Origin of the sequence: Marinomonas ushuaiensis DSM 15871, assembly GCF_000521805.1 — a bacterium.
GTDB lineage: Bacteria > Pseudomonadota > Gammaproteobacteria > Pseudomonadales > Marinomonadaceae > Marinomonas > Marinomonas ushuaiensis.
The window spans coordinates 230,685-345,598 of sequence record NZ_JAMB01000001.1 but is presented as its reverse complement, the minus strand read 5'-3'; the positions used below and the strand labels follow the sequence as shown (position 1 = coordinate 345,598).

114 protein-coding genes and 1 riboswitch (2 of these 115 cut by a window edge) are annotated in these 114,914 nt (G+C 41.9%); of the genes, 58 read left to right on the top strand and 56 right to left on the bottom strand.

Annotation, left to right across the window (positions count from 1 at the left end; all coding sequences use genetic code 11):
• Positions 1–1,535 carry the 3' portion of a cryptochrome/photolyase family protein gene (locus MUS1_RS01575; protein ID WP_036158145.1) on the top strand. The gene continues 58 nt to the left of window position 1, outside the view, so only the last 1,535 of its 1,593 coding nucleotides appear in the window; the start codon falls outside the window, past its left edge; it ends in the stop codon at positions 1,533–1,535.
• A 41-nt stretch (positions 1,536–1,576) separates the two neighbouring features.
• Here MUS1_RS01575 and MUS1_RS01570 read toward each other — a convergent pair whose 3' ends face one another.
• Positions 1,577–2,086: a glycine cleavage system transcriptional repressor gene (locus tag MUS1_RS01570; RefSeq protein ID WP_036158142.1), complete on the bottom strand. Its 510-nt coding sequence runs from the start codon at positions 2,084–2,086 to the stop codon at positions 1,577–1,579.
• A gap of 285 nt (positions 2,087–2,371) precedes the next feature.
• Here MUS1_RS01570 and MUS1_RS01565 point away from each other — a divergent pair, with 285 nt between their 5' ends.
• The 9 genes from MUS1_RS01565 to MUS1_RS01530 all read left to right on the top strand — a co-directional run bounded on the left by MUS1_RS01565 (position 2,372) and on the right by MUS1_RS01530 (position 11,022).
• Positions 2,372–3,127 carry a helix-turn-helix domain-containing protein gene (locus tag MUS1_RS01565; protein ID WP_036158139.1) on the top strand — a complete coding sequence of 252 codons (756 nt, stop codon included), beginning with the start codon at positions 2,372–2,374 and terminating at the stop codon, positions 3,125–3,127.
• 6 nt (positions 3,128–3,133) lie between these two features.
• The gene (locus MUS1_RS01560; RefSeq protein ID WP_036158136.1) at positions 3,134–4,672 is read left to right on the top strand and encodes a sulfatase family protein; all 1,539 of its coding nucleotides are present in this window, start codon (positions 3,134–3,136) and stop codon (positions 4,670–4,672) included.
• Positions 4,673–4,733: 61 nt separating this feature from the next.
• Positions 4,734–5,762 (top strand): TRAP transporter substrate-binding protein, encoded by a 1,029-nt coding sequence (locus tag MUS1_RS01555; protein WP_036158133.1) that lies wholly within the window; start codon positions 4,734–4,736, stop codon positions 5,760–5,762.
• A gap of 51 nt (positions 5,763–5,813) precedes the next feature.
• Positions 5,814–6,323 carry a TRAP transporter small permease gene (locus MUS1_RS01550; RefSeq protein ID WP_084035519.1) on the top strand — a complete coding sequence of 170 codons (510 nt, stop codon included), beginning with the start codon at positions 5,814–5,816 and terminating at the stop codon, positions 6,321–6,323.
• Positions 6,316–7,593: a TRAP transporter large permease gene (locus MUS1_RS01545; protein ID WP_051436040.1), complete on the top strand. Its 1,278-nt coding sequence runs from the start codon at positions 6,316–6,318 to the stop codon at positions 7,591–7,593. The genes MUS1_RS01550 and MUS1_RS01545 overlap by 8 nt, the downstream gene beginning before the upstream one ends.
• A gap of 17 nt (positions 7,594–7,610) precedes the next feature.
• Positions 7,611–7,952 carry a YidH family protein gene (locus MUS1_RS01540; RefSeq protein WP_036158127.1) on the top strand — a complete coding sequence of 114 codons (342 nt, stop codon included), beginning with the start codon at positions 7,611–7,613 and terminating at the stop codon, positions 7,950–7,952.
• A complete protein-coding gene (locus MUS1_RS16350) occupies positions 7,946–8,185 on the top strand; it encodes a DUF202 domain-containing protein (protein WP_084035518.1) in 240 nt (79 codons plus the stop codon). Before MUS1_RS01540 ends, MUS1_RS16350 begins: the two co-directional genes overlap by 7 nt.
• A gap of 148 nt (positions 8,186–8,333) precedes the next feature.
• On the top strand, positions 8,334–10,259 hold the full coding sequence (locus tag MUS1_RS01535; RefSeq protein ID WP_036158124.1) for a putative bifunctional diguanylate cyclase/phosphodiesterase: 1,926 nt from the start codon (positions 8,334–8,336) through the stop codon (positions 10,257–10,259).
• Positions 10,260–10,383: 124 nt separating this feature from the next.
• Positions 10,384–11,022 carry an NAD(P)H-dependent oxidoreductase gene (locus tag MUS1_RS01530; protein WP_036158121.1) on the top strand — a complete coding sequence of 213 codons (639 nt, stop codon included), beginning with the start codon at positions 10,384–10,386 and terminating at the stop codon, positions 11,020–11,022.
• A 79-nt stretch (positions 11,023–11,101) separates the two neighbouring features.
• Here the strand turns inward: MUS1_RS01530 and MUS1_RS01525 are convergent, their stop codons facing one another.
• Positions 11,102–12,502, bottom strand: a complete 1,401-nt coding sequence (locus MUS1_RS01525; protein ID WP_036158118.1) for an NCS1 family nucleobase:cation symporter-1 — start codon at positions 12,500–12,502, stop codon at positions 11,102–11,104.
• A gap of 314 nt (positions 12,503–12,816) precedes the next feature.
• Here MUS1_RS01525 and MUS1_RS01520 point away from each other — a divergent pair, with 314 nt between their 5' ends.
• Positions 12,817–13,356, top strand: coding sequence for a DUF3750 domain-containing protein (locus MUS1_RS01520; RefSeq protein WP_036158116.1), 540 nt, complete (start codon positions 12,817–12,819; stop codon positions 13,354–13,356).
• Positions 13,357–13,386: 30 nt separating this feature from the next.
• On the opposite strand, the gene MUS1_RS01515 is transcribed toward MUS1_RS01520, so the two are convergent.
• Positions 13,387–13,647, bottom strand: coding sequence for a YheV family putative zinc ribbon protein (locus MUS1_RS01515; protein WP_036158113.1), 261 nt, complete (start codon positions 13,645–13,647; stop codon positions 13,387–13,389).
• 80 nt (positions 13,648–13,727) lie between these two features.
• A complete protein-coding gene (gene prlC, locus MUS1_RS01510; RefSeq protein ID WP_036158110.1) occupies positions 13,728–15,758 on the bottom strand; it encodes an oligopeptidase A in 2,031 nt (676 codons plus the stop codon).
• 261 nt (positions 15,759–16,019) lie between these two features.
• On the opposite strand from prlC, the gene MUS1_RS01505 reads away from it, so the two are divergent.
• From MUS1_RS01505 to MUS1_RS01475, 7 genes are all read left to right on the top strand, one after another.
• Positions 16,020–16,577, top strand: coding sequence for a gamma carbonic anhydrase family protein (locus MUS1_RS01505; RefSeq protein ID WP_036158107.1), 558 nt, complete (start codon positions 16,020–16,022; stop codon positions 16,575–16,577).
• An 89-nt stretch (positions 16,578–16,666) separates the two neighbouring features.
• Complete coding sequence (locus MUS1_RS01500) at positions 16,667–17,290, top strand: RNA polymerase factor sigma-70 (protein ID WP_084035517.1); 624 nt, start codon at positions 16,667–16,669, stop codon at positions 17,288–17,290.
• A 6-nt stretch (positions 17,291–17,296) separates the two neighbouring features.
• Positions 17,297–17,488 carry a zf-HC2 domain-containing protein gene (locus MUS1_RS01495; protein ID WP_036158104.1) on the top strand — a complete coding sequence of 64 codons (192 nt, stop codon included), beginning with the start codon at positions 17,297–17,299 and terminating at the stop codon, positions 17,486–17,488.
• Positions 17,489–17,623: 135 nt separating this feature from the next.
• Positions 17,624–17,899 (top strand): BufA1 family periplasmic bufferin-type metallophore, encoded by a 276-nt coding sequence (locus MUS1_RS01490; protein WP_036158101.1) that lies wholly within the window; start codon positions 17,624–17,626, stop codon positions 17,897–17,899.
• A 17-nt stretch (positions 17,900–17,916) separates the two neighbouring features.
• Positions 17,917–18,843 (top strand): MNIO family bufferin maturase, encoded by a 927-nt coding sequence (gene bufB, locus MUS1_RS01485; protein ID WP_245595708.1) that lies wholly within the window; start codon positions 17,917–17,919, stop codon positions 18,841–18,843.
• Positions 18,827–19,594 (top strand): HvfC/BufC N-terminal domain-containing protein, encoded by a 768-nt coding sequence (locus MUS1_RS01480; protein WP_036158099.1) that lies wholly within the window; start codon positions 18,827–18,829, stop codon positions 19,592–19,594. The genes bufB and MUS1_RS01480 overlap by 17 nt, the downstream gene beginning before the upstream one ends.
• A gap of 68 nt (positions 19,595–19,662) precedes the next feature.
• Positions 19,663–20,136 carry a DoxX family protein gene (locus MUS1_RS01475; protein ID WP_036158097.1) on the top strand — a complete coding sequence of 158 codons (474 nt, stop codon included), beginning with the start codon at positions 19,663–19,665 and terminating at the stop codon, positions 20,134–20,136.
• A gap of 113 nt (positions 20,137–20,249) precedes the next feature.
• Here the strand turns inward: MUS1_RS01475 and MUS1_RS01470 are convergent, their stop codons facing one another.
• From MUS1_RS01470 to MUS1_RS01430, 9 genes are all read right to left on the bottom strand, one after another.
• Positions 20,250–21,884 carry a methyl-accepting chemotaxis protein gene (locus MUS1_RS01470; protein ID WP_036158094.1) on the bottom strand — a complete coding sequence of 545 codons (1,635 nt, stop codon included), beginning with the start codon at positions 21,882–21,884 and terminating at the stop codon, positions 20,250–20,252.
• Positions 21,885–22,002: 118 nt separating this feature from the next.
• A complete protein-coding gene (gene znuB, locus MUS1_RS01465) occupies positions 22,003–22,794 on the bottom strand; it encodes a zinc ABC transporter permease subunit ZnuB (protein WP_036158091.1) in 792 nt (263 codons plus the stop codon).
• A 60-nt stretch (positions 22,795–22,854) separates the two neighbouring features.
• Entirely contained in the window at positions 22,855–23,622 is a 768-nt protein-coding gene (znuC, locus tag MUS1_RS01460; RefSeq protein ID WP_036158089.1) for a zinc ABC transporter ATP-binding protein ZnuC, read from the bottom strand.
• Entirely contained in the window at positions 23,619–24,140 is a 522-nt protein-coding gene (locus tag MUS1_RS01455; RefSeq protein WP_036158085.1) for a Fur family transcriptional regulator, read from the bottom strand. Before MUS1_RS01455 ends, znuC begins: the two co-directional genes overlap by 4 nt.
• Positions 24,141–25,043 (bottom strand): nickel/cobalt transporter, encoded by a 903-nt coding sequence (locus tag MUS1_RS01450; protein ID WP_245595707.1) that lies wholly within the window; start codon positions 25,041–25,043, stop codon positions 24,141–24,143.
• Between the two features lie 181 nt (positions 25,044–25,224).
• A complete protein-coding gene (locus tag MUS1_RS01445) occupies positions 25,225–25,836 on the bottom strand; it encodes a MarC family protein (RefSeq protein ID WP_036158079.1) in 612 nt (203 codons plus the stop codon).
• A gap of 35 nt (positions 25,837–25,871) precedes the next feature.
• Positions 25,872–26,507 (bottom strand): LysE family translocator, encoded by a 636-nt coding sequence (locus MUS1_RS01440; RefSeq protein WP_036158077.1) that lies wholly within the window; start codon positions 26,505–26,507, stop codon positions 25,872–25,874.
• Positions 26,508–26,570: 63 nt separating this feature from the next.
• Complete coding sequence (locus MUS1_RS01435; protein WP_036158074.1) at positions 26,571–27,134, bottom strand: DUF1007 family protein; 564 nt, start codon at positions 27,132–27,134, stop codon at positions 26,571–26,573.
• 18 nt (positions 27,135–27,152) lie between these two features.
• Positions 27,153–28,109, bottom strand: a complete 957-nt coding sequence (locus MUS1_RS01430; RefSeq protein ID WP_036158071.1) for a homoserine kinase — start codon at positions 28,107–28,109, stop codon at positions 27,153–27,155.
• Positions 28,110–28,345: 236 nt separating this feature from the next.
• Here MUS1_RS01430 and polA point away from each other — a divergent pair, with 236 nt between their 5' ends.
• The 4 genes from polA (at position 28,346) to MUS1_RS01415 (ending at position 34,428) form a co-directional block, all read left to right on the top strand.
• Positions 28,346–31,084, top strand: coding sequence for a DNA polymerase I (gene polA / locus MUS1_RS01425; RefSeq protein ID WP_036158068.1), 2,739 nt, complete (start codon positions 28,346–28,348; stop codon positions 31,082–31,084).
• A gap of 102 nt (positions 31,085–31,186) precedes the next feature.
• The gene (locus MUS1_RS15805; protein ID WP_084035515.1) at positions 31,187–31,336 is read left to right on the top strand and encodes a DUF2256 domain-containing protein; all 150 of its coding nucleotides are present in this window, start codon (positions 31,187–31,189) and stop codon (positions 31,334–31,336) included.
• Between the two features lie 386 nt (positions 31,337–31,722).
• Positions 31,723–32,400: a monofunctional biosynthetic peptidoglycan transglycosylase gene (gene mtgA, locus MUS1_RS01420; protein ID WP_036158065.1), complete on the top strand. Its 678-nt coding sequence runs from the start codon at positions 31,723–31,725 to the stop codon at positions 32,398–32,400.
• A gap of 99 nt (positions 32,401–32,499) precedes the next feature.
• Positions 32,500–34,428 (top strand): B12-binding domain-containing radical SAM protein, encoded by a 1,929-nt coding sequence (locus tag MUS1_RS01415; protein WP_036158062.1) that lies wholly within the window; start codon positions 32,500–32,502, stop codon positions 34,426–34,428.
• Between the two features lie 79 nt (positions 34,429–34,507).
• Here MUS1_RS01415 and MUS1_RS01410 read toward each other — a convergent pair whose 3' ends face one another.
• Both MUS1_RS01410 and MUS1_RS15800 read right to left on the bottom strand, forming a co-directional pair.
• Positions 34,508–34,957: a PA2169 family four-helix-bundle protein gene (locus MUS1_RS01410; protein ID WP_036158059.1), complete on the bottom strand. Its 450-nt coding sequence runs from the start codon at positions 34,955–34,957 to the stop codon at positions 34,508–34,510.
• Positions 34,958–35,242: 285 nt separating this feature from the next.
• A complete protein-coding gene (locus tag MUS1_RS15800; RefSeq protein WP_211236403.1) occupies positions 35,243–35,395 on the bottom strand; it encodes a hypothetical protein in 153 nt (50 codons plus the stop codon).
• 232 nt (positions 35,396–35,627) lie between these two features.
• Here MUS1_RS15800 and MUS1_RS01400 point away from each other — a divergent pair, with 232 nt between their 5' ends.
• Both MUS1_RS01400 and MUS1_RS01395 read left to right on the top strand, forming a co-directional pair.
• The gene (locus tag MUS1_RS01400; RefSeq protein ID WP_036158053.1) at positions 35,628–35,900 is read left to right on the top strand and encodes a hypothetical protein; all 273 of its coding nucleotides are present in this window, start codon (positions 35,628–35,630) and stop codon (positions 35,898–35,900) included.
• A gap of 123 nt (positions 35,901–36,023) precedes the next feature.
• Positions 36,024–36,431 carry a GFA family protein gene (locus tag MUS1_RS01395; protein ID WP_036158051.1) on the top strand — a complete coding sequence of 136 codons (408 nt, stop codon included), beginning with the start codon at positions 36,024–36,026 and terminating at the stop codon, positions 36,429–36,431.
• Between the two features lie 35 nt (positions 36,432–36,466).
• Here the strand turns inward: MUS1_RS01395 and MUS1_RS01390 are convergent, their stop codons facing one another.
• Both MUS1_RS01390 and MUS1_RS01385 read right to left on the bottom strand, forming a co-directional pair.
• Positions 36,467–37,627 (bottom strand): methionine aminotransferase, encoded by a 1,161-nt coding sequence (locus tag MUS1_RS01390; RefSeq protein WP_036158049.1) that lies wholly within the window; start codon positions 37,625–37,627, stop codon positions 36,467–36,469.
• 235 nt (positions 37,628–37,862) lie between these two features.
• Positions 37,863–38,924, bottom strand: coding sequence for an alkene reductase (locus MUS1_RS01385; RefSeq protein ID WP_036159073.1), 1,062 nt, complete (start codon positions 38,922–38,924; stop codon positions 37,863–37,865).
• A 306-nt stretch (positions 38,925–39,230) separates the two neighbouring features.
• Here MUS1_RS01385 and sdhC point away from each other — a divergent pair, with 306 nt between their 5' ends.
• On the top strand, positions 39,231–39,611 hold the full coding sequence (gene sdhC / locus MUS1_RS01380) for a succinate dehydrogenase, cytochrome b556 subunit (protein WP_036158046.1): 381 nt from the start codon (positions 39,231–39,233) through the stop codon (positions 39,609–39,611).
• Positions 39,602–39,949: a succinate dehydrogenase, hydrophobic membrane anchor protein gene (sdhD, locus tag MUS1_RS01375; protein WP_036158043.1), complete on the top strand. Its 348-nt coding sequence runs from the start codon at positions 39,602–39,604 to the stop codon at positions 39,947–39,949. The genes sdhC and sdhD overlap by 10 nt, the downstream gene beginning before the upstream one ends.
• A gap of 66 nt (positions 39,950–40,015) precedes the next feature.
• Here sdhD and MUS1_RS01370 read toward each other — a convergent pair whose 3' ends face one another.
• Positions 40,016–41,722 (bottom strand): GGDEF domain-containing protein, encoded by a 1,707-nt coding sequence (locus MUS1_RS01370; RefSeq protein ID WP_036158040.1) that lies wholly within the window; start codon positions 41,720–41,722, stop codon positions 40,016–40,018.
• Between the two features lie 206 nt (positions 41,723–41,928).
• Here MUS1_RS01370 and MUS1_RS01365 point away from each other — a divergent pair, with 206 nt between their 5' ends.
• The 4 genes from MUS1_RS01365 to MUS1_RS01350 all read left to right on the top strand — a co-directional run bounded on the left by MUS1_RS01365 (position 41,929) and on the right by MUS1_RS01350 (position 46,394).
• Positions 41,929–43,197 carry a DEAD/DEAH box helicase gene (locus MUS1_RS01365; protein ID WP_036158037.1) on the top strand — a complete coding sequence of 423 codons (1,269 nt, stop codon included), beginning with the start codon at positions 41,929–41,931 and terminating at the stop codon, positions 43,195–43,197.
• A 383-nt stretch (positions 43,198–43,580) separates the two neighbouring features.
• Positions 43,581–44,510 (top strand): hypothetical protein, encoded by a 930-nt coding sequence (locus MUS1_RS01360; protein WP_036158035.1) that lies wholly within the window; start codon positions 43,581–43,583, stop codon positions 44,508–44,510.
• 106 nt (positions 44,511–44,616) lie between these two features.
• The gene (locus MUS1_RS01355) at positions 44,617–45,474 is read left to right on the top strand and encodes a PA4780 family RIO1-like protein kinase (protein ID WP_036158031.1); all 858 of its coding nucleotides are present in this window, start codon (positions 44,617–44,619) and stop codon (positions 45,472–45,474) included.
• A 248-nt stretch (positions 45,475–45,722) separates the two neighbouring features.
• Positions 45,723–46,394: a 7-cyano-7-deazaguanine/7-aminomethyl-7-deazaguanine transporter gene (locus MUS1_RS01350; RefSeq protein ID WP_036158028.1), complete on the top strand. Its 672-nt coding sequence runs from the start codon at positions 45,723–45,725 to the stop codon at positions 46,392–46,394.
• Positions 46,395–46,422: 28 nt separating this feature from the next.
• Here the strand turns inward: MUS1_RS01350 and MUS1_RS01345 are convergent, their stop codons facing one another.
• From MUS1_RS01345 to MUS1_RS01335, 3 genes are all read right to left on the bottom strand, one after another.
• The gene (locus MUS1_RS01345) at positions 46,423–46,950 is read right to left on the bottom strand and encodes a M48 metallopeptidase family protein (protein ID WP_051436039.1); all 528 of its coding nucleotides are present in this window, start codon (positions 46,948–46,950) and stop codon (positions 46,423–46,425) included.
• Positions 46,951–47,024: 74 nt separating this feature from the next.
• Complete coding sequence (locus MUS1_RS01340; protein WP_036158025.1) at positions 47,025–48,431, bottom strand: bifunctional diguanylate cyclase/phosphodiesterase; 1,407 nt, start codon at positions 48,429–48,431, stop codon at positions 47,025–47,027.
• Between the two features lie 146 nt (positions 48,432–48,577).
• On the bottom strand, positions 48,578–49,303 hold the full coding sequence (locus MUS1_RS01335; protein WP_036158022.1) for a sulfite exporter TauE/SafE family protein: 726 nt from the start codon (positions 49,301–49,303) through the stop codon (positions 48,578–48,580).
• Positions 49,304–49,461: 158 nt separating this feature from the next.
• Here MUS1_RS01335 and MUS1_RS01330 point away from each other — a divergent pair, with 158 nt between their 5' ends.
• Positions 49,462–50,397, top strand: coding sequence for a LysR family transcriptional regulator (locus tag MUS1_RS01330; RefSeq protein WP_036158018.1), 936 nt, complete (start codon positions 49,462–49,464; stop codon positions 50,395–50,397).
• Between the two features lie 23 nt (positions 50,398–50,420).
• On the opposite strand, the gene MUS1_RS01325 is transcribed toward MUS1_RS01330, so the two are convergent.
• The 4 genes from MUS1_RS01325 to MUS1_RS01310 all read right to left on the bottom strand — a co-directional run bounded on the left by MUS1_RS01325 (position 50,421) and on the right by MUS1_RS01310 (position 54,985).
• Positions 50,421–51,224: a DUF547 domain-containing protein gene (locus MUS1_RS01325; RefSeq protein WP_051436038.1), complete on the bottom strand. Its 804-nt coding sequence runs from the start codon at positions 51,222–51,224 to the stop codon at positions 50,421–50,423.
• A gap of 6 nt (positions 51,225–51,230) precedes the next feature.
• The gene (locus tag MUS1_RS01320) at positions 51,231–53,381 is read right to left on the bottom strand and encodes an FAD-dependent oxidoreductase (protein WP_036158015.1); all 2,151 of its coding nucleotides are present in this window, start codon (positions 53,379–53,381) and stop codon (positions 51,231–51,233) included.
• Positions 53,382–53,569: 188 nt separating this feature from the next.
• A complete protein-coding gene (locus MUS1_RS01315) occupies positions 53,570–53,869 on the bottom strand; it encodes a hypothetical protein (RefSeq protein ID WP_036158012.1) in 300 nt (99 codons plus the stop codon).
• A 180-nt stretch (positions 53,870–54,049) separates the two neighbouring features.
• Positions 54,050–54,985 carry a DMT family transporter gene (locus MUS1_RS01310; RefSeq protein WP_036158008.1) on the bottom strand — a complete coding sequence of 312 codons (936 nt, stop codon included), beginning with the start codon at positions 54,983–54,985 and terminating at the stop codon, positions 54,050–54,052.
• A 122-nt stretch (positions 54,986–55,107) separates the two neighbouring features.
• A riboswitch (FMN riboswitch) is annotated at positions 55,108–55,296 on the bottom strand.
• Positions 55,297–55,596: 300 nt separating this feature from the next.
• Here MUS1_RS01310 and rarD point away from each other — a divergent pair.
• Together rarD and MUS1_RS01300 are read left to right on the top strand one after the other, a co-directional pair.
• A complete protein-coding gene (gene rarD, locus MUS1_RS01305) occupies positions 55,597–56,514 on the top strand; it encodes an EamA family transporter RarD (protein WP_036158005.1) in 918 nt (305 codons plus the stop codon).
• 160 nt (positions 56,515–56,674) lie between these two features.
• Positions 56,675–57,481, top strand: coding sequence for an ATP-grasp domain-containing protein (locus MUS1_RS01300; RefSeq protein WP_036158002.1), 807 nt, complete (start codon positions 56,675–56,677; stop codon positions 57,479–57,481).
• A 39-nt stretch (positions 57,482–57,520) separates the two neighbouring features.
• On the opposite strand, the gene MUS1_RS01295 is transcribed toward MUS1_RS01300, so the two are convergent.
• The 7 genes from MUS1_RS01295 to MUS1_RS01265 form a co-directional block, all read right to left on the bottom strand.
• On the bottom strand, positions 57,521–57,973 hold the full coding sequence (locus MUS1_RS01295) for a hypothetical protein (protein ID WP_156924845.1): 453 nt from the start codon (positions 57,971–57,973) through the stop codon (positions 57,521–57,523).
• A gap of 169 nt (positions 57,974–58,142) precedes the next feature.
• The gene (locus MUS1_RS01290) at positions 58,143–58,409 is read right to left on the bottom strand and encodes an amphi-Trp domain-containing protein (RefSeq protein WP_036157997.1); all 267 of its coding nucleotides are present in this window, start codon (positions 58,407–58,409) and stop codon (positions 58,143–58,145) included.
• Positions 58,410–58,414: 5 nt separating this feature from the next.
• Complete coding sequence (locus MUS1_RS01285) at positions 58,415–59,740, bottom strand: metallophosphoesterase (RefSeq protein ID WP_036157993.1); 1,326 nt, start codon at positions 59,738–59,740, stop codon at positions 58,415–58,417.
• A 63-nt stretch (positions 59,741–59,803) separates the two neighbouring features.
• Complete coding sequence (locus tag MUS1_RS01280) at positions 59,804–60,505, bottom strand: histidine phosphatase family protein (protein WP_036159068.1); 702 nt, start codon at positions 60,503–60,505, stop codon at positions 59,804–59,806.
• A 38-nt stretch (positions 60,506–60,543) separates the two neighbouring features.
• Positions 60,544–61,635 carry an HprK-related kinase B gene (locus MUS1_RS01275; RefSeq protein WP_036157989.1) on the bottom strand — a complete coding sequence of 364 codons (1,092 nt, stop codon included), beginning with the start codon at positions 61,633–61,635 and terminating at the stop codon, positions 60,544–60,546.
• Positions 61,632–62,543: a GAK system ATP-grasp enzyme gene (locus MUS1_RS01270; RefSeq protein WP_245595705.1), complete on the bottom strand. Its 912-nt coding sequence runs from the start codon at positions 62,541–62,543 to the stop codon at positions 61,632–61,634. Before MUS1_RS01270 ends, MUS1_RS01275 begins: the two co-directional genes overlap by 4 nt.
• Positions 62,533–64,215, bottom strand: a complete 1,683-nt coding sequence (locus MUS1_RS01265; protein ID WP_245595704.1) for an ecdysteroid 22-kinase family protein — start codon at positions 64,213–64,215, stop codon at positions 62,533–62,535. The genes MUS1_RS01270 and MUS1_RS01265 overlap by 11 nt, the downstream gene beginning before the upstream one ends.
• 187 nt (positions 64,216–64,402) lie before the next feature.
• On the opposite strand from MUS1_RS01265, the gene dgt reads away from it, so the two are divergent.
• Both dgt and MUS1_RS01255 read left to right on the top strand, forming a co-directional pair.
• Positions 64,403–65,923 carry a dGTPase gene (gene dgt, locus MUS1_RS01260; protein ID WP_036157986.1) on the top strand — a complete coding sequence of 507 codons (1,521 nt, stop codon included), beginning with the start codon at positions 64,403–64,405 and terminating at the stop codon, positions 65,921–65,923.
• Positions 65,924–65,947: 24 nt separating this feature from the next.
• Positions 65,948–66,535 (top strand): DNA-3-methyladenine glycosylase I, encoded by a 588-nt coding sequence (locus tag MUS1_RS01255; RefSeq protein WP_036157982.1) that lies wholly within the window; start codon positions 65,948–65,950, stop codon positions 66,533–66,535.
• A gap of 184 nt (positions 66,536–66,719) precedes the next feature.
• Here MUS1_RS01255 and MUS1_RS15615 read toward each other — a convergent pair whose 3' ends face one another.
• Positions 66,720–67,358 carry a GntR family transcriptional regulator gene (locus MUS1_RS15615; RefSeq protein ID WP_051436037.1) on the bottom strand — a complete coding sequence of 213 codons (639 nt, stop codon included), beginning with the start codon at positions 67,356–67,358 and terminating at the stop codon, positions 66,720–66,722.
• A gap of 216 nt (positions 67,359–67,574) precedes the next feature.
• On the opposite strand from MUS1_RS15615, the gene MUS1_RS01245 reads away from it, so the two are divergent.
• The 6 genes from MUS1_RS01245 to MUS1_RS15605 all read left to right on the top strand — a co-directional run bounded on the left by MUS1_RS01245 (position 67,575) and on the right by MUS1_RS15605 (position 72,846).
• Positions 67,575–68,723: an amino acid ABC transporter permease gene (locus MUS1_RS01245; protein ID WP_051436036.1), complete on the top strand. Its 1,149-nt coding sequence runs from the start codon at positions 67,575–67,577 to the stop codon at positions 68,721–68,723.
• Complete coding sequence (locus MUS1_RS01240) at positions 68,720–69,844, top strand: amino acid ABC transporter permease (RefSeq protein ID WP_036157979.1); 1,125 nt, start codon at positions 68,720–68,722, stop codon at positions 69,842–69,844. The genes MUS1_RS01245 and MUS1_RS01240 overlap by 4 nt, the downstream gene beginning before the upstream one ends.
• A 44-nt stretch (positions 69,845–69,888) precedes the next feature.
• A complete protein-coding gene (locus MUS1_RS01235) occupies positions 69,889–70,929 on the top strand; it encodes a type 2 periplasmic-binding domain-containing protein (RefSeq protein WP_036157976.1) in 1,041 nt (346 codons plus the stop codon).
• 104 nt (positions 70,930–71,033) lie between these two features.
• A complete protein-coding gene (locus MUS1_RS15610) occupies positions 71,034–71,594 on the top strand; it encodes a protein-tyrosine phosphatase family protein (RefSeq protein ID WP_156924844.1) in 561 nt (186 codons plus the stop codon).
• A gap of 25 nt (positions 71,595–71,619) precedes the next feature.
• Positions 71,620–72,378, top strand: coding sequence for an amino acid ABC transporter ATP-binding protein (locus MUS1_RS01225; RefSeq protein WP_036157973.1), 759 nt, complete (start codon positions 71,620–71,622; stop codon positions 72,376–72,378).
• A 9-nt stretch (positions 72,379–72,387) separates the two neighbouring features.
• Entirely contained in the window at positions 72,388–72,846 is a 459-nt protein-coding gene (locus tag MUS1_RS15605; RefSeq protein WP_084035512.1) for an arsenate reductase/protein-tyrosine-phosphatase family protein, read from the top strand.
• A gap of 41 nt (positions 72,847–72,887) precedes the next feature.
• Here MUS1_RS15605 and MUS1_RS01215 read toward each other — a convergent pair whose 3' ends face one another.
• Entirely contained in the window at positions 72,888–73,454 is a 567-nt protein-coding gene (locus tag MUS1_RS01215) for a hypothetical protein (protein WP_036157970.1), read from the bottom strand.
• Positions 73,455–73,578: 124 nt separating this feature from the next.
• Entirely contained in the window at positions 73,579–75,123 is a 1,545-nt protein-coding gene (locus MUS1_RS01210) for an alanine/glycine:cation symporter family protein (RefSeq protein ID WP_036157969.1), read from the bottom strand.
• Positions 75,124–75,750: 627 nt separating this feature from the next.
• On the opposite strand from MUS1_RS01210, the gene MUS1_RS01205 reads away from it, so the two are divergent.
• The 5 genes from MUS1_RS01205 (at position 75,751) to MUS1_RS01185 (ending at position 81,344) form a co-directional block, all read left to right on the top strand.
• On the top strand, positions 75,751–76,782 hold the full coding sequence (locus tag MUS1_RS01205; RefSeq protein ID WP_036157966.1) for a LacI family DNA-binding transcriptional regulator: 1,032 nt from the start codon (positions 75,751–75,753) through the stop codon (positions 76,780–76,782).
• A gap of 77 nt (positions 76,783–76,859) precedes the next feature.
• Positions 76,860–78,209, top strand: coding sequence for an ABC transporter substrate-binding protein (locus MUS1_RS01200; protein WP_036157963.1), 1,350 nt, complete (start codon positions 76,860–76,862; stop codon positions 78,207–78,209).
• Between the two features lie 110 nt (positions 78,210–78,319).
• Entirely contained in the window at positions 78,320–79,189 is an 870-nt protein-coding gene (locus MUS1_RS01195; RefSeq protein ID WP_036157960.1) for a carbohydrate ABC transporter permease, read from the top strand.
• Between the two features lie 50 nt (positions 79,190–79,239).
• Positions 79,240–80,205, top strand: a complete 966-nt coding sequence (locus tag MUS1_RS01190) for a carbohydrate ABC transporter permease (protein WP_245595703.1) — start codon at positions 79,240–79,242, stop codon at positions 80,203–80,205.
• A 20-nt stretch (positions 80,206–80,225) separates the two neighbouring features.
• Positions 80,226–81,344 carry an ABC transporter ATP-binding protein gene (locus MUS1_RS01185; RefSeq protein ID WP_036157956.1) on the top strand — a complete coding sequence of 373 codons (1,119 nt, stop codon included), beginning with the start codon at positions 80,226–80,228 and terminating at the stop codon, positions 81,342–81,344.
• 78 nt (positions 81,345–81,422) lie between these two features.
• Here the strand turns inward: MUS1_RS01185 and MUS1_RS01180 are convergent, their stop codons facing one another.
• The 3 genes from MUS1_RS01180 to MUS1_RS01170 all read right to left on the bottom strand — a co-directional run bounded on the left by MUS1_RS01180 (position 81,423) and on the right by MUS1_RS01170 (position 84,034).
• Entirely contained in the window at positions 81,423–81,776 is a 354-nt protein-coding gene (locus tag MUS1_RS01180; protein WP_036157954.1) for a GFA family protein, read from the bottom strand.
• Positions 81,777–82,058: 282 nt separating this feature from the next.
• A complete protein-coding gene (locus MUS1_RS01175; protein ID WP_036157951.1) occupies positions 82,059–83,102 on the bottom strand; it encodes a GGDEF domain-containing protein in 1,044 nt (347 codons plus the stop codon).
• Positions 83,103–83,275: 173 nt separating this feature from the next.
• Positions 83,276–84,034, bottom strand: a complete 759-nt coding sequence (locus tag MUS1_RS01170) for a sulfite exporter TauE/SafE family protein (protein WP_036157946.1) — start codon at positions 84,032–84,034, stop codon at positions 83,276–83,278.
• Between the two features lie 236 nt (positions 84,035–84,270).
• On the opposite strand from MUS1_RS01170, the gene MUS1_RS01165 reads away from it, so the two are divergent.
• A complete protein-coding gene (locus MUS1_RS01165) occupies positions 84,271–85,326 on the top strand; it encodes a bifunctional transcriptional activator/DNA repair enzyme AdaA (RefSeq protein ID WP_036157943.1) in 1,056 nt (351 codons plus the stop codon).
• Between the two features lie 206 nt (positions 85,327–85,532).
• Positions 85,533–85,988 carry a gamma-glutamylcyclotransferase family protein gene (locus MUS1_RS01160; RefSeq protein WP_084035511.1) on the top strand — a complete coding sequence of 152 codons (456 nt, stop codon included), beginning with the start codon at positions 85,533–85,535 and terminating at the stop codon, positions 85,986–85,988.
• 114 nt (positions 85,989–86,102) lie between these two features.
• Here the strand turns inward: MUS1_RS01160 and MUS1_RS01155 are convergent, their stop codons facing one another.
• From MUS1_RS01155 to MUS1_RS01130, 6 genes are read right to left on the bottom strand one after another with little or no spacing between them, the layout of a single operon-like run.
• On the bottom strand, positions 86,103–86,555 hold the full coding sequence (locus MUS1_RS01155) for a phosphatase domain-containing protein (RefSeq protein ID WP_036157940.1): 453 nt from the start codon (positions 86,553–86,555) through the stop codon (positions 86,103–86,105).
• On the bottom strand, positions 86,552–87,106 hold the full coding sequence (locus MUS1_RS01150) for a histidine phosphatase family protein (RefSeq protein ID WP_036157937.1): 555 nt from the start codon (positions 87,104–87,106) through the stop codon (positions 86,552–86,554). The genes MUS1_RS01155 and MUS1_RS01150 overlap by 4 nt, the downstream gene beginning before the upstream one ends.
• On the bottom strand, positions 87,093–88,175 hold the full coding sequence (locus tag MUS1_RS01145) for an MBL fold metallo-hydrolase (RefSeq protein ID WP_036157934.1): 1,083 nt from the start codon (positions 88,173–88,175) through the stop codon (positions 87,093–87,095). The genes MUS1_RS01150 and MUS1_RS01145 overlap by 14 nt, the downstream gene beginning before the upstream one ends.
• Entirely contained in the window at positions 88,172–89,215 is a 1,044-nt protein-coding gene (locus MUS1_RS01140) for an ABC transporter ATP-binding protein (protein ID WP_036157931.1), read from the bottom strand. The genes MUS1_RS01145 and MUS1_RS01140 overlap by 4 nt, the downstream gene beginning before the upstream one ends.
• Entirely contained in the window at positions 89,203–90,885 is a 1,683-nt protein-coding gene (locus MUS1_RS01135; RefSeq protein ID WP_036159049.1) for an ABC transporter permease, read from the bottom strand. Before MUS1_RS01135 ends, MUS1_RS01140 begins: the two co-directional genes overlap by 13 nt.
• A 50-nt stretch (positions 90,886–90,935) precedes the next feature.
• Positions 90,936–91,913: an ABC transporter substrate-binding protein gene (locus MUS1_RS01130; RefSeq protein WP_036157927.1), complete on the bottom strand. Its 978-nt coding sequence runs from the start codon at positions 91,911–91,913 to the stop codon at positions 90,936–90,938.
• A 142-nt stretch (positions 91,914–92,055) separates the two neighbouring features.
• Here MUS1_RS01130 and MUS1_RS01125 point away from each other — a divergent pair, with 142 nt between their 5' ends.
• Positions 92,056–92,805: a DeoR/GlpR family DNA-binding transcription regulator gene (locus MUS1_RS01125; protein WP_036157925.1), complete on the top strand. Its 750-nt coding sequence runs from the start codon at positions 92,056–92,058 to the stop codon at positions 92,803–92,805.
• 1 nt (position 92,806) lies between these two features.
• Here MUS1_RS01125 and MUS1_RS01120 read toward each other — a convergent pair whose 3' ends face one another.
• Entirely contained in the window at positions 92,807–94,231 is a 1,425-nt protein-coding gene (locus tag MUS1_RS01120) for a coniferyl aldehyde dehydrogenase (RefSeq protein ID WP_051436033.1), read from the bottom strand.
• 145 nt (positions 94,232–94,376) lie between these two features.
• On the opposite strand from MUS1_RS01120, the gene MUS1_RS01115 reads away from it, so the two are divergent.
• From MUS1_RS01115 to MUS1_RS01085, 7 genes are all read left to right on the top strand, one after another.
• On the top strand, positions 94,377–95,003 hold the full coding sequence (locus tag MUS1_RS01115) for an SGNH/GDSL hydrolase family protein (protein WP_036157917.1): 627 nt from the start codon (positions 94,377–94,379) through the stop codon (positions 95,001–95,003).
• Positions 95,004–95,452: 449 nt separating this feature from the next.
• Entirely contained in the window at positions 95,453–96,322 is an 870-nt protein-coding gene (locus MUS1_RS01110; protein ID WP_036157915.1) for an NAD(P)-dependent oxidoreductase, read from the top strand.
• A 606-nt stretch (positions 96,323–96,928) separates the two neighbouring features.
• Positions 96,929–98,524: an ABC transporter substrate-binding protein gene (locus MUS1_RS01105; RefSeq protein ID WP_036157912.1), complete on the top strand. Its 1,596-nt coding sequence runs from the start codon at positions 96,929–96,931 to the stop codon at positions 98,522–98,524.
• 180 nt (positions 98,525–98,704) lie between these two features.
• Positions 98,705–99,715, top strand: coding sequence for an ABC transporter permease subunit (locus MUS1_RS01100; RefSeq protein ID WP_036157909.1), 1,011 nt, complete (start codon positions 98,705–98,707; stop codon positions 99,713–99,715).
• An 11-nt stretch (positions 99,716–99,726) separates the two neighbouring features.
• Complete coding sequence (gene dppC / locus MUS1_RS01095) at positions 99,727–100,653, top strand: dipeptide ABC transporter permease DppC (protein ID WP_051436032.1); 927 nt, start codon at positions 99,727–99,729, stop codon at positions 100,651–100,653.
• Between the two features lie 11 nt (positions 100,654–100,664).
• Positions 100,665–101,633, top strand: a complete 969-nt coding sequence (gene dppD / locus MUS1_RS01090; RefSeq protein WP_036157906.1) for a dipeptide ABC transporter ATP-binding protein — start codon at positions 100,665–100,667, stop codon at positions 101,631–101,633.
• On the top strand, positions 101,630–102,682 hold the full coding sequence (locus tag MUS1_RS01085; protein ID WP_036157903.1) for a peptide ABC transporter ATP-binding protein: 1,053 nt from the start codon (positions 101,630–101,632) through the stop codon (positions 102,680–102,682). The genes dppD and MUS1_RS01085 overlap by 4 nt, the downstream gene beginning before the upstream one ends.
• A 235-nt stretch (positions 102,683–102,917) precedes the next feature.
• On the opposite strand, the gene MUS1_RS01080 is transcribed toward MUS1_RS01085, so the two are convergent.
• From MUS1_RS01080 to MUS1_RS01040, 9 genes are all read right to left on the bottom strand, one after another.
• Positions 102,918–104,408 carry a tripartite tricarboxylate transporter permease gene (locus tag MUS1_RS01080; RefSeq protein WP_036157899.1) on the bottom strand — a complete coding sequence of 497 codons (1,491 nt, stop codon included), beginning with the start codon at positions 104,406–104,408 and terminating at the stop codon, positions 102,918–102,920.
• Entirely contained in the window at positions 104,405–104,863 is a 459-nt protein-coding gene (locus MUS1_RS01075) for a tripartite tricarboxylate transporter TctB family protein (RefSeq protein ID WP_036157896.1), read from the bottom strand. Before MUS1_RS01075 ends, MUS1_RS01080 begins: the two co-directional genes overlap by 4 nt.
• Positions 104,864–104,930: 67 nt before the next feature.
• On the bottom strand, positions 104,931–105,857 hold the full coding sequence (locus tag MUS1_RS01070; RefSeq protein ID WP_036157893.1) for a tripartite tricarboxylate transporter substrate binding protein: 927 nt from the start codon (positions 105,855–105,857) through the stop codon (positions 104,931–104,933).
• 323 nt (positions 105,858–106,180) lie between these two features.
• Complete coding sequence (locus tag MUS1_RS01065) at positions 106,181–106,639, bottom strand: YehS family protein (RefSeq protein ID WP_036157890.1); 459 nt, start codon at positions 106,637–106,639, stop codon at positions 106,181–106,183.
• Positions 106,640–106,827: 188 nt separating this feature from the next.
• On the bottom strand, positions 106,828–107,889 hold the full coding sequence (locus tag MUS1_RS01060; RefSeq protein ID WP_036157886.1) for a class I SAM-dependent methyltransferase: 1,062 nt from the start codon (positions 107,887–107,889) through the stop codon (positions 106,828–106,830).
• Positions 107,879–108,487, bottom strand: coding sequence for a gamma-glutamylcyclotransferase family protein (locus MUS1_RS01055; RefSeq protein WP_036157883.1), 609 nt, complete (start codon positions 108,485–108,487; stop codon positions 107,879–107,881). Before MUS1_RS01055 ends, MUS1_RS01060 begins: the two co-directional genes overlap by 11 nt.
• A 112-nt stretch (positions 108,488–108,599) precedes the next feature.
• Positions 108,600–110,117 (bottom strand): DHA2 family efflux MFS transporter permease subunit, encoded by a 1,518-nt coding sequence (locus MUS1_RS01050; protein ID WP_036157881.1) that lies wholly within the window; start codon positions 110,115–110,117, stop codon positions 108,600–108,602.
• Positions 110,118–110,127: 10 nt separating this feature from the next.
• The gene (locus MUS1_RS01045) at positions 110,128–111,192 is read right to left on the bottom strand and encodes an HlyD family secretion protein (RefSeq protein WP_036157878.1); all 1,065 of its coding nucleotides are present in this window, start codon (positions 111,190–111,192) and stop codon (positions 110,128–110,130) included.
• A 48-nt stretch (positions 111,193–111,240) separates the two neighbouring features.
• Positions 111,241–111,666, bottom strand: a complete 426-nt coding sequence (locus MUS1_RS01040) for a MarR family winged helix-turn-helix transcriptional regulator (RefSeq protein ID WP_036157875.1) — start codon at positions 111,664–111,666, stop codon at positions 111,241–111,243.
• 100 nt (positions 111,667–111,766) lie between these two features.
• On the opposite strand from MUS1_RS01040, the gene MUS1_RS01035 reads away from it, so the two are divergent.
• A complete protein-coding gene (locus MUS1_RS01035) occupies positions 111,767–112,237 on the top strand; it encodes an SDR family oxidoreductase (RefSeq protein ID WP_084035510.1) in 471 nt (156 codons plus the stop codon).
• 7 nt (positions 112,238–112,244) lie between these two features.
• Here the strand turns inward: MUS1_RS01035 and MUS1_RS01030 are convergent, their stop codons facing one another.
• On the bottom strand, positions 112,245–113,909 hold the full coding sequence (locus tag MUS1_RS01030; protein WP_036157872.1) for a tannase/feruloyl esterase family alpha/beta hydrolase: 1,665 nt from the start codon (positions 113,907–113,909) through the stop codon (positions 112,245–112,247).
• Between the two features lie 278 nt (positions 113,910–114,187).
• On the opposite strand from MUS1_RS01030, the gene MUS1_RS01025 reads away from it, so the two are divergent.
• Entirely contained in the window at positions 114,188–114,673 is a 486-nt protein-coding gene (locus tag MUS1_RS01025) for a TlpA family protein disulfide reductase (protein WP_051436031.1), read from the top strand.
• A gap of 47 nt (positions 114,674–114,720) precedes the next feature.
• Here MUS1_RS01025 and MUS1_RS01020 read toward each other — a convergent pair whose 3' ends face one another.
• Positions 114,721–114,914: the 3' end of a copper chaperone PCu(A)C gene (locus MUS1_RS01020; RefSeq protein WP_051436030.1), read on the bottom strand. The gene runs 238 nt beyond the window's last position; only the last 194 of its 432 coding nucleotides appear in the window; the start codon falls outside the window, past its right edge; the stop codon is at positions 114,721–114,723.

Genomic DNA, 114,914 nt, shown 5'->3' with positions numbered 1-114,914 from the left:
CTTGGTTTCGCCAAAAAGACGAGGGCGTTTTGTATCTCATCGCCGAATTGCACCCGGAAGCCACCTACGTCAAACATCATGTACAAAAACTCTGTGCGTTTTTTCTTGCCATGGAACGCTTTGCCGACGGCTTAACCAACGCGGGGCATCGCGTTTGTTATTTAACTCTTGATGAGACAGTTAACAAAAAAAGTGACGAAATCGCGCCGCAGTCTCACGAGCAGGTGATGTTATCCATCGCTGCACAGCATCAAATTTCTCGCATCGAACTGCAACGCCCCGACGAATACCGCGTACTGCAACACTACCAAGCATTCATTGATCGTCACGAATCAGACAACGAGAGCGCCTTGTCTGTGAGCATGGTCGACAGCGAGCACTTTTTACTGCCATACGACGACATTCCGCACTATTTCAAACCCAGCGCGACGGTGCGCATGGAGAATTTTTATCGCAAAATGCGCCAGCGTTTTAACATTCTCATGACCGACGAAAAACAGCCCGAAGGCGGCCAATGGAACTACGATAGCGCCAATCGCAACAAACTCAAAGCGCAAGACCTCGCAGCGATCCCTGAGCCTTTGTGCTTTCAGCATGATGTGACCTCGATTTTGACGCGCCTCGAACGCCACCAAATCACCTCAATCGGCAAAGCTCATACCTCTCTTTTGTGGCCTGTCACCAGCCAGAATGCTCTGCTTTTATTGGACTATTTCTGTGAGCATTTATTGCCGAATTTTGGGCGTTTTCAAGATTCGATGACCAGTAAAACACCTCACAGCTGGAGCCTCTATCATTCGCGTTTGTCTTTTGCCATCAACTGCAAACTCATCAGTCCCAAACACGTTATCAAAGCCGCAATGAACGCCTATAGCGAAAACGATGAGATCGACATTGCGCAAATCGAAGGCTTTGTGCGGCAAATTCTTGGCTGGCGCGAATACGTGCGCGGTATGTATTGGGTCAATATGCCGAACTACCAAGAGCAAAACGCCCTCAACGCCGAACGAGCGTTACCCAGCTATTTCTGGACGGGTGACACCAAGATGCACTGCCTTTCCAGCGCCATCGGTCAATCTCTCGACTACGCCTACGCGCACCACATTCAGCGTCTTATGGTCACCGGCAATTTTTGTATGCTCACGGAAATCCAGCCAGCACAGGTGGACGAATGGTATTTGGGAATCTATGTGGACGCGCTCGAATGGGTAGAATTGCCCAACACGCGAGGCATGAGTCAGTTCGCCGATGGTGGATGGATCGCCTCCAAACCCTACGCCGCCAGCGGCAGCTATATCCAAAAAATGAGCGACTATTGCGGTTCGTGCCATTACAAGGTGAAAGAAAAAACCGGCGAATTGGCCTGCCCTCTGAACAGCTTGTATTGGAACTTTATGGTGAAACACCGCGAGCGCTTGGCCAAGAATCCACGCATTGGCATGATTTATGGCAACTGGGATAAGCAAAGCGACGCGCAAAAACACGCCGTTTTAGACCGCGCTAACTGGTGCTTGGAACACCTCGACGACTTGTGATGTTTACTTTTCATTTTTGATTTTCAAAAAAGACGGCTGACTTAATCGGTGGTTAATTCCACCATTAGGTCGCTGCTGATATTTTCCAACGCCGCTTCAAGTTCCACCAGCGTTACGCTCACGGGGATCGCCAACACCATGTCGGTTTTAAACAGCATGTCCGAACTCATCGGTGCAGGCTCGCAGGATGTTTTCAACTCTTTCACGTTCACCATTAAAGAATGCAAAACCTGAGAGACTTCTTTCACTATGCCAGCTCGATCATTACCCACAACAGATAAAGACAAGGTTGAACCTTGAGTAATATCTTGGGTTGCATTTTCAACAGTGACGTTAAGACCAAGCTTTTCAAAGTCACGTAGATCTTTGATTAAGGCATCCTGATGCTCTAAAGGAACGGATAACGTGAGAATGCCAGCAAATTTATCCGCCAAATGCGCCATGCGGCTTTCTAACCAATTACCATGATGACGAGAAACCGTATCGGATAAACGCTCAACAATACCGGGACGATCTTCTCCGATAAAGCTTAAGACTAGATGTTGTGACATAAAATTCTCCATCTATTATTTTTAGTGTTATTCAAAGAAAGTAATTCAAAAATATACTGTGCCATCAGTCTAGACTACGTCAACTAAACGAGTGTGCCAAGCAAGCTAAAAACGCCACATGACGCCTCTGTCTTTTCTATATTTTTCACCATCATAAAAAATTAAATTAATAATTCCTTATTAATCAATTAATTATAATAATAAAACCATATATGGTAATCGAACTCCCATATATGACTTCACTTTGAAGTGGCTCTTTCCTAGTATCTTAAGACGGAGATCGATATGACATCAGAACCAGTAAGAAAAACAATAAAAGTCATTGAGCTTTTTGCCGTAAGTGACAAAGCAGAAACCTTGGCAAGCATTTCACGAAAATGTGAGATTCCTGTGGCAACGGTTTCTCGCATAGTTAATACGCTTGAAAAAGAAGGCTACTTACGTCGATTAAAAGATAAGTCTTTTGTACGTAATTTTTATCTACAAAAGAAAATGAGCTTGTCGGAAGGCTATTTAAGTCTTCTAGAGCAAGTGTTGGAAGACATCTCTGATCAATCAGAACAGTCTTGTGAAGCGATATTCATTGAGAATTGTCAGCTTTATTGGCTATCCAAAAAAGAATCAAAAAATGTCGCTTTTCGTCTTAAAGCGCACACAGGATTTAGACGCCCACTATACGAATTAGATTCACCATCACGACTCAGCTTAGCGGCAATGGGTTGGGATGTAGTACGTAAACAATTCGATGTAAATGCATTTTTTGAAGCTGGGGCTTTGCGCAATAGCGTATCTAAAAGTTACTTGAAGGAGCAATTACAAAATACTTGTTTAACCGATGTTTTATATGACATCGAAGGCAATGTTCGTGGAATACGTCGTTTCTCGAAAGCCATTTATGACAAACAAGGCAATTTTATTCATCTGCTTTGTATTGCAGAAGCGGCTATTTCGGTTCACGACATTGACGCTCATATTGAAAAAAATAAAAAAATCATCAATCAGGCGGTTCAGAAACTCACCGCTTTTCTTCACAGCGAGTAGATAAAAATGAAAAAACAACCCAACATTCTCTTTATCATGGCTGATGATCACGCTTCTAAAGCCATCAGTTGCTATGGACATGGGATTAATAAAACTCCGAACATTGACCGCTTAGCAACAGAAGGCATGCGTTTCAATCATTGCTACGTTACCAATTCAATCTGTACGCCAAGCCGCGCCAGCATCCTTTGCGGTACCTATAATCATGTAAATGGCGTGATGACATTAGAAAGCAAAATTAACAAACACATTCCTAATGTAGCAAAACATCTACAAACCGGTGGTTATCAAACCGCTATGATTGGCAAATGGCATTTGGGAGAAGGTTCAGATCACGAACCATCTGGTTTCGATTTTTGGTCTGTATTACCCGGCCAAGGTGAGTACTTTGATCCAGAATTGATTGAGATGGGAGAACACATTCAAGTCCCAGGCTACGCCACTGAAATCATTACTAAGAAATCCATTGATTGGCTAAAAGAAACCGACAGCGACAAACCTTTCTTTTTAATGTGTCATCACAAAGCCCCACACCGTTCTTGGGAGCCGCACCCTAAATATCGTGATTCTTATACTGACGACATCAAAGTCCCTGAGACTTTCTCCGATGATTACAAAAATCGTGCAAAAGCGGCTCAAGCGGCAAAAATGCGAGTGCATGGTGATATCACATATTTTGACCTTGGCCTTGTTCAACCAGAAGGCGGTTCAGAAGTAGGTGAACTTGCAGTTGATGGCTCACTCGTTCGCAAAATACCCGTGCCAGAAGATTTAAGCACCTTCAAACTTATCGATAAGGATAACGGTGACGTCTTCACTTTCAAAACTCAAGACGAGCTCGCTCAATTTAAATACCAACGTTACATTAAGCGCTATGTCCGTACCATTGCGTCAATTGACGAAAGCGTCGGTGAGTTACTTGATTACCTAGACGAAACAGGTCAAGCAGACAATACCATTGTTATTTACACCTCAGACCAAGGGTTCTTTTTGGGTGAGCATGGCTGGTTCGATAAGCGCTTCATGTATGAAGAGTCTTTCCAAATGCCATTTTTAATCCGTTATCCAGAAGGGATCACACCAAACACGATTTCTAATGACATTATTTCAAACGTTGATTTCGCACCGACTTTTCTAGACTACGCGAATTTACCTGTGCCGAACTATATGCAAGGCACCAGTGTTAGACCTGTCTTAGAAGAAAATACACCAGAAGATTGGCAAGACGTGGCGTACCATAGATATTGGATGCACAGCGATGAACATCACAATGCTTATGCTCATTATGGTGTCCGCAACAAACGCTACAAATTAATTTTTTGGTACAACGAAGGTTTTGACTTACCGGGTACGCAGCCGGGCGGAGAAGAAAAAGAGTGGGAATTGTTCGATTGCGATGAAGATCCTCTTGAATTGTTCAACTGTTATAACGATCCGAAATACCAAGATGTTGTCCGTGATATGACTCTTATTCTCGACCAGAAAATGCTCGAGATCGGTGATATTCCACAACACGATATAAATAAAACGCTAGCGTCACAATAAATTAAGAGGCGCTTTTAGCCCTCTTTTAATAAAGTCTATTAAAAAAATAAAAGGACAAACCATGAAACTTAAATTTTTAGTTAAAGCGATCTCTACTGGGTTATTAGTTGGCTCAACAGCCATGGCATCTGCTGCAGACTACGACCTAACAATGGCATCGACGACACCTGTTGCCTCTCCTTGGGGGAAAACACTAACGAGCTTCCAATCATTGGTAAAACAATACACCGATGACCAAGTCAACATTAACGCCAGCTTTGGTGGTGCACTAGGCAACGACACTCAGTTATTACAGAAAGCTCAACTTGGCTCTACGGTTCAAGGCGCTCAGTCTTCAGGTGCGAATCTAGGCTCTGTCGTTCATGCTTTTAAATCGTTCGATGTGCCATACATTATTAAAAACATTGAAACGAGTAATAAATTGTTCTATCCGTATGGCACGTTAGGCGGCGAAGCGGTTGATGAACTTCAATCACTTATGGCGAAGAAAAACCTACGTTTGCTTTATGTTATGCCATTTGAGTTCCGCGGTATTTTAACAACGGGCAAAAAAGTACAAACGCCAGCGGATATGAAAGGTTTGAAAATCCGCGTAACGCCAAGTGAAGTTGAGCGTAGCATGATCACTGAATTGGGTTCAGGTGCGACAACATTGGGCATCTCTGAGGTTTATACGGCACTTCAAACTGGTACGGTTGATGGCTTGGCCATTCCTCCTGCTACCGCCGTTGCATTTGGTTTACATGAAGTGGCAGGCAATATGAATCTATTGAACTTCCAACCGCACGGCTCTTTCATGACAGTCAACGCACGCACTTGGAATAAACTTCCACAAGACTTGCAAATGAAAGTTCAAAGAGCAGCGGACGATGCGGTTAAACAAAATGCCGCCTTCTTTGAAATTGAGTTAACCAATGCACTTGAAAAATTCAAAGAGCAAGGTGTTAATGTCATTACGCCAACCTCTGCTGAGCAAGATACCTTCACGGCAATTATTCAAGCGCCAACCACTAAGATTGCGACTAAAGACTTTAATAAAGACGAGAAGCATTTCTTTGAAACTCTAAAAAGCACATTGGACAATATCTAAAAACATAGGGCAGGATGTTCTTCCTGCCCATTTTTTAAAGTAGATTTTAATATGCTAAAGCTAATAAAAATAATGGATAGATATTTCGAAGAATTTCTATGCAGCCTTATGCTGGGCTACATTGCGATTTCTCTCAACATTGAAGTGTTTAACCGTTACTTTCTGAACTCGCCTTCTGCGTACACAGATGAAATTGCTAGAACACTGATGATAATGCTGATATTTCTCGGCGTACCTTGGGCGGTAAAATCCAATAAACACGTTATTATCGATCTCATCCCAACATCTAAAGCTTGGCAATCGAAACGTGTTGTTATTGAACTTATTTCACACATTATATTCATTGTATTTAGTATCTTATTTGCGTTGGCGGCCTATCGTGCTGCTGAATTCCATCACATGTTGGGTTCCACTACCGAAGGTTTAGGCATCCCTTATTGGCTGCTTCTCGGTTCTTTACCAGGCATCTTCGTACTTACTATCGTTCGACTTTTACAGCGTATCTATACTCTGTTGAAAACTCGTAACGCGACAGATTCTCAGGAGCCAATCAATGTCTAGCCTTGAAGTGACACTCACTGTTTGCTCTTTTTTCCTGTTCATTATGTTTCAAGTGCCAGTTGCTATTGCGTTAGGTTGCACTCTGTTTGTGGCCTTCTATAGTCTGGGGTTCGATACCATCGAATTAGCGCTTGATGCTTATCAGTCACTCGACAGCTTCCCATTATTAGCCATTCCTATGTTCATCTTGGCAGGTACCTTGATGGCGACAGGCGGGGTAGCACAACGAATATTGGATCTTGCCGATGAGTTCGTTGGGCATTTACCCGGCGGATTGGCAATCGTAACTATATTTGCGTCTTTATTGTTTGGTGGTCTTTCTGGCTCCGCACCGGCAACCGTGGCCGCGATCGGAACCATTACGATTCCTGCGATGATTAAACAAGGCTACAGCAAAGGGTTTGCAGCAGGGTTAACCGCCTGTTCTGGTGTGATTGCGATATTGGTTCCACCTTCAAATCCAATGATTATCTATGCACTGGCTCAACCTGGTACATCGGTGTCATCCATGTTCTTAAGCGGGTTACTTCCTGGTTTGCTTTTAGCTCTCGGTATTGCCATTCCAGCTTACTGGGTTTCAAAGAAAAACAATTGGGGTGGCACTCGAGAAGCTGGGACATGGAAAACGCGACTCAAAGCAACTTATAGAGCGAAATGGGCGATACTGACTCCCGTCATCATCCTAGGCGGCATTTATTCCGGTGCATTTACGCCTACGGAATCGGCAGCAGTGGCATCACTTTACGCCTTTATTATTGGTGCCTTTGTTCACAAAGAAATCAAACTGAATAATGTGTTTAGCGTTTTTTCACAATCGGCAATTATGTCTGTTGTTGCAATGTTTCTGATTCCTTTTGCCGTGGTGTTAGGTAAGTTGTTATCGTCCCAACAGATCCCTGAATTAATCACTGGCTCCATGTCTTCATTTGTAGATGGTAAAGTCATGACGATCTTATTGGTCATTGCTTTATTATTGTTTGTCGGCTGTTTCATGGACACCTTAGCGTCCATTATTGTATTAACGCCTTTGTTGTACCCGATGCTTAGTCAATATGGCATTAGCCAATATCACTTCGGTATTATTTTGATTGTTTGTCTCGGGTTAGGCTTTGTTACACCACCATTGGGCGGCAACCTCTTTATTGCCAACCAAATCAGTAAAACATCCGTACAGAAAGTATTTATTGGTGCTTTGCCGACGCTAGGTGGCATGCTGATCGCGGCCTTACTTATTGCGTTCATACCACAAATCTCAGAAATTTTTCTGTAACCAAAGCACGGTGGATTATGAGTAAGTGGTATGAAGAAGGGGAAACACCGGATTATCGGTTTTCCCTAGCCAATGAGCGAACTTTCTTGGCTTGGATCCGAACTGGGCTTGGCTTTTTTGTTTCAGCTCTCGCTGTTGATCAAATGATTTCTTATTTGAAAATTGATCCTAAGCTCAGTGTTTTAGTGTATCTATTCTTTCTCATCAGCGCATTTTGTATCGTTAGTGGCTACCTTCGCTGGCGGGAAAATGAAATAAACATGCGTCATGGCAGAAGTTTAAAATACGGCATGGCTAATATTTTATTGGCTTTGTTTACTTCTGCGTCACTCATCTCGTTATTTATTATTAAATGGTAAGAAATCACCGCGAAACCCAACATGAACGCACAGCGCTCTCATGGATGAGAACCGTGACCTTATCTGCATTGGTCGTACTCTATTTTTTAAAAACAGGCCATTTCCAATCTCATTTAGCCTATTACTTTGCTGCAGCCGGTCTTATTTCATTGTTCATTGCTTACAATAGAAAGAATAAGCTTCTACTTTGCAGCACCTTAATTGCTTTAATCATTTCTTATCTATTCCTCTAGTGCTCGGTCACTGTGCTATATAAACACTCTCTTTTTTTACCACTAATATACTCAAGAAATTGCTTTCATCTGTTAAAAGTAGCCGTTTGGATACAATAAAGGTTATGCTGTTAATAATGTACAACTGCCATCTTTATAAGGTAAAGGAATGCAGATAGATAGAGACGTCAAACAAGATGAAATACAAGAGTCCTTACGCCTTTTGTACTCCAATGTTTTAACCAGTACGGCTGTTTCTGTTTTGATCAGCAGTCTGTTTGTATTTTCACATACTTTTAAAGAGGACTACACAGGCAAGCTCATTTGGTGGGCGGTTATGATTGTTATGTTGTCTTTGCGCCTTTTCGATTTAGCTCAATATCGAAAAAAATCGTCTCAAGGCTATATTGCGACAAAAAAAGACCTATGGTGTTTCTCCAGTTTATCCTTTTTGGTGTCCTCCACTTGGGGCGCTTACCCTTTATTTTTTCACCCGTTCTCTGACTCGTTTGAACTCGTTACCACCATTATTATTTTATGTGGCATCGGCTCTGGTGTTGCTATTATGTGGTCTGCTAATAAGGCTACTTCTATTATGTGTATTGTGGCAATGTCAGTGCCTTATTCAGCCTTGTTACTCATTTCAGGCAACTCATATGAACGATTCATCGGTACAATGGGGATGACTTACGCAATCGCTATGTCGTTAACTGCTTTTAAACTGTCCAATTTCACCCATAAAGCCATTCATTTAAAAAGCCAAAACGCTCAACTCTTATTGACGATGGAAAAAAAGGTAGAGCTCCGCACACAAGAGATTTACCGACTGTCTAATATAGATCGTTTAACAGGCCTTTTAAATCGCACAGCTTTTTTGAAGGAGTTAAACCAGATTGTTGACGCCGATGCTTCAACACCATTTGCGTTGTTATTCATCGACCTTGATGGTTTCAAACAAGTAAACGACAGCCTAGGGCATGAAGTTGGTGATAAAGTCATTCGAGAAACGGCTTCACGTATTGCTTCATTATCTCAAGGGCCGCTGCCTATTTGTCGATGGGGTGGCGATGAGTTTCTGGTTGCGTATAGATACCAAGACCTTGAGGATCTAGAGAGTTTCTCACAACAGCTTATTCACTCCATTAGCCTTCCTCATACCATATCTCTGTCAAAAACTTGGGTTGGCGCCAGTATTGGCGTTGCTTTGTACCCTCAGCATGGCAAAAATTACGATACTTTGATTCAAAGTGCTGACATAGCGATGTATCAGCAAAAACGCCTAGAAAAAGGTAAAGTAAGGTTTTTTAATGAGTCATTACGCCTCCAAATCATCCGAGAGCGGTTTCTCAGTGATCGACTCGTTACAGCCATCGATGACAACGAGTTACGATTGGTATTTCAACCTATTGTAAAAAGTAAAACAGAGGAGGTTGTAGGTCTAGAGGCATTATTAAGATGGCGCCTTGATGGCGAAGAGGTCTCACCTGTCGAATTTATCCCTATTGCTGAACAGTATGGCATGATAAAAAGCATAGGTTTATGGGTCTTAGAAGAAGCCTGTCAGCAAATATTAACCCTGTCTAAAAGTACTAAAAACTTAACCGTTAGCATCAATGTTTCTATTATTCAGCTTCAAGATAAAGACTTTGTCACACACGTTAGAAGGCTTCTTACTCAATTAAAATTTGAACCAAGCCGATTACACATAGAAATTACCGAATCTGTTTTCGCCACTGATAAATCAACATTGATGACTCAAATAAAAGCACTCCAAGAAATGAACATTGAAATATGTATTGATGATTTTGGAACAGGTTATTCATCTCTTGCAAGCATGCAAAATCTGGGTGTCGACATCGTTAAAATAGACAAAAGTTTTATCGATAAAATCAACAACAGTGGTTCAAACATTGTCCATGCAGTCATGCAAATTTCACAATCTATGGGTTATCAAGTTGTAGCTGAAGGCGTCGAAACACTAGAGCAAGTTAACAAGCTAAATGAAATCGGCGTACATTTTTTACAAGGTTATTATTTTTCCAAACCTTTGGAAGTAGAGCAACTCAATAACTATTTAGGCAACCACTTGAAATAGGCCGCTCAACAGAGTTTGGCTTCATTATAAAATAAAGCCCAGATTCTTCCTTATTCTAGCCCTTTAATTGTAAGTACAATCGACACATATAGAGAGCATCTAAATCTTTTTAAGGAATATAAAAATGTCGAATTTAATAGACAAGTTAAACTGGCGTTACGCGACAAAGAAAATGGACCCAAGTAAAGCGGTTGAGCAATCAAAAGTAGATCGTATTTTAGAAGCAACTCGCCTAACAGCAACGTCTAGCGGCTTACAGCCATATGAAGTGATTGTAGTCACCAATAAAGCCTTACGAGAAGCGATTGTTCCTCACGCTTGGAACCAAGCGCAAATCACAGACGGCTCACACCTTTTGGTTTTCGCTGCGTGGGATAACTACACAGAAGATCGCATCAATGAAATGTTTGATCTAGTGAATGACGAACGCGGCTTTAAAAACGAAGGTTGGGAAAACTATCGCCAAATGATCTTAGGAGCTTACCCTCCACGTGATGCGGAAGTAAACTTTCAACACGCAGCACGCCAAGCTTACATTGGTCTTGGAACTGCGCTAATTGCAGCCGCTGAAGAAGGCGTAGACAGCACGCCGATGGAAGGTTTTGATCCAGTAAAAGTAGATGAAATTCTTGGTCTAACAGAACGTGGGTTACGCTCTGTTATTTTGTTGCCATTGGGCTACCGAGCAGAAGAAGGCGATTGGCTGAAAAATCTGAAAAAAGTTCGAGCATCAAAAGAAAAATTTATTACTGAAATGAAATAATTTTTTCATTGAATGAAATAATGTAAAACGCCACATCACTGCATAAGTGATGTGGCGTTTTTATGTCAATTGCCTAATGTTATTTGCTTAAAACACGGTAAACAATGGCGCCGAGCAAGGCCCCAAGTAACCACGCATAACCTGATAATACCGCTAAAGCATCTACCCACACTGTCGATACAGAAAAAACTGCGCCAATAATGAATGCGATCACCGCAATATTATTCCAACCTTTAGAATAGAAATACGCACTTTTTTCACTCTCATCATACAGATCCGCAAGCTGTAGTTTTTGCTTACGAATCATGTAGTAATCAACAATCATAATGCCGTAAAGAGGCGCAAGTGTTGCCCCTAAAGTATTCACAAATGCACCAATGCCTACTTGGCTGATGAAGCTTGTCCATAAGGCACCAATGATTAAAGCAAAACCTGATGTGATGAATCCGGCTTTTTGGAAAGTCATGCTTTTTGGCGCTAAGTTAACGATACCATTCACAGCGGGAATAAAATTCGCCACCAAATTAATACCTACTGTTGCTGCAAAAAAAGTGACCGCAGCAATAATACTTAATAAAGCACTGTCTGCTTTTTCAACAATTGCCGTTGGGTTAGTCAGTTGTTCGCCATAGACAACAGCCGCACCAGCAGTAATAAGCAAAGCAAGAGCTGAAAAGATAATCATGTTCAAAGGCAAACCTAATAGGTTACCAAGCGTCATAGATTTATGGTCTTTAACATAACGGGAGAAGTCACTGAAGTTGATCATCACAGCAGAAAAATACGCCACCATGGTACCGACAATAGCGATAAAACCTTTTAGCTCAGAACTAAATGTTGCGTCTTCGTGACGAAAAATACTGTTTGCGGCACTCAACAACTGACCGTCCGCTTTATTCCAAAGCACAATCAACAATCCAATCATAACGGCATAAACGAATGGGCCAGCTAGATTTAAGAATTTACCAACCCAATCCATACCGCGAGAAAAAATCACCATTTGCAAAGCCCAAACAATTAAGAATGAACACCAGCCAATAATAGTCATACCAAAATAACTGTCACCACCCGTAGCACCTGTAATGGTTACGATCAAAAGATTAAGCGCTGTTGAAGCGAAATACGTCTGAACACCAAACCAAAACACCGCAACAATTGATCGAAGCATAGCAGGTAACTTTGCACCTTGTGTTCCCATGCTGGCACGAGCTAACACTGGATAAGGAATGCCATAGTCGACACCCGCTTTACCTGAAATGTTAACTAAGAACATCACCAACAAACCTGCAGCGATCAATCCAGCAAATGCAGTCCAGCCGGTTACACCATAAGCAATAAACAACGAAGCGACTAAGGTGTAGCCAAACAAACTTTGAATATCATTGGCCCAGATATTAAAGATTTCAAACCATTTCCAGGTTTTTTGCTCTTCTCCAATAGGAGCAAGAGAATCGTTCTCAATGTTAGGTAGTTGACTCATAAGTATTTCCCTTGATCATGAAACAAACATTTCTTTTATTTTATTCATGAAATGCACATTTCATGCCACGAAATTAATTCGCCTTAAGTCATTGAATTTTGGGAAGCCAAGTTAATAAACGAAGGATAAGTAATGATTGATTCTAGGGAGAGTGCGCCAATCAAGATCAATTTATAATGGTTCGCACCATTTTGATTAAGCTAAAACAGATAGACATCTTAAATGAAAGACACAGCTTCCTAAATTTTGCCCCTTTTGGAAGCAACAATTATGGTATTAATAATTGATATGGACATTTTATTTAGGATAAACGAATGAAAAAGTACTTGGGAATTCTAGTTACTGCATTGTTATTAAGTGCTTGTTCTAACGACGACTGGCGAACAGCCAGCCGCGAGCCAGCAGGTATTGCTCCCAATCCAAAAGAAGTCTCTGAAGCCGTTATTGAGTTCTATGCAGCCGATGCGTTCAGCTGGCGTGGTTGGTTTGCCGTACATTCTTGGGTCGCAACAAAAGAAAAAGGTGCGTCAGAATACACGGTTTATGAAGTGACTGGTTGGCGAGTAAAGCGTGGCTTGCCCGCTTTGTATGAATACAAAACCAGCACACCAGATCGTTATTGGTTTGGCTCGAAGCCAGAAAAAGTATTATCGATAACCGGTATAAAAGCCGAAGCTTTGATTCCAAAAATCACCTCAGCGGTTGCACGTTACCCTTGGGCAAATGAATATACCGTTTTTCCTGGACCAAACAGCAACACATTTCCAACTTGGGTCGGTTTACAAGTACCTGAGCTGGGACTTGATATGCCATTCAGTGCAATTGGCAGTGGCTACGCGGATAATGACGAGTAATCATCATTATCCTCAACCAAAGCATTGCGATTAGTGCTTTGTCATTCCTGGGTTCGGAATAAAGTTGATTACCACTTCTTCTGCTTCTGGGGCATTGCTGTGTGGTGTATTCACTCTTGTTGGTATTTCAGTTGGCTGAGCCTGTATTACCGTAGATTGCTCATCAGTGTAGCCACACGAAATACATTCACGATATTGTTTTTCAACCTCATCATCACGCCATGCGCGAATCTTATCCATTTCACTACAACGTGGGCAGACGGCACCAGCGATAAAGCGTTTTACTGTCATTATGTTCCCTTATGAAAAAACAGCGTGACGATAATCTCGGCCACACTGTTCGTTTCTAGTTTATTTACAGATTTTGTCTATTACGCAGCAATACCGCTGTGTCTTAATAGCGCATCAGTGCTTGGTTCACGACCACGAAATGCAGCGAACAATTCCGCTGCGGGACGAGAACCACCATTAGCCAATATGGTATCACGGAAGTGTGCGCCCGTATCCGAATTGAAAATGCCGTCTTCTTCGAATTTCGAGAAGGCATCGGCAGACAAAACTTCTGCCCACTTGTAGCTGTAATAACCCGCAGCATAACCACCAGCAAAAATATGCGAGAAGCTATTTTGAAAACGGTTAAACGACGGTGGCGTAATAACCGCAACCTTGTTACGAACATCTTCAATGACAGATTGAACTGAAATATCTTTTTGATATTCCATGTGCAAGCGGAAATCGAACAAAGAAAACTCTAGCTGACGTGTCATTTGCATACCAGACTGAAAATTTTTCGCCGCTAACATTTTGTCTAACAAGTCTTTTGGAAGCGGTTCGTTGGTTTCATAATGTCCTGCAATGTATGCCAAAGCTTCCGGTTCATAACACCAGTTTTCCATAAATTGACTTGGCAGCTCAACCGCATCCCACGCCACACCATTGATCCCAGAAACAGAAGCCACATCGACTTGGGTCAGCATGTGATGCAAACCGTGACCAAACTCATGGAACAAGGTGGTTACTTCATTGTGTGTCAGCAAAGCGGGCTTATCGCCAATCGGTGGTGTGAAGTTACACACCAAATACGCAATAGGAAGCTGCAAACTATCATCACTCAAGCGACGACGCGTACGGCACGAATCCATCCAAGCGCCACCACGTTTTGCTTCACGAGCATAAGGGTCGAGATAAAAACGTGAAACATCCTCTCCGTCTTTGCTGATAGTGAAAAGCTTTAACTCATTGTTATAACTATCAAATTCTTTTTCTTCACGAATATCTACGCCAAATAACGTTTGTGCCACGTGAAACAATCCAGACAAAACGGTGTTCATTGGAAAGTAAGGGCGAAGCTCTTCTTGTGAAATGCTGTATTTATGCTGACGCAGTTTCTCAGCGTAGTACGTCATATCCCAAGCGTTCAGTGTTTCCACACCGTTTTCTTCTTTTGCATACGCGATAAGTTGCACAAGATCTTGTTTTGCCGAGCTTTTTGATTTTTCTGCTAGGTTTTCCAAAAAGTCGATAACCTGCTGTCCGTTATCGGCCATTTTCGTCGCCACAGACAATTCCGCGTAATTATCGAAGCCTAAGATATGCGCCATTTCATGACGTAAAGATAAGATTTCATCAATTAATGGAGCGTTATTAAATTTGATGTCACCACCTTGATCTGATGCGCGTGTGGCAAAGGCGCGATACATTTCTTCTCGTAGTTCAGCATTATCCGCATAACTCATAACAGGCATGTAAGATGGGAAATCTAAAGTAAATAGCCAACCGTCTTTTTCTTTTGCTTCTGCCATTTGTTTCGCTTGCGCAAGCGCCGATTCTGGTAAGCCTGCTAATTCGCTTTCGTCGGTAATCAACTTGCTCCACGCTTGGGTTGCATCCAATACATTTTCGCCAAACTGGCTACTCAGTTCAGATAACCGCTGGTTGATTTCGCCGTAGCGTTTTTTGGCATCACCTTCAAGGCCAACACCCGACAATTCGAAGTCACGAATGGTTTGCGTTAAAGATTCTTTTTGCGCTTGAGTCAGATCTTTTGCGGTGTCACTTTCTGCTAAGGTTTTATAAGCCTGATACAAATCTTTATTTTGACCTAGATCCGTATAAAACTGAGTCAATTTTGGCAAACACGCATTGTAGGCAGCACGAATCTCAGGTGTGTTTTTAACCGAGTTCAAATGACCAATTGGCGACCAAAAATTGTTCAGATCATCATCCAATTGATCAAGCGGCAAAACCAAGCTTTCCCACGTTGGATTGGTGTTCTCGCTGACGCAAGCATCAATTTCTGCTTGGTTGCGTTTAAGTAGAGCTTCTAAATCTGTTTCAATGCTAGAAACATCAACACCCGTAAAATCCGGTAAGCTTGTCGCGCCCCATACAGACTCTGACATATCGTGATATCCTTTTATAAAAAGTTGAACATTTGGCTCTTATTATCAAATACTTATCAATTGTACTTATAACAAGACGTCAAACGACGCTGGTACGTTTCAAACTGTAACAAAAACTGAACAAACGTAACCTAATGACTATGTATTAATAATACTATGCTTAATAAGATATGTGGTCTCTGGCTTTTTTCAATGCACAAATAACTATTGTACTAATAGTTCCTTCATTTATAACGCAAGATGTCTCGTAAGAGAGGGTTTATGGTCATGAAATCTTTCCGAGGTAATACACCTCAAATAGGCGATCGAGTTTGGATTGATGATAGCGCGGTTGTTATCGGTGATGTCATCATCGGCGAAGACAGTTCTGTTTGGCCTTTAGTTGCCATTCGTGGCGATATGCATCGTATTCGAATTGGCGCTCGCACCAGCATTCAAGATAATTCCTGCCTACACATTACTCACGCCAGCGCTTATAAACCAGACGGCCATCCATTAACTATCGGTGATGATGTCACAGTAGGCCACATGGCGATGCTTCATGGCTGTACTATCGGCAGCAAGATTTTAATCGGCATGGGCACAACTATTCTGGATGGTGCCGTTGTCGAAGATGAAGTCATCATTGGCGCTGGCTCATTGGTACCACAAGGAAAACGTCTTGAATCTGGCTTTTTATATATGGGATCTCCTGTAAAGCAAGCTCGCCCATTGAGTGAAAAAGAAATCGAATATTTCCAATACGCCGGATTAAATTACGTCAAATTAAAAGACGAATACTTGGCGGAGAAAGAACGTTTCGATCAGAAAACAGACTGATATCAGATACAAAAAAATACTTAACGAAAAGTGTAAGAATATTTCACTCTTCCACGTCTAACTACTAGAAGCGAAATGCTGAGGCTCAAATGATTGATGCAACCCTTTCCTCTGATATGAATGGTTCACCCAGTGCTGATATCTTTCACGACGCTGTTTTTATGGAAGACCTACGTGGCCAAATGATTAAATTTGCGCAATTACAGGTCCGAGACAGCCAACTAGCGGAAGATGCGGTTCAAGAAGCCATGATTTCAGCCTACAAGAACATCGATCGTTTTGGCCGAAAGTCAGCCTTTAAAACGTGGGTTTTCTCGATTTTAAAAAATAAAGTCATCGATCTTCTACGTAAAGAAAAACGCCATACAGCAGTAAGCCAATTAGAAGATGGCTCAAACCTGAATGGCGATGAGCTTCTGGACACACTGTTTAAAGACAACGGTCATTGGAACAAGCACGAACGACCTCAAAAATGGGACCAACCAGAACACGGGGTTGAAAACGAACATTTTTGGCGAGTCTTTGATGTCTGTTTGAATGGATTACCCGATAAATACGCTAGGCTTTTCATGATGCGAGAATTCTTAGAAATGGACACTACTGAGATTTGTCACACCGAAGAGCTGACCGTCAGTAATCTTAATGTCACCTTGTACCGTGCTCGCCTTCGATTACGAGAGTGCCTAGAAGATAACTGGTACCAAAAAGGATAAGTAAGCATGATGAATTGCAAGCAAGCGACTCAATTGCTTTCTGAAAAGCTTGATAGACCGCTTAATAGGAAAGAAAAAATATCACTTGGAATACATACAACCATGTGTGTTCCTTGTCGTCAGTTTGGTCTTCAAATGGAAGAATTAAGAGATATATCAAAGTCTTACGTAAATAAAAAAACAGACTCAGAAAAATAGTCATTTATTTTTGTAAGAAACCCAACGGCTCGTGCGTCAAATGCAGGTAAACAGAAAGTAACGGTTTTTAGAATCGAAACTCGACAAAATAGCCTAACTGAATAAAACAAAAGTAACTTAAACAGGATATTGATTATGAAAAATACAAAAGCAGCGTTAGCTCTAGCTCTTGGCACAGCAGTGGCGATTTCAGCCGTATCCATTCCAGCTCAAGCAGCAAGCAAAGAAAAATGCTACGGCGTTTCTTTAGCAGGTCAAAACGATTGTGCAGCTGGCCCAGGCACTTCTTGTGCAGGCACCTCTAAAACGGACTTCCAAAGCAATGCTTGGAAACTAGTCCCTGCTGGCACTTGCGTTGATTTGGAATCAAAAACTTCCTCAACTGGCCACGGCCAATTGAAAGCGTTCTAAGACAACAGACTCTATATATGATGTCTTGTGTTCCTAGCGAACAAAAACACCCGCAAGCCGAAGGCTCCCCTTTACCTTCGAGCTTTGCGAGTCGTTTTTTATCCCATTCTGGTATTAGTCTAAAACCCGCTTACTACCAGCTTATTTTGTCTTCTTTTCCTGAAATAGGCTTCTTTGAAATCCACGCAGAAAACTATTTAAGTAAAGGCGGGCCCGCACGTCACTATTTGAATTTAATCCGTCAACATTACCCAATTACAGTACATGGTGTTGGATTATCCATTGGCGGCGAACATGTGATTAACCAACAACATCTTGAGCAAGTTGCCCAACTGGTTAATGAAGTTCAACCTCAGATATTCTCTGAGCATTTAGCTTGGTCTTCCCATGACAGCACTTTCCTAAATGATTTGCTACCGGTTGCTTACGATGAAGCCACTTTGCGCCGTGTTTGTGAGCACATTGATCACATTCAATCTCACGTAAAACGCCAAGTACTCATTGAAAATCCATCGACTTACTTCGAGTTTCATCGCAGTGAAATGAGCGAAACAGACTTTCTCGCTGAAATGGTGAAACGCACTGGCTGCGGTTTATTATTAGACGTGAATAATGTTGAAGTCTCTTGTTTTAACCATGGTCATGACCCTTACCAATATTTGAATAACTTTCCTGTCGCTGCTGTTGGGCAAATACATTTGGCCGGACACACCACCGACAGTAATGCGGTTGTGCCATTAAAAATAGACAGCCATGATGAAGCGGTTTCACATGATGTTTGGGCTTTGTATAAACATACACTTTCATTAACGGGTGATTGCCCGACACTGATTGAGCGAGATGGTAACCTGCCACCAATAGGTGAGTTATTAGCAGAGGCACACCTTGCCGACAGCATTCGACAAGTTAACCAACAGGAGTCTCGCCGTGAACACGCAATTTAAAGCGGCATTACTCACGGAAGACACACGCTTTTATGAGGAAATAAAAGCCTCTTCAATGGAAGAGCAAGAAGTGCGCCTGAATGTTTACCGAAACAATGTCACAGTGTCTCTAATTGAGGCTTTATGCGATATATTTCCCGTTACTGAAGCCATTGTCGGTGATGAGTTCTTTCACGCTATGGCTCGAATCTATTTATTAAATAACCCTCCAAGTTCTCCGATTATTCGTGAATACGGTCAAAATTTTTCAGATTTCATTCGTAATTTCGAACCCGCTCAAAGCCTTCCATATTTACCAGACCTTGCTGCACTTGAGCACGCCATGCTGACGCTCACACACAGCGAAGAGTACGACATGCTTGATCAAGAAGCCGTCTCTGATGCATTTACCTCTGTGGAAGACCCCAGTACCTTATCGCTTCGTGTTCCGCCAACCACACACATTCTCGTTTCGCCTTTTGCTATTGGTTCTTTATACCAAGCTCACTTCAGTGATGGTCATCAACGACTGAACCAAGTCGAGATCAATAAGAGTGAATATTTACTGCTGGTAAAATCTCACCTTTACGCGCAACTGCATGTTATCAATAAAGAAGAAGCAATCTTCATCAAAAATCTCATGCAGGAAAAAACACTTGGAAACGCCGTACCTGAGTCAGATTCATTCAACTTGGGTGAGACTTTAGCAAAATTGATTGAGTGGAAAATATTAACAAATGTGACACAAATTCACACAAAACAACCACTCTGAAATACGACGTTCCATAGTAAAGTAACTTATAGCAACCAAACGAATTAACGAAAATCAGGAGATTATTCATGCTGTCTATTATCAATAATAAAAGTGAGGCGGTATTTAAAAAGCTTCCTGAATCTTTAGTCTTGTTTGTGGCTCGTTTCGCCATTGCGGCTGTATTTTGGAAGTCAGGACAAACCAAAATCGATGGATTTTCTCTAGATATTATCGCAATGAAAATGGAGCTCGGTTTACCAAGATTGGCCGAATCCACTGGCTTTCTATTTGAATACGAATACAATTTGCCACTGATTCCACCCATGATTGCGGCTGTTCTTGCAACACTAGCAGAACACATTCTGCCAATTCTTATTTTAGGTGGATTATTTACTCGTCTCGCTGGTTTTGGTATCGCTGGCATGACATTAGTGATTCAACTTTTTGTTTATCCAGAAGCTTATCCAACTCATGCTACTTGGTTAGCAATCGCTTTGTTACTCATGTACAAAGGCGCAGGGTCATTCTCTCTAGATCATTTATTAAGAAGAAATCGCTAATCAATCGCTTTACTTCTAATAGAAATACTTTTCTAACTAACAACTCGACTTCCCCAAAAAAGCCTTTCTCAGTGGAAAGGCTTTTTTGGGACGAGACACATTTCTTTAAAAAGCTAAGAGGTTGCTGGTAACGTAAAAGTAGACGTTGCCTGCTTCGTTTGCTCTGCAGATCCAGACAAAGCATCGGTTAATGATGTTAAACGCAAAGACGTTTGACTGTTATTCACAGTTACATCGACAATCTGAATAATATGTAATGCAATTTCATTCGCTTCTGCTGCTTGGCTTTGAGCCAAAGCAGACAATTCATCCAGACTTCTCAAGGATACTTCAGAGTCTTTTTCTAACTGACTCAATGGCACAACCACGTTTTCTATTTGTTTCACGCCATTTCGCATACGCTCTTGGCCTTGCTCCATCTCATCCGATATTTGCACAGATAAGTTCGCAATAGATGTAATCACCTGATCAATAGACTCTGTGACCTTAGCAGTGTTACTTGCTAAATTTCTCACTTCATCCGCCACAACGGCAAAACCACGACCAGCTTCACCTGCACGGGCCGCTTCAATAGACGCGTTCAATGCCAACAAATTGGTTTGGTCTGCTACATTGCGAATATCATTAACAAACTCGGATACCGTTGTCGCACTTTCTTTTAGCTTAGCAACTGAGTGTGATGTTTCTTCTATATAAGCTGCAACAGAGGTAATGTCTTGTGCTGCCGTATTGATAATTTGTTTACCTTGCTTGGCTAAATCATGAGCCGCTTCCGCTTGGTTACGCGATACGCTCACATGCTCTGCCATGGTTTTCGCGCCACTAGACAGTTCTTCCACCGAGCCTTGAATATCACTTGCCATCGACTCTTGTTTTCCAGATCCTTGTTGAACGTCTATTACGCTCATTCGGATATTTCCCACTGAGTCCACAACAGTTTGAGCACTCATATCGATTCGGCTAATAACACCACCTAAGCTGGACTGCATGCTTTTAAGACTACTTACTAATTTGCCTATTTCACCTTTTGATTGGATATCAATACTGTGGGATAGATCACCTTTGGCGACATAATCGAGCAAAGATGCCATTTTCCCCAGTGGATTGACGATACTCCGAGTGATCAGTACTGACATCACAGAGCCAATCAAAATAGCAAAAACACCAACTCCGATGATCATTAAAATAGCAATCTCGGATTCAGACAAGGTTGCTTGTTGGCGCACTTGCATCATGTTCCGCTCACTTTCAGCAAGCGCTTCTGTTTGATTGAGAAAAGTTTGCAATTCATCGCGAGTAGCTCCGGCCATTTGAGCCTTAGCGTCACTAAGCTCACCAAACTCCAAAGCCTCTACAGTAGATTGTAATGCTGCCTGATAAATGACTCGCTGGGTTTTAAGTGCTTCAACTACAGCCTTATTTTTCTCAGAGGTAACGAGATTTGTCATGGTTTCTAAGCTAGCATCCATGTTGCGATTACGCTCATCGATTTCTTTATAAATCGCAACTCGCTGATCTCGCTCTTCTAATACAAACAATAATAAAAGGCGACTCGCCAAGCTTTCAGCATTTACGTTCAGTTCACCAGTCAGCTCAACCAGTGCTGCGTTTTCGTCGACAATGCCTCGAATATTGCTAGACAATGATTGAAAGCGAGTTGCAGAAAGGCCCACGACAACCAATAGTAATATCAACAGCACCAAATAGCTGGCCGTTAATCGACCTCGAATCGTTGTAAAACCAAACATAAACCTACCCTTAATAATCTTTGAAATAACATGTTAAACAGGTGTTCCATTCTTCCTTAACATTAGTCGTAAATCACGTAACTTTTATTACAGTAACCTAATATAACGATGCAGAGCGCTACATTTTTCGTTGTATTGGCGAAGTATAGGCAATTAAAAATAAGAATGCGGCACACACAACCACACTTGGCCCAGTGGGCGTATCCCATTGATAAGACGCCCACAAGCCGCCACATACGGATAAACAGCCTATGACACTCGCGATAGAAGCCATTTGCACCGGTGTTTTGGACAATTTCCGTGCCGTTGCCGCAGGAATAATCATTAGGGACGTAATCAACAACACACCGACAATTTTCATCGCCACGGCGATCACCAAGGCCACCAGCAACATAAGCAATAGACGAATGGCTTCAACCGGATAACCTTCTACTTTCGCCAATTCTTCATTTACCGTCATCGCCAATAGTGGTTTCCAGAAAATCACCAACAGACTAATAACCGCCAAACCGCCACCGTAAATCCAATAAACGTCAGTTTGGCTAATCGCAAGTAAATCCCCAAACAAATACGCCATTAAATCGATACGGATATTATCAAGAAAACTCACAGCCACCAGCCCTAACGACAAAGCAGAATGTGCTAAAATACCTAATAAAGTATCTGTCGCAATAATATGCTTCTTCTGTAACGTCACTAAAACCAACGCCAGACCAACGCACAAAACGATAATCGCAAGATTCAAATTAATATCGAACAAAAAACCCAACGCCACACCCAACAAAGCAGAATGCGCCAAGGTATCTCCGAAATACGCCATACGACGCCAAACAACAAATGCGCCTAACGGCCCAGCGACAGACGCCACACCCAACCCACCGATTAAGGCTCTGAGTAAAAAATCTAACATCGACTTACTTTCTCCAAACTAGAATTCCACGATTAACAGTGGTAACAAACGTACATTGAATTAATGATGACAATGCTTATGAGGATCATCGGACGACACACTGCCATCATCTTCATGAACATGGTCATGTTGGTGTGCATAAATCGCGATGGTCTCATCCGCACCGGGAACGCCAAATAATGCCTGATAAGCGGGATGACCCGTAACGTGTTGAGGGCTACCGGAGCAACAAACATGCTGATTAATACACACAACCGTGTCGGTTTTCGCCATGACCAAATGCAGATCATGGGACACCATTAAAACGCCACAGCCGAGTTCATCACGAATGGATTCAATTAAGTTATAAAGCTCAACTTGACCATTCACATCCACACCTTGCACAGGTTCATCCAATACAAGTAAATTGGGTTTATTCAATAAAGCTCGAGCCAGTAAAACCCGCTGTGTCTCACCGCCGGATAACACATGAACTTGCGAATGAATAAGATGCGCGATGCCTAGTTTTTCTAGTGTTGGTAAAATCTGACGCTTATCCACGCCACGAACCAATGCCAAGAAATGCTTCACGGTTAAAGGTAAAGTAGGATCAATATGCAGCTTTTGCGGCATATAACCAATACGCAGAGCTTTATGTCGAACAACCTCGCCAGACGTCGCAGCTTGCAAGCCCAACAGAATACGGATCAAGGTACTTTTACCGCTACCATTTGGGCCAATTAAGGTAACGATTTCACCTTCACTAATGCTCATATCGATATTATTCAGCAGAACTCGTCCGTCAAATGAGATACCAATCTTTTCGAAGGCAACCAACTGTTTATTCATGTGCGCCCCCCTTCTGACGGCATTTTACAATCAGCACATAAACCTGTTAATTCAATGGTTTTCGCTCGTAATTCAAAGCCTTGTTGAGCCGCTTTAGCGATCAATGCTGAATGGATATCTTGATAGTCAGACTCCATAACATTGTGGCAATCATCACAGATTAAGAAATAACCTTGATGATCTTTATCCGCATGTGAGCAACCAAGATAAGCATTCATGGATTCCACCTTATGAATCAATCCTGCATTTAATAAAAAGTCTAACGCGCGATAAACCGTTGGTGGCGCAGAGTTAAAACCTTCTTCCGCTAATTTCGCCAATAATTGATAAGCACCAAGCGGCCGATGACTTTCCCAGATCAATTCTAAAGCTCGACGACGCACCTTGGTAAGGCGCTGGCCTTGCTCTACGCATAAAATTTCTGCGGTCGCTAAAGCACTATCAATGCAATCATTATGGTTATGGCTAACACTTTGCTCACCATGATGGTCGTGATTATCTGAAGTATTTTTTTTCATTTAAAACGCCCTTCCAGCATTGCTGATGTAGCTCAAAATCATAGAGGAACTGATGACGATCAAAGCGAACGCCGCGATAAAACCAAACACGCGAGACAGCCTTTGTCGCCAAACTTGATGTTCTCGACTCAATATAAAACCGGTATCACGAACAAGCACACTCACACCTGCCAAAGAAGCCACGGTAATTGCAGTGCCTAAAGACATGGCAAACGTCGCCGCCAAACCCCATTGAAAAATGCCCGTACTCAGAGAAAATAACAAAACTAAAATCGCACCAGTACAAGGTCGAATGCCTACAGCCAGCGTCATCGCCCATATGCTACGACGAGCGGTTTTTGCTTCCTCTGCATCATGTGTTTCATTATGAGAGCAGCAAGCATGATCATGTGAATGACTGTGGTCGTGTGAATGGTCGTGTAAGTGCTCATGTTCTGATGAATGACCGTGCAAATGATCTTTAGAATGATCATGTCCACAACTCGATTTACCACGTAACAAACGTATAAGAATCCAAACGCCAATCAAGCCAACCGCTGCAAAACTCGCCACCTCAAAAAATCGGCTAATCTGCATTGCTTTACCAGCTAATGAAAAGACCTGACTCAAAAAAAGAATCACCAAGACAGCCATCAACCCCTGCGCGCCAGCACACAAGAATGACAACGCGACACCACGACGCAACGGCGCTTTACTCGCCAACATATAGGCGGAAATCACCGCTTTACCGTGACCTGGGCCTGCAGCATGGAACACACCGTAAAAGAAACTCGTGGTGATTAACCCCCACAATAAAGCGGCGCTGCCTTCTTTGCTAATCGCACGTACTAAGGTCACCAACTCACGATGAAAATTCGCCTGCTGACCGATAATCCATTGAATAAAGTCTTGATAAAACGACATGTCTATCGCAGCGTAAAGGGGAGAATTTAAAAAGATGAAAGATAAAAATAAAAAAACGGCGTTCTTCGCCATGACAAACTCTCACTCAAAATAGAAATAAACTTTTGTTATGATATAACAATTACAACGGAAGGAGAAGCCAAAGCCAAGAAACGCTACACTTAATCGAATGGGATTTTCGTTAAATGGTAATTGGGTTTAAAAATCCCATCACACCGCTCATGAAAATTTGCGCCGCCATGGCGGCTAAAATCAACCCCGTAATTTTAGACAGTACATTCAACCCTGTACGACCCAACATTTTTTCGATTAATGAACCGGAATACAGAATTAATGCCAATGTTCCAAGCGCCAACAGCAACCCCATCAAACCTAGGATCAAATCCCAACCTTGTAGCTCAGCACCGTAAACCAGAATCGTACCGATTGTCGCAGGACCGATAATCGTTGGCACCGCTAGAGGAACAACAGACACATCGTCTCGTTCTTCACTCGGCATACCAACAGCATGATTGCGCGTACCATCACGAACCAAACTTAACGCCGATAAAAACAGCAAAACACCCGAGCCGATTTTGAAAGAATCTAATGTTATGCCCAACACGGCAAACAAGCTGCCACCAAAAAACAGCAAGACAATCGCAATCACGGTAGAAGCAATAATGGCTTTATTCGCCACCTGCTTTCTTGATGCTGAAGACTCTCCGCGCGTTAGCGCAAGAAACATCGACAGCACAAAAAACGGCGCGAATAAAAAGAAAAACTTTATCCAAGTCGAGATCAATAAACTCATTTAGGCAACTACCTGAAAAGCACTTAGCAACACGATCAGCGCTGACTTAATGCGAGTTTGACACCAAAGCCAACCAACAATATGCCAGTTAAACCGTCTAATACCTGCGCCACTTTTGGTCGTGCCAGCCACACTCGCGCTTTATGAACCATAAGCGCAAGAAACGTTTGCCACACCATAGCTATCATAAAGTGAAGGGAGGCCATAAAGAGTGATTGACCCAAAGCAGAATAGCTAGGATCGATAAACTGCGGCAAAAATGCCATGTAGAAAATAATTGGTTTAGGGTTCAATACATTCGACAAAATGCCCTGACGAAAGCCACCCCAAGCGGTTAATGGCTTAGACATTTTTTTATCACTGAACGTCATTCCCACCGGTTTCATCGCACTTCGCAATGCTTGCACACCTAAATAAACAAGATACGCCGCGCCCGCAAATTTGAATGCAGTAAACAAACCCGCAGAGCCTAATAAAATGACCGACAAGCCTAGAGCAGACAAGGTTGCATGAGCAAACAGTCCCATGCAAATACCTAAGCTCGTTAAAAAGCCCAAGCGCCATCCGCCTGTCGCCGCATTTCGCATCACTAAAATGGTATCTACACCCGGACTCATAGTAAGAACGGAAATCGCCAACAAAAAGGGTAACCATTGAAAATGCTCTATCATCTGAAACTTCCTTTCTTTACAACTTCATAAAAGGGTTAAAAAAACGTGTCAAAAAACCTTACGTTAAGACTTACAGGTCAAATCTATCCAAGACGCTACAGACATTTCTTCTGCTTCGCGTTTAATTGGCGTACATGTCTCAGACAATGCCCCTGACAAGCGAACCAAGCCTTCTTCTAATGGTTCCATAGCAAAATATAATTCATCATCACCAAACGCCAAACTCAGCGTCGAAGTTTCGAGATTAACTGGCGTAGGCAAAGTAATGGCAAAGCGAACCCACAACATTTGGTCGCGAATACGAATATCAAGAATGCGCACACCGGTTGGCACTATCTCTACTCCGTCCTGCTTCATTTTAATAAAGTAACCATAATTCTCGAAGCTTGTAAAAACGTCGATCATATCTACTTTTTCTTGGCCAGTAAGCTCGCCATCAGAATCAACATCATACTCTGCGATCAAACTAATCGAGGTAAAAAGATCAAGACTCCAAGTCCCTTCTAATGTTTCAATTTTTGGCTGATCCACGGCTATTCTATATTGAGAATCTACCCATACATGTGGATGAGCCATAGCGGTATTCACATACAACACACTGATCAATAACAACCAAAACCGGATCATTTTATCTCACCTGACCTTTTACCCTACTAAACTGGGCGCATAACGAATGCGCGCTTCTAAAATACGCTGAAATTCAAGCGGATCGTGTTGTTGTGCTAAACGCACTGGATCATCTTTTGCACCATGCCATGCTTCTAAACGAGACAACCAGAAACGTAACGCAGCAATCCTTAGCATATAAGGCCAAGCAATCACCTCTTCGTCAGTGACTTCCCGTTCGTGCAAATACGCTTTTAGTAAGGCACGATATTTCGGCATATCTAATTCGCCTGTTTTCGCGTCTGTACACCAATCATTCACAACGATTGCTAGATCGTACACAACCCAAGAATGACAGGCGTTATAGAAATCAATAATCGCTGACAATTTTCCGTCTTCAAACAAGGTGTTGTTGTAAAACAAATCACCATGAATCGTGGTTTTCGGCAAATCATCATGCTCAGCAATAAAAGCATCAAACTCCGCAATTTGCGAGGTCAGTAATTGTGCTTGTTCCGGTTCTAATTCTGCTGAAATGGCTTTGCATGTTTTATGCCACCACGTCACACCACGGTGACTATCACGATGTTCAGGAAAATCTTCCCCTGCAATGTGTAATTTCGCCAAAGCCTCGCCCATTAACCGACACGATTTTTCATCGGTTTGTTTAAGTTCACCACCAGGAAAACAGTCCACAATAATCGCAGGACGATCATTCACCACACGTAAACGCTCGCCATGAATATCAATCAAGGCCGCTGGCACATTAAAGCCTTTGTGTTTCAAATGCGCGACAACGTCTAAGAAATACGGGACTTCGTCTAACTCAAACTCTTCAAACAGTGTCACCACGTACTTTCCTGTGGTCGTCACTAAAAAATAATTGGTGTTTTCTACGCCACCAGAAATACCTTGGAATGAAACCAGTTCACCCAAATAATAATCGGCCACTAAAGCACGCATGTCAGAGTCAGAAAGGGATGTGTAAACAGCCAAGTTGTCTTACCTAATTGAAGTTCAAAAAAATGGTTATTGTGATGGTAAAAAGAGTAAACGCCTATGCTCCACAATAAGTGGCAAAAGGTCAATTCGTATTATTCGATCCCTGAACACAATGTAGTGGGTATTTAGACTGTAAAAATACTAATAAGCCTTTAGAATAGAGCGTAATTATCGCCTATTTATGCAGAGGTTCTATTTTGGCTACGGATTCATCAACACAAACTCCACCTATGGTTCTCGTCGACGGCTCGTCTTATCTTTACCGAGCTTTTCACGCCATTCCGCCGATGCACACCAGCGATGGACACCCAACGAACGCCACTCGCGGTGTGATCAGCATGATCCGCAGCCTAATCAAAACCTACCCAGATTCACCCATGGTGATCATATTTGATGCCAAGGGCAAAACCTTCCGCGATGAAATTTACAGCGAATACAAAGCACAACGTCCGCCAATGCCCGACGACTTACGACCACAAATTGAACCGATTCACCGCATGGTGGAAGCCATGGGGTTACCTCTGGTCGTTATCGACGGTGTAGAAGCCGACGATGTGATCGGCACCATCGCCAAACAAGTCGGTGAAGCAGGACGTGAAGTTGTTGTGTCTACGGGCGATAAAGACATGGCGCAATTGGTGACAGACAAGGTCACTCTCGTGAATACCATGAACAACACTGTCATGGACATTCAAGGTGTCAAAGACAAATTCGGTATTCCTGCAGAACTCATTATTGATTACCTCGCCTTAATGGGCGACAAAGTCGACAACATTCCTGGTGTTCCGGGCGTGGGTGAAAAAACCGCACTGGCCTTATTACAAGGTTTGGGCAGCATCAAAGACATCTACACACGCTTAGATGACATCGCCGACTTAGGTTTCCGTGGTTCCAAAACCATGAAGCAAAAGATGGAAGACAACAAAGAAATGGCGGAATTGTCCTATTTACTCGCAACAATAAAGTGCGATGTAGAACTGCCTTTTAACTCTTTAGAATTGGCAAACGGCGAAGCAAACAAAGATATCTTACGTGAATGGTTCACTAAATTAGAATTCAAAACTTGGTTAACCGATCTCGATAAAGCACCAAGTATTGAAACCGCCAGCGACACAGTCGGCAACCTTGATGGTCAAGTGGACTCACCTGTTGCCTCTAATGTTGAAGTGCACTACGAAACTGTTTTGGACAAAGATGCGTTCAATGTTTGGTTAGAGAAAATCCAAACCGCCGAACTTACCGCCTTCGACACAGAAACCACGTCTTTGAACTACATGGCAGCAGAATTGGTCGGCGTGTCTTTCTCCGTCGAAGCTGGTGTTGCGGCTTATGTTCCGTTCGCCCACGATTACGAAGGCGCGCCAGAACAACTTGATCGCGCTTGGGTATTGGAACAGCTAAAACCTTGGCTAGAAGACGACAGCAAAGCAAAAGTTGGCCAACACCTTAAATACGACGCCAATGTCTTGAACAACTACGACATTACCTTGCGCGGTATTGCTTACGACACCATGTTGGAATCGTACGTTTACAACTCCGTCAGCTCACGCCATGACATGGACACCTTGGCGAAGAAATTCTTAGGTCACACTTGCGTGAGTTTTGAAGAACTCGCAGGAAAAGGTAAAAAGCAAAAAACCTTCAATGAAATCGACCTAGAGCAAGCTGCCTTTTACGCAGCAGAAGACGCCGACATTACCTTACGTCTTCATCAAGCCATTTGGCCGCTCATCGAAAAAACGCCAGAACTCGTCAGCATCTTTAAAGACATCGAATGTCCATTGATTCCTGTTCTAGCGAAAATGGAACAAACAGGCGCCTTAATCGACCCAGAATTACTGCATATTCAAAGCACTGAAATTGGCGCTAAGTTACAAGAATTGGAAATAAAAGCCCACGAACAAGCAGGCGAAAGCTTCAACTTGAGCTCACCAAAGCAACTGCAAGTCATCTTGTTCGAGAAGCAAGGCTTACCAATCCTCAAGAAAACGCCAAAAGGTCAGCCGTCTACGGCGGAACCTATTTTGCAAGAACTAGCACAAGAGCATGAACTGCCGCGCTTGATCATGGAACATCGTACCTTGTCTAAGTTGAAATCCACTTACACCGACAAGCTACCAGAAATGATTCAAAAAACAGGCCGTATACACACGTCTTACCATCAGGCGATCACCGCAACAGGACGTTTGTCATCGACCGATCCGAACTTACAGAACATCCCAATCCGTAGCGCAGAAGGCCGTCGTATTCGCCAAGCCTTTATCGCTCCGACAGGTTACAAATTGCTCGCAGCCGATTACTCCCAAGTGGAACTTCGCATCATGGCGCACTTGTCACAAGACAAAGGTTTGCTAGACGCCTTCACCAGAGACGCTGACGTGCATAAAGCCACCGCAGCGGAAGTGTTTGAAGTCACCTTAGACGAAGTAACCACAGAACAACGCCGCCGTGCCAAAGCCATCAACTTCGGCTTGATTTACGGCATGTCTGCGTTTGGGCTCGCGAAACAGCTTGATATTAGTCGCCCAGAAGCCGCGAAATACATAAAACGTTATTTCGAACGCTACCCCGGCGTACAGCAATATATGGAAAACACCCGTGAAGGCGCAAAAGAAAAAGGCTTTGTAGAAACCATCTATGGCCGCCGCTTGTACTTGCCAGACATCAAAGCCAGCAACGCCATGATGCGCCAAGCCGCAGAACGCACCGCGATCAACGCACCGATGCAAGGCTCCGCCGCCGACATCATCAAACGCGCCATGATCAAAATGCACGACTGGCACGCCACAACAGAACTAGACGTGAAAATGATCCTGCAAGTGCACGATGAACTCATCTTCGAAATCGCTGAAAAAGACCTAGAAGAAGCTCAGACTAAAATCGTCGACATCATGGAAAACAGCAGCAAAATAGACGTGCCGTTATTGGTAGAAGCTGGGGTTGGAGACAACTGGGACGAAGCCCATTAGGACTTAACAGCGGACTAAAAGGGGTCAGATCTCCTAAATATTTAAAGGGGTCTGCCTTCTTTTGAACTGATCCCAATAAGCATAGTTTACGTAACTCTTTCTATGCCTCATAAAAAAATTCATTTACCTAAAAAGATTTGCCTTGTCTGTCAGCGTCCATTTACGTGGCGTAAAAAGTGGGAGCGTGATTGGCCACAGGTGAAATATTGTTCCGAACGCTGTAGACGACAAGGGAAAAGTCGAGAGTTATAGTTGTATTTCATTTTCAATGTAACCTTAAACTTTTTAAGTTTCTTGTTCCTTTACTTAATCGACCTACCATTTCTGCGTCAAATACATCGCGTAATAAAGCAGCATGATGATGTTCGTCTGTTCTAAAGCAGATGACCCTTGTGCACCTGTGAGTTTGAATGTTTTATGTGGCTGGCATTTGGTTATGTAAGATTGTAGCGATTTGGCTCGGGTGCGTTTTTCGCTTTTCACATCTAATCGAATGATTTTATTTATTAATAATAGCTATTTAATTTCTGCGCTACAGCACACTTTTAGTTGCCTTCTAGCCTAAATCTCCAATACCCGATACTCTTACACTTTATTGACGAAGCCTTAGGCTTATTAAACCCTACAAGAGACATTAGATGGCAAAGCGTAAGCGAAGTATGTTCGGTAAAGTATGGTTTGTCCTTTGGCGTGCGGCTCTGCTGTTCGTTGTCTTTTTATTCGTACTTAGATTCGTGCCGCTGTCGACGTCTTCCTTTATGTTGCAGAGTGATTATCCAGTGAAACAAAATTGGATAAGCATTGATAAGCTTCCATCCTATGTTCCTTTGGCGTTTGTTGCGTCAGAAGATCAACGCTTCCCTAACCACTACGGTGTGGATGTTGCCGCCATTACGAAAGCGATTAGCCAATATGAAGATGGCAATGGTCTTCGTGGCGCCAGTACTATTACGCAACAAACGGCGAAAAACATCTTTCTTTGGTCTGGACGAAGCTTAGTAAGAAAAGGCTTAGAGGCAGTTTTAGCGGTGAGCCTTGAAGTTATTTGGGGCAAGAAACGCATTTTAGAAGTGTATGTGAATGTGGCGGAATTCGGCAAAGGCATCTATGGCGTAGAAGCCGCAAGCCAACATTATTTCAATCGATCAGCCAGTCGTTTGACTAGAAATCAAGCCGCTCGATTAGCCGTTATGTTGCCAAGTCCTCGTACGAGACAAGCCAATGCATTGACCTTTTATCTTGGCCAAAGGGTGATTTGGGTTGAGCGGCAAATGCAACAATTGGGTAGCGGCCACCTAAAAGCCATTCTAGAGTAAAAGGTTATGCCCTCTTTTTGAGGTAAAGTGCTAGAATCCATTTCATTCTGATTCGTTTCATTTTCTATTTTCACTTTCTATTTAGTACCAAGGCAAACCATGACTGTTCTTTTGATGACTCCACCGATGACGCAGTTAAATACACCGTATCCAGCGACGGCGTATTTAACTGGTTTTTTGCGCTCTCGTGGTTATCAAGCAGTACAACGAGATCCTGCGATTGAGCTTTTTCTTGAAATGATGACCATGCCTGCACTGGATATTATCCGTCAGCATGTGGAAGACAATTTCGAGGCGTTTGAAGACGATGAACTTCCAGACGTAATTTACACCTTCATGGCAGAATTTGACCGCTATCGTCTTTGTGTTGAGCCTGTTATTCGTTTCTTGCAAGGCAAAGACCCAAGTCTTGCTTTGCGTATTGTTTCTCGCCGTTTTTTACCTGAAGGCCCTGCATTTGATGCCATTGCTCAGATGGAAGCCGTGTCGGGCGATATCCTGAAAACAGCGTTTGGCAGTTTAGGTCTGCAAGACAAGGCAAAGTATTTAGCGACTTTATTTATCAATGATTTGTCTGCGGTCATTACCCAAGGCGTTGACCCTTATTTTGAAGTCAGTCGTTATGGTGAACGCCTCGCAGCAGCGAATCCTAGTTTTGATAATCTCTACGATACGCTAATGGGCGAGCCAAGTTTCAGCTCTGAAATTCTAGAACAATTAGTCGAGCTGTATTTAGAAGAAACCCAACCCAGCGTCGTTGCGTTAACCGTACCTTTTCCTGGCAATGTATTAGGTGCTTTACGCATCGCGCAAACTTGTAAAGCGATTAACCCTGATTTACCTATCGTCATGGGAGGCGGTTTTGTAAATACCGAATTACGCGCTTTAAAAGACCCACGGATTTTTGAATTTGTCGATTTCATTTGTTTGGATGACGGCGAACGTCCTTTTATGACCTTGCTAGAATACTTTGACGGACAGCGAGAAATAGACGATTTAGTACGAACGTATTTCCTCGCAGAAGACGACAATGGCGAACAATACGTTCACTACAATGAAAATGCCGAACTCCATGATATTCCGCAAACTGATGTGGGCACGCCCATATACGATGGTTTGCCATTAGGCGAATACCTTTCTTTGTGTGAAATGCTCAATCCTATGCACCGAATTTGGAGCGATGGTCGCTGGAACAAACTGACTATTGCCCACGGTTGTTATTGGCGTAAATGCAGCTTTTGCGATGTGACTTTGGATTACATCGACCGTTACGATGCCGCTGGTGCTGATATTCTGGTAGATCGAATCGAAGAACTAATCGAAGAAACGGGACAAACCGGTTTCCATTTTGTTGATGAAGCTGCACCACCAAAAGCTTTATTCGCATTAGCAACACGCCTGATCGAACGAGGTGTGGTAATTAGTTGGTGGGGCAATATTCGCTTTGAAAAAACCTTTACGCCAGAGCGTTGCCAGCTATTGGCGGATTCTGGCTGTGTCGCCGTGAGTGGCGGTCTTGAAGTCGCATCAGATCGATTACTTAAATTGATGAAAAAAGGCGTGAGTGTCGAGCAAGTCGCGCGCGTGACCAAAGCCTTCAGCGATGCGGACATTTTGGTTCATGCTTACTTGATGTATGGCTTCCCAACACAAACAGAACAAGAAACCATTGATGCATTAGAAATGGTGCGTCAGATGATGGATCAAGGTTGTTTCCAATCCGCATTCTGGCATCGATTCGCTGCCACCGTTCACAGTCCGATTGGTGTTAACCCTGAAGAGTTCGGCATTACACTGGCTGAACGTCCTGATATTTTGTTTGCTGAAAACGATGTGGACTTCACCGATCCAACAGGCACAAACCATCAAATGCTAGGCGAAGGGTTACGTAAAGCGCTCTATAACTACATGCATGGCATCGGTTTTGATCAGCCGATGGACTTCTGGTTTGAACTGCCTGTCACTCCGACATTGGTTAAAAATACATTGATATCAAAAGCCGTGAACGACGTGATTGCCAATAGCTAATCACATCGTTCAATAGTAATCACTTCTTATCTGTAAATGCTGGCTTTTGGGGTTACTGTCATGCACTCACTTGGAAATACTAAACAGTCGTTTGTTGCAGCGCTTTCATTTCATCATGACACTCTTTCATTCTTACTTTGATTCGCTGAAGTATTATTTCACAGTTTTGCGGTTGCTCTCTTTCAAGCGCAATATCGATTTCTTCTAGTACTTTATCCTCCACTTCCTCCAGTTGATCAATGTAAGTAAAGGCAGTGGTATCACCAGATATCTTAGAGAGTAATTTGGTATAAGACTGACGCAGTTTCACCGCGTTACTTGTATCTTTCTCTAGCTCTCCTTGCTCTTGGACCGCGAACTGCTGTAACTCTGCCGCCGCTTCCCGTTTAGCACTGATCATTCGATTAAAGAACACTTTGTAAGAGTCCGTGCCTATTTTAGTTTTCGCCTCTTGGTAGAATTCCATACCACCATTCATCACTTTTATAATGTCTGTAATATGTTTGACTTGATCTGTTTGATTTTGCATGTTTCCTCCTGATTAGCGTTTTGTTTATTTCGTCTTACTCACTACATACTTGGCGATAGAGTACTCAAAAACAACCGAATCCCTGCGAATGCACATAGGGTTCATACTTTTTTCAGAATTCAAAAACTCTTTTACAAAACTTATTTCACTCTCAAATGAATGACTTATTAGATCGAGGTTTAACCTAGTCTTATCGCCATATATTTTTCTCACGCCCATAAAAAAATCCTCGCGATTAGGCGAGGATTTTTTAGTTCACTAAGGTGTTTTTTAAGATCTGAAAAATTACACTTTGTGCTCTGTGTGAAGCTCTAACTGGTTACCCGCTTCTGGATCATTGTAAATACTTTCATCCAGTTGCCCTTCGCTCTTCGCGACAGAAACAACGACATAACCAGACACATTAACTGCGGTACCAATCGATGCAAAAACAGACATGAGAACAACCGTCAGATAGCCGGTGAAATCAAGATCAACACCATAGATATTTGCGATAAAGACAAACCATTATTTCTTGAGTTTTTTTCATAAGGCTTTTTTACTCTATTATGGAATAGTATACGAGACTGAAAACCAATGAATTTGCATCAAGTGTTAGAGCTACACAGACTCTGATGCTATATTTTATGTATCTTTTTACTAAAATATTTAACCTTGTTAGGTCTGTTTTATGAAATGTCCACATTGTGAATCTAAGCTGTCATTTTCCTTGCTTAGAAAAAGTATTCGTCGTCCACAACCTTGCCCATCTTGTGATGAAGGCTTTACTGTCACACTCAGTATGAGCCGTATGTTTTTACTGATTATCCCAGTTGCCATGAGCTTATTCATGATTCGCCCTATCAGTTTACATTGGGGCATTCCCCCAAATCTTTTTTCAGTCTTACTCATTGTTTTGTATGTCTTATCTTGCGCCACATTGATAAAACGCCCAGTGCGCTAACAACAAATAACGCTTTAATAAATGAAACAGCATGATGTATCTTACTAGATAATCTTTAGGGCTTAGGCTCTCAAAAGGCTTAGTAACAACTCAAATAAAAAATAACGAATAGAGAGCGATGTTATGGAAATCACCCATACTGGATCCTGCCTTTGTGGCGCCATTAAATTCGAAATGGAGGGCAAATTTAAAAAGTTTTTCTTCTGCCATTGTAGCCGTTGCCGAAAAACATCTGGCTCTGCTCATTGTGCGAATTTGTTTGCTCCAGGCGCAAAACTTACCTGGTTGAGTGGTGAAGAAAAAATCAGTCATTACCGCTTGGAAGGCGCGAACTTCGCTCGCAATTTTTGTTCTACTTGCAGCTCATTGCTTCCCCTTCATGTCAAATCAAGAGACATAGTTGTTATACCAGCTGGTTGTTTGGATACAGACGTAGAAATAACACCACAAGCGCACATCTTTACGGACAGCAAAGGCAATTGGGATCAAGTACTAAACGATATTTCTTGCTTTGAGCAAATGCCTGCCTAGGTAATTTGAGCTAACAAAAAGCCAACATTGAAGAGCTAAATCGACAAAGACGATAGCCCACACAATTTTCGAGCCGCTTCGATTAGAGTGCTTTCTTCTTTCGCGAAACATAAACGAATCAATCTCTGATTTTTTGGCGCATCTTGATAAAACACACTGACAGGAATCGCTGCGATACCGATTTGATCCACCAGTTTTTCGCAAAATGCTACATCATCCAAATCACTGATATCGCTGTAATCCAACAATTGAAAATACGTACCCTCGCATGGTAATAATTTAAAACGACTGCCTGCTAATGCTCCTCTAAGAACGTCGCGCTTTTGTTGATAGAAAGCAGCGAGCTTTTGACTTTCCTCTGGGCATTCATTGAGATGCTCAGCCAAAGCTTGTTGCAATGGCGTGGCGGTACAAAAGGTGATGAACTGATGTACTTTTCGAAGCTCTACTGTGAGTGCGGCAGGCGCGATAACGTAGCCAACTTTCCAACCCGTGAGGTGAAAGCTCTTGCCAAAAGAGGAGACCACAAAGCTACGCTCGCGCAATTTTTCATGTTTGTGAATACTTACTGCGTTAGTAGAAAAGTGAATAAATTCATACACTTCGTCTGACAATACATAAATGTCGCGGCTTGAAATAGCTTGCCAAAGGCTGTCTAAATCTTCCGCTAACCAACAACTCCCTGTTGGGTTATGAGGCGTATTCATCAGTACTAATCGGGTTTTGTCTGTCAGTAAGGCTTCGAAAGCGTTCCAGTCTGGACGAAAATCAGGTGCGGTTAATACAACTCGTCGACAAACCCCACCCGCCAATGTTACTGCTGGTTCATATAAATCATAAGCAGGATCAAACAAAATCACTTCATCGCCTTGGCGAACAAGCGCAGCGATGGTGTCGAAAATAGCTTCAGATGCGCCACTGGTGACCGTCACTTCATCTAAAACATTCACTTTACGATCGTAATGACGATCAATTAGCCCTGCGATGGCTTCCCTTAAAATGGGTAACCCTGTCATTGGAGAGTATTGGTTGTTGCCTGTGAGTAAGGCATTTGACGCTCGCTGTAACAATCGTGAATCAGGCGGGAAGTCAGGAAATCCTTGAGATAAATTAATGGCGCCTTTTTCCATTGCCAAAGCCGACATTTTAGTAAAAATAGTGGTGCCGACAGTGGGCAGTTTTGAAACGATGGTCACGCGAAATTACCTTAAAATAAAAAAGTCATGAGAGTTATCAATAAGAGTGCAAAGGTCGCACCTTATTATTAAAGCGTCAATACACTTTTCTCGTATCTCGCCTTACTTCTATACAACTCATTCAATAGATTTAAGGCAATCACGTTTCAGACACAAAAAAGCCAAGACATATGTCTTGGCTTTTACCTATCAGGTTTTCACACCAGCTTTACATACAAGAAACAGCAACGCTATTTTAAGGCTGAGTTAAAAATGGATAGTCTGTGTAACCAACTGAGCCTGGCGTATAAAAAGTATCAGGATTCGGTGTATTGAATTCTGCACCTTGTTTAACACGCTCAACGAAATCTGGGTTTGCCAAGATCCCAGTGCCAAACGCCACACTGTCTGCTTTTTTGTCGGCAATCACTTGGCTTGCTTCTTCTGGGCTGTAACCCATGTTTACCATCAAATGACCTTGGTAAGCTTCACGAGCGACAGGAACAACATCAGCTTGCTGCAAACCAAAGAAATCCGCTCTCATCAAATGCAAGTACGCTAAGTCGAAACGATTAAGTTGTTCCGCCAAAAAGCGTGTCCATGCTAATGGATCGCTGTCTTTCATACTTTGGAAACTGTTTAACGGTGAAAGGCGAAGACCCACTCGACCACTGCCCATAACCTCGGTAACCGCTTCAATGACTTCGCTTAAGAAACGCGCTCGGTTTTCAAAAGAGCCGCCGTATTCATCTGTACGTTGATTAGCGCTGTCCCGTAAAAACTGATCAATTAAGTAACCATTCGCACCATGAATTTCTACACCATCAAAGCCTGCTTCTTTTGCATTCATTGCCGCTTGACGGAAATCACCTACGATGGCTTTGATTTCAGAAACCGTTAATGCACGAGGCACCGTGTAAGGCTTTTTGCCTTCTGGCGTATGAGTTTCACCTTCGATGGCAATCGCACTGGGTGCAACCGCTTCTTTTCCACCATTTAATAATGGATGAGCAGCTCGACCTGCGTGCCAGATTTGAAGGAAAATACGGCCATCGGCTTTATGTACCGCTTCTGTTGTTAGCTTCCAACCATCGATTTGTTCTTGAGAGTAAATACCAGGATCATCACCAAAAGCAGACGTGTTCTCTGTCACCATTGTGCATTCAGCGATCAACAAACCTGTACTTGCACGTTGTGAATAATATTCCGCCATCAAGGCATTCGGTAGGTGATTGGGCGCACGCGTACGCGTTAGTGGGGCCATGATAAAACGGTTTGGTAATTTTAAATCGCCCAATTGGACAGGGTTAAATAACATGTTGTCGGTTGTGCTCACTGCTAACTCCAAAAAATGACTCTAAATAATTCGGTATCAATACCAAGGATAGTCACTTGATGAGGCTAGGTTTGTACAATTCAATCGCTTGCACTTTCTTTACTGAGTTGTAGTTTATTTAGTAAGAAATAAATCTTATTTTCCTATATGTTCACAAACATGAAATCATTCTCACTCATGGGTTTATTTACGCCTTAGAAAAAACAATAATAACTCAGGATTCTTTTTGGTGTTAATCGGTCTTTTTTACTTTAAAATAGCGTTTCTATAACCGTTTTGGAGAAGAACATGAATAAAGAACGTCCGGTTAATCTTGATATCAAGACAATCAGTTTACCCATAACGGCCGTTGTATCCATATTACACAGGGTATCTGCTGTAATTTTATGGGTTAGCATGGCAATTTTCTTGCCTGCTGTTTATTTCTCACTTTTATCTGAAGACAACTTCAACGGCTTACTAGAATTCTTCTCACAAAATCCATTAGGTCAGTTCATGGTCTGGGGATTATTGTCTGCTTTCGGCTATTACATGTGTGCGACAGTGAAACACATCATCCAAGACTTTGGTCATTTTGAAGAGCTTGAATCAGGTAAAAAAATTGCGTTAACTGTGGCTATTGTTGCTGGTTGTTTTTGTATTGTATCGGGGATTTGGGTATGGGCGTAATGTTATCAGGTAAAGCTCGTAGCGGCACACGAGAATGGGTATTTCAACGTTTATCGAATGTTGCCATTTGCCTTTGGGTTGTTGTTTTTATTGGGCTTATTCTTACTTTAGATACAGCCACTTTTTCCGATTGGAAAGCGTTATTTTCTCCTACGTGGTTTAAGGTTTATACTTCTATTACCTTAATCATGGCTTGCCTTAACGGTGTTTTAGCGGGCTGGCAAATCGGCACAGATTACATAAAGCCAAACTGCATCAACCGTATTTATATCGCAGTCGTCATAGCAGGAAGCCTTAGCTACTTAGCTTTCGGTCTTTATACTCTTTGCTCCATGTAAAATTTCTCCTTAAAATTGCGTTCGTTTAAATAATGACGAACGCAATTTTAAATTGCTATAAATAAACTAACCTTTTCTTGAAAACTTCATAGAATACATGGCTTTATCTGCTCTATTTAGCATGTCTTCAAGGCTGTCATTGCCTTTAACTTCTGTGCTACCAACACTAAAAGCAATCAACACTTCTTGGCTATTTACTTCGATGCTAAGAGACTCACGCTCACTCAACAACTGATTAAGTATGCTGAGATCTGTATTATCTTCGCCGACGTTAGAAGTGCCTTTCACCAATATCAAAAACTCATCACCACCCCATCGGGAAACTTCACCGCCATTCCCCACGATATTTTTTAAATAGTCAGCAATCCGTTGTAGTAAAAGATCACCAACAGCATGACCATATTCGTCATTTACTTTTTTGAACTGATTAATATCAACATTTATCAAACTAAAAGGCTGATGATGATCCTGCCAGTTTTTGATGTATTGCGTCATATGGACTTTAAAGCCACGACGGTTGAATAAACTCGTCAAAGGGTCAAGCTTGGAAAGATGATCTAGTTTTTCTGTTCGCTCTATGACTTTCTGCTCTAATTCTTGTTGGTACTCTAAAAGTGATAACGATATTTTTTTATATTTTGATATTAGTCGTTTGATTTCTCGTCCCGCAAAGAAATTTAACTTAGGTTCGTGATACTTTCCTTTTTCTAACGAACAGATAGACCGCTCTAATTCATTCAATGGTTTGGTAATTATCAAGGTTATTAATACATAAATGGTAACCAGAGCACAGACTAAGCTGATTAAGAAAACAACTAACAAACTTGAGAATTCAGTCCACGGAAGGAAACTATTAATATCAATGAAGTTCACTTGGAACCAATCGATTTCAGCAATATAAATAACACTGGCCAATTGACTAACACCATCTTTATTCACTCTGGCCATTTCAACATTATCTGGCTGCAGTTTTGCTAATTCAAAACTCTTTTGTAGTTGTTCTCTAGAGCTATCATCATCCAACAGTTGAAAGATTTGTTTTTTATTATTAGATTGCTTGGTTATAGAAGCGTAATCAATAAGCTCTTCTTTTTGATAAAGTTGAATTGAACCATCATGGTCCGTAAACACAATTGCAGAATAAATGTCCTGTTCATTAACCATTTTCGATAAAAAGGTCGTTAGATCTAAACCTGTACCAACAACACCCAAGATGTCTTCACCGTCTCGAATCAATACATCGCTCCAAAGCTTTACAACACCCAATTCAACGTCTGGATTGACGTTTAAATGCAGATTTAGCTTTATGTCGATGATTGAATAAAACCATGAATCTGCGGTTTTATTCTGATCTAATGTATAGCGATAAAACTCTTTTTCGGATTCGTCTTTGTTCGTATTTTGGTACTTACTATCATCACTATAGTAATAACGTTCACTCCCTCTTAGTGCAATGAAATAGGAGTTATCTGAAAATCTAGATCGAAAAGCCTCGGTATCATCAAATGCTTGCTGTTTTAAGACATCGTTATACGGTTGTTTCGCCCATGCTTTTAGAGACTCTAATTCGGCGAACTCTTTTGATAAATTTACCTCTTGTATCAAAGGTAACAAGGTGCGAACTTTATCGTACTTAACCTGTTTTTCAGCATACCGCTCAACCCAACTAGCAATAATGCCTTCTGCTAACATTTGCATTGAAAGCCATGAAAAAAAACTCGTCGTTAATAAAATAAGTGCGGTGAAAATTAAGAAGCGTGATTTAATCGTCATGTTCGAAAGAACCCCTTATAACAACTTTTTACATAAGAAAAAACGAACAAGTCAGCACTCCTTACGCTTGTTGAAAATGGAAATCTAGCGCCTCTATTTTATGCGCTGTTACCTAGCTCTTAGCAATCAGTTACACTGACGCAATTATTTTAATGCCTTTAATTAAGGCCGTTTAAAACGCCTCCTTTATAAAAAAGAGAACACATATGAGCTTTACCTCTTTAGGACTTCTTAAAGACATCACTAATATTGTAGACCAATTAGGTTATGCAACACCTACGCCAATACAAAAAGCTGCAATTCCTTCTATTCTTGCTAACAAAGACCTTATGGCTGGCGCTCAAACTGGCACAGGAAAAACCGCCGCTTTTGCCTTGCCTCTTATTCACAGTATTTTACTAAAAAAAGAAGTGGATAACTTATCTCATATACGAGTATTAGTGCTAACGCCAACTCGTGAGCTAGCGCAACAAGTTCACTCCAGTTTTGTGAAATACAGCAAAGATCTGATGGTTAAATCTGTCGTTGCCTATGGCGGGGCAAGTATTAATGTACAAATTGATGCATTGAAACAAGGTTGTGACGTGCTAGTCGCAACGCCTGGCCGATTGCTTGAGTTGATTATGAAGAACCTCATCGATTTAAGCGCATTGCAAACGCTCGTATTAGATGAAGCAGATCGTATGCTGGACATGGGATTTATCATTGATATTCAACGCATTCTTAAAAATCTTCCTGAAAGTCGTCAAACCTTATTCTTTTCTGCGACATTCAACGACGACATTTTTGCACTAAGTAAAACCTTATTGAATAACCCGCAATTGATTGAAGTTGATAGTAGAAACACGACAGCAACTCAGGTCGAGCAAACAATTTACGCCGTTGATGTCGATAAAAAAAGTGCTCTGCTTTCGTTCTTGATTGGTTCAAAGAACTGGAAGCAAGTGCTTATTTTTACGCGCACAAAACAAGGCGCAGATGAACTTGCCAAAGAAATGCAAAAAGATGGCATTGCTACTCAATCTATTCACGGTGATAAATCCCAAGGTGCTCGAGATCGTGTATTAGCCGAATTTAAAGAAGGCAAAGTACGAGCTTTGGTTGCAACCGATGTAGCTGCACGAGGCCTTGATATTGAACAATTACAATATGTGATCAATCACGAACTACCTTACAACGCCGAAGATTACATTCATCGTATCGGAAGAACAGGCCGCGCGGGAACAACCGGACTTGCCATCAGTTTGATCACAGAAAAAGAACGCTACTTATTAACGGACATTGAAAAACTGGTTGGTGAACAATTCATTCCTCAGTGGCTTCCAGGTTTCGAACCAGACTTAAATAAACCAAGCAGTTCTCAAAAGAAACGTGAACCATCGAAAAAAGAACTGAGAGCCAAAGCACTTGGCCTTCATCCTAATAAACATAAGAAACCAAAGAGCAAACATCCTTATAAAAACAGCAAATCATAACATCGTACATTTCATGGTGCTCTGTTAAATAAATAGAGCACCATCAGAATGCTCTTACCTATCCCTCTTACCTTCTAAATTCTTCTACTTTATCTCCCTCCTATTCTCATACCTTCGTCTTTTTCTTATTTTCTGATAAAGCACACCCTAGATACTTCGCAATACCCTGAAGCATAAGCAATTTTTTGTCATTTCATAATTTCCTATGAAAATATCTTCATAGGATTTCTCTTACTAATAGAGGTCAAAGTTCTTGAATAATCAACAAATCAACTGTAAGTTTATTGTCAATTCACACAAATACACGTAAAATTTACCAAACATCTACGCAGTAATTAAATAACGTTTGGTGATGGAATAAACATCGAGAGGGAGCAAGAAATATGAATAAAAGCAAAACAGATTTATTGGAAGCAAGATCTGAAAGAGAATATGCTTTTTATTCGGATTATTTACTGCAACATATACGATCTGCGTCTCCAAGACATTTACGCGGCAACTCTTTAACAGAACGTTTGCAGAGTTTGAATGATGAACTGGAAAGTTTGATTGCCAAGAATCGAGCACCTAAAATTTTTCCGACTCAAATGCGTGCTGCGTTTAATTCCACTCAACTTCCTTTAAGTGACTTCCGCTGGATAGATATAAAAAACGAACGTTTATGTAATTGGGCTTGGTGTTATCTAAAAAGCACAACTAAAGCCCCAGAAGCAGGCCGAGAACCCATTCTAATTAAGGTTCCTAATGCAGAAGAGCGCATAATCAATATGAGCCTCTTATCAGCAAAAGCGTTTAACAATGAAAAGCACAACACAGCCGACAGACTGACTGACATTCTAAATGCTTTTTATGGTGGCGAAGCTAACGCTCAGCAACAAGAAGACATCCTTAATCACTTAAAGGTGAAGTGGAACGAAATCCATTTAAACGAGACCATTGTTAATTGGCTGGAAGAAAATAACCCAGTACATTGGGCTTGGGCATGGTCTTATCTTCAAAACATAACCCAAAGACCACTAGAACCGGCTTGGATACCCGTTAATGATGCAGAAAAAAAAGCAGTGGTTATTGCTACTATCGATTTATCTGATAACGTAGACCGTAAAGTCATCATCATTGATAAAATGAAGAAGGCGTGGAGCCAGAAAAAATTTCGCGAAAAGTCGAGTGGCAGAAAGCCTTACAGCATAAGCATGACTCTTAACACAAAACAAAAACTAAATGCGTTAGCGGAAGAAAATGGTATGAAAATCAATGAAATGATTGAATACCTAATAAGAAATGAATTTAAAAAACGTGATAACCACGAATAGACTTGTTCACCACGAGGTGAAAAGGATTTCGCATCGCCAGAAATAGAAATCATATTAATATTTCTGGTGGTTTCATTTTTCATTTAATCACTGTATAACGAGCCGCATGAAAATCCCTAAAAGAATACAACCGCTCATCGAAGATGGATTAATAGACGAAGTCCTTCGACAGTTAATGAGTGGCAAAGAAGCAACCGTCTACGTGGTACGTTGTGGATCAGAAATCCGCTGCGCGAAAGTCTATAAAGAAGCTGGGAAACGAAGCTTTAAGCAAGCCGTTCAATACAGAGAGGGGCGGAAAGTTCGTAATAGCCGTCGATCACGAGCGATGGAAAAAGGCTCTAAATTCGGCCGTGACGAACAAGAGAGCCTTTGGCAAAATGCTGAAGTTGATGCCTTGTATCGCTTAGCAGCGGCTGGCGTTCGTGCACCCACACCTTATGGTTGCTTTGATGGCGTTTTACTAATGGAACTTGTCACTGATGACGAAGGCAAAGTGGCACCTCGTTTAAACGATGTCGTCCTTAGTGAAGAGCAAGCCAGACGCGACCACGCTACAATTATACAAGACATTGTTCGTATGCTTTGTGCCGGTCTCATTCACGGCGATTTGTCTGAGTTCAACGTACTGGTTGACTCCCACGGCCCAGTCATCATTGATTTACCACAAGCCGTTGATGCTGCAGCAAATAACAATGCTGAATGGATGCTAGAGCGTGATATTAACAATATGCGCAATTATTACGGCATGTCTGCACCAGAATTATTGGAAACAAAATACGCCAAAGAAATTTGGGCACTGTTTGAAGCGGGTAAACTAACCCCAGAAACAGAGCTCACTGGCCAGTTTGATGAACCAGAAGAAGAAGCAGACGTAGATTCTGTTCTCACCGAAATCAAAGAAGCATACGAAGAAGAACAAGAACGCCTTTCTCGCATTAATGCTAATGATGAAGACGAATAAAGACGTCTAATGACAGAAAGAAGAACATAAAAAAGAGATCAATGGCCTTTATTCGTTGTCTCTTTTTTTATGTCAAACAGTTAGAAACACGTACCCACTTATCGCATAAAAATTGAATTACCCAATCAATTATGTATAATCCCGCCGGTCTTTGACTGAAAGGTCAAAGCACATACTAACGCTTTATTTAAAAAGCAAAATTTAAAACTTGGGTTCCCTCACCCCAATCAAACGAAAAAGGCCACAATATGAGTAATTTCACACCTGTGCAGCAAGCGAAAGCTCTGCGCTACCTTGCTATGTTCCACTTATTAATCATTGCTTCGAGCAACTATCTTGTTCAAATTCCTTTTACCATTGGGGGATTTCACACAACGTGGGGCGCATTCACTTTTCCTTTTATCTTCTTAGCAACCGATCTAACCGTACGAATTTTTGGTGCGTCATTGGCTCGTAGAATCGTTTTCTGGGTCATGATTCCGTCGCTTATCGTTTCTTATGTGTTATCTGTCATATTTGCTCAGGGGCAATTTCAGGGCTTTGAAGCACTTTCGTCACTGAATGCTTTTGTAGCGCGAATTGCGATTGCGAGTCTATTGGCGTATTTGCTTGGTCAAGCACTTGATATTCAAGTATTTAACCGTCTTCGACAACTAAAGCAGTGGTGGATTGCACCAGCAGCTTCCACGCTATTAGGAAATGGATTAGATACCTTGGCTTTCTTCGGCATCGCTTTCTACCAGAGCCCTGATCCTTTTATGGCTCAACATTGGCAAGAAATTGCGTTGGCAGATTTCGCCTTCAAATTAATCATCAGCCTTGGTTTGTTCATTCCGTTGTACGGCATGCTGCTTAATTATTTAACGAAGAAGATCACGACCATCAAACCAGACTTCAAACTTTCTAACGCTGACGCATGAAACCAAATTACGGTTGAATTGAATCACCTCAGTACCAAAGATCACCATATTGATCTCGGTGACTGAGGTAGACTCTTAGGTCGAATTCTAATTGATGGTAATCTGGTTCCATGTAAGAACAGAGCTTATAAAAAGCTTTGTTGTGATCTTTCTCACGAAGATGTGCAAGCTCATGAACCACGATCATTTTGAGCAAAGGCTCGGGGATTTTTCGAAATAAAGACGAGATGCGAATCTCGTTTTTTGCTTTCAGCTTACTGCCTTGTTTTCTCGAAACATAAGTGTGCAACCCAAGCGCGTTATTGATGATGTGAATTTTATCATCGTAAATAACCTTACTGATAGGCGGCGAACTACGCATAAATTCGCTCTTTAAATCCATGGCAAACTCATATAATCCGCGTGTGCCATTAAGATTATGTGCATTAGGGTATTTTTTAAGAAGCCAGTCACCAGATAAACCAGAGGCTAACAAATCCTGAACTTGTTTCTGTACCTGAGCACTGTACCCATTAAGGTAGCTTCTTATACCGTTACACGGACTTTTTTGACTCATAAACCCTACTATCTGAATACATTATTTGAGGTCTTATTCGCCACTCAAAGTAGTACTGAAAGCCGAAATTATAGTTAAAATAAAGACCTTCGGCCATGACATTCTAATGAATGCACGCAGTTCCGACCTGCATTTTTTGACTGATACAAGGCTTTATCTGCTTGGCTTAACAACTCATCCACGGAGCAATAACCGCCTTCCTTGTAAGCAATACCTAACGATACCGTAACATGAATCTCTTGATTATCAGGACCTATAACTCTACTTTTTTCGATTGCCAATCTGAGTGTGTTGGCGACCTTAATAGCACCTTCTTGTTTAGTCGATGGTAATAAAATGGCAAACTCTTCACCGCCAATTCGAGCAATTACATCATTTTGCCTCAGAACAAGCTGACTCACTTCCGCCAATTTCTGCAAAACCAAGTCGCCTGCCTTATGACCATAAGCATCATTCACTTTTTTAAAATAATCGATATCCATCATAACAATAGACAAAGGCGTACTCGTTTTATTAAGAACACTTTCGCATTGCTGAAAGAAGCTCCCGCGATTTAATAGTCCCGTAAGATGGTCGTAATAGGCTCGCTTCTCTAACTCTTCTTGTGCCTTAAAGCTTTCAATCGCAATGCTCACCAAGTTACTGGCAAAATTAATCAGTTCAAAATCTTTATCTGTTGGTGAAGAAGGCACATGTTTATATATGGCGAAAGTACCAAGTAAATCGCCTTTCGAAGACATAATAGGATCTGACCAACAGGCGGCAACATTTGCTTTTTTAGCTAACTCATTAAACCCTGTCCAGTTTTTATGTGTCGTAATATCTTCAACTATAATCCGCTCTCCTAGATACGCAGCGGCACCACAGGAACCAACATTCATACCAATTTTTAGGCCATCAACAGCATCATTATAAAAATCAGGAAAATCAGGGGCGGCACCGAGCTTCAAACATTGCTCTGTTTTATTGAATAACAACACGCTACAAAGGGAGTTAGGGCTCTCTAATTGAATCTGCTTCACTATGAGGTTCAAAATATCTTTTAATGCAGAACTTTTGGCCACCATTTCAAGCATATCGCTTTGCGTGCGTAATCGTTTTTCAGCAATCCAATAATCCGTGACATCATTAAAGTACCACAGTCGTTTATCACCGACCGTAGAGAAACTCATACTGACTTGTCTAATGGATCCATCTTTGCAAAGCAGTTGTGTTTTTAAATCTTCAGCAGACGAATCACCATGACAACTCAGAAGCCAAGGCTGGATAATATTTTGAAAAAAATACTCATCATTAGAAACTCGTAAACACCAAGTACGAATATCAGGAAGGTCTTGCAGAGTAAAACCGAACAGCTGTTTAAAGCTCTTATTAATGTATTCCACTCGACCAGAGGAGACATTCGACCACACAACAGAAATAGGCGTCGTATTTAAAATATCCTGTAATCGAATATCATTTTTTCTTATGTTGTAAACCATACAAATTTCCACGAAAAGAATTCTTATTGCGATACAAAATCAAATCTCATCGCTCACTCTCTAATTAATAGTAATCAACCATTCGGTTCAAGATCAAATCGTCAATTATTTGTATGATTTTTGTACATTAGCTATATGAAATCTCTTTAAGTAAATAAGAACAATTTGAAAGCCGCTAAAGCGGACATTATTCGAATCATCCATTTGAACTGAATCGGATTCACTTTCTTTAAAAAATGATAGCCAATAAATGAGCCAAGCGCCAAACCTGGTAAAGCGTAAAGGCTCGTTTTTGTACTCTCAACAGATAACAATCCAAGACCGATATAAAGTGGCAGTTTTAATAAATTGAGGATGAAAAACGCCCAAGCTCGTGTACTGATATAGGTCGCTTTTTCTAGTTTTTGCTCAAGTAAAAACAAACTAAACATGGGGCCTGCGGCATTCGCCATCATAGTAATAACACCACCAAAAAATCCCATTAGATAGGCAGTAACCGGTTTGCGCATGAAGGCTGCTGGACGAAAATCCAGATACAAACCTAATCCAATCATCGCGACTATGATGACACCAAGAAACGTTAGAAATTGATCCGCACCGATGTTCGCTAAAAAGTGGCTACCTACAAACACACCTAAGAAAGCGAGAGGTAAAAAGCGCGCCAAAACAGACCAAGCAATTTTATGTCGATAACTGGCAACCGCCATCAAGTCCGTCACGATATACAGTGGTAACAAAATCCCTAATGCTTCTGGGCCGGGGAAAGCAACCATAACAATCGGCAGTATTAATAACCCCATACCGCCAACGGAAAACTTTGAAAAGCCAGTAATCAAACCCGCTAAAAACAATATAACTAATGGTAAATCCACATTTTCCTCCATTCATTAATTCGTAACAGTCGCTAAGAAACCTGTCCTTTCAAGCGTCTGTTCAATAGATAGAATCATAAGACAAACAATGAAAAATAAATAATTTCGTTTTATTATTAAAATGATAATAATTACTAATCATTAAGTGACGCCCTATTATGAAACTGGATCAACTGAGAGCCTTTATTGCGGTTGTCGAAACAGGTAGTTTTCGCTCTGCTGCAGACGCCATCCATAAAACACAACCAGGCATCAGCGCGGCGGTAAAAACATTGGAAGCCCAGTATGGTATTTTACTCTTTGACCGAGACAGTTATCGCCCGACATTAACCGCGGAAGGCCATGCCTTTTTCCAACAAAGTAAAAAGCTCATATCCCAAGCACAGCAACTTGAAAACCTTGGCCACGACTTAGCCAAAGGCATAGAAGCACCATTGCATCTTTGTCTCAGTCAAATGGGCGTAAACGATAATGGCATGGTAAGAATCAAAGCTTTTCAGACTCAATACCCAGAAACATCTTTAGACATTACAACAGACCATTTACATGGCGTTCAGGAAGCGCTCACGAAGAATAAATGTGACGTTGCTATTGGTCCAAGATATGGGCTTGATGACCGTCACGCCTTTGTTGAGCTTTATAGAATCAACATGATTACGGTTGTTAGTCCTGACGTATTGGCTTTTCTTAACAACGACCAAACCTGCTCTTTAAAAAATAATGTCAGCGGCGCAAAGATCAAACAACAGCAACTTTATTCATTGCCACAAATTCTAGTGAGCAATACTGCAGTAAACTCAGCAGAAAACGGACACAGATACACTTTACCAACAGGAAGGCGTTGGTACGTGAATGATTTTCAGACAAAAAAAACCATGCTGCTGCATGGTCTTGGGTGGGCTCGGATGCCCAAACACATTATTGGCTCAGAACTTGAAAATGGTCAGTTGATTCCGATTGAAGTCGAAAATTTCACATCTCAAAGCCAAGTTCCTATTTTCATGATTCGTCTACGCCATCAGACTCAAAGCTCTCAATCCAACCTTTTTTGGGAAATGATGAAATGCTTTTCTAACTCATCTGATGACACGTAAGAATGAAACTTGATAAACCGCCTTTATGATTTTTTATTCAAAGCCCAATCGTAATCCAAGAACTTGATATCCACTTTTTTGTTATCAAGAGCAGTTTTTACACGTTCAGGTAGCGATATAAAAGACGCATAATTGCTGATAAAGTCCTCTAACGAATCATAACCTTTCCAGCCTTTTTCAAAGTCTTCACGGTACCATTTGAAGATAGAAGACAATTCTAATTTTTTACCATTCAAACGGTTACGGCTGCTGTCAGCTAAAAATAGTTCTGTCTGTGTCTCTAGCAAGCTGTCTAGGTTATCACCTTGAAAGGCTTGATTCGCCAATGCAGGACAACCGATGCTCGCACAGTTCACTGCAAAGTGAATACGTGGATCATTGTAGCGATCGGATCCACGAATGAGTGTATGTTCAACCTCATCTAATGAACGCTTCTCACCCAACAAAGTGACAATTTTTTTGCTCCAAGGTGAGCTAAACAAACTACCAAGATCTTTAATAGAATCAAGATCAGGCCATTTCGTTAGAATCAACTCCACAGTCCACGCATTGTATGAGTTAATCAAAAAAGCCAGTTGATCGTCTTTAGGCCAACTATCGAATTCTGTTTGGTTTACTTTAGCCAAACGATCTAAGTAACGTTTCAAAGATGTTCTGTCATCTGCAAAACCTTGATAATCTACTTGGCTGGCTTGTCCGCCATTCAAGAGATGCACATTTTGCTGTAGCAAGTCGTTCCATGATGAGTGATCAAACGCGTTTTCCGCGTTGACCACCGCACTTTGCAATCCAATAATCGTGAATAGAGTCATCAACCAGTTTTTCATGGGATATTAACCTCGACGCCATGTGTGGTATTTTTCAACCCAACCCAAAATACGCTCTGGTGTGTGTGCGCGTTTCCATTCGCCTGCTGCGTATTTGTTTGACTCAGCCCACGTTGGATAAGTGTGAATCGTGCCTAATATTTTATTCAAACCTAAACCGTGTTTCATCGCCAAAACAAACTCTGCCAATAGTTCACCAGAATGTTCGCCAACAATGGTCACACCCAAAATTTTGTCTTTACCCGGAACCGTTAAGACCTTAACAAAGCCCGCTGTAGCGCTTTCTGCAATGGCGCGATCAAGGTCATCAAGACCGTAACGAACCATTTCATAGGCAATGCCTTGTTCTTTCGCGTCTTGCTCACTTAAACCCACACGCGCTACTTCAGGGTCAACAAACGTCGCCCAAGGTATCACTCGGTAATCCGCACGGAACTTCTTGAAAGTACCGAACAATGCATTCACGGCAGCAAACCAAGCTTGGTGTGCGGCTACGTGCGTAAACTGGTAAGGACCCGCCACATCACCTACTGCAAAGATATTCGGAAACAAGGTTTCAAGGTAATCGTTTGTCACGATATTACGATTTGTTTCGACGCCTAGGTTTTCTAAACCGTAACCTTCAAGACGTGCTTGACGACCTACTGCACAAAGTAACGCATCAAACTCTATAACTGTTTCAACACCGTCTTTTTCAACAATCAGACGCTTAACATCGCCTTCTTTTTCACAGCGAATAGCATTATGAGATGTTAAAATGGTTACACCATCTGACCTCATACTCTCTTGAACCAGTTCAGACACTTCTTCGTCTTCTCTCGCCATAATGCGAGTCGCACGTTCAACCTGAGTGACATTAGAGCCTAGACGAGCAAAACTTTGAGCCAATTCAGAGCCGATTGGGCCGCCACCTAATACAACAAGGCGTTTTGGTGGCTCATCGAACTTCGCAAACTCTTCCCACAAATTATCACTTGTGTAATAGCCTACGTCATTCAGACCTGGTAAATCAGGAACAAATGGACGAGCACCTGTCGCCAAAACAATACTGCGCGCAGTTAGACGTTGTGTGCCACCATCGTTTAATTGAATTTCTACCGTCCAAGGGTCAATCAGTTTTGCATAACCCTGCACGACGTCTACACCCAACTCTGTGTAACGCTCAACACTGTCGTGAGGCTCTATTTTACTGATAACATCATGAACACGTTCCATGACTTTTTTGAATGAGAACGTCGGCTCAGCACTGTTCAAACCGTATTTTTCTGCGTGACGCATTTGCTGTGCCACTTTAGCGCTTTTAATCAAGGCTTTACTCGGAATACAACCGTAGTTAAGGCAATCACCACCCATTTTGTTGGCTTCGATTAAAGTGACTTTTGCTTTCACGGCTGCAGCAATGTAAGCGCTTACCAATCCACCAGCACCGCCACCAATAACGATAAGATTACGATCGAATGTTTTTGGCTTCGTGAAATTCTTGTATACACGACGTGCTTTGATGATTTCAACTATTTTCTTAGCGATCAAAGGAAGTACCCCTAACAAGACAAAAGAGAACAATAATGAAGGAGACAAAATACCAGACAAACTTTCAAGTTGGCCCAGTTGTGTCCCTGCATTCACATAAATAACCGTACCCACTAGCATGCCTAATTGACTTGCCCAGTAGAATGTAAAAGCACGAAGTTTGGTTAACCCCATGACTAAGTTAATAAGGAAGAAAGGGAACACAGGAACAAGGCGAAGCGTAAATAAGTAAAACGCACCATCTTTTTCAACACCTTCATTAAATGCTTTAAGGCGATCGCCAAAACGCTTTTGAACCGTACTTTGTAATAAATAACGTGACGCCAAAAAGGCTAGCGTTGCACCAATACTACTGGCGAAAGAAACAATCACTGTTCCTAAAACCAAACCAAACAGAGCACCTGCCGCCAAAGTCATAATGACAGCGCCAGGCAACGACAAAGCGGTTACTGCTACGTAAAGCAATAAGAAACCACCCGTCACTAAGACTGGGCTAGCACTGCGCCATTCTTCAAATTGCGTAAGACCAGACTTCAGACCATCTAAGGTTAAAAGTTGGTGTAAATCGAAGTAGAAGAATCCAGCGATAATCGCTGCAATCAACACCAACAGTCCAATTTTTTTCATGTAACAGGCTCCAATAAAATCGATTCAGACTCAGTTCAAATTCATCATTAAAATGACGATATAGTGATTAGACGTCAAAAAAGTCGAAATATTACAAACCATTCCGTTTTTTCTTAACGCCATCGAACCAAACCCCACTTCTAACACAATTGATGACATTGAGATCTACAAAGCGGAATAGTATTTGTCTATTTGATACGACTCGCCAAATAACTAAACACAATACCTAGAGTACATATTAGCAGTATTAATGAGACTAGCCCGTAAATCCCATAAAACGAGATCAAGAACGCAAACGATGGAGGCCCGATTGTGCCGCCCAAATTACCGAACTGAGCAACCAAACCATAGCTTTCAGCCTGCTCACTTGGATTACGAGCCAAGGCAGGAATCATCGCCATGGAAGCACCAGAAACCATACCAAGAAACAAAATTAAGACGCCAACAGTTAGGCTAAACAAAATAGGTTGATCTAATATTGAAGACAAAGAAGGTATTCAATATATCGATTGAAATGTCAGTTTATAAAAAGATGTGATAACAAACGAGGGCAGACAACAGGGTCAAAAAAGACATAATTATAAGAGGTGAAATCAATATAAAAAAAGCCTGATCGTTAAAACATCAGGCTTTGTCATATTGTTTTTAAAAGAATAAATGCGTTTTAATTAAGACTGATGAACTTCCGTAATCAGCTCTTGGTTTTTAAGCTCTTTCATACGTAATCCAATATTACCGAGAATCAGAATCGTTGCACCAACGACTTGATACGTCGTTAAGCCTTTGTCCAAGAAGAACCAGTTAATCGCCGCCGCAAAAACAGGGAAAGATAACTCCGCTAATGTCGCCATTTGCGCAGGCACCGTTTTCAAACCGCGATAGTAAAACCACATGCCGATCAAACCGCTTAATAGCGCCATGATCACGATAAGGCTTAAATCGACTGTTTCTACCGCTTTTAAACTGTCTGTATATATTAACGCCAACGGCCCAAGAACCAACAGACCGGCAACAAATCGACCGGACATAATCGCGTTCGCCGGCACATTTTGATGAGAAAGGTATTTACCGCACACTGTCGCCGCGCCCCATGCAGCCACTGCAATCAAGGTAAAGCCATAACCTTTTAACAGACTCATGCTGTCACTGGAATAATGCCATTGAGCATCAGCTAACAAACGTAAATCGGGCCACATCATAATGAAACTACCCGATAAAATAACCACAGCCCAACGAACAAATTGTCCTTCAATACGTTCTTTTAAGAACCAATACGCCAATACAATCGCTACGATAGGTTGCAGTTTTTGCAACAAAATCACTACGGTTGGATTTAAATATCGAAAAGCTTCCGTGAACGCCAAAGTACCAATCGCCGAGCCCACGCCGCCAATAAAGAATAGGCACAACAAACTATTGAGTGATAGATGCCGAAAAATAGAGCGATAACGCCATATCATCGGACTGACAATAATAACCAAGGTAAGGTGTTCGATTAAAACGATTTGCAGTGCGGAATAACCCGAACCCAATAAAGGGTACCGAATTAAGGTATCAAGCGCCCACGTAAAGCACGCGATCATGATAAAGAGTGTTCCTGCCATCTTTGATTTCTCCAAATGAATAAGATGCACAGGGGTGATGAGTACGAATATACCAAGTGTACTCTATGCTAAAAAGCACAGAAAGAAAGCACCCGAATAGCATCAGGCACCCTAAACACTTGGTCGATCTTCTATCATCCGGACTGTAACCGTCGGCTCTGGAATCACACCAGATCTGCTGACCTTAAAGCTTTACTAAAAGTAAAATATTAAGCGCTCGCGGGCTGTTTGCTTTCATTCATTAACATTTGATTAATGAATTTTGTCAAATCACCGCCGGTGGGGAATTTCGCCCCGCCCCGAAGTTCGATTTATGTAAAATTTACCGCGCAACTTTAAACTTATCCTTTTGTTTAGGCAATATTTAGACTGAGTTTTAAAATGTTTTGTTTTCTTCTGCCTGTTTATTACATATTTCTAGAGGCCTTTGCACGAAGTAACGAGCGAAGTTAAGACAAGGCAAAAATAGACGAGAAAACGGAGTTTATGGGTTATAAATGAGTATTTCGAGTCTGTTTTTAACAAAGTATTAGCAAGCGCAGTAGTCGTGCAAAGGCCTCTCCTATACACTCACCACCTAAAAACAATATTCATTGAATAGGACAACTTCAATGCAACCATCATCTAGAAGTGGCATTTTTTTCGCTTTGTCAGCATTTCTTTTATGGGCTATTACACCCATTTATTTCAAAGAAATGTCATTTGTACCTGCAACAGAAATTCTTTCTCACCGGATTATTTGGTCTTTTCTGATTGTTATCGCATTAATCTTGGTGCTGCGCTATACGAAAGCATTAACAACGGTGCTTCGATCACCAAAAACGCTACTGGTTATGCTCGTTTCCACCATTCTCATTGCGCTAAATTGGGGAACCTTTATTTGGGCAGTACAAAACAATCAAATGTTAAGCGCGAGTTTGGGGTATTACATTAATCCCCTTATTAGCATTCTATTAGGGGTGGTCTTTTTCAAAGACAAACTTGATAGAGTTCGTAAAGCCGCTGTTGTTTTATGCTGTTGTGCTGTCGTTTTTGAAGTCATTCAATTTGGCTCTTTACCTTGGGTAGCACTTGTTTTAGCCACCAGCTTTGGTTTCTATGGTTTGGCGCGTAAAAAAGTGGCAGTTGATAGCTTCACTGGAATGGCCGTTGAAACCGCTATATTGTTACCTTTCGCTCTTTTTTATCTCATGTTCGCCACATCGCCGACGTCCAACATCCTTGAAAACAGCGCTACTGTAAACTGGCTTTTTATCGCTTCAGGCCCCATTACCATGGTGCCTTTAATGTGTTTTGCGGCGGCAACAAATCGTGTGAGTATGGTGACAATAGGTTTTTTTCAATATATCGGTCCAACGGGAATGTTTCTCTTAGCAGTATTTTTATACAACGAGCCATTGAGTTCAGACAAACTCATTACATTTGTACTGATTTGGTCAGCGCTTGCCATGCTAATTGTCGATTCAATTCGTCGTCTGCGTAACAATCGCGCTAAAAACACCCTTTCTAAAAAGTCGCTTAATCAGTAAAAAATTAACGGCTTAAGCATTAAAAGTCAGATATATAAAAAATAGGATTGTAGGCAGCCTGCTCTCTTATTTTTTATGTCTATTCGCATAAATTTATTTGTTTCTTTTTCCTCTTCTAAAGCACACAATCGCGGCCTGTTTGGCCATTGATTATATTAGAATGAAGATCATCTCTTTCGATGCATTAAGAACTCTCCACTTACCTCATGTTCGATACATAAAACCAGAATCTATGTACGATCATTTGGAAGAAATCAAACAAGCGGATTGGCTTCTCTTCCCACAGTATTGGCAACTTACTGCATTGACCTGCGGTCTCAAAAAACGCATTTTTCCTAGCCTAGCTTCTTATCTAATTGGGCACGACAAAATCGAAATGACACGCACTTTTCGAACGATCGTTCCACAACAACACCCTTACACCGTGATCTCGGCGAACACACCCTATGAAGCCGAAAAAATATGGGATGAAATGCCGTCTCCTTTTGTCGCAAAAATCCCTAAAAGCAGTATGGGAAATGGCGTATTTTTAATCGAAACACTAGGGCAGTGGCGCGATTATATTGCTCAAACCGACGTGTTATATGCACAAGAGTATTTACCTATTGATCGAGACATGCGAATAATTTGGGTTGGCAATAAAATCGTCAGTGGTTATTGGCGTTTGCAGTCTGACAATGGCTTTCATAATAACGTCAGCCAAGGTGGGCAAGTTGAAATTGCACTTATTCCGAAAGAAGCCCAAGACCTCGTTACCTTCATTGCAGAATCATTAGACATCAATCATGCAGGGTTCGATATCGCCATGGTTGGATCCGTGCCTTATGTGATCGAGATCAACCGCATCTTTGGTAACCAAGGAATTCAAAGTATTCAGAATGATGTAAATACCGAGCTGCTCAACTACCTGAACGAGCAACATTTACTATCTACAGCCATGTTAATCGATCAGCCAAGTGGGTTTTAGTTGGGAATGATCAAGAGAGAATAGAGCGAGAAAGACGTTTTAGTGTTTCGTCATGGTGTTGATTGCTTTTTTGAGAGCGAGGGCAGTATCACCTTGAGAACCGGTTTTAATTGAGCATTCTTTAATCGCTATAGCATAATCAGTCGGTATTTTGTCTTCTGAATAACGATCACTAAGATAGTGTATAAAGCTTGCTTGCTGGCGGCTAAAGAGCTTCTTCATTAGTTCGGCTTGTGATGCGTTGCCGCCGTAAAGCTTAAGCAACTTAGGGTCAATAACGTCATGATCTAGGTAATTACCATAGCGCCTTAATCCTAAATGAATCAGAGCCATTTCTTCTTTTGAATAGGTATTGCTTGCACCGCTTATTTTTGAATCGACAAAATTCGTCAACACCAAGCAAGAGTGAATTTCATTAATCGAAGTCGCTGAAGCTAACATAGACGATCCCATGAGCCCTGCAATCACCACAATTCTGCCGTAGACTCTCAAAGTCCTTTTCCTTCTTTTATTATAGTTAGCCGAAATTCTATAGCACTAGATAAGGAAGTACAAAAACTAAAATTGATCTGCTTTGTTTTGCAATCGAAATCACACACGTAAAAAAAACCGCTAATACCATAAGTATTCGCGGTCTTTAATACGACTAGAAAAAATTATTTCATGAAATCTTCGGAGCAATTTTATTTAAACGCTTTGGACTTTTTTCCCACCGTACTTTCACTTCAAACTGCTGACTGTCTTCGTCATCTGAAGCCGTCACTTTTAAACGCAATAAGCCTTTTGGATCAAGCGACAAGGCACCTTCTTTTTCATCACTAAACTCTAATTTCCTTTTACTCAACCCTTTCGACAAGGCTTTTAAAACGTCTTGAATATCATCAGGATCAAGCAAGGCTTCATATTTAAATTCTGTTTTTGATTTCATAATGGTTACTCGTAGATAGCCTGTAGTTCTTGTGCAGAGATCACTTTCGCAGCTGGGTAGTCACAACTTAGCCCAACAATGCCTGTGGTTTTATCAATCAAGGTAGCGCCGATTCCATAGCTTTTTAATCCTTCTGAGTGACGAGAATGGGAGTCTAAGGTGATGTCAGCCTCTACATGAACCAAACCTTTCTTGATCGCGATAAGCTGACCTTGCTGTCGATTCACATGGCCTTGAACCACCACATGAATACCGGCTTTATGAATGGCTTTCACACCTCGATCCGTCAATGGTAAATCCGCGTCACGGTATTTAGTACGGAAGGTATTGGCAATTGAGCTGTAGTAAAAGCTAAATAAGTCTCGACGCTTTAAATTGCGATGAAAGGCTTTATTCGCATAACTTGTGCCGCTTTTCAGTAACATTTGCCCCATGCTGTCATCGAGCCCAGCATGCAAAAATAAGAAAGAACCACGCTTTGCGACCAATTCCATTTTGCGAAAAAACCAATTGAATTCACCCTTTTTATGCAGAAATAATTGCTGGCACTTCAAAGAGGTTGCGTACACTTGTCGTAAGCTTAAACCCGCGGCGCGACAATGTTTTTCAAAACTGTGATTTTTTGATTCCATCTTACGCACTTCACGGTCAATCCCTTCTGCTGTTAAAAAACCAGCTGCGTGAAAAGGAAATTCTTTAAACCAATCTTCCCCAGGGAAAAGGTGTTTACGACACGCCTCTTCATCTGGAATTTTCTTATCCCAATTTGTACCCGCTAAATATTCATCAAACACTTCACGAAACAGCGGCACAACCTTCTTTCCCATGCGGACAAAAAAGTGCTGATTACCCACGTCTTTTTTACGTGCCAACGCCAATAAGCCCATCAACAGCCGCAAATCATGATTACCTGCTAATAAGGTGACACGGGCTTTTAAGGTATAAAGCTGTTTCACGCTGCGCAGCAACTCAAGGTTGCTCGGCCCTTTGTCCAAACAATCACCGCCGATAATGACTTCAGACTTCTTACCTTTTTTCGTCAAAGTAAGATGTCCTAAACCCGCTTTCTTTTTACGCTCCACCACACCTGCCGCAATCAAAGACGCTTCAAATGCCATCGCATCCGCATGAGGATCAGAGATAAATACCACAGAACGTTTTGGCCAACGCAATTTGTTTTTCTCAAAATGTGCTGGTGTATCATTGGATTCCAAAACATGGCTGTTCACCGAACTGTCGTCCCGCGGCCACGATGTCCATTCTGTTGGCAAACGCGCAATAATATCTGCGTGATTAGGAAAATCTGTAATAGCGGGAATCGGGTTCTGCATGATTAACTTACCTTAAAAATTAGCTTTCTATATTGGCGATTCAAGTCGTATTTCGAGAAAAATTCAATCAGGAACTTCATGTTCATGGGTTTGCCGTATTTTCCAACCACCGAAAAGCAGTTTTGCCTTCTTGTTATCAGCAAAGTCAAACACAACAGGGTGCCCATAAAACATGCTTAGCCGTTTAATATCAGGAAAAGTGATGATATTAAGATGAAATGCACAATGGCGTATTGACGCACCATGCCCAACAAACAATTTAATAAGAGACGGATTTTTTTCTGATGCTTTCCAAGACTGTAGATGATCAGCCACTCTTTGACCGGCTTGCATCAGCGATTCAGCACCGTCAAACGGTAGACAATAATAACTGTCTGATTTCCAGTTTTCAGGCGGTGTGTCAAAACGCGGGTCCAAGGTCATAACTCGCTCTATTTCGTCGATTGGCAAATTCGCCACGGCGCCAACGCTGCGTTCGCACAAGGCAGAATAACAACGAACTTGTGGCTCGCCATCGAAGTAATCACGCAGTTCTTCTATGTAGATAGACGCCGTTTGCCAAGCTCGAAGCAAGGTCGACGAATCAATCTCAGGGTTAAGCTTTGAGCCCGTCTGCTTTAGCCATTCACCAAAGGCGCGGGCTTGATGACGTACTTCCAGCTCGCCCTCTTCCGTTAAAGGAAAAGGCTGCAACGCGCTCGGCACATTCTTCAATTGTTCATAAGCACCATGACGAATCAAAGCTATACGCATGTTCGTGGTCATATTTGTGCTCGTGCTCGTATTCGTAGACATAGCCTCATTCATAGGCTGTCCAGCGTTTCAATCAAATCGTAAGCTCGGTCGAAATCTATCTTTCCTGTTAGTCGATACACTTTTACATTCGCTAATTCATCACAATAATGCGCCACCGAATCAATGGCGTTTAAATCCGCAAATAAACCTTTGGTGTCTTGATAAAAAGGCCCTGGACGTTTCCGCAAGCCTTCAATCACATCTCCCTGTTTCGACAAATCAACAAGCTCTATTTGTGTTGGCTCTGAGCTATTTAGCGACCAGTCCAACATAATCAAACGTGTTAAATTACCCGCTAGTTGCACTCGGTTTGGACCGTAATCGTCTTCGATTTGAACGTCGTATTTTTCTTCCAGAGACCACAATTCGCTTTGTGGTAATTCACGTAACGCCTGCTGGCGAGCTTCTGGTAAAATGTGACGCAGTCGATCGGAGTGCAGCAGAGTGCCGGGATTAACCCGAGGTAACTTAGCTAAGCCTATTGTTTGCGTTCCCTGTTTTGTTTTTTTCAACAGGATACGATCGTTGGTCAAAAAATCACGTTCTGACTTTTCCAAGCAACGCAGCATCAAGGTAGATTTACCACCGCCCGAGCCAGCGGCAATCGCGGTAACCTCACCGTTCACACTAAAGCCTGATGCATGACCCAAGGTAAAACCTTGGCGCAAATGATGGTTAAGAAACTGGTTATTAATGAAATTTATGATTTGCGCCAGATTACCCGCACAAGGGCCAACGGCGACCGTATTATCAGGACGTTGTAAAAAGGCCATTCCAGTTTTGAATTTCTTAATCCAGCGTCCACCTTCGACATCCAAAAAGCCTTCTTTACGACCTTGCTTACCTTCTTCCCTTGGCACTTCTAGCCAATCAAGTTCATCGCCAACCGCACTTTGTTCAATCACAAACAAATTCAGCGATGAAGTGGCTATTGAACCCACTTTTACATAGCTTCGGTAGTAAGTAGCCAACCCAGCAAGCAACATGGCTTCGTTGGAATGCACTGTGATCGCTAAATCAGCAAACGTCAGCCGAACATCATGAATACAATGTTTTAACGCTTCATCAACATGAGGCAAATTTAATAATGTTTTAATCATGCTTTTGTATCCCCTTTCAAAACACATTCCTTTAATACATAGTCCGCGTACACTTTAGCGGCATCGACGCCACAACCTTCTAATGCGCCTTTAAAGCCACCAAACGCCGAGACCTCAAACACCACTGGGCCTTGATCCGTTAACGCGATGTCCACTGTGGTGAAGCTCAAGTCGTAGCAAGATTGCGCTCGACGACCTAATTCAATCAACTCCGCATCGGGCACAAATAACTCATAGCGCCCGCCACTGTTAATCGTCGTGTTCCAAGAATCACCATTGCCGACTCGTGCATAGGTACAAAGATAGTCACCACCAACAAACACCATACCCAAATCGCGGCCATCTAATTTCACGGTTTGTTGAATATAATAAATTGACTGATTTTGACGATACTCTTCCAACGCATGTCGAATAAAGTCATCACTGTCATCTTGCGTCAGAATAATCATGCCTCGCGCTTTGGTAGAATAAAGCGGTTTTAGAATCGCAGAACCAAACTCGCGTATCGTTAGAAATGCTTGTTCTGGATTTTCTGTGATGCGTGTTTTCGGCATCGGAATTTGGCCTTGCTGCAAGGCCAAGGTACCGCTTAAACGATTGATCAAATTGCCGACACTTTGGGTTGGACTGAACATTTTCACGCCAGCACGTTCCGCATAAGACAACATGTGAATACGGTCTTCTGTTGCTGGCGCATAAACCTCACTGATTTTTTTGATGATCAATCCATCTAGGGTCATTAGATCCAGACCTTGATACATCAGCTGTTGCGTATCTAAACGCAGCTCGACTTGATTCATATCGATCACAGCACGAAAACCTGTCTGCTCTTCTAAGTGATCCGCTAGCACTTCTGTAGACCATTTCCCTGGGATACCAATGACCCCGATTTTTGGTTTATTCAACATAAAGATCCTTGAGTGGTAAAGTAAATGTCTGGGTGTCTTCTGGCGATAACTTTGCTAAACGCTCTAATAAATACCGAGCGCGTAAGTGCATTCGAGATGCCAGTTTTTTATCAAAAATAAAACGTGTGGAAGTAGCGAAGGAACGCGCTAAACCAGCAGCCAAACGCACTTCAAATGTAGTATCTTGCTGGCGCTTCGCAAAGCGACGACCGAATTGATAAATCTCTTTTGCGCTTTCCATCATCTTTTGTCGGGTCACGCCGCTGAGTACCTGTAATCGATAAATCGACACCATAAGCACAGACAAATCCTGCACATAATCAAAGTAGGACGCACGATGTAAATCGATGAAGTACACGCGTTTTTCTATGTCATCATAAATCAGATTATCAACATTAAAGTCTCCATGCATTAGCACAGAAAAGGGCGCTCGCCATTGGGCTTCTTGTTTCGATACTGTACGAATCAACGAATCAAAGCTCGGACTCACGTACCCACAAATACGCTCTTCATCTTTGAAAAATTCTGGGTGAACTTTACGACTATCGCCAATGCGTTTTTGCAATTGCTGCATAAAATTCGCGGTACAAGACTCTTCCGTTAAAGTGGTTTTCCACGTTTGATTCAGCGTTTTAAACAGCATTTTAAGGGCCGTTTTTACACCGTCTTGATCACCCTCTAACAACAAAGCTTCTAAGGTTTTCCCTGGAATGTGTTCAATCAATAAAGAAGACTGTTCGTCTGTCATCCCTGTTTGCGATAACACGCTTGGCGCAAGCCTTGGATCAATGTCACGCCAATGGTTTACACCTGCCACTTCTTCTTCGATCTTGGCTCGGTCGCCTTCTTTATAGACCGCTAGAATCCCTTTGCCAGATTCGTTTTTATGGGAAATAGCGGCAATGGCGCTGCCAGATCGAGTTAACGCTAAACGCCTGACTTTTAAATCCCTTAAGTCATAATTCAGGTTAGCAGCGCTGTCCAATAAATGAGAGTAATTTTGCAATGTCGCAACTTGACCAAGATCTGCTTTGATTAGTGCTTCGGCCACCACACTTAATTGTTCGATCAGTCGTTTTAAACTCAGGTTGCTCAGAATCGTCGCTCTAAGTTCTTCATCACTCAAAGTCAGTTTCGCTTGCAGTGTCAACGTTTGCAGATCGTTATATTGGGAAAGTAATTTATGAGTGCGACGTCCCAGTTTGATTCCTGTACGACGACGATTTTCACCCACTCCGACTTTTACGAGGTTCAAAGCACGAGCGATACGCTTTATCAGCTTGCGACAGTCTTGGCTTGCGGGATGCTCATAAGGTGCCTCTAACGTGCCTTCTCGAATGCAATCAAAACAATGCTGTGTAAGCATTTCCAACGCGATCACAAGAGAATGCATACCGCGAACTTGAGCATGAAATTTGGTTCGAGATTTTCGATTGTCTAATAAACGCGCCGTTTCAATATCTACTTTTTCACGCAACGTTTGTACATAACCTCTACGACCACGAATCCGTGGCAGTAGCTCAGTTGAGTTCGATTTAAAGAACAACTCGACAAGGTGACAGTGTGTTTCAACTTCATTCAAGAGAAAGTACACATGCTCTTGAAGCGTTGATAAAGAAGGAGCTGAAGGCATATCATCTTTCACATCAATAGAGTGTCTTTTACTATACATAAGCAAAACAACATCTAAGTGACAGTTCTGTGACGGTTAGATGACAGTGAAAAGTCAGGTATCCTATAAGAACTCATAGCAATGGATTAAACATGACGTTGTTATGCACTTATTATCAGAATACAAGGTACTATCAATCAGTAAACAGCTCATAGACGCACACTATTAGGGTTAAGGACGCTAAAAAATGACGATTGATTTTAAAAACAAAATTCGCCCGCACCGTTCATTCAACAGACCAAACCTTGATGAATACAATCAAGATCTTTCAATTTTTGAAAGTGATCGTGGTCGTATTATTAACTCTGCTGCCATTCGTCGTTTACAGCAAAAAACCCAAGTTTTTTCCCTAGAACGTAACGCGGCTGTTCGCAGTCGTTTAACACATTCTATGGAAGTTCAACAAGTTGGTCGTTTTATCAGTCAGCAAATTTTCAAAAGTTTAGGCAAAGCCAAACAAGATGAATTCGGACTCACCAACTTAGATCGTCAATTTGAATCTATCGTCGAAATGTCCTGCTTAATGCATGATGTAGGCAACCCATCTTTTGGTCATTTTGGTGAAGGTGCGATTAACCAATGGTTTGGCGATTACATCCAAGCCTTTGTAAAAAGAAAAGACATCGCTGACGATGCAATTAGCCTCAAACCGCTCATAACTGACATTTGCGCTTTTGAAGGCAATGCCCAAGCCTTACGTATTGTACATTCCTTGCAAACGCTCAACCTTACTTACACGCAAATGTCAGGCATCATCAAATACACTCGTCGAGCAGATCAAGCAAAACCGACAGAGAAAGAAAATGACTCGAAAAGCTATCTAAAGAAAAAAGCAGGCTATTACCTAAGCGAAGTCGACATCATTGATGCTGTTAATAAAACGTTAAATATTCAAGAAGGTTGCCGCTCACCATTCGCTTACGTTATGGAAGCCGCTGACGATATTTCCTACTGCATTGCCGACATAGAAGACGCTGTAGAAAAAGGCATTTTGAAATTTGATGAATTACTGATTAGGCTCAAAGAGGAATATCAAACCATTATCAATAACGGCAAGTTTTCAGTGTATGAAAATGAAATCAGCCTGATGGAACAACTGATTGCAAACAACTTATATCGTTACAACAAAACCAAAATCGTCAGTGATTTCTTTGTACCTTTTCGTGTCGCCCTCAATACTCGCTCCGTCAAACACGCCAGTAAACAATTTATCGACAACATCGACGCTATTTATCACGGCACTTATAATCAAGCATTGGTAGAAGATTACAGTAGTAGCCATGCGTTACTTGAAACCCTAAAATCTGTCGCTTTTAAACATGTTTTTTGTGCACCAGAAGTTCAGAAACAAGAGCTGCAAGGCTATCGCATTATCGCAGGGTTATTAGACATTTATAAACCCTTACTCGATTTAGACAGAGAAACGTTTACCGCCATCATTAACAAAGCAGATCAAACACCGCTCTACCAAACACGCCTATGTAACAAGTTATCCAGCAAACACCTTCGTGCTTATCAAGATGCGATAAAACCAGAAACGCTTAAGGAATTTAAATCTCACTTCACTACCGATGAGAATCTGAGAATCATCAGTGACAACGCATGGGAATTCTATTTCCGCTGCCGATTAATTCAAGATTACATCAGCGGCATGACGGACCAATTCGCCTACGACGAATACCGCGCTTTGCACGTCATTGAGAATTAAAAAGTTAAAAATTAGGAGGGCAATGTGACTGACTCAAAGAAACGCTGCGCATGGGCGGATTCCGCGCCTGATTTCCCTCATTACCATGATCATGAATGGGGGTTTCCGGTTGCTGATGATCAGCGTTTGTTTGAAAAGCTCTGTCTCGAAACCTTCCAATCAGGCTTGAGCTGGCGAACCATACTCGCAAAACGAGAAAACTTCCGTCTTGCTTTTCACCAGTTTGATATCAACAAAGTGGCTCAGTTCGATGAACATGATATAGAGGAATTACTCAATAACGCAGGAATTATCCGTAATATACGAAAGATTTACGCAGTAATAAATAACGCCAAACGTGCACAAGAAATGATTGCCAAAGAAGGCTCACTTGCGGCGTTTTTATGGCGTTACGAACCAGACGAAAACACCTTGCCACCGCCAGAAACACAAACCACCTGCAAAGAGTCTGTCCAGCTTTCTAAAGACCTCAAAAAGCTCGGTTGGTCATTCGTCGGTCCAACGACACTCTACGCCTTCATGCAATCTATGGGGCTCATCAACGACCACGCCGAACACTGCTTCATGCGAGAAGAAATAGACAAAGCAAGGAAAGCGTTTGAGAGGCCTTAGGTACATCCATATAGTTCGAACATAAATTGAAAACAAAATGCATTGTAATCAGAGAAAGAGACTGTGATTCAAACAGTTTTCAATACGGAGATCCAACCAAAACGCAAAGCGACATTCTAAAAAGAGAGTTGCGGTGTTTTGGCTTGGTTGAACCGGCCGTCCTTAGCTTTTGGATGGAAGCAAATTAATTTGATAATGCCAAAATCGCATTGGCTCTTAACAACAATAAAGATGAGGCATTGTCTTCTGTTTCAACAAGTTCATTCGCTTGTTGTAATTCGTTCAATAATGTTTGTGTGAGGAACTCGACCTTTTCTGGCGTGAATGAAACAAGTAACCAGCGATATAAACGACAAAATAGAATATGCGTTGTATCTCTCATTAAGTCGTGACGAATTTTTTCTCGAATAAGATAGTTGTATCGATAACAGACATTCCAGTAAGTATTAACAGAAAAGTCTTCAACAAGTATTTTGCTCATATGCAACAAGGCGGCAAGTTCAATACGGTCGTCTGCATTTATCGAGGTAGGTGATAGATTGGCCATCATGGTCAGTGTTTTCACTAAAATATTTTGATCGTCTTTAAAGCTCACTCTGTCCGTTGGGATAATGAGTGTACCAATACCAGATTTTGTTTCCACAAAACGTTCCAATGCTAATCGATGTAACACTTGACGAATAGGCGTTCGACTTACTTCAAATTCTTTAGCGAGTTTTTCTTCATACAATGCTTGTCCGTCAGCATACTCACCAACACAAATGCGTTTTCGTACTTCATTGCATATGTGTTCAAGTCTATGAATATTCGTTGTTTTAGTCATATGTTGCCTTTGTGTCATTAAATATAGAATCGCCTGATACTATGCTTTTCTGTGTAAGCGCTAAAAATAACGTAAACGTTACAATATAAACAATCCATGATTTTTAATTAAGAGAAGGTTGCGGATGTCATATAAATGACATATAAAAGTGATACCAATATAACCTGTATACAAGTATATAGGTTGATCAATTAAATGCATTCTCTGGAAAAATTTATGTTACGCCTGTCTGAAAAACGAACGAGAACCTTACTGTATCAAGGCTTGTTGATTGCATTTATTCTCATGTTTTTTTATATCGCCTGTGTGAATGTTAATAATAACCTTGCTGCGGCAGGTATTCATATTGATTATGGCTTTTTATTCAGTGAGTCAGGTTTTGATGTCAATGAAAGTCTCATTGAATACAGTTCTGAAAGTAGCTACATACGAGCGCTGTTCGTTGGTTTTCTAAACACTATATTGCTGTCTTTTGTTTGTATTGTTGGAGCGACGTTATTAGGTGTTGCGTTTGGCGTGCTTCGAGCGAGTCAAAATTGGTTAGGCAGTTCCATTTCCTTTCTCTACATCGAGTTAATGCGCAACCTTCCTAAGCTATTAATACTACTAACTTTATACATTCTCAGTATTAATAGTTTACCTCATGTGAGAGAAGCTTATCAGTTCTTTGGTGTTTTCCACCTATCGAATCGAGCGCTGTATTTTCCTACTTTAATTTGGCAGGAACATATGATTACGGTGTTTTTAACTTGTGTTGCTGCCTTGATTGTTGTGTATATTTATCGTCGATACGTTAATCATTTTAAAGACAAAACAGGACAGGATTTACCGTTTTTATGGCCATCTTTCTTGTTCGTTGGTTTTGTTTTTTTTCTCGTTTCGATGATTTTAGGTGTTAACTATTCTTTTGATTTTCCTGCTCTTCAGGGATTTAACTTTGCTGGAGGAGGAGAAGTTTCTGTTCAGTTCTTCGTCTTAGCTTTTACTTTGAGTATCTATCATGGTGGGCAAATTGCTGAGTTGGTTCGCGGCGGTATTCAGTCCATATCGAAAGGGCAGGAAGAAGCCGCCCGAGCCATTGGTTTATCTTATTTGCAAACCATGCGTTTGGTCGTGTTACCACAAGCCTTGAGGGTCATAATTCCTCCAATTGGTAATCAATATCTCAATATCACAAAGAACACATCGATTGGTTTAGCGGTTGGTTTTTCAGATTTGGTTTCTGTGATGAACACGTCAATCAATCAAACCTTCCGACCTATTGAGCTAATGTCTGTTTCCACCTTGATCTATCTCGCTATTTGTCTTGTCGTCTCCGTTTTAATTAATGCTTACAACAACCACACGCGTTTGGAGAAAGCATGAAAACGGAAACTGACAATATCAACAATGAACTAATGCCAAGAACAACTGGAGTCGTGCATAACATGGTCAAACTTGCTAGAAATACTCGACGTTGGATTTATTTTCGCTTGTTTCGCACGCCTATCGATATCCTGATTACGTGTATTATTTCTGCGTTGCTACTTCAGTTTTTACCAAAAGTTTTGGCTTGGCTAACGTGGAACTCGGTGGCGTTTTGGGGCGATCCAAATTTATGTACAGAAGAAGGGGCTTGCTGGCCATTTCTGCGAGAAAAAATACGACTAATTTTATTTGGCACTTATCCCTTTAGTGAGCAATGGCGTCCAGCGCTTGCTTGTTTACTTCTAGTGGGTTTGGTTGGGTTGAGTTTTACACAGTTGTTGCGTTTACGATCGACAGTGATTGTTTGGACCATTGGGAGCGTGGCTTTCTTTGTATTAATGAGCGGTGGAAGCTTAGGTTTAGTGGAAGTGGATTCCATTCAATGGAATGGCTTACCTGTACTCTTGATGTTGTCGATTTTTAGTGTGATTGGTGCCTTTCCTATTGGCATATTGTTAGCGCTAGGGCGTTTTCAAAAAGAAGACCCTGTACTGAGATCTATCGCCGTCGGCTACATCGAGATTGTGCGTGGTGTGCCTATGGTAATGGTGTTGTTTATGGGGCTTTTTATCCTTCCTCTTATGCTGCCTGAAAGCATGAATTTGAATTCCCTTTATACCACGCTCATCGTGCTTGTTTTCTTCCATGCTGCGTATTTTGCAGAAGAGATTCGAGGTGGTTTACAAGCTTTACCAAAAGGGCAATATGAGGCAGCAAAGTCACAAGGACTGACTTATTGGCAGAGTATGCGGTTCATTATTCTTCCTCAAGCGTTGAAGTGTTCTATGCCTGGCAATATGAATACATTATTGGGCGCTTATAAAGATACGTCTTTGGTGGTTATTTTAGGAATACACGACATTATGGCGACCGCCAAGATGGCTTACAGCGAACCCCAATGGCAACAGTACGGTGTCGAAGCCTATTTGTTGGTCGCGCTTTGGTATTTTTGTACTTGCCTATGCCTTTCAACGTACAGCAGGAAATTGGAAACCACAGAGTCTAAAGCAGCAAAGTAATCCTTTATTTAACGAATGTATTAAATCAACTAGGAGCGTTCAAAATGAAAAGTACAGCAAAATTATTTGCGGTTGCAACCGCACTCACGATAACAGCGAGTCAAGTTCAAGCGGGTGCTGTGATGGATGACGTTAAAGCAAATGATGAAGTCATTTGTTTGGTAAATCCTAACTCTCCGGGCTTTTCCGTACCAGACAGCCAAGGTGTATTCCAAGGGTTTAATACCGAATTTTGTCGTATGACGGCGGCGGCTATTTTGGGGGATGCAGACAAAGCCAGTATTCGTGGTATTGGTTTTTCTGACAGTATGAAAACCATTGTTGCGCAAAAAGCACACATGGCTTCTCGCAGTATCACACGAACTGGCACACGTGATGCGAATCCTGGTATGAGCTTTGTCGTGACGACTTTCTACGATGGCCAAGGTTTTATGGTACCGAAAAAACTTGGTGTGAAAAACGCAAGTGAATTAAGCGGAGCGACGGTTTGTGCTGAAGAAGGCTCGACTACTTTATTGAATATTGCGGATTGGTTCACTGACAACGATATGCAATATAAAGTCGAAAACATCAATGATAAAAGCGCTCGTATGCAGGCGTTTTTCTCTGGGAAATGTGATGTGTTGGCGAGCGATTTAACCGCATTAGCATCGGATCGTCAGTTAGCCAAAACGCCAAGCGATTATGTGTTGTTACCTAACATCATTTCTAACGAACCTTTAACATTGGTGGCGCGTCCTGATACTGCATTTGAAACGGCTATTTTCTGGTCATTCCAAGTGATGCTAAACGCAGAGCGTTTGGGTGTGACGTCAGAAAATATCGATCAAGTGGTTGCTGATTTAGATAACCAACCTAAAGCCGTACAACGTTTGCTTGGTAGTGATTCTGCTGCCGGTGAAATGGCAACGGCTCTAGGATTAGTTGATGACTGGAGCTACCAGATCATCAAACAAGTGGGCAACTATGGCGAAGTTTACGACAAACATTTAGGTTCACAAACCGCATTGGACATCACTCGTGATGGTACATTTAATGCGTTAGTGAGCAATGGTGGCTTGTTGTATCCTCATCCTATTCGTTAATTCGAATAAAAGGTGAATAAAGCTGTGTGATCGATCTATTGAAACATCACACAGCTTTTTCCGTTTTAATACTCTATCAATCCGTTTTTGATCGCGAGATAAGCATGGCATTTTTCTCATACGAAATAGACATTGAACAACCAACACGTTGGACGCTTGTTGACATGCCTGACAAGAAAAAAGGTCGTCTTGCTCTTATGGGCTTTCCGGGCTTATTAATCGGTGGTGATAGCCATAGTTTCATCGACCCTGATTGGTTAAGTCGTACCTTTAACAAGCTGTATGAAAATAATTGCCGTCGGTTTTATACCTTCGCGCATCCTGATGACTTACCTGAAAATGCTTACGAACAGGCGCAGCAAGCGGCTATGGCGGCAGGTATTCACTTTCAAAGTTTGCCTATTCATGACTTCGGCATTCCAAGCCTTTCAATTGCCAGCGAATGGCAAGTAAGTGTGCCTGAATTATTGTCTGCGTTGAATCGAGGCGAGTCGATTGCGTTGAGCTGCTTATCTGGTATTGGTCGTACAGGAATGATGGCGGCGGATTTATTAACCTACATGGGCATGAATTCAACAGAAGCGATTCAATGGATTCGTCAATCAAAACCTGAAGCCATTGAATCCACAGATCAAGAAAACTGGGTTGGGTCAAAAACGCCATAAAACCGTTTGGAAGGAAAAAATTGTTATGACAAAGCGTGAGAATGTAGAGATTCCAGCGGCTGAATTAATAGATATGAATAAATGGTATGGACAATTCCATGCCTTAAAAAACATCAATTTGTCCGTAAAGCCAGGTGAGAGAGTGGTGATTTGTGGCCCTTCTGGTTCGGGTAAATCAACGCTGATTCGTTGCTTAAACCGTTTGGAAGAACATCAAAGCGGACAGATTATCGTTGACGGTATTGAGTTAAACGACAACTTAAAAAACATCAACCAAGTGCGTCAAGAAGTAGGGATGGTGTTTCAACACTTTAACTTATACCCACACCTTACTGTGCTTGAAAACTGCATGCTGGCTCCTATGCATGTCAGAAAACAACCGAAAAATGTGGCGATGGAAAATGCGATGGCCTTTCTTGAACGTGTCAAAATCAGCGAGCAAGCGCATAAATATCCATCGCAATTGTCTGGCGGTCAGCAGCAGCGCGTTGCTATTGCTCGTACCTTGAGCATGGGGCCAAAAACCATTTTGTTTGATGAACCGACGTCTGCTCTGGATCCAGAAATGATAAAAGAAGTATTGGACGTCATGGTGTCCCTTGTGGATGAAAACATCACCATGATTTGTGTCACCCATGAAATGGGCTTCGCCAAACGCGTTGCAGACAGAGTCATTTTTATGGACGCTGGTGAAATCATTGAAGAAGGCCCACCTGATACATTTTTCAATAATCCTAAATCTGCTAGAACTCAGCAATTCTTAAATCAAATTCTTGGTCATTAAATTATCAATATGCTATCCATTCTATTTATTTGCAGTGGCAATACCTGCCGCTCTCCAATGGCAGAAGCCGTTACAAAATCTTGGTTGAGTACAAACTTTAGAACACACGAGATGAAAGTGTCATCAGCAGGCACTCATGCAACCCCAAACAGCCCCGCTTCACCAGAAGCGGTGATTGCCTTAGCAAAACACAACATTCCTTATGAAGGGAAAAGTCAGCTTTTATCTGCAGAACTGCTAAAAGAACAGGATATTATTCTTGTTATGACAAAAGAACATCTGCGTCATACTCAGGAGCTGATCGCACAAAACAAAGTAGTTAAAAATCAGACTGTTTTAACACTGCATCCCGAACAGGACATTCCAGACCCATTAGGAAAAGGCCAACAACTTTATGATAAAATCGCCAACGAATTTATGGTATTGATACCATCACGGCTCCAACCCTATCTGACGGAAAGCGCTTAGCTAGTGGTTTTATTAACGAGAATATATTAAGGGCTTCATGATCATAGTATAATTTCTCTACGATAGTCTTTGACTTCAACACCTAAAAACTCACCCAAAAGAGCAGCATCGTGTATGAGCTGCTGTTCGTTATTGTGGTTTAAAATATTTATTCTTCGCCCATGCTCGGTTAGTAGGTTCAATTCAAAGCAAGCGTAATTTAAACCATGCTTGCGCATAATCATCTTGTTGTTTATCTGAAACGATACAATATGGTGCAGCTTAACATCACGATCTATATGGTTGTCGAAAATACCTAATCCTCGATTAAAACTGACACGCCTTAAAAAAGGTTGAATTAACATAATACCAAAAGCACCAATGGCGATACCGAAACCACCAACAAAAATGGAGAGGTCATATTTAGTTGAAACAATTAAAAGATAAGTCGCGAGGCTCACTAACCCACCCCCAACAACAATATAAACAGCACAGAACATCATGGCTGAAATGGTCGGTCTTAAATAAGCGATATCGCCTGTGATGATCACTTTATGTGACAAAAAACTAGGCCCGTCTTTAAGTAAGCTTCGAGTTAAATCGACAACACAAGATTCATTTTCGTTCATATCGCTCTCTATTAGGTAAATATCTTAATGACTCAGGAGTATTAAGATAAGACTAATACAAAAAAACCCACCGGAGTGGGTTTTTTTATAAAATGGGATTACTTAAACAACATTTATGCTGCGATTATTTCTCGTAAGTTTTGATCTCACCAGATTTAACGCGAGCAATAAACGATGCCAATTCTTTCTTAACAACCGGCATCAAGAAGTACAAGCCAATAATGTTAAAGATAGACATTGCAAACAGTGCGGCATCAGAGAAGTCGATCACGGCACCAAACTGAATAGTGGCACCAACAATAACAAAAACACAGAACAATGCTTTAAAGACCATCTCTGGAGTTTTACCTTCACCGAACAGGTAAGTCCATGATTTTAGACCATAATACGACCAAGAAATCATCGTTGAGAAAGCAAACATAACAACGGCGATTGCTAATAAGTATTTGAAAATTCCCGCCGTTTCAGTAAAGGAAGCCGCCGTTAAGGTAACACCGGTCAAACCACTGCCGTCATATGGACCAACGTTTAAGCCAGCAATCGTGATAACCAATGCTGTCATTGTACAAATAACCACAGTATCAACAAATGGCTCTAGTAGTGACACCAAACCCTCTGTAATAGGCTCTTTCGTTTTTACCGCTGAATGGGCAATCGCCGCAGAACCAACACCCGCTTCGTTCGAGAAAGTCGCGCGTTTCAAACCTTGAATCAAAGCACCAATAAAACCACCAGCAACACCAGCGCCAGTGAATGCACCAGCAAAGATAGCACCAAATGCAGCACCAACTTGTCCAATGTTACCGACAATAACAATAAGCGCCATACCGATATACAAAGCAGCCATCCAAGGCACAATCTTCTCGGTAACGGATGCAATAGAAGGCATACCACCCACGATAACGGAAAAGACCAATGCGGCTAATACAATACCAGTAATAAGGCCGTATTCACTTGGAACATCAAATGCGTAAGACAACATCGCATGGGCTTGGTTGGCTTGGAACATATTACCTGCGCCTAATGCTGCCAAAATACAGGTTACAGCAAAACCAACCGCTAGTACTTTACCTAACCCACCTAAACCTTTTTCTTTAAGACCTTGGCTTAAGTAATACATTGGGCCACCAGAAACCGCACCAGATGGTAAGATAGTTCGGTATTTAACACCCAAGGTACACTCACAGAATTTAGACGCCATGCCTAAAAGGCCACATAGAATCATCCAAAAGGTTGCACCTGGACCACCAATTGCCAGCGCCACACCAACACCTGCAATATTACCAAGACCAACGGTGCCGGAAAGCGCAGTCGTTAAGGCTTGGAAGTGAGACACTTCACCTTCTTCTTTCGAATTCGGGTCTGTGTATTTGCCTTTAACAATATCAATGGCCATACCTGCGCGTCTAAACTGCACAAAGCCAAAGTAAAGAGTGAAGATGAAAGCCGCTAACAATAACCAACCAACAATGATCGGAAAGCCAACCTCTCCAATTGGGACACTTTTAAAGATTAAACTAACAAACCAGCCAGTATAATCATTAAAAAAGCCATCAACGCTTTGACTGAAATTCGCAATTGTTTGCTTAAACGATCCGGCCTCTTCTGCAAAGGCGCTCGTACTAAAGGCTACTAAAAAGCCAATGAAAATATTTCGTATTTTTCTCATATTTGTTCCCTTGTATTTAATATTAAATATTTTGTCGTGCACTTCCATACATGTATTTTGATATTGATTTTTATACCAATCAGGTCACTTCTTAAGACTCTCATTAGCGTTTAAAAATCATAATAGCCAATTGAAAATTCGATATAGAATAGAAAACAATCAAACGATATATAGATTATTCTATATTCTTAAGATACCGATTCATGAAAGATCTATGCCAAATGTAGTATTATATTGTTTATCAATAAAATCATAAACTTACATTACATTAACAAGGTTGTGATGGCTTGTTCGCACCAATTTAGCCCAACCCTTTTTCTAATGTGCGCCTTTTTATATAAATAAGCAAATTCGGTGCACGCTCTCACTTACAGCAACATAAATGACTTTGTTTACAAAGCAACCTCTCACTTTAATAGAACAAAGAAACAAAACCTGAGGTTCTTTCACATCTTAAAAACATATTCATGTCGCACTCAAACTGTGCGAAAAATAACCATTGCATCGAAACATTTTCGGTCTTAACGTCGATTATTGCTGATCATGAAATGCACGATTAAGGGTTTATATTTTTCCTTTAATGATGGACAGTAATAAAAATAAGAATGGAATGCAGCGACAAGTATTATGTCAATTAAAGAAATAGCTACCCAGTTGGATTTGTCGGTATCGACCGTGTCACGAGCACTAAACGATTACCCAGATATTAGCCGAAGCACTAAGAAACGAGTTTGCAAAGAGGCTGAACGACAAGGTTACCAACTAAAAGGTGCGGACGCCGCTCACTGGGTGCAAACAAAGCGTGTGATCACGGCGATTGTTTCTAGCCAAGACACACAATATCTCGACCCCATTCTTTCGAAGGTGTTGGCCGGAGCTCGACAGGCATTACAAGCAGAAGGTTATTTACTGCAAGTGGTGGCTATTGATACTGGTAAACAAGAGTTAAGCGAATTTGAACGCTTTATTAAAGCAGGCGATCAAGACGGCTTTCTACTCCTTCGCACTCGGGCTAACGACCCGAAAGTCCATCGATTACTCAAACTCAACGTGCCTTTCGTGTGTTACGGACGGACAGAACGAGCGACTCAATTTGCTTGGCTCGATTTAGATAATTACCAAGTGGGTCATTTGAGCCTGACGCACCTTTATGAACAAGGCCATCGCCATATCGGCATCGTGTCAGTCAATGAGCGATATTTTTTCGCCCAAGAAAGAAAGCGCGGCATTCAAGACGCCGCTAAAGAACTTGGACTGGAACTCAGTACCGAACACTGTTTAGAAGTCGGCTTTGACGAAGAGGATACTTACCTCGCGTGTGCCGAATTTTTACTGCTGCACCCAGACATTACCGCACTAATTTGCTTAACCAGCACCAGTGCACGCAGCGCCGCTTTAGCGGTCATGCGGTTAAGCCATAGTAGGCAAAATAATGCAGATCATAAAATAAGTGTGATCGGTTGTGACACGCCAATGGATGAGCTCACGGCCACTATGGGAATCACCAGTATTCAACAAGCACCACCAGCGCAAATAGGTGAACAGCTTGCCAAGATGATGATGTTACGTATCAAGGGAACAGCGGTGAAGGACTTACAAGTCATTTTAGCACCGGGAGTAGTAACAAACGGATTTTCTAATTCGTTAAAAGCACGCTAGAAAAATGTAATGAAAACTTTGGAATAGAATTTTTCTAATAACACTTTCTAATAACAATAAAGTAAGGAGAATCGATAATGAAAAAGCCTCTGATCCTCGCCAGTGTAGTATTGGCAAATGGACTGCTTATGAATCAACTCGCCAATGCGGCGACGGTAGAATTCTGGACAGCACAAACCCAGTCAGATCGACTACAAACCATCGAGCTATTAGCCAGTACCTTTGAAGCGCTAAACGATGGCGTAACCGTAAAAGTCGTCGGTGTAGACGAAAACGAAATGGCAACTCAAATGGCCGCCGCAGTCGCCGCTGGCACCACACCACAATTGATTGAAGTGAATTCCGAAATCATCATGTCGTTGGGTGAAGAAGGTATTATTGATACCAAAGCCCATCAAGGCGTTGTTAATACCATTGGTGAAACACGCTTTCATAAAGGCGCACTCACCACTCTCACCTCGCCATCGAATGAATACTATGGCTTGCCTTATCACGGTTGGATTCAAGGTATTTGGTACCGTAAAGATTGGTTCGATGAAAAAGGTTTAGCAGAGCCTGATTCTTGGGAAAACATCGAAGCAGCGGCCAAAGCACTCACTGATAAAGCCAATAACCAATATGGCATTTTAGTCGGTACGAAACCTGACAGTTACACCGAGCAAGTCTTCACGCAATTAGCGTTATCGAACAACGCCGCCGAATTTGACGCCAAAGGTAATTTGATTTTCAACAGCGCCGAAACTCTTGAAACCATCGAATATTACAAAGAATTAGCCAAATACAATCCTCCGGGACCGCAGAACTGGCGCGCTCGTGACTATTACCTACAAGGTAAAATGGCGATGTTCTTCTACTCCACTTACATCATGGACGATTTGTCTTTAGCGGAAGTGGCAAAAGGTTCTTTATCTTCTGAGAACTTTGCGGAGTTAAGTGGCGGAACCTTTGATCCAAACCTTGTACAAAACACCGCATTCGCTCCGATTATTAACCATAAGAGCGCTGCCTCTTACGGTACGTTATCTGGCCTTGTGGCACTCAAAACAAAAAATTCAGCGGACAGTGAAGCCACCAAAGACTTTATCGAGTTTATGTACGATCCAGCCAGTTACATCACTTTTTTACACATGGCGCCGGGCGGTATGAATCCAATGCTAAAAGGCATCGCGGAAGATCCAGCATATTTAGACGATGCGAACGGTGTGTTCAAACTGTATGGCGCAGAGAAAATGACACAAATCGTTTCTGGTTTTGACGATATTCGCTCTTTCTCGGTTGTAAAAGGCAAAACATTCCCCGCTTCTGGCGCTATCTTCGCGAAATCGGTCATTCCTCGCATGATCTATGACGTAACGATTGAAGGCAAAGATCCACAGAAAGCATTAGATGATGCCGAAGCAGAAATGAAAACCATCATTGCTCAATAACACGGTTCTGAGCTTAGGTTTACACAGTCAAATCTAAGCTCATCACACTTGTTAGCTATCGTAGAGTCAAGAAACAGAAGACTAAACCGATAATTGCAAAAGGAAACAACATGGCTTCCTCCATACTCATCAAGAACGAAGCAAGACTCGGCCTCAAGTTGGTTGCCCCAGCGATTGGCATTATCGGCTTGTTGGTGATTTATCCCATTTTTTTCAACGTCTATTTGAGTTTTTTTGACGTACAACTTAATGGCTCAAAAACCTTCATCGGCTTAGACAATTACAGTGATCTGTTGGCTAATCCTCGTTATTACCACTCCATTGGCGTGTCTATTATTTATTTGCTAGGCACCGTTATAGGAACAACGGTTTTAGGTTTGGCTGCCGCCGTATTGATGAATCAAGAGTTTCACTTTCGCAACATCGCTCGTGGGTTGATCTTGCTACCTTACTTTGCCCCTGTGATCAGTGTGGTATTTGGTTGGCAGTTTATTTTTGATCCAGTGAATGGCATTTATAACCACGTTGTTGTGGATGTATTACACCTAACAGACACCCGAGAAAATCTGATTGGTAATCCTGATTCTGCTCTGTTTGTCGTGATCTTATTCGATATTTGGAAGCACTTTCCGATTGCGTATTTATTGTTGCTCGCCAAGTTGCAAAGTGTGCCAAAAGACTTGTACGAAGCGGCTGCAATTGACGGTCAAAATGCGTGGGGACGTTTCTGGCATGTGACGCTACCTGAGCTCAAATTCGTCATTGCGACCGTCGTATTATTGCGCATTATCTGGAACCTTAACCGTTTTGAAGATGTGTATTTGCTCGCACCAAACGTAGAGACTTTACCGATTTTCACTTATTACCAAGCCTTTGCGGGCATCGTCGATCAAGGTGGCGCAGCGGCCATTTCGGTGATTCAGTTATTGGTATTGGTTGGTTTAATTTGGTTGTACGTTCGCAAGGTACTCAAATGGTAAATCTTATCAATGATAGACCTTCTGTGTGCCACTCAAAGAATAGGTAAACAATGATGATGAATAAACGAACGCCCATTCAATCTGTGATTTTATACACCCTGGTGATCTCCTTGGTGCTGTTTTGTGTTTTTCCTTTTTTGCAGATTCTTTCTACCTCGTTGAAACACCCGATTGATTGGGGAAACCCTTCTCTCATTCCTCGCGTGTTGCACTTGGATGCTTACAAGGAATTGCTTGGTTTGATGCCAGCAAAAGAAATCGACGTACCAGCCAGCGTACAACGCTTATTAGATAACCCAGCGTTATCTGCCGAGAAGAAGCAAATGCTGTTGGATAAGTTCACGTCTAATGACGAAGTCTTCGCCTTTGGTCGCTACATGCTAAATACCTTCACCATTTCCTTTGTGACAGGCATTGTTTCGACTTTCCTTGCGTCGTTAGCGGCTTATGCCATTGCGCGTTTGCGTTTTCCTGCTCAGTCACTCATGGCAAACGGCGTCTTGTTTGTTTATATGGTCGGCGGTGTTTTATTAATGGTGCCGCTCTACCAAATGAGCGTCACAGTCGGTTTAGCGTCTAGCGCCAGCGGCACGATATTGAGTCTGTTTTTGATCTATTTGATTCAAACTCTGCCCGTCGCCATGTACATGCTGGGTAACTACTTCCGCACGATTCCTTTCTCGTTGGAAGAAGCCGCTATGATGGACGGCTGCTCAAGAGTCGAAGCCTTTTGGCGCATCATTCTGCCGCTATCAAAACCCATGCTGTTTACCGTGTTTATCTATTGTTTTGTGATCGCGTGGAACGAGTATTTATTCGCGTCTGTATTCCTCAAACAATACCAAGATTTCCAAACCTTGCCGTTGGCATTGCAAACCTTGTTTACCTCAAAAAACGCCATCTGGGATCGCATTATGGCCGCGTCTATGTTGACGCTATTACCTGTGATCATTTGTTTCATGCTAGCCAATAAACACCTTTCAGGTGGTCTTACTGACGGCGGCGTTAAAGGTTAAATTTTAGAAGGAATACTGTTATGAGCTCAGTAATATTAAGAAACGTAAACAAGTCTTATGGCAATTTACCGATAGTGAAGAACCTTAACCTTGAAGTAAAAGACGGTGAATTCGTTGTCTTAGTTGGTCCAAGTGGTTGCGGAAAAAGCACCACATTACGCATGGTTGCGGGACTAGAAGACATAACCCAAGGTGACATTCAAATTGGTGACCGCGCGATTAACGATTTACCGCCGCACAAACGTAATATCGCCATGGTGTTTCAAAATTACGCCTTGTATCCGCATATGTCCGTTCGAGAAAATATCGTATTTGGTTTGAAAAAATCCGGTGCGGACGCAGAGACAATTAAAACGAAATTGGCCGATGTGTCGGAAATGCTCAAACTCGATGAATACCTAGATCGTAAACCGGCGGACTTATCAGGCGGACAACGTCAACGTGTTGCCATGGGACGTGCATTGGCTCGCGATGCGGATGTATATTTATTTGACGAGCCGCTTTCTAACCTCGATGCCAAACTGCGCCATCATATGCGCACTGAGATTGCCCGTATTCAGCATCAATACAATATGACAGCAATCTATGTAACTCATGACCAAATTGAAGCCATGACGTTAGGAGATCGTGTCGTGGTGATGCGAGATGGTATTGTCGAACAAGTTGGTTCGCCAATGGAGATTTACCTGCAACCAGCCAACACCTTTGTCGCGACCTTTATTGGTTCGCCTGCGATGAATTTATTCGAAGCCAAGGTCGATGGCGAAGAACTGGTGTTTGATAAATATCGAATTCCAGCAACCAGCATTGCTAATGTTGACCTGAATGTACTCGCGTCACACGACACTGTATTGGTGGGGATTCGTCCAGACTTCTTTGAAGACAGTGCCTTATCTTTACAGAGGTCTCCAAGCGATAACCTATTTGCCTTCGACGACATCCAAGTCGACCTAGTTGAAAACCTAGGCTTCGATAAAGAAATCATGTTCACCCTCGGCGGAGAAAATGCCAAAGCAAGACTCGATTTACGCTCACACGTACAACGCCAAGAAACGATTTCCTTATCAGTGGATTTGAATCGCGTACTGCTGTTCGATACCAGTACACAGGGAATGTTGATTAATGCTGGAGAGGTTTGAGTTGTTACAATTCCAGTGAGGTACAAATAACCTTTGAACCTCACTGAATTTACTAAGCGATGGTTGATGTTTAAAAATTCACGCCATTCCTGCGCCAATCGTTGCTCGTACAGGAATGCCTTCAGTATCAAAGTTTTCTAAGCAATAAACATTGATGCCGAAGAAATAGGGCGAAACGCGTTTTCTATGGAAGGGGTAGATGCCGCAAACCTTACAGAAGAAATGTCGCGCGGTGTGGGTGTGAAATTGGTATTCAGTGAGGCTGCCTTCACCCTGAATCAGTTCAAATTGGCTTTCATGCACTTTCACCATTAAGGCATTTTTCCTGATGCAGATAGAGCAATCACAGGTCGTTAGCTCTGGCGCATCCGTGATGATTTTGAATTGAACATTGCCACAGTGACAGCTTCCAAAATATTCCTGTTCTTGCATTGGTTCATTCCTCTTTGAGGATATTCAAGGTTAGATAACGCTAGGATAAAACGTAAACCCTAATCACTCAATAAAGCAACGACACTGCCACAAATAGTCATGATAAATAAAAAAATTTAAGATGATTCGGGTTCGCTTTGATCGCCATTTTCACGGCGAGTGTGGAGCCCATCATGATACCAGAAGCAACGCTCAACTCGGGGATCCAAAGGATTTAATCGTTTCAAATAAAGGTGCCTAATGCCAAAGTGGTAAAATCCAGTGCACAGACCCTTTTCCTGATTAAGACAATCCGCTGGCGATGCAGAATCGATTTTTGCCGCCAGCTTTCGCTTCATACAGGGCTTGGTCTACTTTTCGCAGGCTGTCTCTATTATTACAAGCCTGATGATCTGAAAGGCCTATACTCACAGTGATTTTTCGTTCTAGGTTGAAATTATGCGTCGCTACGTTTTCATTAAGTAAGGCTAAGTTTTCTTTAACTAAATCTAAATCGTAGTGTTCAAAAATAAGCACGAACTCTTCTCCCCCCCAACGTCCAACTATGTCATTTTTGCCTATGCTTTTCTTTAAAATAGCGCCCAGCTCCAACAACACTTTATCACCTTCACTGTGCCCATATGTATCGTTCACTACTTTGAAATCATCGACATCAATCATTGCAATATATTGGCTATGATTTGAATTGAGTAGCTGGTCTTCTATGTAGCGTCGATTACGCAATTTTGTAAGGGCGTCAGTGGTTGCTAACTCTTTTAGCTGGTGATTTGCTTCTTCCATCATTTCGTAGGATCTTCGACGACTAGAGTCATAAAAAATAGATACAACAAGAATAAGTACATAAATCGTAGTGAAATGAATTAGATCGATGGATAGAAACGGAGCGGGCTCCCAAGTGTCCATGTGAGTAAGGCAAAAATAGAAGACACAAGCAAAGTTAATGACGCTTAATATCCCTCCCAATCGGCCACCCAGAATAAAAACCCCAATAACAGGCGTTAAAAATGCAAAGGCCAAGACAAACTCTTCATTTCCACCATCAAAAATAACCAACAAAGTATCTACGGTAATTACTGTCTGTAATATAGCAGCCGTTATTTTAGGTCGTTTTTTAACGACCAGAAAATAGCCCGCCACAAGGCTTAGCAATAAACAAATCAGTTGTAACACGAGCAGAGGAGGATAAAAGGCAACAGCGTAGTTATAGTAACTAAAAAAAGCGAATGCAGGGATGAACATCAACAGAACGGAAAACAAAAAAATACGGAAACGAAATCTAGGGTCAGTGGATTTAATACCAAGACTATTCTCTAAAAACGCAATCACTTAGACCTTACTCCTCATTTTTTAATATGTTTTGTTCAAAACATCCTAATATATACAAAAAATGAAGCGCTATTGCTTGACTGTTTCATTGAAAATACATTTCCTTAGCGCAAAATTTTATATCAAGCTTTGTATTAGACCGTACTATTTACGTGAATCAAAGTAACTATATGTTAACTGATTAACGCGGCGGCACTGCCACAAACCGTCATGATGAAAAGAAACCATTTAAGGTGATTTGGGTTTGCCTTGATCGCCATTTTCACAGCAAGAGTGGAGCCTAACACGGTGCCACACGCGAGGAGCAAACCGGGAACCCAAAGAATTTGGTCATTCCAAATAAACACGATGAGCGCCAAGACGGTGGGACCAAGTACGCAAACAACTTTAAGTGCGTTGGTGCGAACAAGATCATAGCGCAATGTGCCTGCTAAAGCGGCAATGAGAACGAAGCCAACACCTGCTTGGACGAAGCCGCTATAAATACCAGCCAAGAACAGTACGATCCATGCACTTGGTTTTTCAGATACTTTGAAAGGAATAGTGCCTTCTGGTGGCGCGATAAGTTTCGGTCGAATAATCATCACCAATGTCATACTGATCATAGCGGTTAATAATAAAGGCTTTAGCCATGTTTCCGGCGCATAACTCGCACAGAAAGCACCAATAACACCGCCAAGTATCGATGGAATCAATACCGGTAAAATATCCACATTATCGAGCTTTTTGGCTTTTTTAAAACCGAACGTCGCCGAAATACTTTGTAATAGAACACCTACACGGTTGGTTGCGTTGGCGATGTCGGCTGGCATTCCCATCACCATCAGAGCAGGCAAGGTCAGGTTAGAACCGCCACCAGCCAAGGTATTAATAATACCTGCAATGAAGCCTGTGCCTATTAACAAAGTCACAGTAAATAAACTGTAATCCATAACATTGCCTTTAAACTACCAAATACGAGTCAGAGAGAATCAAAAGAGGGCGAATGATAAGTAAAAACTCACAGACAAACAAAAGGTTATTGCTACCTCTACGCCAAGCGTTCAATAAAACGCTTTATAAAAAATACTCGTCCAGTTTTCGGTTGTCGTTTTTTAGCCTGATGGCTTAACCTTAGTTTATTGCGTGTTGTATTCAATAACACAGAGAAAACCCAACGAGTATGTCTATGTTAATCACCGATAAAAAACTAACTGATGATTATTATCAGGCGTTGATAAACCGTACATCAAGTTACGTTGGGGTGTTCTTTTTTGCGGTAAAAACCACATCGATTTTTTGCATAGCGACCTGCCGAGCTCGCAAACCAAAACGTGAAAACGTGCAGTTTTATACTCATTTTAAAGATGCAATGGACGCAGGGTTTCGTCCTTGTAAAATCTGTCGTCCAACAGAAAATACCTATAAAGCGCCTGATGAAGTACAAGCTGCAATGGATCTGGTACGAGGTTGTACGAAGGCCAAAATGACCGATGAACAGCTTATTGAAGCAGGCATTCGGCCTATTTTTTTACGCCGTTGGTTTAATCAGCATTACGGTATGACGTTTCAAACCTTTCAACGTATGTACCGAATAAACTATGCTTTCCAAGAATTAAAGCGTGGAAAAACAGCGACCAACACAGCGTTAGATTCAGGCTACGACTCTTTGAGCGGCTTCGGTTACACTTTTAAAAAGCTTTTGGGTCATTCGCCCACACTAAATTTGGAGAATTCTGTGATTTTAATCGATAGACTCACCACACCAATTGGCCCTATGTTTGTGTGCGCTACAGACGAAGGTGTGTGCCTTTTAGAGTTTGTCGATCGACGTATGCTTGAAACAGAGTTCGAAGACTTACAGCGTCGTCTGAAAGCGCCTATCGTAGCAGGAGAAAATACTCACACTAAACAGGTTAAAAAAGAACTGGAAGAATATTTTCTAGGTCAACGAAAAGAATTCACTGTGAAGCTTCATACACCAGGAACGGACTTCCAAAATTCTGTCTGGAAAGCCTTGTGTGATATCCCCTTTGCCACTACGGCGAACTATCAAGAACAAGCCATTCGATTAAACAATCCAAAAGCGATCCGTGCAGTGGCCAGAGCCAATGGCATGAACCGCATTGCTATCGTCATCCCTTGTCATAGAGTGATTGGTAAAGACGGGAGCTTAACCGGATATTCTGGCGGATTAGAGCGCAAGCGCTGGTTATTAGATCATGAGACAGCTCACGCTTCATGACGTGAGTTAAGGCCTTCTCTTTTGGACAAAAAAGACCTTAAAAACAGGTTACGAAATGTATCTCTGCTCAAGCAATCTATTGAATGTATAAAGGATGTGTCAGGGCTCTGTAATTTACCTACTAATTCGGCCTGATGGGCTTGAAATGCGGCTTCAGCAGGGCCATCTTGTGCACTTTATTGTATGCATAAAGATGGAATACTCCCATGACTACTCACATTGTCGCTGTCTATGGAACTCTTCGCGAGGGTTTAAACAATCATAAGTTAATCGCTGGATGTAAGCGCATCGGATTAGGCTGGCTAACAGGTTTTCGCATGTACAACCTAGGCGACTTCCCCGGTATTATTCCAACCCATGACGAAAGCGGACGAGTTCGTGTGGAGTGGTACGATGTATCAGGCGAAATTTTAGAAGAACTCGATCGTCTTGAAGGCTTCAATCCAGAGTCTCTAAAAACCTCGTTATTTACTCGTAAGCGTGTGTTTTCACCCTATGGCCAAGGTTGGATTTATATATACAATCAGCCTCTAAGCAGTGCGCCTTATATGGAAGCTGGCGATTGGGAGCGTTTCACCCGAGAAGACAAGGAATCAAAACAAACGAGCAACACTTTTAGACAACAAGAAATGCACCATTGCGAACAAGCGATGCCTGCTTAGATAGAACCAAGCTACTTTAACTAGCTGCGTCTAAGCATAATGAAAAACATGGAGCCTCTTCTAGTATAAAGTTGCTCCATGTTAATTTAGCCAATAAGGAATAACGTTACCGGGTTAAAAATCCCCTGGCGCACATTGCAAACACGTCAGCCCCAAATTGCGCCATCCTGCTACCACTGCATCTCTATCATCTAATACAAGCCAAGGTGAAAAGCCATCATCGTGAATTTTCTGTAGAAGCTCTTTTTTCACTTCTTCATCTGGCACTTCATCCGCATTTTCAGGACGCAGATAAACACCATCAAAAGGCACGTTATACTGCTGCATCCACTCTATAGAATGTTGTTTATGGGATTCAGGACGACCACTACAAATCAAAATAGATTGGCCTTGTTGTTTTAAGATAGTCACTAAACGCAAAATATTTTCGATCACGGGTGCGTTTTTCATATGCTCAAAAAACGGATCCCAATGTTTCTCTGCACCTAATACCCAATGCGCAACTTGAGTGTGATCGAATTCTGCGAGTGTGCCATCTAAGTCAACAATAACAGCGTGTTTGGTCATATTGATTTTCCTTTAAGGGGAGTTATTTTCCAACCATCATCATCTTGGTTGGGTATGAAAGAAATAGGTGAAACATTGCCAATTCTTGGACAATAAGGGGTACCGTTAATCACATTATTCAACACTCGATAAACGCCAGAATGAGCAATAATGAGTGGTTGCGGATAGTGTCGTAAAATATCGTTTAACGCACTGATGATTCGAGCTTCAAAAGCGTCCCAAGATTCTCCATTAGGTGGCGTCACTTCATAAGGCAGCTGTTGCTCTATCGGACAACCCTCCAAATCGCCCCAGTTGCGTTCTTTAAGCTTTTCATAAGGGATTATCGCCTGATTAGGGACGGCATAAGACGCTGTTTGTTGTGTGCGTTGTAGCGTACTTGTGATAACTACGCTCCATTCGATATGGCTTAGAATAGCCGCAGCCTCTTTAGCTTGTTCAATACCTTTGTTAGTCAATGGGCTGTCAGTAAAGCCACCGATCAAAGAATCGGCATTGTATGCACTCTGTGCATGACGGGCAAAAACGAATGGTTTATTAATAATTTGCATAGTTTTTCTCCACTTCAGTTTGTGATGTCACACTGGATCCGAGTGTCTCTTTCCATTCATTTTCATCTTTTATGCCATGAAAAAGAGGCAAGCAAACATCACACTGAAGGTGATCGACGAGTGTTTTTAAATCTCGTATACGAGGGTGAACGTTCCAGCGAACAAAATATGCCTTGTCTTCACTCACTGCTTGGCGAGCATGTTCTGGAAGGTGGCCTGTATAAACGGGCAAGTAGGTTTCTGGTTCAAGTAGTAAATCTGCGGCGATGCCACTAACACCATCAGGGTCACCGCATAAAATCACTTTCGTATTGAGGTCGAACCGTCTGCCTTTAAGGCGTTCTAATACGGGTCTAGCTTCAGCACATATTCCTTCTATTGGTGACGCCAAGGCCGTTTCTGGTGACAAACAATCTTCGCCCAAAGTCCAATCATGAAAGTCTAAAGACGTTAGCCAACAAGCAATTTCTAACGCTCGTCCGCTTTGAGGAACAGGCATGACCAAGGATTTTTCTTCTTTCAAAAAAGTCAGTAGTGACTGCTTACCTTCCTCTAAGCTGTTGTCATATAAACCATAAGACGCATCAAGCAGAGCAATATCAGCCTTTGGTGGCATGGTGAAAGGATACAAAGTCGATTCCAAACTAAAGTCACCACTGTAGTAAACACCTTCCCCCATATTTAGATGTAACCACACACCACCAAAGGAATGCCCTGCAGATCCTGTTGTCACTTCAATACCTTCAATTAATGTCGTGCCGCCAACAGGTAACGTGTGAAGGTTAAGATGTGTTGGTAATAATTTTTGTACTTCCTGTGTGGCATAAACCGGTACGTTGCCATCGACATCCAGCAAACCTCCCATATGATCTTGATGATCATGAGATATTAAAATTGCGTCTAGGTTTTCAGGCTGAGTCCAGCCTTTGTCCTCACCCACTTCTAATGCGCCACCCGCATCCAATAAGAAACGTAACTCGCGTGACTCATGAGAGGCCTGATAAGTCACCAAAATCGCTGCGGCGGTTTTTCGACCTGCTCCACTGAGAATATCAATGTTAACCTTCATGATTCACTCTCAAGCGACCAAGCTTGCTCAAGACGAATATAATGCAGACTGTTGGTTGTCATAGGTACATCACTGTAAGTTAGTACTTGCTGCCCGTCTTTCAGGGTTAACCCGATATCATATCTCTCACCACGAAAAATGCAGTTATCGACTGTCACAGGAATAGATAGACCATCAACAGAAACAAAATGAATATCTTGAGGGCGAACAAGCACTGAACTAAAAGCGCCTTCTGAAGAGTATCTTTCAATCAAACCGTGTAAATCTGTGCTATTGACGTATTGTTGAGGCGCGATTTCACTCACTCTCAACACTGAACCTCGGCCGATAAAATTTGCTAACCAAGTATTTTTCGGCGTGGCATAAAGTGCTTGAGGCGTTCCCCACTGCACTAATTCTCCCTTGTTCAATACAGCAATCCGATCTGCAAGAGACATGGCTTCAGACTGATCGTGAGTGACATAAACAATGGTCGCACCTGTGCGTTTGTGAAAGGCGCGAAACGTATCTTCCATCTTGGCGCGTAGATGTCGATCTAGGTTAGCCAAAGGCTCGTCAAATAACACCACATCAGGTTCGGTAACCAAACTACGAGCAAGCGCCACACGTTGACGCTGTCCGCCGCTCAATTGTGCTGGTAATCGATCGGCATAATCTTCAAGCTGGACAATTTCTAACGCTTCTTGAATACGTTTATTACGTTCATCAGAATGAATCTTTTGTATTTTAAGCGGATAACCAACGTTATCCTTTACGCTCATATGGGGCCATAGCGCATAAGATTGAAACACCATGCCAAAATTTCTGTCTTCTGTTGCAACGTGTTGTTTTGCACTGGAAAGGCAGTGTTCACCATGGGAAATTGTCCCATCCGTCACAGGTTCAAATCCCGCTAACATTCTTAAAATAGTGGATTTACCACAACCACTTGGCCCGAGTAAGGCAACAAACTCCCCTGCCTCGATGGTTAGATTCAGGCCTTTAACAACCGGCTCACCATGAAAAGATTTGCAAACGTCTTCTAATATTAATCGTGCCATGGAATGACTCCTTTCGGCAGACGAGGTGCCACTAAACTCAACAACGCCATTAAACCGGCGACCAAGATGACCACCAACACAGCAATGGCCGATGCAAGCACGCTGTCGCCACTTTCATCTAGGTTAAAAATCAGAACGCCCAAGGTTTCGTTTCCAGCGCTCCACAATAAAGCTGAAACTGTTAGCTCATTAATCGAAATAAGGAAAACCAATAAGCCACCAGCAAAAAATGCCGGCGCAGTAAGGGGAAGAATAATATCGATCAGTCGTTTAATTGGTCGTGCACCGGCGAGTTGAGCCGCTTCTTCTAAGGCAGGATCAAGTTGCGACATGGCACTTAATACAGGCTTCAAGCAGACACTCAAAAAACAAGAAAGGTACGCTAAGAAAATGATGCCCAAGGTGCCATAAAGACTTACTTCAATAAACGGTAGAGGTTTGGCAAATAACAAAATGAAAGCAATCGCTAAGACAATGCCAGGAATGGCATAAGGCACTTCGATCAAGCTGGCTATTACGGCTCTTGTCCGCATTGGCAAGCGCATTAATAAATACCCCAATGGCAAAGACACCAACATCAATACCAAGGCACAAGAAAAGGCTAAAAGTAGACTGTTTTCAAATGCTCTCGATGTTACGCCTTGTCGGCTGATCATCTCGTAAAACGCAGACAAAGTAATCGTATCCGCCGTTAACGACATGCCTAAAGCTGGCACTAGTGAACTCACGACTAATGCTAATAATGGCGCCACCAAAATAAAACAGAGAATCAAGGCCAGTAGAACTTCCAGCGGTAAACGCCAACGTTCTAATCGAAAAGAAATAGACTGTGCGGTATGGCCTAGTAATGCGTAACGACTGCGTTGTTGTAGCCATTGTTGTAGCAACATACCCGCTAATACTAATAAAGCGATCATCATCGACAAGCCAGCCACTTGGCTTAACATATCATTGCCAAATCCTGCCATTTTTTGATAAATCAACGTCGGTAAAACAATGTAGCCAGCAGGAATACCGAGCATCGCGGGAATACCAAAATTGCCAAGAGACGACACAAATGCCAATGCTGCGCCCGCCACAATCGCACTGCGACAAAGCGGCACGATAATATCAATCCAAACACGAAACGGAGAAGCATTCGCCAGCTGCGCCGCTTCCATTAAATCTTGCGGTAACGCAATAAGTTGAGTACGAAGCGCAAGATAAACCAAAGGCGCGCTTTGAATACCCAATAGCAGTGCGATGCCTTCTGCAGAATACATAGGTTGCGGACTGCCTAATGCTGGCGCCATTCCCAATGTATTTAAAATAGGGCTCGCAGGTCCAAATAACTGTAGCCAGCTCAACGCGGTTACCTGAGGTGGAATCATCATGGGCAACATAAAACAGAACACCCAAATTGCACGACCACGAATATTCGTTAACGTGGTAACAAAAGCAAAACCACACCCCAAAAGAACGGCAATTAAAGTACCTAAACCTGACGTGTAAAAACTGTTTTTCAGCGCGATCCAAGTTCGCTCGCTACGCAAGACTTCGGCCAAAGGTGACGATGTAGACAGGGTAACTTGACTTAATGCCTCCATTAGCAAGCGTAAACTCGGCACAACACTTAATGCAGTAATTAAAATGAACAATCCTATGGATAACCAGCGAAGCTGATTATCCATAGAAGGTCCATCCACAAAACGCGCTTTAATCAAAGAAGATGTCATATTACTTAGCCTTCAAAGATCTTGCTGAAGCGGGTTTTGTTTGCTTCGTTGTTCTCTAATGTTTTCGCAGCATCAAAAGGCATTAAACGAATAGCTTCACTCTTGGGAAAACCTGCAGGCACACCAATGTCACCTCGTGCTGGTAAGTAGCCTTGCTCCAATACTAGCTGCTGACCTTCTTTTGATAATAAGAAATCAACAAAGCGTTTTGCCGCGGCTTTATTTTTCGCGCCCTTCATAATCGCAACAGGCTCAGTCACCATACTTACGCCGGTTTTAGGAAAAACAAACTCAATAGGTGACCCTTTTGCAGCCTCTCGGATCGCTAAGAAATCGACAATGACGCCATAAGGTTTTGTACCGGATGCAACCGCCTTTAATACGCCACCATTACCACCTTGTGCTTTCACTTGGTTCTTATGTAATTGCTCGTAGTAATTCCAACCGAGCGATTTTTCATCTGTTAATGTTGCAAGGTGTATCAAAGCCGCACCAGAATAAAGTGGGCTAGGCATGGCAACTTGGTTTTTGTATTCAGGTTTAGCAAAATCAGACCAATCCGTTGGAGATTGCTGTGCATTTTTATGATGAACAATACCCGTCGTAATCAGTTTGGTTCCGTAGTAATAGCCTTTATCACTGTACAAACTGTCTTCATATTTTGTGCGATTAGGGCTTAAGTACGATTCCAAATAACCATCTGACACCATAGACTCCATTGTCACGCTGTCAGCGATTAACAGAACATCTGGCTTCACAACACCAGAAGACAATTCTGCGCGTAGTTTCGTCATCAATTTGGTTGTGCCATCACGAACCCATTCAACTTTTATGTTTGGATTGGCCGCTTCAAAAGCATCTACCGTCATTTGTGCGTCTTTATTTGGTTGACTGGTATACAAAGTTAACGTTTCTTGAGCCAGTGCTGAAAGAGGAAAAGTAAGCGCTGTTGCGCATATCAATAAAGTCTTCTTAATGGTCATTGGGAAACTCTCTTTTTGATAAGTGAGTTGCAACAATACCGACACAATTTGACAGTATAGTGACAAGATATTTTCGTTTGATGATTAGTTACTTTCGTTTCGAAAATTGATTTTTCAAAACATGATTAGAAAGGACTTAGCGATGAATCAGCGCCACCACGAAATTGTTCAATGGATTAACGAACAAGGGCGGCAAACACTGCAAACGGTTGCTGACCAATTTTCGGTATCGGTACAGACCATTCGTTCAGACATCCGGTTATTGGCTGAAAAAGGGTTGCTATTACGCAGTCACGGCGAAGTCATTCCTTTTCCCCATAGAGAAAATATCAGCTTTGACCAAAGGCGAATTCGTAATGCGGAAGGGAAAAAACGCATCGCAGATTTGTGTATTAGCAAAATAGCGGATTATCAGTCTATTTTTCTTGGGAGTGGCTCAAGCGTGGCGGAGGTTGCTAGTCAACTCAACGCTTTCCAAGGATTGCAAGTAATGACAACAAATCTTCATGCTGCTCGCAATTTATGTGAGCACCCAGATTGCGAGCTCACTATTTCAGGAGGAAAAGTCAGAATGCGAGATCAAGACATCATTGGTGGTGATGCCATGCGTTTTTTTCAACGCTATCGTGCTGACATTGGTATTTTCTCTGTCGCGACAACCAACAAACAGGGCCATTTGTTTGATTTTACTGACGAAGAAGTCATGGCCAGAGAGGCCTTAGTTGAACATTGTCATTATAAAATACTGGTTATTGACAGTACAAAATTCGAAAAGGAATCTCGGTGTTTATGGGGGAGAATCAGCGACTATAATTGTGTTATCTCAGATCAAAAACCATCCGAATCGCTATTAAGCAATCTAAAATACCAAGGGGTTGAAGTTCTTTATTAATCTAAAAAAACGGCCAATACTTCTCAATAAGTTGGTGAATTCCGCGTTTATATGGCGGGCGAAGCAAACCAACAATATTGAAGCCTCGCTGACGTAGCACAGATTTCCCATGGGAAAACGTACGGAAACCTTCTTCGGCATGATAAGAACCCATACCTGATGCGCCTACGCCACCAAAAGGCAGGTTAGGTTGTGCCACTTGGATAAGTGTTTGGTTAATAACCAAACTACCGCTGGCGATGTTTTCTTCACAGCGTTTTTGATCTTCTTTTTTCTGGGTAAAGAGGTACATGGCCAATGGGCGAGGTCGTTGCTGAATATAATCAAACGCTTCCTCTATGTCTGAATAAGTCAAGATAGGCAGCAAAGGCCCAAATATTTCATCTTGCATGACAGCCAATTTATCGCCTGGTTGATGAAGAATATGAAACGCTAATTTTCCCTCTTGCTCAACTGCTCTGTCGGCCATCAGATTTTCAATCTCAATATTGGCTGCGGTTGCTTCTTCAAGATAAGCTTTCAAACGACTCATCTGTCGGTTATTCGCTAGGCTTGTGTAATCAGGACTGAGAATACCATCGGGATAATAAACTGCGAGTTCATGTTTCATTTTGTCGATCAAAGCTTGCTTTTGGTCTTGATGACAAAGTACGTAATCTGGTGCAACACAAGTTTGCCCTGCGTTTAATACTTTTCCAAAAATCAGCTTTTTCGCTGTATCGTTTAAGTCGGCAGAAGACGCAACAAGTAATGGTGATTTCCCTCCTAGCTCCAAAGTCACTGGCGTTAGGTTTTTGGCCGCATTACGCATAACAATACGACCAACAGAGGTAGAGCCAGTAAACAGTAGATGATCAAACGCGATTTGGCTGAATTTATCCGCAATATCTACTTCACCTTCTACCAACTCAACCCAATCTTCCCCTAAAGATTCGTGCAGTATATCTCGCAATACTTTGTTCGTTTCCGGACAAAACTCCGACACTTTCAACATCACACGGTTACCTGCCGCGATAGCGCCAACCAAAGGGCCCAAGCAGAGTAAAACAGGATAATTCCAAGGAGAAATAACACCAACAACGCCTTTGGGCTGATACACCACTTTAGCGGCTGCTGGAAAACTACTTATATGAACACTGCGTCTTGAGGGTCGCATCCATTTAGAAAGGTGACGCTTGGCATGCTTTATCTCACCTATCAATGGAACAAGTTCAATCAGTCGGGACTCTTCATGGGCGCGGCAGCCAAAATCTTTCTGCAAAGCCTTTAACAAGGGCAACTCATAGTTTAATAAAGAGATTTGTAGATCAGTTAAACATTGTTGACGTTCTTCCGCTGTTGGATAAGGCGTTTTATGAGTAATGGATTTCAGTCGATCAAACGCTAAATCCATTTCATCTATAGTGTAAAAAGGTGCATCGCTCATAAAAGCCTCTTTGCAATTCATTATTATTTTATTTAACCCTGATACACATTAAGGAAGCTGTCTTTTAAACAAGAATTCTTACTCAAATCAGCATTATATTAACTACACTATTCAGCGACTCATACAAAAATACAAGGAGTAAGTTATGGCGACTATTTTATGTTACGGCGACTCTCTCACCTGGGGCAGTATTCCAAATGGTGGACGCTATCCTAAACACCTTCGTTGGCCCTCTATGTTAAATGATTTATTGGGCCATCATCATGAGGTTATTAATTTCGGTTTACCAGGTCGAACCACCTTATGGAATGACCCATTTTTAGAAGGCAGAAACGGCTTGGCATACCTGCAAGCCGCTTTGGAAACCTTTGGGCCTGTTGATACTTTGATCTTGATGTTAGGTACGAACGATTTGAAGCGACATTTCAACGTTGGAACCTATGAAGCCGCCAAGGGCATCGAAAAATTAATAGACAAAGCAAGAATGCCAAATACCCACGGTTTTTCAAGCCCAAACCTTGTGGTTGTCGCACCACCAAATATTTTATCCCCAATGGGCTCTTTGGCCGCTAACTTCGACGGAGCCATTGAAAAGTCTCAACATTTTCACCAACACTACCAAGATATGGCCATTCACAATAAATGCCTTTTCCTGAATTCCGCGGGCATTTTACAGCCAAGTGAAGTCGATGGTGTGCACCTAGATTCGCATGCGAATAAACAATTGGCTCATGCTTTATTTAGTTTATTAAAAGATAAGATAAAACCTTAACATCATGTTTTAAAAGGATTTATAATATAATTATATGGTTTTAGGGTTCGTTGTTTATTAATTAACCATTATTAACAAGGCTAATTTGAAAAATCATTGTTATAAAACAGAATCACATTTTGCTGTTGACAATAGGAAGAAGAAATTGCAGCACTGAAATAAAAGATCAAATTTGTATGATATATGCACGATTCTATGCAAATAACCCTATTTCCACGAAATAATCTCTCGCCTGTTTTTTCTTTCACAGAGTTATCCACAGGAAGGTCAGGCAAGAGATTGGTATCAAAAAATCATGCGAAACGCCTCAAAACGGCCTTTAAACACCTTCTGTATGCTCTATTTTCGTCTTTTTTGTATCTCGCAATTCGTCAACAACCACGTATTATCTATCCATCGAATTACAGCATAAATAGCAGTATCTTGAATAATAGAAGAAGGAGAATGCAATGAAAGTCAGCTTCATCGGGTTAGGAACTATGGGCTATCCAATGGCAGGTCATGTGAGCAAAGCAGGACACGATGTCATCGTATACAACCGTTCAATTCAAAAAGCTCAAACATGGTGCAAGGAATTCTCTGGTTCTTCTGCTTCTACTCCAGCATTGGCAGCTCAAAATGCCGAGATTGTTTTAACCTGTGTCGGTAATGATGACGATTTACGTGCAGTGTATTTAGGCGCTGATGGCGCCTTTCAAAACGCTCAAAAAGGCACCTTATTTATCGACCACACAACCGCTTCTGCAGAAGTGGCCAAGGAACTACATCAAGCAGCGCAAGAGCGTGGTTTCTTCTTTATGGATGCGCCGGTTTCTGGCGGGCAAGCTGGTGCTGAAAATGGCGTATTAACCGTCATGATCGGCGGTGAGCAAAGCGACTTGGATACGGCGCAATCTGTATTAGGCTGCTACTCAAAAGCCACCACTTTGATGGGACCAGTAGGTAATGGTCAACTCGCAAAAATGGTAAATCAAATTTTAATCGGTGGTGTTTTATCCGGTTTATCAGAAGGTATCCGTTTTGCCCAAAAAGCCAATTTAGACATAGCAACCTTAGTTGATACCCTCAAACATGGCGCGGCTGGCTCTTGGCAGTTAGAAAATCGTGGTGAAACCATGGCAAAAAACGAGTTTGATTTTGGCTTCGCCATTGAATGGATGCATAAAGATTTGGGGCTTTGCTTATCTCAGGCCGATAAAATGGGCTTCTCATTACCATTGACCCAAGCCATCGATCAGGATTACCAAGATTTAATAAAAGAAGGTAGAGGCCGCCAAGATACATCGGTATTGGTAAAAGCTTACGATAAGAAAGCGTAACTAAGCTTCTATCTCTGTTCAGAGTCCTTTCTCTAAATGGATTCTTTGAATAGCCGCCCTTAATGAACCAACAAAGCCTGATGTGTTTGCATATCAGGCTTTGTTGTTTTGATGCTTTTTTAATTTCCGAAGACCCTTTATTTCAAAGAGAACTCGCGGCTTTGAAGCATTGAAAACCATCCAATCAATGGCGCATATTTTTTAAAAATAAAAACTTTCACACATTATCTACACATTTTTTACGTTTTCCTATTCCCTTTAAGCCTTAGTCTGAAAGGCTTTCACGCCATTATGTATATTTTGTATTCATTACACGCATAGGCCATATCATTATTTCGATTGGTCATTTAATGAGGCTTGAGTAATCTTCAATGACGCTATTTATTAATGACTTTGTTTATTCAAGGTGATTTTAATGGCTAAAGGGGGCTCAAGGACGAGACAAAACAACACTGTTTAGACACACGTTTAAACAGTGTTCGTTTTCACGAAGCGCTCTAACATTATCGCTTGGCCCTCTATAAGAAATCACAAAAGTAACGAATACCTTGAATCGACTTCCACGTGCTTTGCACGCTTATAATTATGCTAATGGAGAGTTACACAATGAAAAAAGGGTTAACAGCATTATCGCTTGCACTCATCACCGCCGGAGCAATCAGCACAACATCTGTTCAGGCTGCCACCACATTAGTCTACTGTTCAGAAGGTAGCCCTGAAGGCTTCAACGCCTCTCTTTACACTTCTGGTACAACTTTTGATGCCTCATCCAAAAACATGTTCAACCGTTTGTTGGAATTCAAATTAGGCACAACGGAAACAGAACCCGGTCTGGCTGAAAACTACGACGTATCAAGCGATGGTCTTGAATACACTTTCCATTTGCGTAAAGGCGTTAAGTTCCATTCAACTAAAGATTTCAAACCAACACGTGATTTTAACGCAGACGATGTAATTTTCTCGTTTGATCGTCAAGGTAATAAAAACAACCCTTACCACATGGTCTCTGGCGGCTCTTATGAGTACTACACAGCTATGGGTATGGACACGCTAGTCAAAGAAATCGTAAAAATCGATGACTACACGGTTAAATTTGTTCTGAACCAACCAGAAGCGCCTTTTGTTGCCAACATGGCAATGGATTTCGCGTCTATCTTTTCTAAAGAACAAGCCGATGCTTTAATGAAAGCTGGCACACCTGAAAAACTAGACAGCGATCCAGTTGGCACAGGCCCTTTCCAAAAAGTTCAGTATCGTAAAGACTCTTTGATTCGCTACACAGCGTTTGAAGATTACTGGAAAGGCAAAGCGAAAATTGATCGTCTTGTTTTCTCTATCACACCAGATGCTTCTGTTCGTTATGCGAAACTAAAAGCAGGCGAATGTGATGTTATGCCTTATCCAAACCCTGCTGATCTTAAGCAAATGGCAGCGGATCCAAACATCAACCTACTAAGCCAAGAAGGTTTGAACGTTGGTTACTTAGCGTTTAACACTCAGAAAAAACCATTTGATGATGTTCGAGTTCGCCAAGCATTGAGCCTTGCAACAGATAAGAGCGCAATCATTGATACGGTTTTCCAAGGCGCTGGTAAAGAAGCTAAGAACCCAATTCCACCAACAATGTGGTCTTACAACAACGACGTTGTTGATTATCCATATGACCCTGTAAAAGCGAAAAAACTGTTAGCTGAAGCCGGTTATCCAGATGGTTTTACTACCAACATTTGGGCCATGCCTGTTCAACGTCCATACAATCCAAATGCACGTCGTATGGCGGAAGTTATGCAAGAAGATTGGTCAAAAATTGGCGTAAAAGCAGAAATCGTTTCATATGAATGGGGTGAATACCTAGATCGCTCTAAGAAAGGTGAGCACGATACCGTTCTATTAGGTTGGACTGGTGATAATGGTGACCCGGATAACTTCCTATACGTATTACTTGGCTGTGAAGGCCTTGGTGGCTCTAACCGCGCGCAATGGTGTAACGAAGAATTCAACAACTTATTGCTAGGTGCAAAACTGACTGCCGATAAAGCAGAACGTACTAAGTTGTATGAAGAATCTCAGGTTGTCTTCAAACGTGAAGCACCTTGGATCACCATTGCTCACTCTGTCGTTTACGAACCAATTCGTAAAGAAGTAAAAGGCTATAAAGTAGATCCACTTGGTGGTCACTTCTTCTACAACGTTAGTAAATAAACAGCGTTTAGAAAATCGTCCTTAATTGGACAACTTATAAAATGCCTGCTCGCTGGGACGTGAGTAGGCATTTTGTTCATAGAGCGGATCTGATTAAACCCACACTTAATCAAATCGAACAAACTATTGAATACAGTACATATTTGCGCTCCTATAACATCGTAAGAGAATCAGTCCTTTATGTTTCAATTTATTTTTCGTCGTTTGAGTCTCGTTATTCCGACCTTTATCGGAATCACTTTATTGACCTTTACCCTTATTCGCTTAATTCCGGGTGACCCTATTGATGTCATGGCTGGCGAGCGTGGTGTAAGCCCTGAACGTCATGCTGAATTAAGCGCTCAATTAGGCTTTGATAAGCCGTTGTATATCCAATACTTTCGTTATGTGACGGGCGTTCTACAAGGCGACTTAGGCAACTCTCTTGTTACTAAAGAGTCAGTAATGAGTGAGTTCTTAACCTTATTCCCAGCGACAATAGAACTGGCCACATGCGCCGCTCTATTCGCCATTCTTATCGGTTTGCCCGCAGGCATTCTTGCAGCAGTAAAGCGCGGTACGGTTATTGACCATTCGGTGATGACGTTTTCTCTCACCGGTTATTCCATGCCCATCTTTTGGTGGGCTTTACTGCTCATGCTGGTGTTTTCCGTCAACCTTGGTTGGACGCCGGTCTCAGGGAGGATAGATGTCACCTACTGGATTGAAGATGTCACTGGTTTCATGCTGATTGACACGTTTTTATCTGACGAAGAAGGTGCATTTACCTCGGCAGTTTCTCACCTTATTTTACCAAGTATCGTTCTTGGAACGATTCCTATGGCGGTGATTGCCCGTATGACTCGTTCATCTATGCTAGAAGTATTGAACGAAGATTACATTCGTACAGCCCGTGCGAAAGGTATTGCGCCTTGGCGAGTTATTGTTATTCATGCTCTGCGTAATGCCTTGATTCCTGTTATCACAGTTATCGGTTTACAAGTCGGTATTTTACTATCTGGTGCGATTTTGACGGAGACTGTTTTTGCTTGGCCGGGGGTCGGTAAGTGGTTAATCGAATCCATTGGTCGGCGTGATTACCCTGTTGTACAAGGCGGTATCTTAATTGTTGCTTGTATCATCATCTTTGTGAATCTCTTGGTAGATATCACTTACGGCATAATTAACCCACGCATTCGACATAGCCGATAAGGAGACGTTTTATGACCATTCAAACTACAAATACGACAGAAACGTCAACAGATAATAACCTAGTGTCTGCGCCGATTCCTATGACGCCATTTCAAGAGTTTTGGCATTACTTCAGCAGTAACCGAGGGGCGCTTGGCGGCCTTATTGTTATCGCACTGATTTTCTTTATGGCGATTTTTGCCAACTTTGTTGCGCCACATTCTCCATCTGATCAATACCGCGATGCTTTGCTACTACCTCCAGCTTGGTTGGAAGGTGGAAACTGGTCTTTTGTATTGGGTACCGATGACGTTGGCCGCGATATTTTGTCACGTTTAATTTATGGCTCTCGCCTTTCTATTGCCGTTGGTATTGTGGCGGTAACGGCATCCTTGATCATGGGGATTTTACTTGGTCTTGTGGCTGGCTATTTCAAAGGCATGATAGACACAGCAATCATGCGAATTGTCGACATAATGTTAGCTATGCCGAGCTTATTGTTGGCAATTGCGATTGTCGCGATTTTAGGGCCAAGCATTGTTAATGCAGCGTTGGCGATTTCCATCGTGTCACTGCCTCATTACGTACGATTAACTCGTGCTGCGACCATGGCGGAAATGTCTCGTGATTATGTCACTTCTTCACAAGTCATTGGCGCAAGTCCTTTGCGTCTGATGTTTGTGTGTATTTTACCAAACTGTCTAGCACCTTTAATTGTGCAAGCAACGCTTGGCTTTTCAACGGCAATTCTTGATATGGCGGCACTGGGTTTTCTTGGTCTTGGTGCACAACCACCAACGCCAGAATGGGGTTCAATGCTGGCTAACGCTCTGCAATTTGTACAACGCGCATGGTGGGTTGTCACCTTCCCAGGTTTGATGATTCTGATCACCGTATTGGCGTTTAACCTCATGGGCGATGGCTTACGCGACGCTCTTGACCCTAAATTGAAACAGTAGGAGAGGTTACTATGTCATTACTCCAATTAGAAAATTTAAGCGTTACCTTCGGCAATTTTCGCGCCGTGGATAACATCAGTTATAAAGTCGAGGAAGGAGAAGTCCTTGGCATTGTTGGGGAATCTGGTTCAGGCAAAAGTGTCAGTTCTTTGTCTATCATGGGATTGATCGATTTCCCTGGTAAAGTCAGTGCGGACCGACTCACTTTTGATAACCAAGATCTACAAGCCATGCCAGAAAAGCAACGTCGTAAGCTAACAGGCTCCGATATTGCGATGATTTTCCAAGACCCAATGACCAGCTTGAACCCATGCTTTACCGTGGGTTACCAAATCATTGAAGCATTAAAAACGCACCAAGGTGGCAGTAAGAAAGAACTAAAAATGCGAGCGATTGAGTTACTGACTCAAGTCGGTATCCCTGCGCCTGAGTCACGTTTGGATAATTACCCTCATCAGCTTTCTGGTGGAATGAGCCAGCGTGTAATGATTGCCATGTCGATTGCGTGTAACCCACGTCTATTGATCGCTGATGAGCCAACAACGGCATTGGATGTAACTATCCAAGCGCAAATCATTGATCTATTGATTGACCTACAACGCCAAAAACAAATGGGCTTGGTGCTAATCACTCACGATTTAGCACTTGTGGCTGAAGTGGCTCATCGTGTCATTGTGATGTACGCAGGACAAATTGTTGAATCTGGCCCTGCATCAGAAGTCTTTAGCACACCAAGGCATCCGTATACTCAAGCACTACTTGCTTCGTTACCAGAATCAGCTGCAGGTAAAGCAAGATTAGAAGCCTTACCCGGCGTAGTTCCAGGTCAATATGATCGTCCACTTGGCTGCTTATTAAGTCCTCGCTGCCCGTATGCAACAGATCATTGTCGTAAAGTGGAGCCTGCGAACCAAGGTGATCTTGATCGCCAAGTAAAATGCCACACGCCATTGGACAGCGAAGGGAGACCAGCCGCATGAATCAATTCGATGACTCATTCGACACTACAGTCGATAATCAATTAATCTTAAAAGCGAATAACCTCAAACAGCATTACCACGTTAAACAAGGCATGTTTAAGCCAGATGCGGTTGTGAAAGCAGTAGACGGGATTAGCTTTAACCTTGAAAAAGGCAAAACCCTTGCTGTGGTGGGTGAATCTGGTTGTGGTAAATCGACTCTAGGCCGAATGCTCACTATGATAGAAACACCAACAGACGGCAGCTTGGCGCACCTAGGTGAAGACTTACTAACCTTAAATAAAGATGCTCAAAAGAAACTTCGTCAGAAGATTCAGATCATCTTTCAGAACCCTTATGGTTCATTGAATCCACGTAAGAAAATTGGCGCGATTTTGGAAGAGCCTCTGGTTATTAATACCACGTTGTCAAAAGCAGAACGCAAAGAAAAAGCCCTCGCTATTATGGCGAAAGTTGGACTGAAGACAGAACATTATGATCGCTATCCACATATGTTCTCTGGGGGCCAACGTCAGCGTATTGCCATTGCACGTGGTTTGATGCTCGATCCAAACGTCATCGTTGCTGATGAGCCTGTCTCAGCTCTCGACGTGTCTGTTCAGGCGCAAGTTTTGAACTTGATGATGGATTTGCAGGAAGAGTTTGGCTTGAGCTATGTGTTCATTTCTCATGACTTATCTGTGGTTGAACATATCGCCGACGACGTTATGGTGATGTATCTTGGCAAGGTGGTAGAGCAAGGTACTCGAAAACAACTGTTCGAGAATCCAAAGCACCCTTACACCTTAGCCTTGTTATCTAGTACACCTCAACTTTCACCAGAAAAACGCCGTATACGCATTAAGCTAGAAGGTGAATTACCATCTCCGCTGAATCCACCGTCTGGTTGCGCTTTCCATGGTCGTTGTAGCTACGCGAATGATCGCTGTAAAACTGAAACACCGTCCTTGAGATTAGACAATAAAGAAAGCCAAGAGCAAGGCCATTTGATTGCTTGTCACGCAGTAGAAGAGAATCGTATTAACTTAACGACTCAAGGTGCCGCTTAAACTCTGAGTAAATAAACAAGCAAGATGAATTAGTTTGATGAAAAACAGTCACCTCACAGTGATTTTTAGCGCCCGTAAGGGCGTTTTTTTTGCCTAACTATTGGCTGGGACTTCAGATTTATTGTTTCGATTAAAGTTGATTTTCTGAATTTAATAAAAAAGGTGAGATAAGTAAACCATTAAAGATGGTTAACTTTATCTCACCTTTTAAATAGAACTTTTAACTTTCTATTAATTAACTTTTAACTGATGTCTTTTTCTTCATATTAAAACGTATTGCGGTATAAACAGAGAACAATGTCAGTACCACGAAAAATAAAGCAATTGGTCTGTCATATAAAAAAGACCATGAGCCTTCATATAATAAAAGTGATTTTCTTAAATTCGTTTCAGCCATCGGACCAAGAATCATTGCAATTAATATCGGAGACAAAGGTACACGGAATTTTATTAAGGTAAACCCTAATAGTCCGAAGAAGATTGCCACACCAATATCAAACATTGAATTATTGATAGCGTAAGCACCAATGATTGATAAAAACATAATTACTGGGATCATTAATAGTCTAGGGATCTCAATAATCTTACAGAAGAATCGAATACCAACAAGACCAACAATCAGCATAATTATATTGCCGACCAACATTGAGCTAAATATACCGTACACAATGTCTGGGCTGTAAGTAAATAATAAAGGCCCTGGGCTCAAGCCTTGAATAACTAACGCACCTAAAAGAACGGCAGCTACAGCATCACCAGGAACTCCCAACGTAAGAAGAGGAACCAATGCACCACCGGTTACGCCATTATTACCAGACTCAGCTGCACTCAAGCCTTTAATTGAACCATTACCAAATTCTTCAGGATTTTTTGATGCACGTTTTGCTTCGTTATAACAAACAAAAGAAGAAATATCTGCACCCGCTCCAGGAATACTTCCTATCATGGTTCCTATTACACCGCTTTTAACAGCCGTTGGGGTGATTTCTTTTAAATCCTTACGGCTTAGCATTTTTAAACTAAAACTACGCAATACTTGTTTCTTATCACTAATAACTGTTTCTAATTGAGTTAGCGCTTCAGACAATGCGAAAAGGCCGATTAATACCGGGATGATACTGATGCCAGAATATAAATCTAATACGCCGAAGGTAAATCTTGGAACGCTATTAATAGGGTCTAGACCAACAGTCGATATCAAAAGCCCTATAGTACCTGCAAGTAATCCTTTCAAAAGATTACTACCAGAAATGCTTGATATAATCGTAAGACCAAAAAGCGCCAATGCAAAATATTCTGGTGCATTAAATCTTAATGCAAAGTTGGCTAAGATCGGAGCAAAGGCGATTAATAAAATAGTACTTATTATTCCGCCAGTAAATGAAGAGATTGCAGAGATGCTTAATGCTCTTGCAGCTTGGCCATTCTTAGTTAATGTATAGCCATCTAAAACACTCGCTGCCGAAGCAGGTGTCCCGGGAGTATTTAATAATATGGCAGCAATAGAACCACCGTATATCCCACCAATATACACACCGATTAACATAACAAGAGCTGGTGTTGATTCCATACCGAAGGTAAATGGAAGCAATATAGCGACACCCATTGTTGCCGTTAATCCAGGCATGGCGCCTAATATAATACCGCCAACAACCCCGAATAATAAAACAGGAAACACCTCAAAGCTTAAAGCAGTTAATAATCCATTAAATAAATGTTCAATCATGAATTTAACTCCGTAATAAGACCTTCAGGTAGCGCAACGTAAAAAACATTAGCAAATACGTAATAAACAACCAAAGTAAAAACCAAAGCCGTAACGTAATACCAAATATTTTTACTTCTAAAAAATAACAAATAAATGATAAACGCTAATAGCGTCGAAACAAGATAACCGCATATGTAAATTAAAACGGCATACCCTATAAGAAATAACGCACCAAATAACGAATATTTATTAAACAAGGGTTTATTTTCTGCCTTGTCTTTTCTATTAATATATTCACCTACGATAATAAAAGAGCAAATTATTATTTGTATAATAGCGATCGCGCTGGGGAAAAACTTCGAACTAACACTCGAATCTTGATAACTTGGCGAAGGGAATTGACTTATAAAAAATAAAGCCACAATACTCATAAGAATAATGATTATCGGAAAAGCAAGGTTTTTACTATTCATGTCTAGAACCTAATTTAAAAAATCGCCTCTAATATATTAGAGGCGACTTTGATCACTATTGTTACTGTTAGTTAAGAAGAACACCTAATTTTTTAGTGTCTTCAGCGACAAACTCAGTGAACTCTTTTGCGTTCAAGTTATGAATCGTCATTGCACCATTTTCCATGAATTTCTTGAATTCAGGAGAAGCCATTGCAACATCAAATGCTTTGCCTAATGTTTCAATCACAGCATCTGGTGTATTTTTTGGTGCGCCGATACCACGCCAAGTACCTGTTGAAACATCGATACCTTGTTCTTTCAAAGTAGGTACGTTTGGTAAGAAAGCAATACGTTCTTCAGACATGATACCAAGCGCTTTCAATTGTCCTGCTTTAAGCTGAGAAATCGCTTCACCAGGTGTCACCATAGTGACGGCAGTATGATTACCTAGAACGGAAGGAATCGCTTCCGATGCACCATTGTAAGGGATCGCGTTAAGTTTGATGTTTTGGCTTTTTTCTAACGCCATTAAATAGAAGTTAGGCTTCGCAGTAGAAGCGAATTTAAGGCTGCCTTCTCGTTTACGGGCTTCTTCTACAAGGTCGTTGATGCTCTCAAAAGGGCTGTCTTTGCTAACAAGCACAACAGCAGGGTCTAGGTTCACCATGCGAATAAGTTTGAAGTCGTCTGCATCGTTTTGCATCAAGCCCAGTTGTGGCAAAGAGGCAATTTCACGTGTCACAACAGTCAGAGTGTAACCATCTGCACGTTGCTGTGCACCAAAGCTCATACCAACAGCACCAGAACCGCCAGTTCTGTTCATTACAATGATATTTTGGTCTAGAACATCTTTAGCAGAATTGGCAAGAGCACGACCTACGGAATCGGTTCCACCACCAGGACTAAAAGGAACAACTAGTCGAATAGTCTTAGAAGGGTAGTCAGCAGCAGAAACACCTGCAACGAAAGCGAAAGCCGCAACCATTAGCGTACTTTTTATAATTTTTTTCATACGATTCACCTTTTATTTTATTGTAATTTTATTTGTTCGATAGATCTTAAATCTTTGATTTAACTAGAAATTAATAACCTTAAAATAGATTATCAATACGAATACCTCAAGGTCTCAGCCACCAAACATTCGACATACATTAATATATAATTTTAACAATGCAATAGAAAAAAGCAAAATTCATAATTCAAGAACGCCATTCTCAAGCATAAAATTCATGGGTTTAGCGTTATTTTGACTCACTAACACCCCATTAACTGATCATAAAAAAACGTCATTCAAGCTATGTCAGATGACGTTTTTTAGTTTCAAATAATAATGTTTTAAGCGCGATAATGTTTCTGCAGGCCCATTAAAAAATTGCGTAGAATTTGATCTTTGCATTCGCAATAATGGCGATTGTCTGGCTTGCGAAAGAAAGAGCTCAGCTCATGCTTACTCAAGTTAAATTCTGCCAGAGACATGATGTCTAAAATTTCTTCTGCTTGCAGGTTTAATGCAATACGCAGCTTCATGAAAATAGCATTATTCGTTAAACGTTTTTCAGGTTCAGGTTGTGCGCCTTCACGTTTTCCACGCTTGGTATTGATGAAACCATTTAGAAAAGTCGCCATTTCAACATCGATCATTTCCACGTAACCCGTCTCTTCTTCTTTCTTCAACCAAGCCGTAACTTGTTCTTGCGCTATTGTTTCTTCAGCAGAAGCAAAAATGTCTACTATAGAGAGTTCTTTTAGATCAAAAGTGTAGCGAAGGCGGCGTAAAACATCGTTGTTATTCAAAATGGATTCCTAGTGTTAGGGTGTCAGCACCATCAACATAATGGGCTGTGAGATTCATAAGGCATGATTCTAACAGAGGAGCTCTTTGATTACTTTTTAATTCATCTATCAAATAAACCTAAAATAAAAAAACGCGCATCTCATAAAAAGTTGCGCGTTTAATTGGCACCATTTGATCCCATTAACGACTAGCGTTTTTTCGGCTGGCGACCATGGTAAATAGAATAACCTTTGTCTCTGAAAAGACGTGTGTGTGAACCAAGCGCAGCATCAAGAATAGGTGGATATCGTAAGAAGTCATTCGCCACAACAAACAATTCACCATTCAAAGTTAGATGCTGTTTCACTGTCATAAAGAAGCTTTCAGCAATGCTGTAATCTGTGTTCACACCTGTGTGAAATGGTGGATTTGTTACAACGTAATTAAATCGCCCTTTCACTTCATTCAAACCATTTGATGCAATCGTCGTCACAGCGTCACTGGCTTGATTGGCCGCAAAGGTCAACTCAGTGGCTTTTAAAGCCAATACACTGTCATCTAATGCAGTGATACGAGCGCCTGTTTTGTTGTACATCCAAAGCGCTATAATGCCGTCACCACAACCAAAATCCAGAATTCGAGCGCTGGCAACATCACTCATGAAGCGATGCTCGTTTAGCTGATCCAAAAACAGCCCTGTGCCTTTGTCTAATTTTCCGTGGCCAAACACGCCCGGAAGACTACACAAGGTAAAACTTTGCCCAGCAACCTCTTGTTGCCAAGTGACAATCCAATCTTCAAATACGAAAGGCTTCGCAGGACGGCGCTTATAGCCAGCATAAAGTAAACAATGCTTTGCTCCGTCAACTTTACCGACATCATCCAATCCCACCTCTAAACGTTTCGCAGAGGATTTCACACCACTTTTATTGTCGCCTACTAACCAAATCTGTCCACCTTCTTTTAAAAGAGGTAAAACGGACGCTAATAAATAATCTAATAACTCTTTTGCTTTAGGCTGATAAACAACGATGTAATCAAAATCACTGCCGTTTTCAGTTGTCCATTGTTCTGACAGGAATAATTTATCCTCTGCAAAACCAACACGCGATAACGCATCGTAAAACGTTTTAGATTGACACCAAGCATACACATCCGCTTTTCTACTGATATCCAAAGGATAAGTGTCTTCTGGGTTGGCAAATAAAATTTTGCCAGATAATTCGTCTTCGTTGCGTGCCAGCAACTGGCTCGTCGAGTTAAGGTTCATAAGTTACAGATAGCTCTTTTAAAGAAAGGGTGGTTACAGGCGCTAGCAATACATTTAAACGCCCTGTCGAAATATCAGGTTGCACTCTTGGGTAGCGCGGTGTTTGTCGGTCATTCAGTAAAGGTGATGTCCAGCCTTTGGTCAGCATCAGGAAGTCTTTCGTGAAAGCATCGCCGTGCTCTAAACAGCCAGACAGAATGACATCTAGATAGCTCAATACAATAGGGCTATTTGGACTTGGTTCTACAATGTTATCCGTATAGTAAACCCAATACGTCCCTTCTGGCAGCGGCTCTTCTTGATAAGGCATCAATTGCTCAGGTGCTATCATCGCACGATGATAGCCTCGTTCTCGCTCATCAAACAGTGGAAATTGTTCAAAAGGAACTTCGGCTAAAACACCATTACAATATTTCTCAGGCGCTTTAATGACTGCGACTGAGCTCATACCAAAACAATCAGACATCACCGACCAATGCCGTTCAAATCCATGAAGCTTAACCGGCCAAACATGGCCTGTTTCACCAGTTTTAGAACGACTCTCACTACTAATAAGGCTGCCGTAGCCAAGAATGAAATGTCGATTTGATGCGCTCACGGTAGCCTCCGAACAGGACTTGATAAAATGAATAATAAGAATGACACGCATGATAGCCTGTGACATTAAACAGTACTAGCTTAGCGTGAAATTGAACGCACGAAGACGTTATTCAGAGCACTTTTTTAGGACCTTTAAGGAGAAGCACCAAAGGCAATGCAGCCAATGTCACCCACATCATCAAACGGAAGTCCTGCAGATAGGCGAGCGTTCCCGCTTGACCATTTACAACGGCGTTCAACCCCGTTAAACCTTCTGTTGTTGTGATGTCATACGAACCCTGTTCTTGTGCCATCTGTATGGCAAGATTAAACGGCGTAATATAATCTGCAAACGCGGCATGATTGATCTGAGTTCGCTGAGCCAAATAGGTCGTCACAACAGAAATACCAATACTGCTGCCGATGTTTCTTAACAAACTAAACATCGCGGTGCCTTCATTACGATATTTTGGCTCTAATGTCGCAAAGCTAATAGTTGATAACGGGACAAAAATAAAGCCCAGACCAATACCTTGCACTATACCTGTCCAAATAATATTCCACGACGTCACTTCAGTGGTAAACAAGGTCATTTCCCACATAGAAAATGTAATTAATAACAGACCTAAAGTGATAAACAATCGAGCGTCGACTTTGTTGCTTAAACGCCCAACAATGATCATAGCTCCCATGGTGCCAAATCCTCTTGGCGCTAATATAGCGCCGATGTCTACCACTGGATAACCCATTAACACACTCATAAATGGCGGTAACAATGTCATCGATGCTAATAAAATAATGCCCACAATAAAAATGAAAATCATACCGATGCTAAAGTTTCGATCTCGAAACATTTTAGGATCAATAAAAGGGTGACTATGAGTGAACACATGAACCAAAAACATATAACCACAAACAACGGTTAATAACCCTTCAATAGCAATTTCTAAGCTATCAAACCAGTTTTGTGACTCGCCTCGGTCAAGCATCATTTGCAGGCAACCAATCGTTAGACCTAACAACACAAAACCAAACAAATCAAAACGGCGTTTTTTATCCAGCACTGTTTCTTCTAAGAAACCCGCCAGACCAAGCCATGCAATAATGCCAAACGGCACATTAATATAAAACACCCAACGCCAGCTGTAATACTCTGTCAGTAAGCCTCCTAGATAAGGACCTAAGATAGGGCCAACCATGACGCCAACGCCCCACATTGCCATCGCAGAACCATGCTTTTCTTTCGGGTACGTGTCCAAAAGCACTGACTGGGACAAAGGCACTAAGCTGGCACCAAACACCCCCTGCAACAAACGAAACAGCACTATTTGATCTAATGATTGCGCCATTCCGCATAGAACGGACGTCGCGGTAAAGCCAACAATAGACCACATAAATAAGCGTTTACGGCCTATTTTTGCAGCTAATATGCCCGTCAGTGGCATACAAATCGCCGCTGCCACAATATAAGAGGTCAGCACCCATGATATTTGATCTTGTGTCGTGCCCATCGCACCTTTCATATTAGGCAAAGCCACATTAGCAATCGTCGTGTCTAACGCTTGCATAATCGTCGCTAACATCACCGAGATAGTAATCATGACGCGATTCGTACTATTACCCGATTGTGAGACCTGCTGAGCTGTCATCGCTACCGCCTCACAAAACCATGCCGAATAAACGACGATGATGTTCTGTATCTATTTTTACCGTACTACTAAAACCTGTACGTAAAACTGGTGTATTTGAGTCTGTTTCTATCTGAATTTTCACCGACAAACGTTGCGTTATTTTGACCCAATTCCCTGTGGCATTTTCCGCAGGAATAACAGAAAACTCAGAGCCGGTCGCTGGACTGATGCTTTCTACTTTTCCTTTCAATACAATGCCAGGGTAAGCATCTACATCGATTTCTACTTCTTGTCCCGGCTTTACATTTGTTAAATCTTTTTCTGGAAAGTTCGCTTCTATCCATTGGAGACGATCAGAAACCAACACCATAGCAATTGCACCTGTTGTAATATATTCACCACCATGGGGGACTTTCGCGACAATGCCAGACGTCGGCGCTCTTACTTCTACATGACCAAGGTCAATACGTGTTTGATCCAATACGGCTTGAGCGGATTGATAACTAGGATGATCTTCCAATGGCGCACTTGGATCACCGCCCAATGCTTCTTGTAAACGAAACAGGTCTTTCTTCAAGGTCGCGACATTCAATTGACTCACTTCTGCTGCTTGTCGGGCTTGATCAAACTGAGTGTCTGAGATGTATTTTTGCTTGAGTAAATTCGCCTGACGCTTTTCTTCTCGTTGATTAAACGCATATTGATTTTCGGCCAACGCGATTTCTGACTTTTTCTCTTCATACGCGGCTTTCTGCTCTAGAATATTCAGTCTCACTTGGTATAACTGAGATTTCGCTTTCATTTCTGCTAGTTTAAAAGGCGTTGCGTCTATACTAAATAACAGTTGGCCTTCACGGACTTTTTCGTTCTCTTTTACAGAAACCGATTTGATCGCGCCTGACACTTCTGCATTAATTTTCGTAATGTCTGATTGTACATAGGCGTTATCTGTCTCAACATAGCGGCCCCCCATCATATAGACCACCATAGCGGTCAACACGACAGCCAATGGAATAACAATTAATAAAACACGACGTGTCGTCCGCTTTTCAACTTGTTTAGGAAGGGTTTGATTCGTTTCTTGTTCGCTCATGGCGAGTGTTCTCCAAGTATTTTCTGTCTAACGTCTGTCGTGTCGTTGTTAATCAGAAAAGTCCGATAATAAATTGGCTCGCATCATTTCTAAGGCAGAAATGGCCGCCGCCGCCTGCTCTTCTGTCAGGCCTTTTAACGCCTTTACTCGCACCTCTTGTATTATGACGTCTATGTCTTTTAAGCAAGGTGCAGCATGCTCGGTTAAATACAGTCCATACGCCCGACGATCTTTAGGGTCAGCACGACGCTCCACCAAATTGTCGAGTACCAGCTGATCAATCAAACGCGCTAAGGTAATGGGCTGAATGTCTAGCATCTCAGCCAATGTCACCTGTTTTATACCTTCACTACGAGCGACGTACACTAAAGCTCGCGCTTGCATCGGCGTCATAGGTAAAGGACTCTTTTGATATTCACGGCGCATCAAACGCACTATGTCTGTCATCAAAAAGCCAAGATTTGTCGTCTTCATATTGCCACCAAAATTAGTATCTTATGATTATTATATACATTACTTACTAGTTTCAATATACCAATAATAAACTGACGATTAGTTCCTCAATCGATATAAAATAAAACGTCCTTTTGTCAAAACAGATCCGGCTCGCTGGCAATGTACTTTTCAAACCAATGTATTTGGAACCTTTCTTTGTTGTCAGGCCGCGTTTGCACATATGGCCATTAGTGAAGGAGGGATGGGTGGTAGCATTGTGAATGTTTCATCACTTGCCGCAGTCAGCGGATCGCCTAATGAATACGTTGATTACGCCGCCAGTAAAGGTGCGATAGATACATTCTCGAAAGGCTTTGCTAAAGAAGTTGCAGATGACCGCATCCGCGTTAACGTCGTACGACCGGGATTTATCTATACGGATATGCACAAAGATGGTGGCGAAGTAGACAGAGTCAATCGACTGGCTCCGAGTATTCCAATGAAACGCAGAGGGCAACCAGAGGAAGTCGCCGAGGCGATTCTTTGGCTGCTCAGTAATAAAGCCAGCTATACATCAGGAACTTTTATCGATGTCGCTGGAGGACGATAGTCTTATGTTATTTAGTAATGGCGCAACTAAAAGAGCTAGCATTCAAATAATTACCACTTCGATAATGTGCATACGCAGGGTAAGGGCAAAGCGGACGAGTTAACCCCGCCATGCGAGATGTAATTTCTGGGTTATCCAACCTCGTCGAGGCAATCACTGCTTGTGGCTCTTTGTCTATTTCTACCCAATCAATCAAAGGTTGCAACATATTGAACTGATCTGCTGATGCGCCACCTTGTCCGTGAGGCATTCCAGGGATCCGATAAAATTTAACAAACTCTTGTGCGCTACCACCTAAACCAAAATCTAAGAAGTCATACCAGCGAATTGTATCCTTTATTGAAAAAACAGGATCACTGTTTCCATGAAAGACCATCATTTTTCCACCATGTTGCTTGAACCCAGTTAACTTAGGCTTCACAGCATCAGGTGGCGTTATTACTGTCATTGCCGATTCTTTAATTCTTTCATCTGTTGCGTAGATTTTGGGCGCATCTTTATCAAAATCGAAAGACAACAAGTATTTTTCAAATGAGAATAAATCTCCCTTTATGTTTGCATAAGGCGTTGTGTAAATATGTGCCAATGAAGCCGCGCCCATAACAAGACCAACTGGCTTATTACTCCATGCAGAAATATCACTTTCAACTTTCCACATTCGCCAGTTATTAGAACGCATACCCGCATCATAAATCCAGCTAGTATACAGCGCTTGGTTTTTAGAATTATGCGGCCCTTTGTGCATTTGAATTAACGCGGCAACCTTAGTCAAAGGTAAACAATCGCGATCAAGATCGCTTTTACACACCAATGCTTTAGGTTCAAAAATGGTCTGACAAGCATCAGACGCAAAAATCATATCGTCATGGATGCCATCTAATGCATCACATTGGTTCAACATACGGCGTGTAAAAAAGTCAAGATCTCGCTTGGTTAAAGATTGGCTAATATCGTCGTTTACTCTATGTAACACTTGCACGTCCCAAGCATGTTGCAATGCGGCTTTAGGAGCGTTAAATCCAGGAGAACCAACGAGAAGGCCGTCAAACATGGTCGGAAAACGCGTTGCAGCAACCATGGCTAAACGACCACCATTTGATTGGCCAATACCATAAGAATACTTGATTGGAGATTGGTAATAACTTTCGACAAGTGAGCGCGCCACAGGGTTTAACTTTTGTACAGCACCATAAGCATAATCACGAAGAGCTTCAGTGTCATGAGCAAATGCGACACCACCTGCGAGACCGGCTTCTGGATAAGACTTTGCGTCATGGCCAGCATTACTAGAAACAACAGCGAAGCCTTGATTAATCGCATGCTGTGAAGATAAAAGCCCTGTTGCTGCACCCAATGCAGGTTTTACTACACCTCCGTTACCTTCATTAAATTGGTAAGCAAAACGACCTTGCCAATAGTTCGGTAAACGCAATTCGAATTTAATTGAGTAGAATTTTCCATCGACACCTAGACGTTGAGCCATAACACCTGACACCAAACAAAAAGCGCTTCTGACTTCTTTATTAGGCGCCTGCATAGCCACTTTGATATCTACATTTTTTGGGGCTTTTGTTAACAACGCTTGGCAACGGAGAGTATCAGCATAGGCTGTATTCGAGCCTAGGATAAAGCTAAAACTAGCAGCAACTATCGAGGTTAAAAGCGTTTTCATCAACATCGTCCTTTTTGAATTTGAGCGTCAAATTAAATTTAACCAACGGATAATCAAAATAGCGAATAATGAAGCAAATAGGAAGTTTTCAAGAAAAGGATGAATGGAAATAAATGTTATTGGATTTTTTTCAATGACTATATGCTGATTTCTTACTAGGTCTTCACCTTGCTCAAACTAGTACCTATCGTTATCATTGCTGGATTGTTTAGAGACCGTTCTACACTTCATAGTTCTAAGCTTCCTGCCTTTTAATTCAATCAGTTTGAGCCTTTATTATGTTTATAAAAAATAAGTCTTTCGTCATTAAGCTTCTTGGATGTGCTCTTATTCCAGTATTGACGCTTGCAATCGTTATGAATTTGCGTAGCTCACCTTCTTTTGAGGCCGTTTCAGGACAATCTTACGGATGGAAAAGTGAGAAATGGACGCTCGTTAATTATTTCGCAGAATGGTGTAAACCTTGTTTGGAAGAGCTTCCAGAGCTGAATGAACTTGCAGAAGCAGGGGAATTACGAGTATTTGGTATAAGTTATGACAGCTTATCAGATCAAGAAATTATCGATTTGATGAAACGTTATCAAATCCAATTCCCTGTACTAAAAACATCGTCTCTCGAAACACTGCCAATATCATTACCGGCCGTGTTACCGACAACTTATATCCTCTCTCCCGATGGAGAAATCGTTGACGTTTTACATGGAAAAGTGACAATAGAAGGGATCGAATCTTTATTAGAGAAACATCAAAATAAAAAGAGCTGAGAGAGCTTTCTAGAACAGTTACTGCTAAAAAAACTCCCCTAGAGCTATTATTGAGCGGCTTTTCTTGGGTCAATCACATCGAACTTAAAAGCTTGTGAACTACCATCATCATATTTCAACGTGATGGTCGCTTGCTCACCATGCTTCACTCGCTTTTTAAGACCAATCAACATAACGTGGTACCCATTTGGAGCAAAACGCAGGCTTTCTCCAGCATCCACATCAATGTACTTTTCATGAC

What these genes read in the sequence shown, in the direction of transcription:
- MUS1_RS01050 (WP_036157881.1), bottom strand. Translation starts at nt 110,117, where the DNA reads ATGACAGCTCAGCAGGTCTCACAATCGGGTAATAGTACGAATCGCGTC.
- MUS1_RS01445 (WP_036158079.1), bottom strand. Translation starts at nt 25,836, where the DNA reads ATGAGTTTATTGATCTCGACTTGGATAAAGTTTTTCTTTTTATTCGCG.
- MUS1_RS01350 (WP_036158028.1), top strand. Translation starts at nt 45,723, where the DNA reads ATGAGTAATTTCACACCTGTGCAGCAAGCGAAAGCTCTGCGCTACCTT.
- MUS1_RS15610 (WP_156924844.1), top strand. Translation starts at nt 71,034, where the DNA reads ATGGCATTTTTCTCATACGAAATAGACATTGAACAACCAACACGTTGG.
- MUS1_RS01530 (WP_036158121.1), top strand. Translation starts at nt 10,384, where the DNA reads ATGTCGAATTTAATAGACAAGTTAAACTGGCGTTACGCGACAAAGAAA.
- MUS1_RS01215 (WP_036157970.1), bottom strand. Translation starts at nt 73,454, where the DNA reads ATGAACGAAAATGAATCTTGTGTTGTCGATTTAACTCGAAGCTTACTT.
- MUS1_RS01245 (WP_051436036.1), top strand. Translation starts at nt 67,575, where the DNA reads ATGTTACGCCTGTCTGAAAAACGAACGAGAACCTTACTGTATCAAGGC.
- MUS1_RS15605 (WP_084035512.1), top strand. Translation starts at nt 72,388, where the DNA reads ATGCTATCCATTCTATTTATTTGCAGTGGCAATACCTGCCGCTCTCCA.
- MUS1_RS01470 (WP_036158094.1), bottom strand. Translation starts at nt 21,884, where the DNA reads ATGTTTGGTTTTACAACGATTCGAGGTCGATTAACGGCCAGCTATTTG.
- dppC (WP_051436032.1), top strand. Translation starts at nt 99,727, where the DNA reads ATGACCATTCAAACTACAAATACGACAGAAACGTCAACAGATAATAAC.
- MUS1_RS01085 (WP_036157903.1), top strand. Translation starts at nt 101,630, where the DNA reads ATGAATCAATTCGATGACTCATTCGACACTACAGTCGATAATCAATTA.
- MUS1_RS01060 (WP_036157886.1), bottom strand. Translation starts at nt 107,889, where the DNA reads ATGAACCTTAACTCGACGAGCCAGTTGCTGGCACGCAACGAAGACGAA.
- MUS1_RS01185 (WP_036157956.1), top strand. Translation starts at nt 80,226, where the DNA reads ATGAGCTCAGTAATATTAAGAAACGTAAACAAGTCTTATGGCAATTTA.
- MUS1_RS01195 (WP_036157960.1), top strand. Translation starts at nt 78,320, where the DNA reads ATGGCTTCCTCCATACTCATCAAGAACGAAGCAAGACTCGGCCTCAAG.
- MUS1_RS01105 (WP_036157912.1), top strand. Translation starts at nt 96,929, where the DNA reads ATGAAAAAAGGGTTAACAGCATTATCGCTTGCACTCATCACCGCCGGA.
- MUS1_RS01360 (WP_036158035.1), top strand. Translation starts at nt 43,581, where the DNA reads ATGAATAAAAGCAAAACAGATTTATTGGAAGCAAGATCTGAAAGAGAA.
- MUS1_RS01365 (WP_036158037.1), top strand. Translation starts at nt 41,929, where the DNA reads ATGAGCTTTACCTCTTTAGGACTTCTTAAAGACATCACTAATATTGTA.
- MUS1_RS01560 (WP_036158136.1), top strand. Translation starts at nt 3,134, where the DNA reads ATGAAAAAACAACCCAACATTCTCTTTATCATGGCTGATGATCACGCT.
- znuB (WP_036158091.1), bottom strand. Translation starts at nt 22,794, where the DNA reads ATGTTAGATTTTTTACTCAGAGCCTTAATCGGTGGGTTGGGTGTGGCG.
- MUS1_RS01100 (WP_036157909.1), top strand. Translation starts at nt 98,705, where the DNA reads ATGTTTCAATTTATTTTTCGTCGTTTGAGTCTCGTTATTCCGACCTTT.
- MUS1_RS01505 (WP_036158107.1), top strand. Translation starts at nt 16,020, where the DNA reads ATGGTCATGAAATCTTTCCGAGGTAATACACCTCAAATAGGCGATCGA.
- MUS1_RS01355 (WP_036158031.1), top strand. Translation starts at nt 44,617, where the DNA reads ATGAAAATCCCTAAAAGAATACAACCGCTCATCGAAGATGGATTAATA.
- MUS1_RS15805 (WP_084035515.1), top strand. Translation starts at nt 31,187, where the DNA reads ATGCCTCATAAAAAAATTCATTTACCTAAAAAGATTTGCCTTGTCTGT.
- MUS1_RS01275 (WP_036157989.1), bottom strand. Translation starts at nt 61,635, where the DNA reads ATGATTAAAACATTATTAAATTTGCCTCATGTTGATGAAGCGTTAAAA.
- rarD (WP_036158005.1), top strand. Translation starts at nt 55,597, where the DNA reads ATGCAACCATCATCTAGAAGTGGCATTTTTTTCGCTTTGTCAGCATTT.
- MUS1_RS01455 (WP_036158085.1), bottom strand. Translation starts at nt 24,140, where the DNA reads ATGAAAAAAAATACTTCAGATAATCACGACCATCATGGTGAGCAAAGT.
- MUS1_RS01025 (WP_051436031.1), top strand. Translation starts at nt 114,188, where the DNA reads ATGTTTATAAAAAATAAGTCTTTCGTCATTAAGCTTCTTGGATGTGCT.
- MUS1_RS01440 (WP_036158077.1), bottom strand. Translation starts at nt 26,507, where the DNA reads ATGATAGAGCATTTTCAATGGTTACCCTTTTTGTTGGCGATTTCCGTT.
- dgt (WP_036157986.1), top strand. Translation starts at nt 64,403, where the DNA reads ATGACGATTGATTTTAAAAACAAAATTCGCCCGCACCGTTCATTCAAC.
- MUS1_RS01045 (WP_036157878.1), bottom strand. Translation starts at nt 111,192, where the DNA reads ATGAGCGAACAAGAAACGAATCAAACCCTTCCTAAACAAGTTGAAAAG.
- MUS1_RS01340 (WP_036158025.1), bottom strand. Translation starts at nt 48,431, where the DNA reads ATGGTTTACAACATAAGAAAAAATGATATTCGATTACAGGATATTTTA.
- MUS1_RS01415 (WP_036158062.1), top strand. Translation starts at nt 32,500, where the DNA reads ATGACTGTTCTTTTGATGACTCCACCGATGACGCAGTTAAATACACCG.
- MUS1_RS01370 (WP_036158040.1), bottom strand. Translation starts at nt 41,722, where the DNA reads ATGACGATTAAATCACGCTTCTTAATTTTCACCGCACTTATTTTATTA.
- MUS1_RS01475 (WP_036158097.1), top strand. Translation starts at nt 19,663, where the DNA reads ATGCTGTCTATTATCAATAATAAAAGTGAGGCGGTATTTAAAAAGCTT.
- MUS1_RS01300 (WP_036158002.1), top strand. Translation starts at nt 56,675, where the DNA reads ATGAAGATCATCTCTTTCGATGCATTAAGAACTCTCCACTTACCTCAT.
- MUS1_RS01165 (WP_036157943.1), top strand. Translation starts at nt 84,271, where the DNA reads ATGTTAATCACCGATAAAAAACTAACTGATGATTATTATCAGGCGTTG.
- bufB (WP_245595708.1), top strand. Translation starts at nt 17,917, where the DNA reads ATGATGTCTTGTGTTCCTAGCGAACAAAAACACCCGCAAGCCGAAGGC.
- MUS1_RS01330 (WP_036158018.1), top strand. Translation starts at nt 49,462, where the DNA reads ATGAAACTGGATCAACTGAGAGCCTTTATTGCGGTTGTCGAAACAGGT.
- MUS1_RS01265 (WP_245595704.1), bottom strand. Translation starts at nt 64,215, where the DNA reads ATGTATAGTAAAAGACACTCTATTGATGTGAAAGATGATATGCCTTCA.
- MUS1_RS01525 (WP_036158118.1), bottom strand. Translation starts at nt 12,502, where the DNA reads ATGAGTCAACTACCTAACATTGAGAACGATTCTCTTGCTCCTATTGGA.
- MUS1_RS01125 (WP_036157925.1), top strand. Translation starts at nt 92,056, where the DNA reads ATGAATCAGCGCCACCACGAAATTGTTCAATGGATTAACGAACAAGGG.
- MUS1_RS01270 (WP_245595705.1), bottom strand. Translation starts at nt 62,543, where the DNA reads ATGTTGAATAAACCAAAAATCGGGGTCATTGGTATCCCAGGGAAATGG.
- MUS1_RS01285 (WP_036157993.1), bottom strand. Translation starts at nt 59,740, where the DNA reads ATGCAGAACCCGATTCCCGCTATTACAGATTTTCCTAATCACGCAGAT.
- MUS1_RS01495 (WP_036158104.1), top strand. Translation starts at nt 17,297, where the DNA reads ATGATGAATTGCAAGCAAGCGACTCAATTGCTTTCTGAAAAGCTTGAT.
- MUS1_RS01410 (WP_036158059.1), bottom strand. Translation starts at nt 34,957, where the DNA reads ATGCAAAATCAAACAGATCAAGTCAAACATATTACAGACATTATAAAA.
- MUS1_RS01155 (WP_036157940.1), bottom strand. Translation starts at nt 86,555, where the DNA reads ATGACCAAACACGCTGTTATTGTTGACTTAGATGGCACACTCGCAGAA.
- MUS1_RS01395 (WP_036158051.1), top strand. Translation starts at nt 36,024, where the DNA reads ATGGAAATCACCCATACTGGATCCTGCCTTTGTGGCGCCATTAAATTC.
- MUS1_RS01280 (WP_036159068.1), bottom strand. Translation starts at nt 60,505, where the DNA reads ATGACCACGAACATGCGTATAGCTTTGATTCGTCATGGTGCTTATGAA.
- MUS1_RS01515 (WP_036158113.1), bottom strand. Translation starts at nt 13,647, where the DNA reads ATGACAGTAAAACGCTTTATCGCTGGTGCCGTCTGCCCACGTTGTAGT.
- MUS1_RS01180 (WP_036157954.1), bottom strand. Translation starts at nt 81,776, where the DNA reads ATGCAAGAACAGGAATATTTTGGAAGCTGTCACTGTGGCAATGTTCAA.
- MUS1_RS01150 (WP_036157937.1), bottom strand. Translation starts at nt 87,106, where the DNA reads ATGCAAATTATTAATAAACCATTCGTTTTTGCCCGTCATGCACAGAGT.
- MUS1_RS01545 (WP_051436040.1), top strand. Translation starts at nt 6,316, where the DNA reads ATGTCTAGCCTTGAAGTGACACTCACTGTTTGCTCTTTTTTCCTGTTC.
- MUS1_RS01225 (WP_036157973.1), top strand. Translation starts at nt 71,620, where the DNA reads ATGACAAAGCGTGAGAATGTAGAGATTCCAGCGGCTGAATTAATAGAT.
- MUS1_RS01385 (WP_036159073.1), bottom strand. Translation starts at nt 38,924, where the DNA reads ATGTTATTTAACCCTGTCCAATTGGGCGATTTAAAATTACCAAACCGT.
- MUS1_RS01170 (WP_036157946.1), bottom strand. Translation starts at nt 84,034, where the DNA reads ATGGATTACAGTTTATTTACTGTGACTTTGTTAATAGGCACAGGCTTC.
- sdhD (WP_036158043.1), top strand. Translation starts at nt 39,602, where the DNA reads ATGGGCGTAATGTTATCAGGTAAAGCTCGTAGCGGCACACGAGAATGG.
- MUS1_RS01320 (WP_036158015.1), bottom strand. Translation starts at nt 53,381, where the DNA reads ATGAAAAAAATTGGACTGTTGGTGTTGATTGCAGCGATTATCGCTGGA.
- MUS1_RS01130 (WP_036157927.1), bottom strand. Translation starts at nt 91,913, where the DNA reads ATGACCATTAAGAAGACTTTATTGATATGCGCAACAGCGCTTACTTTT.
- MUS1_RS01115 (WP_036157917.1), top strand. Translation starts at nt 94,377, where the DNA reads ATGGCGACTATTTTATGTTACGGCGACTCTCTCACCTGGGGCAGTATT.
- MUS1_RS01140 (WP_036157931.1), bottom strand. Translation starts at nt 89,215, where the DNA reads ATGGCACGATTAATATTAGAAGACGTTTGCAAATCTTTTCATGGTGAG.
- MUS1_RS01040 (WP_036157875.1), bottom strand. Translation starts at nt 111,666, where the DNA reads ATGAAGACGACAAATCTTGGCTTTTTGATGACAGACATAGTGCGTTTG.
- MUS1_RS01200 (WP_036157963.1), top strand. Translation starts at nt 76,860, where the DNA reads ATGAAAAAGCCTCTGATCCTCGCCAGTGTAGTATTGGCAAATGGACTG.
- MUS1_RS15800 (WP_211236403.1), bottom strand. Translation starts at nt 35,395, where the DNA reads ATGTCTGTTTTTGCATCGATTGGTACCGCAGTTAATGTGTCTGGTTAT.
- MUS1_RS15615 (WP_051436037.1), bottom strand. Translation starts at nt 67,358, where the DNA reads ATGACTAAAACAACGAATATTCATAGACTTGAACACATATGCAATGAA.
- mtgA (WP_036158065.1), top strand. Translation starts at nt 31,723, where the DNA reads ATGGCAAAGCGTAAGCGAAGTATGTTCGGTAAAGTATGGTTTGTCCTT.
- MUS1_RS01075 (WP_036157896.1), bottom strand. Translation starts at nt 104,863, where the DNA reads ATGAATAGTAAAAACCTTGCTTTTCCGATAATCATTATTCTTATGAGT.
- MUS1_RS01570 (WP_036158142.1), bottom strand. Translation starts at nt 2,086, where the DNA reads ATGTCACAACATCTAGTCTTAAGCTTTATCGGAGAAGATCGTCCCGGT.
- MUS1_RS01520 (WP_036158116.1), top strand. Translation starts at nt 12,817, where the DNA reads ATGAAAAAGTACTTGGGAATTCTAGTTACTGCATTGTTATTAAGTGCT.
- MUS1_RS01290 (WP_036157997.1), bottom strand. Translation starts at nt 58,409, where the DNA reads ATGAAATCAAAAACAGAATTTAAATATGAAGCCTTGCTTGATCCTGAT.
- MUS1_RS01310 (WP_036158008.1), bottom strand. Translation starts at nt 54,985, where the DNA reads ATGGCAGGAACACTCTTTATCATGATCGCGTGCTTTACGTGGGCGCTT.
- MUS1_RS01565 (WP_036158139.1), top strand. Translation starts at nt 2,372, where the DNA reads ATGACATCAGAACCAGTAAGAAAAACAATAAAAGTCATTGAGCTTTTT.
- sdhC (WP_036158046.1), top strand. Translation starts at nt 39,231, where the DNA reads ATGAATAAAGAACGTCCGGTTAATCTTGATATCAAGACAATCAGTTTA.
- MUS1_RS01540 (WP_036158127.1), top strand. Translation starts at nt 7,611, where the DNA reads ATGAGTAAGTGGTATGAAGAAGGGGAAACACCGGATTATCGGTTTTCC.
- MUS1_RS01345 (WP_051436039.1), bottom strand. Translation starts at nt 46,950, where the DNA reads ATGAGTCAAAAAAGTCCGTGTAACGGTATAAGAAGCTACCTTAATGGG.
- MUS1_RS01145 (WP_036157934.1), bottom strand. Translation starts at nt 88,175, where the DNA reads ATGAAGGTTAACATTGATATTCTCAGTGGAGCAGGTCGAAAAACCGCC.
- MUS1_RS01435 (WP_036158074.1), bottom strand. Translation starts at nt 27,134, where the DNA reads ATGATCCGGTTTTGGTTGTTATTGATCAGTGTGTTGTATGTGAATACC.
- MUS1_RS01160 (WP_084035511.1), top strand. Translation starts at nt 85,533, where the DNA reads ATGACTACTCACATTGTCGCTGTCTATGGAACTCTTCGCGAGGGTTTA.
- MUS1_RS01210 (WP_036157969.1), bottom strand. Translation starts at nt 75,123, where the DNA reads ATGAGAAAAATACGAAATATTTTCATTGGCTTTTTAGTAGCCTTTAGT.
- MUS1_RS01450 (WP_245595707.1), bottom strand. Translation starts at nt 25,043, where the DNA reads ATGTCGTTTTATCAAGACTTTATTCAATGGATTATCGGTCAGCAGGCG.
- MUS1_RS01400 (WP_036158053.1), top strand. Translation starts at nt 35,628, where the DNA reads ATGAAATGTCCACATTGTGAATCTAAGCTGTCATTTTCCTTGCTTAGA.
- MUS1_RS01070 (WP_036157893.1), bottom strand. Translation starts at nt 105,857, where the DNA reads ATGAAAAAAATTATAAAAAGTACGCTAATGGTTGCGGCTTTCGCTTTC.
- dppD (WP_036157906.1), top strand. Translation starts at nt 100,665, where the DNA reads ATGTCATTACTCCAATTAGAAAATTTAAGCGTTACCTTCGGCAATTTT.
- prlC (WP_036158110.1), bottom strand. Translation starts at nt 15,758, where the DNA reads ATGTCAGAGTCTGTATGGGGCGCGACAAGCTTACCGGATTTTACGGGT.
- MUS1_RS01235 (WP_036157976.1), top strand. Translation starts at nt 69,889, where the DNA reads ATGAAAAGTACAGCAAAATTATTTGCGGTTGCAACCGCACTCACGATA.
- MUS1_RS01120 (WP_051436033.1), bottom strand. Translation starts at nt 94,231, where the DNA reads ATGAGCGATGCACCTTTTTACACTATAGATGAAATGGATTTAGCGTTT.
- MUS1_RS01240 (WP_036157979.1), top strand. Translation starts at nt 68,720, where the DNA reads ATGAAAACGGAAACTGACAATATCAACAATGAACTAATGCCAAGAACA.
- MUS1_RS01550 (WP_084035519.1), top strand. Translation starts at nt 5,814, where the DNA reads ATGCTAAAGCTAATAAAAATAATGGATAGATATTTCGAAGAATTTCTA.
- MUS1_RS01490 (WP_036158101.1), top strand. Translation starts at nt 17,624, where the DNA reads ATGAAAAATACAAAAGCAGCGTTAGCTCTAGCTCTTGGCACAGCAGTG.
- MUS1_RS01555 (WP_036158133.1), top strand. Translation starts at nt 4,734, where the DNA reads ATGAAACTTAAATTTTTAGTTAAAGCGATCTCTACTGGGTTATTAGTT.
- MUS1_RS01325 (WP_051436038.1), bottom strand. Translation starts at nt 51,224, where the DNA reads ATGAAAAACTGGTTGATGACTCTATTCACGATTATTGGATTGCAAAGT.
- MUS1_RS01190 (WP_245595703.1), top strand. Translation starts at nt 79,240, where the DNA reads ATGATGATGAATAAACGAACGCCCATTCAATCTGTGATTTTATACACC.
- polA (WP_036158068.1), top strand. Translation starts at nt 28,346, where the DNA reads ATGGTTCTCGTCGACGGCTCGTCTTATCTTTACCGAGCTTTTCACGCC.
- MUS1_RS01535 (WP_036158124.1), top strand. Translation starts at nt 8,334, where the DNA reads ATGCAGATAGATAGAGACGTCAAACAAGATGAAATACAAGAGTCCTTA.
- MUS1_RS01110 (WP_036157915.1), top strand. Translation starts at nt 95,453, where the DNA reads ATGAAAGTCAGCTTCATCGGGTTAGGAACTATGGGCTATCCAATGGCA.
- MUS1_RS16350 (WP_084035518.1), top strand. Translation starts at nt 7,946, where the DNA reads ATGGTAAGAAATCACCGCGAAACCCAACATGAACGCACAGCGCTCTCA.
- MUS1_RS01205 (WP_036157966.1), top strand. Translation starts at nt 75,751, where the DNA reads ATGTCAATTAAAGAAATAGCTACCCAGTTGGATTTGTCGGTATCGACC.
- MUS1_RS01135 (WP_036159049.1), bottom strand. Translation starts at nt 90,885, where the DNA reads ATGGATAATCAGCTTCGCTGGTTATCCATAGGATTGTTCATTTTAATT.
- MUS1_RS01500 (WP_084035517.1), top strand. Translation starts at nt 16,667, where the DNA reads ATGATTGATGCAACCCTTTCCTCTGATATGAATGGTTCACCCAGTGCT.
- MUS1_RS01080 (WP_036157899.1), bottom strand. Translation starts at nt 104,408, where the DNA reads ATGATTGAACATTTATTTAATGGATTATTAACTGCTTTAAGCTTTGAG.
- MUS1_RS01030 (WP_036157872.1), bottom strand. Translation starts at nt 113,909, where the DNA reads ATGAAAACGCTTTTAACCTCGATAGTTGCTGCTAGTTTTAGCTTTATC.
- znuC (WP_036158089.1), bottom strand. Translation starts at nt 23,622, where the DNA reads ATGAATAAACAGTTGGTTGCCTTCGAAAAGATTGGTATCTCATTTGAC.